73 protein-coding genes and 1 other RNA gene are annotated in these 87,009 nt (G+C 34.1%); 47 read left to right on the top strand and 27 right to left on the bottom strand.

Features of this window, described 5'->3' with window-relative positions:
• Positions 1-2,261 (bottom strand): MBG domain-containing protein (locus tag L1S34_RS13945; RefSeq protein ID WP_236364594.1); only part of this gene is annotated, 2,261 nt, incomplete at its 3' end.
• Positions 2,262-2,828: 567 nt separating this feature from the next.
• On the opposite strand from L1S34_RS13945, the gene L1S34_RS13940 reads away from it, so the two are divergent.
• The 3 genes from L1S34_RS13940 (at position 2,829) to L1S34_RS13930 (ending at position 6,364) form a co-directional block, all read left to right on the top strand.
• Positions 2,829-3,314, top strand: a complete 486-nt coding sequence (locus L1S34_RS13940; RefSeq protein ID WP_236364593.1) for a SixA phosphatase family protein — start codon at positions 2,829-2,831, stop codon at positions 3,312-3,314.
• Entirely contained in the window at positions 3,311-5,404 is a 2,094-nt protein-coding gene (gene ppk1, locus L1S34_RS13935) for a polyphosphate kinase 1 (protein ID WP_236364590.1), read from the top strand. Before L1S34_RS13940 ends, ppk1 begins: the two co-directional genes overlap by 4 nt.
• A 69-nt stretch (positions 5,405-5,473) precedes the next feature.
• On the top strand, positions 5,474-6,364 hold the full coding sequence (locus L1S34_RS13930; RefSeq protein ID WP_166137883.1) for a Ppx/GppA phosphatase family protein: 891 nt from the start codon (positions 5,474-5,476) through the stop codon (positions 6,362-6,364).
• A gap of 1 nt (position 6,365) precedes the next feature.
• Here L1S34_RS13930 and L1S34_RS13925 read toward each other — a convergent pair whose 3' ends face one another.
• Positions 6,366-6,893, bottom strand: a complete 528-nt coding sequence (locus L1S34_RS13925; protein WP_225872942.1) for a DNA polymerase III subunit gamma/tau — start codon at positions 6,891-6,893, stop codon at positions 6,366-6,368.
• Between the two features lie 128 nt (positions 6,894-7,021).
• Positions 7,022-8,107 (bottom strand): DNA polymerase III subunit gamma/tau, encoded by a 1,086-nt coding sequence (gene dnaX, locus L1S34_RS13920; RefSeq protein WP_236364588.1) that lies wholly within the window; start codon positions 8,105-8,107, stop codon positions 7,022-7,024.
• A 396-nt stretch (positions 8,108-8,503) separates the two neighbouring features.
• Here dnaX and rnpB point away from each other — a divergent pair.
• An RNA gene (gene rnpB / locus L1S34_RS13915) (RNase P RNA component class A) lies at positions 8,504-8,829 on the top strand.
• Positions 8,830-8,839: 10 nt separating this feature from the next.
• Here rnpB and L1S34_RS13910 read toward each other — a convergent pair.
• From L1S34_RS13910 to L1S34_RS13900, 3 genes are all read right to left on the bottom strand, one after another.
• Positions 8,840-10,624, bottom strand: coding sequence for a chloride channel protein (locus L1S34_RS13910; protein WP_166137878.1), 1,785 nt, complete (start codon positions 10,622-10,624; stop codon positions 8,840-8,842).
• A 95-nt stretch (positions 10,625-10,719) separates the two neighbouring features.
• Complete coding sequence (gene ggt / locus L1S34_RS13905) at positions 10,720-12,420, bottom strand: gamma-glutamyltransferase (protein WP_236364586.1); 1,701 nt, start codon at positions 12,418-12,420, stop codon at positions 10,720-10,722.
• A gap of 33 nt (positions 12,421-12,453) precedes the next feature.
• Positions 12,454-13,044, bottom strand: a complete 591-nt coding sequence (locus L1S34_RS13900; protein ID WP_236364584.1) for an acyl carrier protein phosphodiesterase — start codon at positions 13,042-13,044, stop codon at positions 12,454-12,456.
• Positions 13,045-13,161: 117 nt separating this feature from the next.
• Between L1S34_RS13900 and glmM the strand changes: the two genes are divergently transcribed.
• Both glmM and L1S34_RS13890 read left to right on the top strand, forming a co-directional pair.
• On the top strand, positions 13,162-14,550 hold the full coding sequence (gene glmM / locus L1S34_RS13895; protein ID WP_236364583.1) for a phosphoglucosamine mutase: 1,389 nt from the start codon (positions 13,162-13,164) through the stop codon (positions 14,548-14,550).
• A gap of 151 nt (positions 14,551-14,701) precedes the next feature.
• The gene (locus L1S34_RS13890; RefSeq protein ID WP_236364581.1) at positions 14,702-15,475 is read left to right on the top strand and encodes a membrane metalloprotease; all 774 of its coding nucleotides are present in this window, start codon (positions 14,702-14,704) and stop codon (positions 15,473-15,475) included.
• Positions 15,476-15,491: 16 nt separating this feature from the next.
• Here the strand turns inward: L1S34_RS13890 and L1S34_RS13885 are convergent, their stop codons facing one another.
• Together L1S34_RS13885 and L1S34_RS13880 are read right to left on the bottom strand one after the other, a co-directional pair.
• Positions 15,492-16,394 carry a hypothetical protein gene (locus tag L1S34_RS13885; RefSeq protein WP_236364579.1) on the bottom strand — a complete coding sequence of 301 codons (903 nt, stop codon included), beginning with the start codon at positions 16,392-16,394 and terminating at the stop codon, positions 15,492-15,494.
• Positions 16,395-16,405: 11 nt separating this feature from the next.
• Entirely contained in the window at positions 16,406-16,819 is a 414-nt protein-coding gene (locus tag L1S34_RS13880) for a DM13 domain-containing protein (RefSeq protein WP_236364577.1), read from the bottom strand.
• A 242-nt stretch (positions 16,820-17,061) separates the two neighbouring features.
• Here L1S34_RS13880 and L1S34_RS13875 point away from each other — a divergent pair, with 242 nt between their 5' ends.
• The gene (locus L1S34_RS13875; RefSeq protein WP_236364575.1) at positions 17,062-18,546 is read left to right on the top strand and encodes an aminotransferase class V-fold PLP-dependent enzyme; all 1,485 of its coding nucleotides are present in this window, start codon (positions 17,062-17,064) and stop codon (positions 18,544-18,546) included.
• Between the two features lie 63 nt (positions 18,547-18,609).
• On the opposite strand, the gene L1S34_RS13870 is transcribed toward L1S34_RS13875, so the two are convergent.
• A complete protein-coding gene (locus L1S34_RS13870) occupies positions 18,610-19,479 on the bottom strand; it encodes a lysophospholipid acyltransferase family protein (protein ID WP_236364573.1) in 870 nt (289 codons plus the stop codon).
• A gap of 110 nt (positions 19,480-19,589) precedes the next feature.
• Here L1S34_RS13870 and L1S34_RS13865 point away from each other — a divergent pair, with 110 nt between their 5' ends.
• Positions 19,590-20,228, top strand: coding sequence for a rhomboid family intramembrane serine protease (locus L1S34_RS13865; protein WP_236364571.1), 639 nt, complete (start codon positions 19,590-19,592; stop codon positions 20,226-20,228).
• Between the two features lie 49 nt (positions 20,229-20,277).
• Positions 20,278-20,967, top strand: coding sequence for an SIMPL domain-containing protein (locus L1S34_RS13860; protein WP_236364569.1), 690 nt, complete (start codon positions 20,278-20,280; stop codon positions 20,965-20,967).
• A 407-nt stretch (positions 20,968-21,374) separates the two neighbouring features.
• Here L1S34_RS13860 and L1S34_RS13855 read toward each other — a convergent pair whose 3' ends face one another.
• Both L1S34_RS13855 and dinB read right to left on the bottom strand, forming a co-directional pair.
• On the bottom strand, positions 21,375-24,419 hold the full coding sequence (locus tag L1S34_RS13855; RefSeq protein WP_236364567.1) for a DNA polymerase III subunit alpha: 3,045 nt from the start codon (positions 24,417-24,419) through the stop codon (positions 21,375-21,377).
• Positions 24,420-24,715: 296 nt separating this feature from the next.
• Entirely contained in the window at positions 24,716-25,897 is a 1,182-nt protein-coding gene (dinB, locus tag L1S34_RS13850; RefSeq protein ID WP_236364565.1) for a DNA polymerase IV, read from the bottom strand.
• An 84-nt stretch (positions 25,898-25,981) separates the two neighbouring features.
• Here dinB and L1S34_RS13845 point away from each other — a divergent pair, with 84 nt between their 5' ends.
• From L1S34_RS13845 to L1S34_RS13800, 10 genes are all read left to right on the top strand, one after another.
• Positions 25,982-26,761 carry an XRE family transcriptional regulator gene (locus L1S34_RS13845; protein WP_236364563.1) on the top strand — a complete coding sequence of 260 codons (780 nt, stop codon included), beginning with the start codon at positions 25,982-25,984 and terminating at the stop codon, positions 26,759-26,761.
• 60 nt (positions 26,762-26,821) lie between these two features.
• On the top strand, positions 26,822-28,216 hold the full coding sequence (locus tag L1S34_RS13840) for an exonuclease domain-containing protein (protein WP_236364562.1): 1,395 nt from the start codon (positions 26,822-26,824) through the stop codon (positions 28,214-28,216).
• A 111-nt stretch (positions 28,217-28,327) separates the two neighbouring features.
• Positions 28,328-28,975, top strand: a complete 648-nt coding sequence (locus L1S34_RS13835; RefSeq protein WP_236364559.1) for an SOS response-associated peptidase — start codon at positions 28,328-28,330, stop codon at positions 28,973-28,975.
• A 785-nt stretch (positions 28,976-29,760) separates the two neighbouring features.
• Positions 29,761-30,168: a DUF5673 domain-containing protein gene (locus L1S34_RS13830; protein ID WP_236364558.1), complete on the top strand. Its 408-nt coding sequence runs from the start codon at positions 29,761-29,763 to the stop codon at positions 30,166-30,168.
• Between the two features lie 149 nt (positions 30,169-30,317).
• Entirely contained in the window at positions 30,318-31,052 is a 735-nt protein-coding gene (locus L1S34_RS13825) for a hypothetical protein (RefSeq protein ID WP_236364556.1), read from the top strand.
• Positions 31,053-31,301: 249 nt separating this feature from the next.
• The gene (locus L1S34_RS13820; RefSeq protein ID WP_236364554.1) at positions 31,302-31,880 is read left to right on the top strand and encodes a hypothetical protein; all 579 of its coding nucleotides are present in this window, start codon (positions 31,302-31,304) and stop codon (positions 31,878-31,880) included.
• Between the two features lie 203 nt (positions 31,881-32,083).
• Complete coding sequence (locus L1S34_RS13815) at positions 32,084-32,587, top strand: tetratricopeptide repeat protein (RefSeq protein ID WP_236364552.1); 504 nt, start codon at positions 32,084-32,086, stop codon at positions 32,585-32,587.
• Between the two features lie 227 nt (positions 32,588-32,814).
• Positions 32,815-33,375, top strand: coding sequence for a hypothetical protein (locus tag L1S34_RS13810; protein ID WP_236364550.1), 561 nt, complete (start codon positions 32,815-32,817; stop codon positions 33,373-33,375).
• Positions 33,376-33,526: 151 nt separating this feature from the next.
• Positions 33,527-34,501: a hypothetical protein gene (locus tag L1S34_RS13805; RefSeq protein WP_236364548.1), complete on the top strand. Its 975-nt coding sequence runs from the start codon at positions 33,527-33,529 to the stop codon at positions 34,499-34,501.
• Positions 34,502-34,831: 330 nt separating this feature from the next.
• Complete coding sequence (locus tag L1S34_RS13800) at positions 34,832-35,329, top strand: hypothetical protein (RefSeq protein ID WP_236364546.1); 498 nt, start codon at positions 34,832-34,834, stop codon at positions 35,327-35,329.
• Between the two features lie 79 nt (positions 35,330-35,408).
• Here the strand turns inward: L1S34_RS13800 and L1S34_RS13795 are convergent, their stop codons facing one another.
• Positions 35,409-36,176 carry an SDR family NAD(P)-dependent oxidoreductase gene (locus tag L1S34_RS13795; protein ID WP_236364544.1) on the bottom strand — a complete coding sequence of 256 codons (768 nt, stop codon included), beginning with the start codon at positions 36,174-36,176 and terminating at the stop codon, positions 35,409-35,411.
• A gap of 90 nt (positions 36,177-36,266) precedes the next feature.
• A complete protein-coding gene (locus L1S34_RS13790; RefSeq protein ID WP_236364542.1) occupies positions 36,267-37,199 on the bottom strand; it encodes a helix-turn-helix domain-containing protein in 933 nt (310 codons plus the stop codon).
• Between the two features lie 956 nt (positions 37,200-38,155).
• Here L1S34_RS13790 and L1S34_RS13785 point away from each other — a divergent pair.
• The 20 genes from L1S34_RS13785 to L1S34_RS13690 all read left to right on the top strand — a co-directional run bounded on the left by L1S34_RS13785 (position 38,156) and on the right by L1S34_RS13690 (position 63,694).
• The gene (locus L1S34_RS13785; protein WP_236364540.1) at positions 38,156-38,365 is read left to right on the top strand and encodes a helix-turn-helix transcriptional regulator; all 210 of its coding nucleotides are present in this window, start codon (positions 38,156-38,158) and stop codon (positions 38,363-38,365) included.
• Between the two features lie 2 nt (positions 38,366-38,367).
• Complete coding sequence (locus L1S34_RS13780; protein WP_236364538.1) at positions 38,368-38,682, top strand: HipA N-terminal domain-containing protein; 315 nt, start codon at positions 38,368-38,370, stop codon at positions 38,680-38,682.
• Positions 38,675-39,598 carry a HipA domain-containing protein gene (locus tag L1S34_RS13775; protein ID WP_236364537.1) on the top strand — a complete coding sequence of 308 codons (924 nt, stop codon included), beginning with the start codon at positions 38,675-38,677 and terminating at the stop codon, positions 39,596-39,598. Before L1S34_RS13780 ends, L1S34_RS13775 begins: the two co-directional genes overlap by 8 nt.
• A 339-nt stretch (positions 39,599-39,937) precedes the next feature.
• Complete coding sequence (locus tag L1S34_RS13770; protein ID WP_236364535.1) at positions 39,938-40,477, top strand: SH3 domain-containing protein; 540 nt, start codon at positions 39,938-39,940, stop codon at positions 40,475-40,477.
• Positions 40,478-40,538: 61 nt separating this feature from the next.
• Positions 40,539-42,182: a CFI-box-CTERM domain-containing protein gene (locus L1S34_RS13765; RefSeq protein WP_236364533.1), complete on the top strand. Its 1,644-nt coding sequence runs from the start codon at positions 40,539-40,541 to the stop codon at positions 42,180-42,182.
• Entirely contained in the window at positions 42,182-43,087 is a 906-nt protein-coding gene (locus L1S34_RS13760; protein ID WP_236364531.1) for a hypothetical protein, read from the top strand. The genes L1S34_RS13765 and L1S34_RS13760 overlap by 1 nt, the downstream gene beginning before the upstream one ends.
• Before the next feature lie 13 nt (positions 43,088-43,100).
• On the top strand, positions 43,101-45,623 hold the full coding sequence (locus tag L1S34_RS13755; protein ID WP_236364529.1) for an Hsp70 family protein: 2,523 nt from the start codon (positions 43,101-43,103) through the stop codon (positions 45,621-45,623).
• A 3-nt stretch (positions 45,624-45,626) separates the two neighbouring features.
• The gene (locus L1S34_RS13750; RefSeq protein WP_236364528.1) at positions 45,627-47,411 is read left to right on the top strand and encodes an AAA family ATPase; all 1,785 of its coding nucleotides are present in this window, start codon (positions 45,627-45,629) and stop codon (positions 47,409-47,411) included.
• A 2-nt stretch (positions 47,412-47,413) separates the two neighbouring features.
• Positions 47,414-47,947 carry a hypothetical protein gene (locus tag L1S34_RS13745; protein WP_236364525.1) on the top strand — a complete coding sequence of 178 codons (534 nt, stop codon included), beginning with the start codon at positions 47,414-47,416 and terminating at the stop codon, positions 47,945-47,947.
• Positions 47,948-48,006: 59 nt separating this feature from the next.
• On the top strand, positions 48,007-48,243 hold the full coding sequence (locus L1S34_RS13740) for a DUF6804 family protein (protein ID WP_236364596.1): 237 nt from the start codon (positions 48,007-48,009) through the stop codon (positions 48,241-48,243).
• A gap of 121 nt (positions 48,244-48,364) precedes the next feature.
• Positions 48,365-49,945, top strand: a complete 1,581-nt coding sequence (locus L1S34_RS13735) for a type I restriction-modification system subunit M (protein ID WP_236364523.1) — start codon at positions 48,365-48,367, stop codon at positions 49,943-49,945.
• Positions 49,942-51,195, top strand: a complete 1,254-nt coding sequence (locus tag L1S34_RS13730; RefSeq protein WP_236364521.1) for a restriction endonuclease subunit S — start codon at positions 49,942-49,944, stop codon at positions 51,193-51,195. Before L1S34_RS13735 ends, L1S34_RS13730 begins: the two co-directional genes overlap by 4 nt.
• Before the next feature lie 8 nt (positions 51,196-51,203).
• Positions 51,204-52,112 (top strand): hypothetical protein, encoded by a 909-nt coding sequence (locus L1S34_RS13725; RefSeq protein ID WP_236364519.1) that lies wholly within the window; start codon positions 51,204-51,206, stop codon positions 52,110-52,112.
• Between the two features lie 93 nt (positions 52,113-52,205).
• Positions 52,206-54,350: an AAA family ATPase gene (locus L1S34_RS13720; RefSeq protein WP_236364518.1), complete on the top strand. Its 2,145-nt coding sequence runs from the start codon at positions 52,206-52,208 to the stop codon at positions 54,348-54,350.
• The gene (locus tag L1S34_RS13715; RefSeq protein ID WP_236364516.1) at positions 54,350-55,783 is read left to right on the top strand and encodes an McrC family protein; all 1,434 of its coding nucleotides are present in this window, start codon (positions 54,350-54,352) and stop codon (positions 55,781-55,783) included. Before L1S34_RS13720 ends, L1S34_RS13715 begins: the two co-directional genes overlap by 1 nt.
• A gap of 2 nt (positions 55,784-55,785) precedes the next feature.
• On the top strand, positions 55,786-58,986 hold the full coding sequence (locus L1S34_RS13710) for a type I restriction endonuclease subunit R (RefSeq protein ID WP_236364514.1): 3,201 nt from the start codon (positions 55,786-55,788) through the stop codon (positions 58,984-58,986).
• Positions 58,987-59,143: 157 nt separating this feature from the next.
• The gene (locus L1S34_RS13705; RefSeq protein ID WP_236364511.1) at positions 59,144-61,105 is read left to right on the top strand and encodes an ATP-dependent nuclease; all 1,962 of its coding nucleotides are present in this window, start codon (positions 59,144-59,146) and stop codon (positions 61,103-61,105) included.
• On the top strand, positions 61,102-63,075 hold the full coding sequence (locus L1S34_RS13700) for a UvrD-helicase domain-containing protein (protein WP_236364510.1): 1,974 nt from the start codon (positions 61,102-61,104) through the stop codon (positions 63,073-63,075). The genes L1S34_RS13705 and L1S34_RS13700 overlap by 4 nt, the downstream gene beginning before the upstream one ends.
• 296 nt (positions 63,076-63,371) lie before the next feature.
• Positions 63,372-63,518, top strand: coding sequence for a hypothetical protein (locus L1S34_RS13695; protein ID WP_236364508.1), 147 nt, complete (start codon positions 63,372-63,374; stop codon positions 63,516-63,518).
• Positions 63,519-63,529: 11 nt separating this feature from the next.
• Complete coding sequence (locus L1S34_RS13690) at positions 63,530-63,694, top strand: hypothetical protein (RefSeq protein WP_236364507.1); 165 nt, start codon at positions 63,530-63,532, stop codon at positions 63,692-63,694.
• A 137-nt stretch (positions 63,695-63,831) separates the two neighbouring features.
• On the opposite strand, the gene L1S34_RS13685 is transcribed toward L1S34_RS13690, so the two are convergent.
• The 8 genes from L1S34_RS13685 to mnmE form a co-directional block, all read right to left on the bottom strand.
• A complete protein-coding gene (locus tag L1S34_RS13685; RefSeq protein WP_236364505.1) occupies positions 63,832-64,602 on the bottom strand; it encodes a hypothetical protein in 771 nt (256 codons plus the stop codon).
• Positions 64,603-64,604: 2 nt separating this feature from the next.
• The gene (locus L1S34_RS13680) at positions 64,605-65,255 is read right to left on the bottom strand and encodes a hypothetical protein (RefSeq protein WP_236364503.1); all 651 of its coding nucleotides are present in this window, start codon (positions 65,253-65,255) and stop codon (positions 64,605-64,607) included.
• Entirely contained in the window at positions 65,252-65,671 is a 420-nt protein-coding gene (locus L1S34_RS13675; protein WP_236364501.1) for a hypothetical protein, read from the bottom strand. The genes L1S34_RS13680 and L1S34_RS13675 overlap by 4 nt, the downstream gene beginning before the upstream one ends.
• A 29-nt stretch (positions 65,672-65,700) precedes the next feature.
• Positions 65,701-66,030 (bottom strand): helix-turn-helix domain-containing protein, encoded by a 330-nt coding sequence (locus L1S34_RS13670; protein WP_236364500.1) that lies wholly within the window; start codon positions 66,028-66,030, stop codon positions 65,701-65,703.
• A gap of 222 nt (positions 66,031-66,252) precedes the next feature.
• Positions 66,253-67,140: a hypothetical protein gene (locus L1S34_RS13665; RefSeq protein ID WP_236364497.1), complete on the bottom strand. Its 888-nt coding sequence runs from the start codon at positions 67,138-67,140 to the stop codon at positions 66,253-66,255.
• Entirely contained in the window at positions 67,127-68,269 is a 1,143-nt protein-coding gene (locus tag L1S34_RS13660) for a tyrosine-type recombinase/integrase (protein WP_236364495.1), read from the bottom strand. Before L1S34_RS13660 ends, L1S34_RS13665 begins: the two co-directional genes overlap by 14 nt.
• Positions 68,270-68,274: 5 nt before the next feature.
• Positions 68,275-68,835, bottom strand: coding sequence for a helix-turn-helix domain-containing protein (locus L1S34_RS13655; protein ID WP_236364493.1), 561 nt, complete (start codon positions 68,833-68,835; stop codon positions 68,275-68,277).
• A gap of 230 nt (positions 68,836-69,065) precedes the next feature.
• The gene (mnmE, locus tag L1S34_RS13650) at positions 69,066-70,469 is read right to left on the bottom strand and encodes a tRNA uridine-5-carboxymethylaminomethyl(34) synthesis GTPase MnmE (RefSeq protein WP_236364492.1); all 1,404 of its coding nucleotides are present in this window, start codon (positions 70,467-70,469) and stop codon (positions 69,066-69,068) included.
• 168 nt (positions 70,470-70,637) lie between these two features.
• Here mnmE and L1S34_RS13645 point away from each other — a divergent pair, with 168 nt between their 5' ends.
• Positions 70,638-71,477: a universal stress protein gene (locus L1S34_RS13645; RefSeq protein ID WP_236364490.1), complete on the top strand. Its 840-nt coding sequence runs from the start codon at positions 70,638-70,640 to the stop codon at positions 71,475-71,477.
• A 198-nt stretch (positions 71,478-71,675) separates the two neighbouring features.
• Positions 71,676-73,448, top strand: coding sequence for a MutS-related protein (locus L1S34_RS13640; RefSeq protein WP_236364489.1), 1,773 nt, complete (start codon positions 71,676-71,678; stop codon positions 73,446-73,448).
• Positions 73,449-73,632: 184 nt separating this feature from the next.
• Here L1S34_RS13640 and dnaN read toward each other — a convergent pair whose 3' ends face one another.
• The 5 genes from dnaN to L1S34_RS13615 form a co-directional block, all read right to left on the bottom strand.
• Complete coding sequence (gene dnaN, locus L1S34_RS13635; RefSeq protein WP_166137668.1) at positions 73,633-74,751, bottom strand: DNA polymerase III subunit beta; 1,119 nt, start codon at positions 74,749-74,751, stop codon at positions 73,633-73,635.
• Between the two features lie 224 nt (positions 74,752-74,975).
• The gene (gene gldG / locus L1S34_RS13630) at positions 74,976-76,661 is read right to left on the bottom strand and encodes a gliding motility-associated ABC transporter substrate-binding protein GldG (protein WP_236364487.1); all 1,686 of its coding nucleotides are present in this window, start codon (positions 76,659-76,661) and stop codon (positions 74,976-74,978) included.
• A complete protein-coding gene (gldF, locus tag L1S34_RS13625; protein WP_236364485.1) occupies positions 76,661-77,386 on the bottom strand; it encodes a gliding motility-associated ABC transporter permease subunit GldF in 726 nt (241 codons plus the stop codon). Before gldF ends, gldG begins: the two co-directional genes overlap by 1 nt.
• Before the next feature lie 66 nt (positions 77,387-77,452).
• Positions 77,453-77,749 carry a putative quinol monooxygenase gene (locus L1S34_RS13620; protein WP_236364483.1) on the bottom strand — a complete coding sequence of 99 codons (297 nt, stop codon included), beginning with the start codon at positions 77,747-77,749 and terminating at the stop codon, positions 77,453-77,455.
• Positions 77,750-77,775: 26 nt separating this feature from the next.
• The gene (locus tag L1S34_RS13615) at positions 77,776-78,615 is read right to left on the bottom strand and encodes an SAM hydrolase/SAM-dependent halogenase family protein (RefSeq protein ID WP_236364481.1); all 840 of its coding nucleotides are present in this window, start codon (positions 78,613-78,615) and stop codon (positions 77,776-77,778) included.
• Between the two features lie 156 nt (positions 78,616-78,771).
• On the opposite strand from L1S34_RS13615, the gene L1S34_RS13610 reads away from it, so the two are divergent.
• From L1S34_RS13610 to L1S34_RS13590, 5 genes are all read left to right on the top strand, one after another.
• On the top strand, positions 78,772-79,245 hold the full coding sequence (locus L1S34_RS13610; RefSeq protein WP_236364479.1) for a hypothetical protein: 474 nt from the start codon (positions 78,772-78,774) through the stop codon (positions 79,243-79,245).
• Between the two features lie 21 nt (positions 79,246-79,266).
• The gene (locus L1S34_RS13605) at positions 79,267-80,217 is read left to right on the top strand and encodes a PhoH family protein (protein WP_210791483.1); all 951 of its coding nucleotides are present in this window, start codon (positions 79,267-79,269) and stop codon (positions 80,215-80,217) included.
• 154 nt (positions 80,218-80,371) lie between these two features.
• Positions 80,372-81,226, top strand: coding sequence for a Cof-type HAD-IIB family hydrolase (locus L1S34_RS13600; RefSeq protein WP_236364477.1), 855 nt, complete (start codon positions 80,372-80,374; stop codon positions 81,224-81,226).
• A 25-nt stretch (positions 81,227-81,251) separates the two neighbouring features.
• Positions 81,252-83,597: a S9 family peptidase gene (locus L1S34_RS13595; RefSeq protein ID WP_236364475.1), complete on the top strand. Its 2,346-nt coding sequence runs from the start codon at positions 81,252-81,254 to the stop codon at positions 83,595-83,597.
• Between the two features lie 96 nt (positions 83,598-83,693).
• Entirely contained in the window at positions 83,694-84,650 is a 957-nt protein-coding gene (locus L1S34_RS13590) for a phosphoribosylaminoimidazolesuccinocarboxamide synthase (protein ID WP_166137642.1), read from the top strand.
• Positions 84,651-84,857: 207 nt separating this feature from the next.
• Here L1S34_RS13590 and L1S34_RS13585 read toward each other — a convergent pair whose 3' ends face one another.
• Positions 84,858-85,946, bottom strand: coding sequence for a M42 family metallopeptidase (locus tag L1S34_RS13585; RefSeq protein ID WP_236364473.1), 1,089 nt, complete (start codon positions 85,944-85,946; stop codon positions 84,858-84,860).
• 81 nt (positions 85,947-86,027) lie between these two features.
• On the opposite strand from L1S34_RS13585, the gene L1S34_RS13580 reads away from it, so the two are divergent.
• Positions 86,028-86,699: a DUF4294 domain-containing protein gene (locus L1S34_RS13580; protein ID WP_236364471.1), complete on the top strand. Its 672-nt coding sequence runs from the start codon at positions 86,028-86,030 to the stop codon at positions 86,697-86,699.
• Positions 86,700-87,009 lie beyond the last annotated feature (310 nt).

Genomic DNA, 87,009 nt, shown 5'->3' with positions numbered 1-87,009 from the left:
ACTACAGTTGCAGTCTTAGGGGTAACAGTAAGATTTGCATCTGTTTTAGTAACAGTATAATTAGGATTGCTTCCTAAAGTCACCACGATTGGATAAGTTCCAACATTTGAAGTAGTCGTTGCAGTGGTAGCTAGGGTATAGTTAATAGTATCTCCATTAATAGCACCAGTAACAGTTGCAGTCAAAGCTGGATTAACGTCACCGTATACTTTCGTTTTATTCGCAGCTACTACAGTTGCAGTCTTAGGTGTAACAGTAAGTGTTGCTTCATTTGATGTTATTAAGTTACAATTTCCTGTTCCAGTCAATATTACTCTATATAGGTATGAATTCATATTTACAGTAGGATTAGTTACTGTAAGTGTTGAAGTTGTTGCATTACCATATATAGTATTGTTTGTTATATTATTGAAACCAGATCCAGTATTCACTTGCCATTGGAAAGCAGTGGCATTAGAACTTGAAACGGTAAACGAAGTACTATTTCCGTAGACAATAGATTTTGAAGTCGGTTGTGAAGTAATAATTGTTTTAGGGTGAACAATTACAGTTATCGGAGATTTTGGACCAAAACACGAATTACGTTGTTCGGCAACATAATAGGTAAACTGCCCTGCAGTACTCGTACTTGGAGTTACACTTGTTTGTGCAGTGCCTGTTAACGAATTAAAATAAAATAATGTCCCTCCAGCTGAACTTGCATTAGCGCTTAGCGGCTGGGCTATTGAATCTTGGCAGTATTCGTAATTTGTTGCAATTGGTTGTCCTGGTAAAGGAGTAATTGTTAAAGTAACTGCAGTTCTAGTCAAACTAAAGCAACTTCCGTTTGACGCTTCCGCGTAATAAGTTTTAGTTCCTACACCAACTTGGGTTGGAGCATTAACTACATTTCCAGCAGTTGATGCATCGTACCAAGTTATGGTTCCACCTGTTGCGGTTGCCGTTAAGGTTTGAGTTGTAGTGCCATCACTACATACAGTTTGATTTCCTCCAGAAACTGGAGCACTAGGAGTTACCGGCTGGTTATTAATTGTTACAGAAGTAGTACTTGATATGCAACCACTAGATGATTTCGCTGTTACAGAATAAGTCCCTGCTGCGACATTTGTAAAAATCCCACTTGTGTTTTGATAATTTGTTCCGTCAATACTATATGTCAGTCCATTTCCTATTGGTGAAGAAACAGTTATTGTTCCTGTTGCTACAGAACAAGTAGGCTGAGAGGTTACGGATACACTTGGTTTTTCGGGAGTGTATGTAATTGTTATGGTAGCTTCATTCGATACTAATGGTGTACTATCACTGATTGTATATTTAATAGGAGTTGGGTCTCCTTTAAAAGTTGCTAATGGAGTAAAAGTTACCACACCAGTATTACTTACAGACCAATTACCTTGATTGGTTACAGATAAAGTGGTCTGTCTACCCACAGCAGTTGGGTTCAAATCAACTGAATTCGTATTTAAATTTCTGTTTGCATCTACATCATTAGCTGTGACATCAATGCTTACCGCTCCGCTAGTATTACATAATTTACTATCGTTATTTGCAATTGGAGCTGTTGGGATTGAAAACGTAACTTCCCCAAAACTTATTGAACTTTGTCTATTACTTGTTTGAGTGCTATTTCCTAATCTGAAAGGCAAAGAATTAACATTACCATAATTGATCGCAGCAATATATCTCGTATTACTAATACTTATTGGATCTACAGAATTGGATGGTCCTTGGATTCTAGTAAATTGATTAATTAAATTTGGAAGAATAGTTAGAAAACTATTTAATTCTAAAATTATCAATTCGTTTGATGGTCTTACTACATCAAAAAATTCACTTCCATCCAAATCTAGTGCTTCAAAGGTGAAGGAACTTAAATCGATTTTTAGTTCTTGAGCTGTACCATAAGTACCTGCTTTGTAAAAATCAAAATTAAATTCAACAAAACCATTTGCTCTTCTTGTTGATATTACAGGCTGAAAGCGATCTCTCAAACTTCCGCTACCATTATTAGGGTTATCGATGTCGACTATTGTGGCGTCGCTAATGCGAACAATCGACAAAATTGCATCAACATTTGTACCGTTCACAGTAGTTACATTTGTATATCGGTATTTAGCACCTACTGTTTTGTCAATTCCAGAGTACAATGTAGGGTCAGTAAATCTCGGTGTTTGGCTGTAACTAGCAAGGGAGATGAAAAAAAATGCAATGAATAAAAATCCCTGAATTAATTTTAAATTTCTGTGAGTAATGTTGCTCATATTTTTATTTTATTTTGAGGAAAAACAGCCTTATTTTATTTTTGGTTCTTGTTTGTTTAATGTTTTGTGTCTTGTGTATTCGAAAAAAGCAAAGCTATGGTTTTAAATCGCCTTCATTTTAGTACAATTTAAGTTGATAAATTCTGCCTTTCTTGCACCTATTTTTACTTATCTTTCATTAAATTAGTCCTTTAAGTGAAAATAATTTTAATTATTAACTAATTATTTAAATCTTATTAATTTCGTATCTGCGTATGCAGCCACTAACACTCGGCTAAATTATATGTTAAAACTCTATTAACATTATTTTTTCTTTTAAAAACTCAAATAACCGTTGAATTACATTTTCTACGTACTTCTACTTGTTTTTTTGATTCGAGGTAACTTCTTTCATTTAGAACTACTATTTTCAGTATAGTAAGCAAGCAATTAGTATTCCATATTTTAGTGCTGGGAGCTATTTGTTTCAGTTTGTTTTCTTTTTCCAAAGTTATATTTGTTTGTAATAGTGTTTTATTTCTTGTAACTTTCAATGTTTATTAATGAGGGTTTTTAACATGAGAATTTATGAAAGAACTTATTTTGATTCGACATGCGAAATCTAGTTGGGAAGTTCCAATGCAAGATTTTGATAGGGGCTTAACCTGTCAAGGAATTAAAGACGCCCACCTAATTGCGCTTCATGCAAAGGATTTTTTGCCAAAATCATATTCAATTTGGTGTAGTTCGGCAAAGAGAGCAACTAGTACGGCATTAATTTTTGCTCAAAATGTTGGCTTTCCTCTTGATAGTATCATTTACAAACACGACCTTTATACTTTTGAAGCCAAGCAGCTGGAAAAATTCATAAGGAGTTGTCCAAATACTATTGATAATTTAATCGTTTTCGGACACAATAATGCCTTAACTGATTTTGTAAATAAATTTGGATCTGTACCTGTAGCTACTGTATCAACTGCAGGTTTTGTATCCATACAATTTGATAGCGAAGATTGGAATTTCATTAAAAAAGGTACAACAAAAAAGGTATTATTTCCCAAAGATTTAAAATGAATAAAGCAGTTGCATACAAATATATTGATCGTGAAAAAAGTTGGTTGGCATTTAACGCTCGCGTGTTGCAGGAGGCGGGAGATTCATCGGTTCCTTTGCTTGATCGACTTCGGTTTTTAGGTATATTTTCTAATAATTTAGACGAATTTTTTAGAGTTCGTTTTGCCGCAATCAGGCGTTTAAGTTTAACTGGAATTACTGGTGAAAAGTATCTTGGTGGTATCTCGGCGCAACAATTAGTTAAGGATATTACCGAAATTGTAATTCAACAGCAGTCCGAAAGTTTACGAATTCTGAATATCATCGAAAGTGAATTGGAAACCAAAAACATTTTTATCATCACTGAGGCAGATATTAATGCTGAGCAAGAACTATTTTTGAAAGATTTTTTTATTCAAAAAGTCAGTCCTGAGTTGGTTACAATTATCCTTAACGATTTGGCTGAGTTTCCTGTTTTAAAAGATACTTCGGGTTACTTGGCTGTAAAATTAGTGATGAATCATACTGCCGAGGTGCGTTACGCAGTCATCGAAATTCCAACTGCGATAAATCGTTTTGTGGTATTGCCTACAGTCAATGAAAAACAATATATTATTTTGCTTGATGATGTGATACGTCATAATCTTAGCAACATTTTTAATATTTTCGACTACGAAAGTGTTTCTGCACACATGATTAAAATTACTAGAGATGCGCAATTAGATATCGATAGTGATTTAAGTAAAAGTATGATTGAAAAAATCACGCTTAGTGTCAAAGACCGACGTATTGGTGAGCCGGTTCGTTTTATATACGATCAGTTGATTGAGCCTGACACATTGAATTTCTTTTTGGATAAAATGAAAATCGTTTCTACCGATAGTATCATTCCCGGAGGAAGGTATCATAATAGGAGAGATTATATGAATTTCCCAAATTTAGGCAGACAAGATTTACTCTATCAAACTAATGATCCGTTGCCAATTCCTGGTTTGAGTTTAGAAGGAAGTATGCTTGAAAAAATTAGCGAACGCGACTATTTGCTTCATGCTCCTTACCAGTCATTTTCATACTTGACTAAGTTTTTGCGCGAAGCGGCATTAGACCCAAAAGTGATTTCAATTAAAATTACATTATACCGTTTAGCTAAGAATTCGCAAATCATCAGTTCATTGATTAATGCTGCTAAAAACGGTAAGAAAGTTACTGTTCAAATAGAATTACAAGCCCGCTTTGACGAAGCTTCAAATATTTCGTATGCAGAGCAAATGCAGCTCGAAGGTATTGAACTTATTTTTGGTATCAAAGGACTGAAAGTACACAGTAAAATATGTGTTATTGAACGAGTAGAAAATCTCAAAATCAAACGTTACGGATTTATCTCGACAGGTAACTTTAATGAGTCAACTGCCAAGATTTATACTGATGTAACTCTTTTTACAAGTCACCAACAAATTCTCAAAGACATCATGCGTATTTTTGAGTTTTTCGACATCAATTATCGCGTACATCGCTACAAGCATTTGATCGTTTCTCCGCATTATACCAGAACACGATTTATTAAATTAATTGATCGTGAAATCACACACGCATTAGCGGGAAGAAAAACACATATTAAGTTAAAAATGAATAGTTTATCTGATTTAGAAATGATCGATAAATTGTACGAAGCTAGTAGAGCAGGTGTGAAAATTCAGCTTGAAATTAGAGGTATTTGTTCCTTGATTCCGGGCATTGCAGGCATGAGTGAAAATATCGAAGCTATTAGTATTGTTGATAATTATTTAGAGCATTCTAGAGTGTATATTTTTGGCAATGCAGGGCAAACAGAAGTGTATATTTCTTCGGCTGATTTTATGACTCGAAATTTAGATGGTCGTGTAGAAGTTACATGTCCTATTTACGATCAAAACATTAAAAATGAATTGATTGCTAATTTTGATATCGCTTGGAAAGGAAATGTAAAAGCCCGTTTTCATTCTTATAAATTAGATAACAAATACCGAGCGCGCAATCATAATCCTATTTTTAGAGCACAATTAGAAACGTACAAATATTACCAAAAAAAATTAGATGAACTTGCTCATAACGAAGAATTGGCACAAAATTAGCGAGTCTTTTTTGTGTTCGATTTTTATGAAAAAAACAGTGTAATTGCAAAGAAATAACAGCAGTAAAAAATGATTAAAATTAAAAAGTATGCAGCAATTGATATTGGCTCGAATGCCATGCGATTGCTGATTGCAAACATTGTAGAGCAAGACGGTAAAGAGCCACAATTTAATAAAAGTTCCCTTGTACGTGTGCCCATTCGTTTGGGTCAGGATGCCTTTACAGTGGGTGAAATTTCTCCTGAAAATATTGACCGCATGTGCGATGCTATGAAGGCATTCAACTTGCTTATGAAAGTGCATAAAGTAGAGCGTTATATGGCTTTTGCAACCTCGGCCATGCGCGAAGCTTACAATGCCAAAGAAGTAGTTGCAATCATTAAGAAAAAGGCTGATATTAAGATTGAAATTATTGATGGAAAAAAGGAAGCAGCTATTATTGCCTCGACAGATTTACATCACTTACTCAAAACAGATCAAACCTATTTGTTTGTTGATGTAGGCGGTGGAAGTACCGAATTTACGCTGTTTTCGAATGGTAAAATGATTAATTCGAGATCGTTCAAAGCAGGAACGGTGCGCTTGTTAAATAATATGGTTTGCGATGTGGTTTGGGACGAAATTGAAAAATGGATCAAAACCAACACGCAAGATTACGAAGAGGTAACTTTAATTGGTTCTGGAGGAAACATCAATAAGTTGTTTAAAATGTCTGGAAAGCCACAAGAAAAGCCTCTCTCATACATTTATATCAACTCTCAATATGCGTTTTTGAACTCCTTGTCGTATGAGCAAAGAGTTGCAGAATTAGGCTTAAATCCGGATCGTGCTGATGTAATTATTCCGGCTACTCGAATTTATTTGAATGCCATGAAATGGAGTGGCGCCCGACAGATTTATGTGCCAAAAATTGGACTATCTGACGGAATTGTAAAAGCCATGTACTTTGGTAAAATATAAATTAAGCATCTAAATCCAATCCGAATGTTGTGCGTAAAAGCTCAATGTTTGGATTGATTTCTAAAAAGCGGTTGTAGCGATCTTGATCTGTAAAACTGCGTTTATGTTCTATTGTTTCATTTACTATCACCTCAATAGTAATGTCGTGATTGTGTAAGTGACCACGTAAATAGCCCAACAATCCAATCAATTCTCTTTCAAAATCTAACTTTGAACCCTCATTAGGAAGTTCAATAGTAATAGCTGTTCCGTTTAATTTTGGGTCGTTAATCAATAGTAGCGATTCCATAATTTTAAAACCTTTTTCTCCTAAGCGTTGTGCATATTTGTTCCAATATACAAGCATTTCAGTCTCGGTAAAAGGTTCTGTTGGTAAGTGCAATACTTCTTTTACAATGCCTTTGGTGCTTTCCTCTAGTGCTTTTTTAGCTCTAATGCTGGCGAGTGAAAATGCAGATACTTTTCCTTCTGTTGGTCTAGATGCTGCGGGTGCTACAATAGGATTTGGTTTTGCTTCAACGGGCGCCAATGGTTTAGGTTGTTCAGCTGTAGTTGTCGTAGTTACGTTTACTACTTCGGCTGTTGTAGCAGCAGCGGTTGTGTTAGAACTATTATCAACAATTGAATAATCAGATTTACGGAAATGTATGGGCGGGATTATAAATTGCTCAACTTTTTTTTTTCTCCATCAAAAGTGATAGAGGCCAATTGCATCAAACAAAGTTCGACTAAGAGTCGCTGGTTTTGACTGACTTTGTATTTCAAATCACAATCGTTTGCAATTTCAATTCCTTGTAGTAGAAAATCTTGACTGCATTTTTGTGATTGCGTTGCATACATTTGCTGTGCTGCTTCACCAACTTCTAAAAGAGTTAAAGTAGCAGGATTTTTTGATACCAATAAATCTCTAAAATGTGTAGCCAAGCCCGACACAAAATGATGTGCATCAAAACCTTTGGCTAAAATTTCATTAAAGGCGATTAATAGGTCTGGAATTTTATTTTCCAGAATTAAATCGGTGACATTGATGTAGGTTTCGCAATCTAAAACATTTAAGTTTTCAGTTACTGCTTGTCGTGTTAAGTTTTTACCACAAAACGACACCACACGATCAAATATAGACAGCGCATCACGCATGGCTCCATCAGCCTTTTGGGCAATGATATGCAGTGCGTCATCTTCAAAAACGACACCTTGACTAGTTGCGACTTCGGCTAAGTGCTCTTTAGCGTCTTTTACAGTGATGCGTTTGAAGTCGAAAATTTGACAACGAGAAAGTATCGTTGGAATGATTTTGTGTTTTTCGGTCGTGGCCAAAATAAAAATGGCGTGCTTAGGCGGTTCTTCTAACGTTTTCAAGAAAGCATTAAAAGCTGCCGATGATAGCATGTGCACCTCATCAATAATATATACTTTGTACTGACCTGTTTGTGGTGGAATTCTAACTTGGTCAATTAAATTACGAATGTCATCAACAGAGTTGTTTGAGGCGGCATCAAGTTCAAAAACATTGAAAGCAAAATCTTCATTTGGGTCATCATAACCGGGTTGATTGATTTTGCGAGCTAGGATTCTGGCACAGGTAGTTTTTCCCACTCCACGTGGTCCCGTAAACAATAGTGCGGAAGCCAAGTGATTGCTTTCTATGGCGTTCAATAAAGTATTGGTAATGGCTTTTTGCCCTACAACATCTTTAAATGTTTGCGGGCGGTATTTACGTGCCGATACTACAAATTGCTCCATGAAAATCTTAATTTTGGACAGCAAATATAGACTTTAATTTGCTGCTTTAAAAATTTAAGGATTGAAAGATTTTAGAATTTTAAGCGTGTAACCTAACGATGGATAGACTTAGCCCAGATAGTAGTGAAAATCCTTATGCGCCAATCCCGACACCTCGGGATGGCCCATAAGATTGTAGCGGATAGCTGGAAAAAGCTCCTAAAAAAGAGTATTTTAAAGACATGAAAAATTAGTTTGAACGTCTTTTTTGAATCTACTTGTTCCAAGTTTCGTATGCTTCTTTGTTCAAATTGACAACATGTACAGCTTTAAATGATTTGATATCAGTTGCTTGCTTAGTTAGGGGATAAAGTAGCTTTGTGCTGAATGAAAATCGATTTAATAGTGTAAATTTGCCTCGCAGACCGCCTTATCGTCGTCCCGATTTATCGGGAGGGAGGAAAGTCCGGACACCACAGAGAAGCATAGCGGGTAACACCCGTCGGTTGCGTTTTTACGAACGCGATTAGGACAAGTGCAACAGAAAGTATGTACAGGTAATGCTGTAGTGAAACCAGGTAAACTCTATGCGGTGAAATATCAAGTATATCAGCATTTAAGGGCTTCTCGTTCGTTGCTGAAGGGTAGATAGCTTGAGTTCAAAAGTAATTTTGGATCTAGATAAATGATAAGGGTTTCGAGTAATCGAGATACAGAATCCGGCTTATAGGTCTGCTTTTTTTCTACATTCAATTATTCTATTGTCATCGATTTTAGCTTGCTTCTGTAAGCCTCTAAAGCAACTGATTTAGAGATGAATCCGTAATATTTATCGTTTTTTAACACGGGTAAAAAGGCTTTGTTAGCGCTTTCGAACTTATTCATAACCACTCCCATAGAATCTTCGGGCGAAATTACCGCAGTTGGGGCTGTCATGACTTCGTGTACCAAAGTGTATTTTACGCGGTAATTGTTAAAAATAATTTCACGAATGTCATTGAAATGTACAATTCCAACTAGGTTTTGTTCCGTGTCTACCACTGCAAATATCACTTGGTTGGAGTGTGAAATTAGGTCGACTAAGCGCTCTAAATTTTCGTTAGCAGTTACAGTCAAAAAATCAGTTTGTATGATGGCGCTTGTTTCAAGAGTCGAGAGTACGTTCGTGTCTTTGTTGCTGGTAAAGGCGTGTCCTTTTTTGATTAAATTTTTCACATCCATTGAGTGTTTTTCAAAACGTTTGGAGATGGCAAAACTGATTGATGCTACAATCATAAGCGGAATCATCAAGTTGTAACCACCCGTAATTTCAGCAATAAGGAATATGGCTGTGAGTGGCGCATGAAACAAACCACTTAAAATTCCAGCCATTCCTACCAAGGTGAAATTGCTCACAGGTAGTTTTGTCAACCCGATAAGGTTAATCAGTTTTGAAAAGAAAAAACCAACATACGATCCTAAAAATAGTGAGGGCGCAAAATTACCCCCGTTTCCGCCGCTGCCAAGAGTGATTCCTGAAGCAAATACTTTGATCATCATAGTTGCACCCACAAAAAGTAGTAAAACCCAATTGTTGTCTCTAAAACCTTCAAACAAGGTGTTTTCTAACAATTTACCGGGATCGCTCTCGGATAAAGTTTTAATACTTTCGTAGCCTTCGCCAAAAAGTGTCGGAAAAATAAAAATTAATATGGCTAAAATAGAGGCGCCAAAAAGCGCTTTTTTGTAAGGAGTTAGTTTTAATCGAGAAAAGAAATGTTCGACGCGTTGAAAATTACGAGAATAATAAACTGATACAAAACCAGTAAACATGCCAAGTAAAACGTAGTAAATGATGTTGTGGTAATCAAAATCTTCTTGGCGCTTGAACGAGAGCAGAATTTCTTCATTTAAGGCAATAACCGATACCAAAGCGCCTGTTGCAGCTGCAATCATAATTGGTGTGAAGGCAGCAATGCTTACATCGACCAATAATACTTCGATAGCAAATAAAACACCAGCAATTGGAGCGTTAAACGCAGCTGCAATTCCGGCAGCAACTCCGCAACCAATCAGCAAAGTACGGTCTTTGTAACTGAGTTTGTATTTTTGAGCATAATTCGACCCGAATGCTGCTCCGGTAATTACAATCGGACTTTCTAAACCAGCTGATCCTCCCAAGCCTACGGTTAACGAACTAGTAACAATTTGGGCATACATTTGTTTTTTGGGAATGATGCTCGCTTTTTTAGCAACAGCATATAATATTTGAGAAGTTCCTTTTTGAATGGAACCACCTAAAACTTTTTTGACAACCAAAACGGTGAGTAAAATTCCAATAATGGGTAGAATACTATTTAAAAATCCGAGTTTCAAAATACCACTGACATAGGTAGCAAATGAAAAAACGCCATGAGCAAATGTTTTCAAAACAATTACAGCAAATGCAGCCGAAATACCCACCAAAACTGCCGACATAAAAATGAACTGTTTCGGACTAAGTAATGATTGAGCAATGGCAATAATGGCCTCTAGTTTTGATAGAATTTTTTTGAACATATTGTAATTTATAGGAAGGCTACAAAGCTACTATTATTTTACGCTTCGGCATATTTTTAGCTGTTTTTTGCTCAGGAATTAGCAATCTACTTTAATTAGTATCCAACTGCTTTGTTGTCACCTCTTTTGTCGGCACCTCCTTCTAATTTACCGTTGGGTAAAACTAAAATTGCATCAACTGCTCCTATGATTTCTTTGTCTTTTTCGTTGGTTTTGTAACCCTTTGCTTGTAATTCTTTCAAAGTTTCTTTTGGGAAGGTGTTGGGTTCAAAAGTTATTAAATCCGGCAACCATTGATGGTGAAATCGAGGTGCATTTACTGCTTCTTGCATGCTTAAATTAAATTCGTAAACGTTTAAAATAGTTTGCAAAACTGAGGTTATAATGGTAGACCCACCTGGAGTTCCCACTACCATATAAAGTTTTTTATCTTTTTCGATAATGGTTGGCGTCATTGAACTTAGCATTCTTTTTTCAGGTGCAATACTGTTGGCTTTGCTACCTGTTAAACCATACAAATTGGGTACGCCCGGCTTAGAGCTAAAGTCGTCCATTTGATTGTTGAGGAAAAAGCCCAAATCATCACAATAAATTTTGGAGCCATAGTTGTCGTTTAACGTAGTTGTAGCTGCGACTGCATTCCCAAAGGGATCAACAATAGAGTAGTGGGTAGTTTGATCGCTTTCATAGCCTACGATTTCTCCTTGAGCAACATCGGCTGATTTGGTCGCTTTGTCGAAAGTGAAGCTTTTCATGCGGTTTTTTAAATAAGAATCATCCAATAATTGCGTTGTCGGGATGGATACAAAATCGGGATCGCCCAAATAAAAATTTCGATCGGCATACGCACGGCGTTCCGCTTCGGTAATGAGTTGAATGCTTTTTGTACTGTTATGCCCCATTTGCGCCAGCGGATAAGGCTCAATCATTTTCATGATTTGGTTCAAGCAAATTCCTCCACTACTTGGAGGCGACATCGATGTGATTTTTAAATTTTTGTAATTAAACGTAATAGGAGTACGCCATTTTGCTTGGTATTTTTGCAGGTCGGATGTGCTCATGATTCCGTTTTTTTTAGCGAGAAAAGCAACTAGTTTTTGTCCTGTTTCACCTGTGTAAAACTCGTCTCGTCCGTTTTGTGCAATTCTTTTTAAAGTAGCTGCTAAGGCTTTGTATTTGATGGTATCTTTTGCCTGATATATTTTCGAAAAAAGACTTTCTGGACCATTTACTTTTTGAAAAACAGCTCTAAATGCAGCCAAACTTTTAGCTTGGGTAGGTGTTACAACAACTCCTTTTTCGGCCAATGCGATTACAGGTTCTAAAATATCTTTTAACGGTAAAGAACCAAATTTTTTATGCACTTCAAAAATACCGGCAATAGTCCCAGGAACTCCTACGGCATAGGCAGTAGCGGTGCTTTTACCAGGAATTACATTTCCGTTTGCGTCTTGAAACATGGTGCTGGAAGCCGACAAAGGTGCTTTTTCTCGGTAATCAATTGCGCCCGTTTCACCATTGGCTTTTCGGTACACCATAAATCCGCCACCACCTATATTTCCGGCTTGCGGGTGGGCAACTGCCAATGCTAATTCGGTGGCAACCATAGCATCGAACGCGTTACCTCCTTTTTTCATGATAGCCATACCAATTGCTGAAGCTTCTTCACGAGCAGAAACAACCATGGCGTGAGCAGTTACTAATCCTGTTGGTTTTGTATCTTGCTTTTGCGCATAAAAAACACTGCTGCAAAGGAGTGCTAAAAAAAGGATAGAAATTCGAGTGGTTAGGGTCATTTTTTGGTTTGTTTTAGTTTTAAAGCTAGTTTTTTATGCTTCTAATTTGTTTATTTTTTGGTGTACAAATGCACGTAGATCTTCAAAAAAAAGCTCAAATTCTTTTTCAAATTCGGAATAGTGGAGCGTTAGTTCTTCGGTGGCAAAACGCATTTGCGATTGATTCTTCGTGCGTCGATCCATTTGCGTTAAAATATGTTTGATTCCATCAACGGTTTGATAGCTCAGCAACCAATTTTCCTTTTCCATGATGGGTAAAATGTTCTTGGTTTTATCAGATAGTAAATCGTAGTTTCTGTGTAGCGATTGATAAAATTGATGTACAAAATCGGCTAGCGGTTCAGAAGAATAGACTTGCCAGTTTTTGGCTAAGAAATGATCGTACAAAACATCGACAATTACACCTGCGTAGTGATGGTAGTTTTCGTGTAGTTTTTTCGTACTTTGTCTAAAAACAGGATGCGCATCGGTAAAGGAATCAATTGCTCGATGCAAAAGTATGCCGTTTTGAATGGCTTTGGGATAGGTTTCAAATTTCTTACCTCGAATACCATCAGCCATAAAATTGCCTATTTTTAGTAGTTCGTTGTTGCCAGAAAGATATATGTGTGCTAAAAAATTCATTCGCACAATTTAAGGATTTATCTGCTGATTTTAAAATCAATTTTACGTTTGTAATTCTTCAATTCCTATATTTGTAGTCTTTTTTAATTTGAAATCAGAATTTAATACTCATACTAAATGACTTTAATAAAATCAATATCAGGAATTCGTGGCACAATAGGCGGTAAAGTAGGTGATAATTTAACTCCGGTTGATGCGGTGAAATTTGCATCGGCTTACGGAACATGGTTGAAAAATTATGCTGGAAAAGAAAAATTAACTGTGGTTGTAGGGCGTGATGCACGTATTTCAGGACCGATGATTCACAATTTGGTAGTAAATACGCTTATTGGTTTAGGTATTGATGTGATTGATTTAGGACTTTCGACTACGCCAACAGTTGAAGTTGCTGTTCCTTTAGAAAAAGCAGATGGTGGAATTATTTTAACCGCATCGCACAATCCAAAACAATGGAATGCCTTGAAGTTATTGAACGAAAAAGGGGAGTTTTTAAATGGTATTGAAGGCGAAAAAATATTAACGATTGCTGATGCCGAAGCTTTCGATTTCTCGGATGTGGATCAGCTTGGAGAAGTGATCAGCAATGATGCTTACATGGATATCCATATTGATGAAGTTTTGAATTTACCGCTAGTTGATGTTGAAGCTGTTAAAGCGGCTAATTTTAAGGTTGTTGTTGACGGAGTAAATTCGTCAGGCGGAATCATTATCCCTAAATTATTAGAGTTAATGGGTGTTGAAGTTGTGGAATTGTACTGTGAACCAAACGGACACTTTCCGCACAATCCAGAACCGTTGAAAGAACATTTAACGGATATTTCCGAATTGGTTGTTAAAGAAAAAGCACATTTAGGAATTGTTGTAGATCCAGATGTAGATCGTTTAGCATTTATTTGCGAAGACGGCGAAATGTTTGGCGAGGAGTATACTTTGGTGGCTTGCGCTGATTATGTTTTGAGTAAAACTCCTGGAAATACGGTTTCTAATATGTCTTCGTCTCGCGCTTTGCGTGATGTGACAAAATCACACAACGGAAACTATGAAGCTAGTGCTGTAGGCGAAGTGAATGTAGTCGAGTTGATGAAAAAGAACAATGCAATTATTGGTGGCGAAGGAAACGGTGGAATCATCTATCCAGAGCTTCATTACGGACGTGATAGCTTGGTAGGTGTAGCCTTGTTTTTGACTCATTTGGCGAACAAAAAAATGACAGTTTCGGCATTGCGTGCTTCGTATCCAGAATATTACATGAGCAAAAACAAAATTGAATTGACACCGCAAATTGATGTGGATGCTATTCTTGTTGCGATGATTGAAAAGTACAAAAATGAAGATATTACCACCATTGACGGAGTAAAAATTGACTTTGCTGATAATTGGGTGCACTTACGTAAATCGAATACGGAACCAATTATTCGTATTTACACCGAAGCAGCTTCTCAAGAAAAGGCAGATGTTTTGGCCTTGCGTATTATTGACGAAATAAAAGTTATTGCCGGAATTTAATTCTGAATAATTTCAAAAACAAAACCCTTTCAAAGCAATTTTTGAAAGGGTTTTTTGTTTTAAAACAAGATCCAAAACAATTTCTATTTCGTATTTATTAATAGAGTACTTTGCTTTGTACTATCATCCAAAAAATAAAAATTTTTACAACGTGAAAAAACTTAATATTCTTAGCCTTGCTGCCTTACTATTTTTCTTTTCGTGTGCCAAAGATGATTCTGAATCAAATATATCTAACGGAGTTAATACGACAGCTAATAAACAAATAACCGGAAGTTCAGCCAATGATTTACTATCAGATAGAAAGTTTAAAAGTCTTGTTGTCGAGGTTGTTTATGTAAATGGTTTTGAGCCAAGTGCAGCAGCAATAAATAATTTTGTAGCATTTATTAGTGCACGTACCTTCAAGCCTGCTGGTATAAATGTGATCAAACGTGCCATTGTATCGCCTGGCAATACAACCTATACAACTCAGCAAATAGTGGCGCTTGAAGAGGCAAACAGGACAAAATACAATTCAGGAACGGAACTTGCAGTTTGGGCTTTCTTTGCCGATGGGAAATCATCACAAGATACCGCTGAAGGTGTAGTGTTAGGAACAGCTTATAGAAATACATCTTTTGTGATTTTTGAAAAAACGATTCAAGGACTCAGCGATAGCCCTTTTGAACCTAATCGCACTGTATTAGAAACTACAATTATTACCCATGAATTTGGTCATATTCTGGGTCTGACCAATTTTGGAACGGCTTTGCAGAGCAATCATGAAGACACTGCACATCCAAGGCATTGTATTGAAAAAACGTGTTTAATGTATTGGTCTGCCGAGGTAGGTAGTGGTATTAATAACATGGTTTCGACAACTGCTGCGCCACAATTAGATTCACAATGTATTGCTGATTTGCGAGCCAATGGTGGTAGGTAAAGTTTTTGATTGTTTTTTAAAAAGCAATTTTATAGATAATTCCCGCTGTAAATTGACGTGTTAACCCATCAGGTCTTGCTTCTCTGACTACAAATGGAGCGGCAAGAGATAACTCTAAACTACTAGTTTTTGTAAGCGCATATGCGGTAATTAAATTGCCATTTATGGTTAAACCATCGGAGTTGGCAATCGCCTCTCTTTGACCAAAAATGTTTTCAAATGTGTCCTCTCCTAAATGGTATAAAAACAAAACATTGGGCTTGAATGTGAATTTTTTATTGGTAGTTTGCTGCGTGTAAGTCGCTCGTAACAATACATCGGATTTGCGCTCGAATAAATTAGTACTTGCAAAATCAGTTGAACCACTAAATTCAGCAAAGTATGAATTTTTGTTATTGTTAAAAACTGGAATTTGCAAGGCGGTATTAAAATCCCATTTTTTATAAATTAAACTCATCCCTAATAAGGCATCAAAGGTTCCTAAACTGGATTGATAGTCTAACGGAATCGAGAATTCATTAATCTTTAAATTGGAGCTTGTAAATGGAATTTTAAATCCAATTAGCGTGCTCCATTTGGTCTTTTTCTCTGATTTCCAATTGTAATTTGCTAGTGCATAAGCATCTCCAAAAGCACCACGCTGACCGAAACTACCACTTGCAATCGAGTATGTAATTTTTGAGCTTAAAGTCCAACTTTTATTGAGAGTTCGGCTGTAGGTTACGTAAGGTGAAATATAAGTTACATCAGCTTCGCCAGCACCCAAGATAGTTCCAAACTCAATGTTGTTGTGTGTTATGTTGTTATCACTTTGAAACATAGAGCTGATAGAGCAAATACCAGCGTCACTGCATCCTTGTCCGAAGGAGTTCGTCTTAAAAAAGAATATTATGGTTAAAATCAATATTATTTTTTTCATAAAACTAAATATTAATTAGAGAGAGCTGCTACGGCAAAAAGGTGATTGTATTGTTGACAGTGAATGAGTACGTATTTATAATCATTTGTATTGACTTGTACCGGAATGAAATAGGCAGTAGCCGAGGTAAGATTTCCCAAATTGACAAAGTCTGAAGGAGTATTGCCCCTAGAGAGGTATACCTTTAGATCGGGACCTGAGGAAACACTAAAATTTTCTAGACGAACCTCATTTTGAATACCGTTAAAAACAATTTTTGCTAATCCCGTTACCCTTATTCCTGGTGATGGGGTAAATGTACCTTGCGCAAGCGTTGGTGAACTCGCAGGAGGTGCAACATTAACGGCATCTCGCGTTAATTCGCCTTCAACTTCGCAAGAAAGTAAGAGGATAAATAACGACAATAAATAGAATGGTTTTTTCATAGCTTATGATTTTAAAATAGATCCTCAAATCTAAAACCTTTATTCAGATACTTTTGTCGGCTACTTTACATTTCGAATTATTTTTATAAATCGATCATCTTTAGGAATTAACTTCATTATATTTCAAATTTTAAAATCTGTTTTTTGAATCATTTTTATCCGAACGAAATCGATTTTTTTAACGCAATTGAAAAAGTCTATTTCACAAAATTGAATATCTTTGAGCTCAAATTACAAATCAGATGACAACGACAACAATACCTACTACTTTAGAACTTTATTTTAAGCAATTTCGTGAGCAGATTATTGGGATTGATCAAACATTTGATTCTCCTTACGGGAAAAAACAAATCATTTATACTGATTGGACAGCGAGCGGACGCTTGTACCGACCAATCGAAGAAAAATTAATGAATGAATTTGGTCCTTTTGTGGCCAACACACATACTGAAACTACGGTTTCTGGAACAGCGATGACCAAAGCTTATCATCATGCGCGACACCTAATCAAGCAGCACGTGAACGCTAATGCAGATGATGTTTTAATTACAGATGGAACCGGAATGACGGGCGTGGTCAATAAATTTCAACGTATTTTGGGTTTAAAAGTTCCAGAAAATCTCAAAAATTTCATCACAATTCCTGCCGAAAAAAAGCCAATTGTTTTTATTTCGCACATGGAGCACCATTCTAACCAAACTTCTTGGCTTGAAACCATTGCAGATGTTGAGGTAATTCCGGCTACCGAAGACGGTTTGTTTAGCATAGAAAACTTGATGCTTTTACTTGAAAAATACAAAGAAAGATCGTTTAAAATAGCATCAATAACGTCATGTTCTAATGTTACCGGTATCAAAACGCCGTATCATGAAGTGGCAAAAATAATGCACCAACACAACGGACTTTGTTTTGTAGATTTTGCATGCTCAGGTCCGTATGTAAAAATCGATATGCATCCGGAAGATGCGGAGAGTTATTTGGATGCCATTTTCTTTTCGCCACACAAATTTTTAGGAGGCCCAGGAACATCAGGAATCCTAGTTTTTAATAAAAAATTATATCAGAATGTAGTACCTGATAATCCGGGTGGTGGCACAGTGAGTTGGACAAATCCTTGGGGAGAGCACAAGTATATTGACAATATTGAGGAGCGCGAAGATGGCGGAACTCCGGGTTTTTTACAAGTTATTAAAACCGCTTTGTCTATTCAATTGAAGGATCAAATGGGGATTGAAAATATTTTGAATAGAGAACACGAACTGGTTGATTATATTTTTTCAGAGTTAAAATGGGTGCCTAATATTAAAATTTTGGCTAGCCAACACCAAGAACGTTTGGGAGTGATTTCGTTTTTTATTGAAGACTTACATTTTAATTTAGGTGTAAAGTTACTCAACGATAAATTCGGAATTCAAACTCGTGGCGGATGCAGTTGTGCAGGTACTTACGGGCATTTTTTACTGCATGTAGACCAAGAAACTTCTAATAAATTGATTGATGAAATTTCATTGGGCGATTTAATCAGAAAACCAGGATGGATTCGCATGTCTATTCATCCAACAACAACCAATGCCGAAATTGAATTTGTTTGCAATGGTATTAAAGCACTAGCAGAAAATCATGCTACTTGGGCTTTAGATTACGAGTACAATCCAAACACTAATGAGTTCGTTCACAAACAAGCCCAGCCACTAGAGGATGCTCTTGTAACAACTTGGTTTTCTTAATTAATAACGCAATTGGAAGTTATAAAAAACTAAAGTAAAAACTGAAAACTGAGACTGTTAGAGTTACCTTCTGTGTTTCCAACGTTTGTGAGTCCAGAAATAATATTCAGGAGCTTCAGCAATTTGTTTTTCGACTTCTTTGATGTAGGCTTGTGTGATTTCAAAATCAGGAACCGATTTGGCATTTTCGCTCAAAGGCACAATCGTTAGTTCGTAATACCCTCGTTTTATTTTTTTTACCTTGGCAAAAACGACATTCATATCGTATTTTTTTGCTAGCATTTCGGGTCCTGTATGCACGGGAACTTCGACACCCATAAAACTTTGCCAATGAAAAATTCGGTCTGCTTTAGGCGATTGATCGCTCGCTAAGCCGTAAATGCACTGTATGTTATTTCTCTGATTGTTTGCAATTAACGGAATCGTTTTGTTCGTAGGTACCAATTCGGTGTTGTATTTCGAACGAATATCGCGTACCAATTTATCAAAATGCTTGTTAGCCAATTTTTTATAAACCCCAATACCTTTGATAGATACTTTTTGGTTAAAAGAAAGTAGCCATTCCCAGCTTGCGTAATGTGAGGCAATGAGCATGATACTTTTTCCTTTTTTTTCTAAGTCAGTCATCATCTCAAGGTTCGTAACTACAAAACGTTTGTTCATTTCTGCTGAAGAGATGGTCATTGTTTTTACCATTTCTAAAAACATGTCGCACAAATGATGGTATGATTTTTTTTCAATTTGCAATCGTTCTTTTGCTGTAAGATGAGGTAAAGCTAAAGCCAAGTTAGCACGAACTACTTTTTTTCGGTATCCAATGACATGATATACAAGTAGGTAAACGCAATCAGAAAGAAAATAAAATATAGGAAAAGGCAATATTGAAACAATCCACAAAAAGGGATAAGCAATAATAAAGACAAGTAATTGCATGAATTTTTTTTTGCAAATATAACGGAAAAATGATTGCTGTTATAAAATTACGCCTCAGCACGCAACCCTATTTGATAATGATTATCTTTACCAATAAAAACAAATTAGTTATGAATAGCGCACTTATCGCCATTATTGTTATCAATGTATTATTTAGTTACAAAGGCTTTAACGATCTTTCTTTTTTTAGGAAATATGAGTTTCATATCGGAAGTATTAAAGCAGGCGAACAGATTAGAATGATAAGTTCTGGTTTTTTGCATGTTGATATGTTGCATTTGATTTTTAACATGATGACACTGTGGTTTTTTGCTCCGGTTGTGCTGGGTTATTTGGGTAATTTTTCTTTTGTTTTGATCTATTTAGGGAGTTTGATTTTTGGCAATTTACTCAGTTTGATGTTTCATAAAAACGATTACAGTTATAGAGCAGTAGGTGCTTCGGGTGCAGTTACAGGAGTATTATATTCAGCTATTTTGTTGCAGCCTGATATGATGTTAGGCCTCTTTTTTATTATTCCAATACCGGCTTATTTGTTCGGGATTTTGTACTTACTGTATTCTATTTATGGCATGCGAGCTAAAAATGATAACATTGGTCATACTGCACATTTTGGAGGAGCCATTGGTGGATATGCCATTACGCTTTTAAAAGAGCCTAGTTTGTTAGTCAATAATATCACCATGGTTGTTTTACTAGCCATTCCAATTGTGATTTTATTTATCATGGCCAAGCTCGGAAAATTATAGTGGCATAACTTTTGAAATAGACAACAACAAACAACTAAAATTGCATATCATGAAAAAAGCACTTACCATTTTATCCGTATTCTTTCTGTCATTTGCGCAAGCGCAGGAAACAAAACAAATCCCGCAAATTAGCGCTAACGGCGAAGGAAAAGTAAAAGTTACGCCTGATCAAGCCAGTATTTCGGTAACGGTTGAAACGAAGGGGAACAACGCAAAAGATGTAAAAAAACAAAATGACACGAAGATAGATGCGGTTTTAAAATTCATCAAAAAAATGAATGTGGCTCCAGCTGATTTTAAAACTGAGCGTGTAGCACTCAACCCGCAATACGATTACGAAAAAAAGAAACACAGCTACAATGCCACTCAAACTATCGTGATTTTGCTCCGTGATTTAGGTAAATACGATGAGTTGATGGAAGGTTTGGTAAACGAAGGAATTAACAGAATTGACGCAGTTACTTTTCAGTCTTCAAAATTAGCGCAATACCAATCAGAGGCGCGCAAATTAGCAATGAAAGATGCTAAGTTAAAAGCGGAAGATTATGTATCTGTATTGGGTCAAAAAGTAGGTAAAGCATTCACAATTGTTGATAATTCACAAACCTATTATCCGCAACCGATGTATGCTATGATGAGAAAATCCGAGGCTATGGATGTTAACGAGCCAAGAGAAACATTGGCCTTAGGTGAAATCACAATCACGGCTAATGTGATGGTTAGTTTTATTCTGGATTAAATAGATATTGTATACAAATTGAAAATCGGGATGGGCTACTATCCCGATTTTTTTGTTTGTACTAACTTTTTTTAGGGCCTAATGCGTGGGTGCAATTGGTTTTTGAAGATGATTTTTCGTCTGTTCGTTTCTCTATGGAAAAATGGATCGAGCCCTTCGATAAAAACTCAGGACAAAAGAAAAATTTTATTAAGAACGGTTCTCGATACGCGTCACTTCGAGTAGCGGAGCGTATCGAGAAGTCTTTTTCCGTTTTACTGTACAAAAAATACTCGGGTTGACGTTTTTAATAATTTCACCCCACGGGTTAAGTTTATTAAGTTTCGGACTTAATTTTCTTAACTTTCTCAATGGTTTTTATCTTGATTCGAGACAAATAAGGGAGTAAATCATATTGGTTGATTTTATTAACTGCTTTTAAATCTAGGCAAATTAATTTCATGCGCTCTCGGATAAGGCGCTCTATTGGTACTGCTTACATCTTCTTTGATGCGTTGTTGGGCTAAAAATTGATGGTCTTTAGCATCAGAATATCTTGGGTCAGGTACAAAGGGCATTTTTGCCATTTTGCTAATCGTTAGTGTAGGGAAGTGGTAATCAACTTCGACAGTTCCTAAGAGTAGGTAACAACCGCCTCCCTGAAACGGATACTGCTGTAAATTATCAGGAAAGTGGGTGGTGTCAAAATAAGTACCTTCATGATCTATCCATGTGCCAAAAAACATCGTGCCACGTACCGTAGGAACCTGTTTTCGAGAAATAAGATAGGCGAGCATGCGGACTTCTTTTTTATGATATTGAAGTAAATGTTGGGCCATAACATTGCCTCTGTAAGGACTTTGTAATAAATCGAAAGGTGTGCAAGAAACAGGAAAGCCTAATAATTCAATCTCGTCAAAAGCATCTTCAAAAAAAGAACGTTCTAGTTTAGGCAACTGAAATTCTTTGACAGCCTCTTGTAACAATAACATTTGATGGTCTTGTGGTGCCGAGTTAAATAACAAACTAGCTAGTATGAGTAGTTCGTTTTTGGTTTTGCCGGTGTCTCTAAAAGCGCCTATGAAGATTAATAATTTAAGACTTTCTAACCCAATTGAAACCCGATTACAAAAATCTTCTAATGAAAGATAGTCGCCATTTTTGTCTCGTTCGGTTACAATTTCTTCGGCTAGTTTTGTGGGCAAACCTTGCATGTGCATGAATCCTAAATACACCTCTTTGTCATACAATGTTGTGGTAAATTCACTTTTATTTACGCAGGGATTATGAATCGTAGCGCCAGCCATTCGTGCTTCGTGTACATAAACTTCAGTTCTATAAAAACCACCTTGATTGTTGATTACGGCTACCATAAACTCAATAGGATAATATACTTTTAGATACAAACTCTGATAACTTTCTACGGCATATGAAGCCGAGTGTGCCTTACAAAACGAATAGCCTGCAAACGATTCTATCTGACGGTAAATTTCTTGACTGAGTTTTTCGTCATGACCTTGTTTGGTGCAGCTCACAAAAAAATCATCTTTAATTTTTTGCAAAGCCGCCAAGGAACGCCCTTTGCCGCTCATCGCTCTACGCAAAATATCGCCATCGGCAGCGGGTAATCCACCAAAATGCAATGCAATTTTGATGACATCTTCTTGGTACACCATTATCCCGTAAGTTTCACTCAATTGTTCTTCAAAAACGCTGTGAAAATATTCAAATTGGTTAGGATGATTGTGCCTAAAAATATACTCTTTCATCATACCCGATTTTGCTACTCCAGGCCGAATAATTGATGAGGCAGCGACTAAGGTTTTATAATTGTTGCATTGCAAACGGCGCAATAAACCACGCATAGCTGGACTTTCGATATAAAAACAGCCAATGGTTTTGCCTCGTGCCAAATACGTATTGGCTGTAGCTTCATTTTTAGAAATGCTGGTGTCTCTAATATTAATTCGGATGCCTCTGTTTTTAGCCACTAGTTTTACCGTATCGTCAATATGACCAATGCCACGTTGACTCAAAATATCGAACTTTTCAAAGCCAATTGATTCGGCCACATACATATCAAATAGCACAATAGGAAACCCTTTTGGAGGCATTTCTAGAGGCGTATAATTAGTAATGGGTTCTTCAGAAATTAAGACTCCACATGAGTGCATGCTGCGTTGATTAGGATATTTTTCTAGCAGCATACCGTATTCTTGTACTTCTTTGACAATGCTATTGCTTTGTTGCAAACGCATAGGATTTTTAGCCAAATGATCGAGTTCTTCTTTGGGTAAACCGAAAACTTTTCCCACTTCTCTAAAAATAGAACGGTATTTAAACTCCACATTGGTTCCACAAAACGCAACATTTTCATATCCATACCGATTAAAAATATATTCTAAAATAACATCGCGTTCTTGCCAACTCCAATCGATGTCAAAATCAGGAGGACTTTTTCTGTTTTCGTTCAAAAAACGTTCAAAATATAGGTCGAGCTCAATGGGGCAAATGTCTGTGATTCCTAAACAATAGGCAATAATCGAGTTGGCACCGCTGCCGCGACCAATGTGCAAAAAACCACGGCTATTGCTGTAGCGAATAATGTCCCAAGTAATCAAAAAATAACCGCTAAACTGCAATTCGTCAATTACTTTTAATTCTTTTTGCACTCTAGCTAAGGCAACAGTATCGTTTTTTCCGTAGCGCCAATGCAGGCCTTGATGCGCTAATGTGGTTAGCAGTGCGATATCACTTTCTTGAGAATTGGTGTAGTATTTTTTGTTCTTTGGGGTTTCAAAATCAAATTGAAAATCGCAACTATCGATGAGCGCTTGCGTTGTGGCAATGATTTGCGGGTAATCCTTGTAAGCAGCAAGCAAGCGGTCTTGATTGACCATCATTTCGTAAGGCGTTGCTACATCTGTTTCTTGCAGTTTTGAGAGTAAGGTGTTGGTGTCAATGGCGCGCAAAATTTGATGCAAGCGGTATTCTTTTTTGGTTCTAAAAGTTACGGGTTGCAGGATTACTATTTTGTCCAGATTGCCTTTGTAACCAAATAACTTTCCTACTTCCTCGGGGCGAATGCCGATATATTCGTTCGTTTTTAAAGAGGTTGGCGCATTCGCAAAAGCGTAAATAATCACTACCGATTCCATTTCAGGAGCTATAGTAGGTAATGGAATATTCTTAAAATTATGATGCGTCAAAAACCGATTCATAGCCGCCAATCCGCAAGTGTTTTGGGCTAGGCCGATGTATTTGAATTCGTTATTGGTCCGAAAATCGATTCCTACCAAAGGTTTAATTTTTAATTGATTACAGGCCGTTATGAAATCATAAATTCCGGTCACGGTATTGATATCAGTAAGCGCCATAGCCGTAACGCCAGATTGAACCGCTTTATTGATGAGGTCCTCTAGCGGAATCGTTCCGTAACGCAAGGAATGGTACGAATGGCAGTTTAAGTACATGATTTAGATTTTAATTTTTTTATGAAATACAATATTCCTCATCTTGCAATGTATGTCCTTAGCTACCGCAGGCGAGTGTCAAATGTGTGAAGAATGCGAAAAAAGAAAAGCTGTTTGAGCGTAGCGAGTTTTTTTCTTTTAGCATTCGAAAACTAATTTGACCGCCGAGGGAGCGTAAGACTTGATTTTTTTGTTTCTTTTTTGATCAAGCAAAAAAGAAAAATATCAAACTACTATTTCTCAATAAAAAATATTCAGCAATAGATGATTTTACTTAATTCTAATACATACGCCAACTAAATTCTACGCTTCAAAATAACATCCTTGTTGTTGGGTTTTATAGCTGCACCAGCACAACGCATAACCGCATCAAATCCGTAGCGGCTTTTCATTTTATCCATGGCGGCATAAAGCGAGAGCATTTCTTGCGTATCTTCAAAAAGATCAATTTGGTAGGTGCCTCGAACGAGTCCGCTAAATCGAACCCCAACGAGACGTAAACGCATCCTTCGATGATACAAGCTGTCAAACAGACTGAGTACCTTTTGCGTAAGCGCATGATCGGCTGAGGTGTATTGAATTTTGCATTGTTTGGTTTCGGTATCAAAATTGGCATACCGAATTTTAACTACCACAGTTGAGGTCAGCCATTGTTCAGAGCGCAATTGAAAGGCTAGTTTTTCGACCATGCCACACAAAACAGATTTTAGTTGTGCCATATCGATGGTATCTTGTACAAAAGTGTGTTCAGTAGCTATGGATTTGCGTTCGGTATACGGTTCAACGGGATTGTGGTCAATGCCATTGGCTTTTTTCCAGATTTCGATTCCATTTTTACCAATCATGCGTTGCAAGACTTCGGCAGGCATTTCGGCAAGAGTTTGAATGGTTCGAATGCCAATGCGCGATAAGGTTTGAAACGTGACGTCGCCTACCATAGGGATTTTTTGTATCGATAATGGATTTAAAAAATGCCGAACCTGATCTTCGGGAATGTCTAAGTGGCCTTTGGGTTTGCCCTCGCCAGTACCAATTTTGGAAACTGTTTTATTGATAGAAAGCGCAAAACTGATAGGTAATCCCGTCTCTTTGACTACGCGTTGCGCCAACTCATTGGTCCATTGGTAGCAACCATAAAATCGATCCATGCCGGTAATGTCTAGGTAAAATTCGTCGATACTGGCTTTTTCCATAATAGGCGCTTTTTCCTGAATCACCTCGGTTACGGTATGTGAGAGTTGTGAGTAGCGCTCCATGTCGCCTTTGATTACTTTGGCTTGTGGGCAAAGTTTGAGCGCCATAGCAGTTGGCATTGCAGAGCGCACTCCAAAACGTCGAGCTTCGTAGGAGCAGGAGGCCACCACACCGCGATCGCCGCCACCAATAATAAGCGGAATCCCTTCTAGTTGCGAGTTGTTCAAGCGTTCACAGGAAACAAAAAAAGTATCTAAATCCATATGTACAATTGCACGTGCCATTTCCTTTTATTTTAGATTACAAAATTAGCACAGATGGTAACATTTTTCATTATATTTGTTGTTCCAAATTATAACAAAATAGTTATGTCGTTATTTTCAGACAATATCAGAGCCTTGCGCGTGAAGCACAAAATTTCGCAAGAAAAAGTAGCCGAAAGCCTTATGATTACTAGGGGTAGGTATGTAAAATACGAAGACGGAACTTCAGAAGCGCCGTATGAAATTCTGAAAAAAATAGGGCAGTATTATCAAATTAGTATTGATTTGTTGCTCTCTGTTGATATTCGGAAAATTGAGGTAACTGATTTGTTAAAACTCGAAAATAACCGCCTTATTTTGCCTATTCAAGTCGATCAAATGGGTGAAAACCGTATAGAAGTAGTCACCCAAAAAGTAAAAGCAGGATACTTAAACGGATATGCTGATCCGGAATATATCGAGCAATTGCAACAAATTTCGTTACCGTTTTTGGGTGTGGGCAAATACCGTGGTTTTCCGGTTGAGGGCGACTCGATGCCACCGCACCAAGATGGTGATATTATTGTAGGCAGTTATGTAGAGCAATTGGGCGAAGTACTAGATGGGAAAACCTATATTTTTATCACCCGAAGCGAAGGTATGGTGTACAAACGACTCAACAAAAATAAAAAGAACGCCTTAGTAGTAGCTTCGGACAATTATTTTTATTCGCCTTACGAAATTAAAGCCTCAGATATTCTTGAAATTTGGGAATACCAGTGTAGCATTTCTAAAAATGACCAGCGCACAGAGTTGTTAGAAAGTGATGCCATTAAAAATATGTTTGTAGAATTAAAAAGAGATTTAGCCGAAGTAAAAAACAGTATTGGCTTAACAAATAGTTAGACTAGTAGCAGAGTACAGCTTACCTTTTTAACCCAAAAAAACAAAACAGTACCTACAAAAATGAAACAACAAGAATACGCTATAGTCGATATTGAAACCACAGGCGGCAATGCCAGTCACAGTCGTATTACCGAAATAGCCATTATCATACATGATGGTACGCAAGTAATTGAGCGCTGGGAAACCTTGGTTAATCCGCAAAAATACATACCGGATGCTATTTTTGCTCTAACCGGAATTACCAACGAAATGGTGCAAGATGCGCCTAGTTTTGAAACCATATCCAACACGGTTTTTGAACTACTATCTGATAGGATTTTTGTGGCGCATAACGTAAATTTTGATTACTCATTTGTAAAACATGAGTTAGAGCGCGCCGGTTTGCCTTGGAGTGCTAAAAAATTGTGTACTGTACGAGCGGCCCGCAAGATCAAGCCAGGATTGCCGTCCTACAGTTTGGGGCGTTTGTGTACCTCGTTAGGAATTGATTTAGAGAACAGGCATAGAGCAGGAGGTGACGCCGATGCAACCGCTATTTTATTTACCAAATTATTGGCTTGGGATACGGAGCAGGAAATGGGTAAAATGATCAAAAAGACAGCGCAAGATCAACGCTTACCACCTAACTTACCACGCGAAGATTTTGAACAATTACCTGAAAAACCGGGTGTATATTATTTTTATGACGAACATAAAAAAGTAATTTACATTGGTAAGGCATTGAACCTAAAAAAACGAGTAGCATCGCATTTTACAGGTCATAAAATTACGCCTCAGCGACAGCATTTTTTACGAGATATTTACGCTATTAGCTACGAGCTTTGCGGTACTGAACTCATGGCGTTGTTACTCGAATGTAGCGAAATAAAGCAATTATGGCCCGTACACAATAAGGCATTAAAGCGTTTTGAACCCAAATTTGGATTGTTTGAATACGAAGCCAGAAACGGTTACCGTTATTTGGCCATTGGTAAATTGACTAAAAATCAAACCTGCTTAGAAACTTTTGACACGCTTTACGAAGGCATACAAGTATTGCAGGAACTCAGTAATAAATTTGAAATTGACCAACGTTTTTGCAAATACGGCAGCATGAACGAGGATGTTTTTACAAAAACGGTAGCTGTTACTGAATTACCTGATTTGGATATTCATAACGATCAAATACAGGCAGCTTTGGATTTTTATACCAATAACAGACCTAGTTTTGCTATTATCGATTCTGGACGAACGCCACAAGAACGCAGTTGCATTTGGGTCGAAAAAGGACATTTTTACGGTATGGGTTACCTTGATACTGATGTTGTAATTCATGATGCTACACAGGTTAAGGAGTATGTTACACCTTATAAATCGAATCAATATATCAGGCAGCTTTTATTTGCTTACGCACAAAAATATCCGCGCAAAATAATGCTGGCGCAAAGGAACGACTCGGTAGTTTTTGAAGAGTAAAAAACGATAGTTTTCGATGCATTCTTTTGGTAAAAACGAGCGTATTCTTTTGCTCAAGGATTCAGTATATTTGTTTTGATATTATTTTTTTGTAATTCATAAAGTAAAGTCATGTGTTTTCATACTATTCAAAACAAACTTTCCAAACAAATTGAAAAGCGTTTTAATGCAAAGATCAAGGACAAACATGAGTTTGCTCCACAAGAACATCACAATGGTTTTACTTTTCCTAAAACGCCTATAATTACAAACACAGATCCTACGGTTATTGAACATTATAATTGGGGACTTATTCCGAGTTGGTCCAAGGACGATACAATCAAAGCATCAACCTTAAATGCTCGTATTGAAACTGTAACAGAGAAACCTTCTTTTAAAGAAATTTTACAACAACGCTGCTTGGTTATTGCCAATGGTTTTTATGAATGGCAATGGCTTGACAGTAAAGGAAAAAACAAGGTAAAATATCAAGTCGGGATTGCCAATGAGGAACTCTTTGCTTTCGCAGGTCTTTATTCGCATTGGAAAGACGCTCGTACGGGTGAAATTAAAAATACCTATACCATTTTGACAACAGAAGCCAATCCTTTAATGGCCGAAATTCACAATCATAAAAAGCGCATGCCGATCATTTTAAATCCTGACGATGAATACAAATGGTTGAACCAAGAACCGATTATTTCTTTTGCGTTTCCGTACACTGCAACCTTTGTAGCTACTAAAATCACAACAGTTGAGGAACCTTGGTTGTTGTTTTGATTGTGCTTTAAAAATTGGCAGAATAGCTTAGCCTTTAAAGCTTTCCTTCCATTCTGTTATCTACAAAGGGAAGTTGCTTTTCATTCAAGTCTAATACAGAAACAAAATTATCATTTATATTTTAATTAATTTTTACTGCTTTAACAGTAATTAGTGCCTTTTGTTTCTATGATAATGTTCTTTGTTTGGTTTTAGTGTTTTATTTACTGCTTTAACAGTAAAAAAATAGGGTTTTTGATGATTTAAGCCATAGGTGAATTTTTACCGTTAAAACATTATATAATGGATGATTTTGATTTAAATATTTTAATCAAAGACCATCGAAAAAAAGTAATCTAAAAACAACTGATTTTATAGTTTACTAAAGCAAGGATAGATTACAGCTCAATGAAAAAACGCCAACTGCAGTTGCAGCCCCAAAGAAATCCATCATTTATTATTTGGGAGGCTACATTCAGCTAAAAAGCAAAAGGGATTTAGTCCAGAAATTCACTGATGAAAACAGGGCTAACATCAAAAACGGGAATTCTATTAAAGATGAAAGAGTTTGTTGAGGTTTTTGTGAAGGTAATTGAAGCTTAGTACACGTAAGATTAATTACATAAAAACATTTTTATTTGTAATAATTTAATTATAGATTAGCAAAAGGAAAAAGTATGATGTTTGTAAGGCAAAGAAGTTTAATTGGCTAATTCTTTTGTTGTCAGACATTTTTACTAGTTACCAGTAATTGCCTCATGAAATCGGAAAATTCAAGAACCAAAAACAGTTTAATTTAGAAATTTATGAAAACATTATTTATAACTTTACTCTTAACAATTTCTACTTGTTTTGGACAAAGTTTAACTGAGCAAAATTCACAAAATAAAATAATACATAAGTGGGAATTAAAGCAATTTGAAAATGTCGAAAAAAATGGAGTTATAGTTACAGTTACTTTGACAAAATATGCTGACATTGTATCATTTGAATTTAAAGACAATCAAACTTTAGAAGTGATTTATTCAAACGCTAGAAAAGAAAATTATTTGTGGAAGTTTAAACGTGATTTAATAGAAATAACAGCTGTCGACAAACAGAATTTTAACGCTGAAATAATTGGTCTATTTGAAATTCATTTTCAAAATAAAATTTCTCAACTATTTTTGCAGAGAAAAAATGATCCGCATCATGGGATTATGTTGAAAGTATAAGTAACTACCGGTAAGAGCCGTTTCGCGACAGTTACGAATTTTGTTCAAAATTCAAGTTTGCGTTTCGTAAGAAATATTATGTTAGCAGAAAGTACGCAGTTCCGCAGTTCGCAATTGTCTCGAAGCGCCGGAACGCTACCAGCAATATTATGAAAAAACTAAAAATAACATTCATCTTAACGACATTTATCATATTTTACTCTTGTAACAAAGTATCAACAAATACAGAAATTGCAATAAATAATCCTGATAAAATAAACATCTCAAATAAAGTGTCTTCAGGAACTTTAAGGTCTGAAGAAATGTTACAAAATGAAAAAACTGAAGAAGACACGATAACAGATATTAAATTTCGAGAATTATCAATTTCTATAAATAGACTTTTAATTTTTGACGAAGAAAATAAACTTAATCAAGTTCAAAATGATACTGTAATTATTTATGCTGAACTTGGCGAGACAATAGAAAGTCAAAAAATAACGGTTTTATCAAACCAAATTAAAGATTTCACAATTGAACAACGCTACGAAACTAGTATAACAATAACAAACGAAGGACCTCATTGTGATTTAACCGAATGGAAACATTATTATTCTGATTGGAAAACTTTAAAAGCAAATGAATCCAAAGAGTTCATTTGTGAAAAATATTCTGAAAAAGAATATACAAAATTTCCAGAAGTTAAAATTGAAGAATTAAAAGAGAAAGCTAAAACAGAATGTGGTGATGAAATGTATAAACTGATTTCGAAAAACAAAAAAATAATTGATAACAATAGCGAAGTTGGAATAAGTCGATATTTTTTAAGAATAAAAGGAAAACATAAAGACAACGGACAAATAATTACCAAAACTATTGTTGTCGAAACTCCAATGGGATGTTAAATAAAAATACTGCTGGTAACAAACGCTACAAGCGATTTGTGTATTAATCTTAATGGAAAAATTGGTTTGTATTTGGGATGATTTGCTTCGCCTGTTCGCTATCGCTCGAGTGGCAAATCCGAAATATAATGCTGATTTAATCCCAAATTTATTGCAGCGCAAGAATATTCTGCGTCAGTTTGTAGCAACAGAAAACCCATAAAAATAGAAAAGTTATATTTCAAAGTAACACAAAAACTAATTAGATCTATGAAAGTAAAACTTAAAACTAAAATGATAATAACTTTATCAATTTGTTTATTTACAATTATTACAAACGCGCAAAATGCAAGTGTTGAAAAATCAACTTTTGGGGTACAAACAGGAATTTTGGGAATTTGGGCACATCGAGAAGTAAAACTTACAAATAAAATTGCATTAAGAGTAGAGTTTGGAATGGATGCTGGATTTTGGGGTGGAAGTTTTTATCCTGAAAATGGGTATTTAATGACTCCAGTAATTAGATTAGAACCAAGATGGTATTATAATCTTAACAAAAGAGTATCCAAATCAAGAAATATAAGTGGGAATAGTGGAAATTTTTTAACCTTGCAAACAAGCTATAACCCAAATTGGTTTGTTATTTCAAATTATGACAAAGTAGAAGTAGTTGACCAAATTTCAATAATTCCAACTTGGGGCATAAAAAGAAATATTGGAAACCATTTTACATATGAAACTGGCATTGGAATTGGATACAGATACATTTTTGCTAAAAGTATTGGATATTCAAAAAATGAAGCAGAAACGGCGGCTAACTTGCACTTAAGAATTGGATATAGATTTTAAATGAAAAACCGACCGTATAACAGCAGTTGGGCAATATGCCGAACTTTGTAGTAAATTCACGTTTACGTTTCGCAAGAAATTTTATCTTTAATATAAAGTAATCGGTTCCGAAGTTCGCAACCTCGCCAAGTGCGAGAACGATATGCGATACTTTAAGACAAAACTTCATAATTAAAAACAAAATAAATCAAACAAAATTGAAAATGACATCAAACGTACCAACAGTTAGACAATTCGCTTGGGTCTCTTTAGTTCCTCATTACATATTTATGGGACTTATAATCTTTGTCTATCATTTGTTAGGAGTGAGCGCGCCTTTCCTTTACGGTATGCTGACTTATTTAATTATATCTTTTGGACTTAGAAACTTGATTGCAAAAGACCACCAACAAGGACTGAAACTTGTAAAACGGCAACAATTTGAAACCGCGCTTCCCTTATTTGAAAAAAGTGTTGATTTCTTTAGCGAGAACAATTGGGTAGACAAGTATCGATTTTTAACACTCTTAAGTTCTTCAAAAATGTCTTACAAAGAAATGGGGTTATGTAATATTGCATTTTGTTATAGCCAAACAAGTAATGGACAAAAAGCCATAGAATATTACGAACAGACACTGAAGGAGTTCCCTGAAAATGGTTTAGCAATGGCCGGTTTAAAAATGCTAAACTCGATGGGACAGACCGCAAAAGTGGGAAACGAAAACTAATATATTAACGAAAGAAAAGCAACGCATAAAAGCATCTACAAAGGATTTGGGCCTTTGTACTGATGGGCAAATGGTGTTATAATTGGGGATTTTGGCTATTTCGGATAATAACGTTAATTTAGAAGAAAACCGTGTAGCGCGGAAAGATATATGCAATTATGAAAAGATGCTCATATTTTATAACAACAATCCTTCTATTTTTATCATGTTCTGATAAAAATAAAAAATTGAGCATACCAGAAATTAAATCAGACACTTTTAAATCAGGTGAAAAGAAAGCGGAAATAAGACCTGTAATTGATACTATATTGAATGAAGGAAGTGTAATTATTTATGGAGATACAACAATTCAGAAAGATAAGATTAAAGAAGTTCTAATAAAATTTGAACCATATATAACTTTTGATGATTTTAAAGTTAGCATCGAAAATGTAAAAGCCAAACTTGACTTAAATTCTCACGACTTAGGAAAGCAATTCAGAACTGCAATTAGAGAAAGTTATAATGATAATGAAAATCTCTTTGCAGGGCATTACATTTTTGCTACTTGGGGTTGTGGAAGTCCTTGTCAGATGAACGTTCTAATCGATAGAAGAACTGGAAAAATATATGATGCTCCAGATTCATCAGTGGGATCAGAATTTAAAAAAGACAGTAGAATGTTAATTATTAATCCGCCTGAAGAAGGAAATTATTATTACAATGGTTGTATATATTGTAAACCAGAAATATATATTCTAAATGAAATAACAAAAAAGTTTGAAAAGAAAGAACCTTATAAAATATAACTGCATATAACAGCAATTTTGCAATAGGTCGGATTTTTTAGTAAATTCAAGTTTATTTCGTGCAAAAAAAAATATTTTTGATAGAAAATGATTGGTTCCGAAGTTCGCAACCTCGCTAAGCGCCGGAGCGTTGGTGGTAATTTAAAAAAAAATGAGAAAGAAAATATTCTTACTATTGACAATTATAAATTGTATAAATGTCTATTCCCAAAAGTTAACTGGAACTTGGATTTTAGAAAAAACAATTTATGAAAATGGAAATCCTTTGGAAATAAATCATATTTCATATTCAACTTTTACCAAATATGATTTTTCAACAAACTCAATTCAAATAAATGACCAAAAATTTAATGCTAAATATGCAAATAATTCAATAAAACTAGATTTCAGAGAATTACTTTTCTCGTTCGAAAACAATAATTTATTAATTCAAGAAAAAGGCGATGACAAAATTCAAATTCTATCAAAAAAAGAAGAATTTTTAAATAAATACATTGAATTCAAATCAGATATTGAAATAAGAAATCAAGATACTCTTTATATTTCAAATGAAATTTATAAACCACAATTCAATAACGAATTAACTTTTGAAGACTTTTTAAGGAAAAACATCTCGCAATACACATCTGAATCTACTAAGAATAATATATTTACATCAGAATTTGTGTTGTCTAAAGATGGAAAAATTAAAGACATTAAAATTTTAAACGGTATTTCAAAATCATTTGACAATGAGTTCATTGTTGCATTAAATAAAGCTGAAGCGTATTTTAAAAATGAAACTGGTAAAGAGTTTTTAATCAAACATAATTTTAATTTCTTTCAAATGTTTAAAGGTGGAACCGAAAAAATAGAGAAAGAGTTTTATCCGATTCACAAAAAAGGGAATTTGCACTTTGAAAATAACGAATTTGATAAAGCAATAATCGAATATGAAAAACTTAATCTTATGGATTTAAATTCTATTAGAGAAAGATTAGGTTTTTTATACAGTGAAACATTTATTAACTTAGGGATTTCATATTTAGCTGTGAGCAAAAATGAAGAAGCTTGTAATTCATTTTTAAAAGTTGGCGACGTAAAAAATTTTAAAGTCAGAAATTATATTATTAACTTTTGCAAATAAGAAAACTACATACATCAGGCGTTTAGCAGGATTGCGGATTTTGTAGTAAATTCAAATTTATTTCACGCAAAAAAAATGTTTTTAATAAAAAATAATTGGTTCCGAAGTTTGCAACCTATTTAGGCTCCAATAAGATATTACTAGTTTTATGAGAACACTACACAAAATTTCACTTTTATTGATTCTTTTCAGCTTTTTAAGTTGTGGAAGAAATATCGAACCAGACGAGATTGTGTTGAGTGAAATGGTCGTAGAAAAAAATGGAAAATATTATTACGCAGATTGTGAAGATCACGCAACGTTGTGCGACAATTTAAACCAACATAATCTATGACAATATCATTTAAGGGAGAACAAGTCTCATTTTGGATTAGACTTATAAAAAAATTAGGCCCTATTGTATTAGCTTTGGGAATCCTATTTTTCAGAGTAAAATATGCAAAAACATATTCAGAAGATAATAAAATCTACTTTTATATTTTTGGAATAATTTGCTTTTTTATAGGACTTTATTATCACATCAGAGATATTAGAACTGTTGTCACAGAAGTTAAATTCATAGATGATAAATTTCAAGTTTTAGGATTAGATTTCAATTCAAAATTCACTGATTCACTAAATATTAATGATACTTCTCTTGAAATAAAACAAAAAGAGAATAACGAAAAATTGTATATTGAAATATATTCTAATGATAAATATTATTACATAAATAGTTATTCAGATTGGAATAAGGAAACACTTATCGATATACTAAAAGAATACAGAAAAAGAACAAACAGAACTATATATGGAATTGATTTAATCCCAGAGACAATTAAGACCTAAAAAAAATCAGTCATTTTCTAAAATAAAAAAGCCTCCAAACATTACAAATACATGGAGGCTTATGATTAAAATGGGGGCTTTATATTCTGAATCCACCCGAAACTTCTATGCGTTGTGCGTTGATCCACTTGGAGTCATCAGAGCAAAGGAAGGCTACTACAGTCCCAATATCATCAGGTAAGCCCACACGGCCTAATGCGGTTTCTGAGGAAATATGATGATTGAAATCGGCATTGTCTCGCACTAAACCACCGCCAAAATCTGTTTCAATTGCACCTGGCGCTACCGAGTTAACTCTGATTTTTCTGTTTCCTAATTCTAATGCTTGATACCGTGTCAATGAGTCGATTGCAGCTTTCATTGCCCCGTATGCTGCATATCCTACAAATGAGAAACGTGCCAATCCAGATGAGGTGTTTACAATACTGCTTCCATCCTCTAACAAAGGCAATAACTTTTGAGTCAACATAAAAGGGCCTTTAAAATGAATGTTTGTCATGGCATCTAATGCTTCCTCAGTAGTAGTTTCGAATGGAATGTTGATGCCAATTCCTGCATTGTTGACTAAAGCATTAAGTTTTCGTCCTTCAAAAGAAGTTTCTAAAATTGCTGTAACCTCCTTTTTGAAGTTTTCAAAAGTACTAGCATCTGATAAGTTTAAGGCCAAAGCAAAAGACTTATTACCCAATTTAGTTAAAGCTTCTACAACTTGATCTGCCGCCTCTTTTTTTGATTGGTAAGTGATAATTACATCAAATCCTTTTTTAGCCAATTGTAAAGCAGCATCTTTTCCTAATCCACGACTACCGCCTGTAATCATGACTATTTTATTTACTTGTTGTGACATGTTTTTGTGTTTTTTAATGATTACACAAAGTTGCGGTAAAGTAGTGAACGAGTACTTGTAATTTTCAATCGATAAATTGCAAAAATCAAATTATTTCTCACGAAAGTTATTTGGTGCTTGTTGGTTGTGCTTTTTAAAAAAGTTAGAAAAATGAGCAACTTCATCAAATCCCAAAGCATTAGCTATTTCCGAGATGTTCCAACTGGATTCCTTTAATAATATTTTTGCCTCTTGATTGATACGACTTGAAATAATTTCAGAAGTAGTTTTGCCAATAGCTTCCTTCAAAACCTTGTTCAAATGATTGACATGCACATTCAATTGATTTGCATAGTCTTTGGGCGATTTATTTTGTAAAACTTGTGATGAGTTTGCGATAGGGAATTGACGTTCTAAAAGTTCTATAAACAAAGATGTAATTCGTGAAGCAGCTGTTTTACTATTTGAACTGATTGGTAAAGGATGTAGTTTTTGACCGTTGTGAATTAATTCGATAAGGTAATTCCTGAGGAGATCGTATTTGAATTCGTAATCGGAACTAATTTCGAGGTGCATTTTTTCAAATATAGCTTCAAATTGCTGGAATTGTACTTCAGAAATTTGGAATAGAAAATCGCTTTGGTTAGAGAAAACATGTAAAGTATCGAGATCTAAACCCGTTTTAGTATAGGGTAAAAAATCTTTGGTGAACACACAAAAATGTCCAGATTGATCGGTAGTATTTGGTGTATAGCGATAAGGAATTTTGGGAGATGCAAACAGTACGCCGAATTCATTAATCTGGACAGTCTTGTTAGCATATTCAACTGTGTTACTACCTTTGATCAAACTGACTTTATAGTACGTTCGGATGTTATAAGGCATCTCAGGTTTACTAGTACTTTTTTGGTACAAGTTTTCGATATTGAATACATTAAAGTGTCCTATATCCTTATTGAGATTTTCCTGTACGAATTGATTAACATCCGTATTGGAGTTTTTTAATATTTCCCGATACAGTTCTTTGATAGTGATGTGACTCATGATTTTGTAAAAATCAAATATACGAAGTGTTTTTTGATATATTGGACATCACTTTTTTGATATTGATTATGGATTGCATATTTCACTTATCTAGGCATTGGAAAGCTTTATATCTTGTCAATAAAAGAACTTTAGTTAAGGAAATAGCTTTATTCGATGATTTAGAAGTTATGGAGTTTGTAATCAGGAATTGAAGAGGCAATCGATTTAAATTACTGGTTCTATTTTAAAGTAGTGATAATTGGTGTCATTTGATGATAAGTAGGCAAGTATGCAAGTATGCAAGTATTTTTCTAATATTATCAGCTAAGGCAACTCGTCACTTCTAGTTTAATTTATGAATGAAACGTAACTCTTACTAACCCTGATAGCAACGAAAAGCCCGCAAGGGTAGGAGCCTTTAAAAAACAAAACCCAAAACAGCGACCAACGGAAGCTCGTTTTGGGTTTATGTTACTAAGGCGATTCCCGCGGACTTTTAGTGTATAGCAGGAATGGGCAGCCAAAACACTGGGAGTAAGGTGATGCTGGAAATTACTTCCCGATACAGGAAGTTTAGTTATATAGTAATGGCGGTATCTCGCATTTCGAGGTACAAATTAGGTACAACTTTTTTTTAGCCTGCTATATTGGTCTACAGAAGTTTGCACAGTCAAAAATAAGCCTTTTTTTGATCATTTTTAGCATAAAAAATTAAAATTAGTATTTGTAAGAAAAAAAGTTCTTTTGTGTTTTTATATTATTCTTAATTGGAGGAAATGAATTTGTAGGGAGATTTATTTTTAATTAATTTTTTACTGCCATAGCAGTAATTAATGTGTTTTACTTCTAACGTTATGTTATTGTTTTGGTTTCCTGTTTTATTTACTGCTATAGCAGTAAAAATAAAAGGTTTTTAATATTTTAAGACATGCGTATTGTTAAATTGCTTATTTTTACCGTTAAAACAGTATAAAATGGATGATTTTGATTTAGGTACTTTCATAAAAGACCATCGAAAAAAAGCAGGATTGACACAACTTGAACTAGCCGACTTAGCGGGAGTAGGTAAGACCACTGTTTTTGATATAGAAAAAAATAAAGAAACAGTTCGGCTCAACAATCTTTTGGCAGTACTCTGCGTGCTAAATATTAAAGTGGAATTCAAAAGTCCTTTAAATAAATAATTATGAGAAGAGCAATTGTATTTGCACACGGAAAAAGAGCTGGAATTTTAACGGAGATTGCTGCTAACGACTATCATTTTGAGTATGATGAGAATTATGATGGTGAAGCGGTTTCAATGACTATGCCTACAACTCAGAAAAAATATAGCTATACATGCTTTCCTCCTTTTTTTGAAGGGCTATTACCTGAAGGAGTAATGTTAGAGGGATTACTACGAATTGTGAAAATTGATAAAAAAGATTATTTCTCTCAACTGGTAGCAACAGGAAATGACCTTGTTGGAGCAGTAACGGTTAAATTGATGGAAGATGTATAGATGTCCGATTACATATGAGTTGTGCGGTACTGCTACCTATAGTGAAAAAGGACTTCGAATGATAGCTCCTAAACTGACGTATTTAAATGATTTACCCTATACAGCTGTTGAACTTCGTCAGGAAGCCGCAAATAGAGCTAAAAAGCTATCTATTCAGGGTGTGCAGCCAAAGCTTAGTGGAACTATTTCAATAGTGGATCAAGAATTTAAAATTGTGGACCAATTTGGAACTTACATTATAAAGCCTCAAAATGATTTATTTCCTCAATTGCCAGAAAATGAAGATGTAACTATGCGAATGGCAAAAGTGTTTGGTTTAGAAGTGCCATTTCACGGGATGCTTTATGGTAAGGATGGTAGTTTGTCTTATTTCATTAAACGTTTTGATCGTTATGGGAAGGGAAGAAAGTTCGCAACAGAAGATTTTGCGCAATTGACTGGTAATACAAGAGACACCAAGTATCGTTTTACGATGGAAAAATTGATTCCTGTAATGGACGAGTACTGTTCCTTTCCTGCAATTGAAAAAGCTGATTTTTTCAAAAGAATTCTTTTTTGTTATGTAACTGGAAATGAAGACATGCATTTGAAAAATTTTTCACTTATTACCAAAAATGGAAAAACAACACTGGCACCTATTTATGATTTTCTAAATTCTACCATAGCAGTTAAAAATCCAGAAGAGGAAATTGCACTGACCTTAAAGGGAAAAAAAAGTAATTTAAAAGCAACTGATTTCATAGATTACTACGGCAAGGAAAGATTACAACTCAACGAAAAAACGATAGCAAGTATTCTTGAACAAATGAAAAAAGCAGCTCCTGAATGGAACCAGTTGCTTGAAATTTCTTTTCTTAATGATGATATGAAAGAGAAATATTTGGAGTTGTTGGAAAGTAGGTTGAGGATGTTTTAGTAAGCTGGAAATAATTTTTTGAGGAATTCACTAAAAATTAAGTCGCATTGTTAACTGAGACCTTTTTTTTAGATAATATCTTCGTCAGTTTTTTAATGACCCATTTTTCACTTTAATGAATTTCATTTTAAAGAAATATCACTAAAAGTGGGTATAGGAAATAAAGAAAAATAGGTGCTATTTTACGTTTTTTGAATCAAATAGAGCCCAACCAAATCAATTGCTATGAAATACGGGTTTATTTTTTTCCGTAAATGTGGAAAACCGTAAAGTGCGATCTTTTATTCTTTGTAGGTTTGGTAAAACTTATGCTATACGGTACAACGTTAAAATTGAAATATGAAAAAACAAATAGTATTACTTTTTCTGTTAATATCAAATTGTATTTACAGCCAATCCTACCTCGGCACAATTACCAAGCAAGTAAATTTTAGAGCAGGATCTAGAAGTTCTGATCAGATAATTAGTTCCTTAAAAGCACAGACACAAATCTTTATTATCTCACTTGAAACAGAGAATGACTACTACAATATCATTGATATAAATACTGATAAAGAAGGTTATGTTCATAAATCTTTTGTGAAGGTTGGCAAACTGGTTAATAAAAGTAATGAAAGTGTATTTACACCTGATGGCCAGACTTCGAATTATAATTCCGAATTAAAAATATTCAATAACACAAGAAAGACACTTACATTGAAGTTAAATGCAGAGCTGTTTTATTTCAACCCATACGAAACAAAAAACATTAATCTAACTCCAGGCGAATATGATTTCAGAGCTTCAGCCCCTGGTGTCATTCCCTACATAGGAACTGAAAATCTTAATAGTAATCAAGGATATTCTTGGCAGTTTTACATTGTAACTAGAACAAGATAAAATGTTTAAAATTTACTATTAAAAGCAATATTTCAACAGAGTTTTAAAAATTGATTTAGAAATGGATATAATCAAAAACAACCCATATAGGATAATAGGAATTCTTTCAAACGCAAGCGCTAAAGAAATTCAAAGCAGAAAAAGTAAAGTAACAGCTTATGCTAAAGTTGGAAAACAAGTTACTTCTGATTTCGATTTTCCATTGTTTGACATCATTAAAAGAGAAAACGATTTAATTGAAAAAGCATTCTCAGCTATTCAACAATCTAAGGAAATGCTTGAAAATTCATTGTTCTGGTTTTTAAATACTAATTCCTTTGATGAAACTGCTATTAATTATTTAAGAAATGGAGATAAGGAGAAAGCAATTGAAATTTGGAGTAAAGTTACTACAGAAAAAGAGGTAACTCCTAAAAACTATTCTTGTTTTAATAATATTGGTACATTAAAATTATTAGGAGAATCTATAGAGGAAATTAAAGAAGGCATTGAGAAAAAAATAAAACTGATAGAATCGGATAGTTTTACAAACTTCGTTCACTCTGTTGCTGGAGAAGCCTATATCATAGACAATCAAAAGCAAGTCGAAAATTTTATTAATGAAATAATAAAGCAATTTCAAGGTAAATACTCAAATGTAGACACACTAAAATTATTTAGCAATTGCAACGGAACAACTCAAAAATATTTATCACAAAAGTTTACCGAAGAACCAGTACACAATATTGAAAGTCAAATTGAAAGAACAAAAAAGAAAAGAAATGAAAATAGAATAAATGCTTTTCAATATGGTTTAAAACTATACGAAAACACTAAATCTGATTTAACTCTTTTAAATTCATTACTTGGTGTTAATGATTTAAAATACAAAATGATTGCTGACAACCTAGCGAAAGAAATAATGCAATGTGGTATTGATTACTTTAATGAGAGCCAAAAAAATGACAGTTCAGAAGAATACTTAGAAAACGCTAAGCGTTTAAATTTATTTGCTGATTCAATTGCAGTTGGTAAGCTAACAAAAGATAAAGTAAAAGATAGTCTTGCAACTCTTGAAGATATGAAAGACCAAAAGGTTGATAAAGCCATTGCAATATTGAGCTCAATTAAATCGGCATATGAGAAGGCTATCAGTGAAGTTGATGCGCAAGTTGACAGGATGAGAATGACAATGTCATATAATCAAACTATCAACTATTCTAAAGTGGACAAAATGAAGGCAGAATGTTTAAATTGGGATAAAGTTGTTGAAGTGGTCAGTAATGGAATAAGTACGAAGGACGTTTTAGCTATACAGGGTTGTTCAAATCAAAGTAAAGTCTCGGAATATAAAAATTTAGTAGATTTCTTGTTTGGTAAACTTGGACCATTCCAAATAAACCAAGTAAAACATCTGTGCTATTGGAAAGACGTAAGAGGAGCTCAAGCAAAATCTACAGCAAAGGAAGTTGGTAAGACCATCGAAAATGCAACTAGTGGCTGCTACATAGCAACAATGGCGTACGGTGATTATGATCACCCACAAGTAATTGAGTTGAGAAAATTTAGAGATGGCTTTTTAAGTAAAACAAAATTAGGAAACTATTTCATTAGATTTTACTATAAATACTCACCCCACTTAGTTGAGAAGCTAAAACATAAGCCGAAAACAAACGAATTAATACGCACATTTTTAGACCAATTAATTAAAATAATTAGAAAATAATGAAAAAAACGATACTCATTCCCTTTATTCTTTTTGCAACAATTCTTTTTGCACAAGAAAAAAATCCTGACTTGCAAAAGCAACAGCAAGACATTGTGTCTCTAACTCAAAAATTAAACAATCAACAAGTTGTAATCAGCCAGCAAAAAACTGAACTGGCAAAACTTACTGCAAAAACTGTTAGCCAAAAAACTGAAATTGAAAGCCTAAAATCAAAGACGGCTGAGAATGTCCAAAATATTAAAACTATTGCAAACGATTTAGGTACAAAAATCCAACAAACAGAAACTACTGCTAAAGATAGTATTTCAAAACTTGACAAAGATGTAAATACAAACCGTTTGTATTGGATAATTGGAACATTAGCAACCTTACTTTTGGGTGGGGTTTTATATTGGTTGTTAGGCAAACGAATTGCAACAAGCAAAACAGATGTGGAAACTCAAATTAGAAATACTAAAAAAACTTTAGAAGAGGAGAGTATCAAATTAGATAGCAAATTGGTTGAAGTTTTGGACACTCAATTGAAACTGAAACAAGAAGAAAAACTTATAGTATCAACAAGTTCAAATACTGAAATCGATCATTCTTTAGCTTTAAAAGTGGCTGATGAAATAGTTCGAATTCATAAAAATTTGCAACAAATGGATGCTAGTACCAAAGGATTAAAACAACTGTCTGCATCTGTAAAAAGAATACAAGACAATTTCGCTTCCAACGGTTACGAATTGGTAGAAATGTTAGGTAAAGATTATAACGAAGGAATGAAAGTAATAGCTAACTTCATTCCAAGCGAAGAGATAGAAACAGGAAAACAAATTATTACAAGAATTATTAAACCACAAGTTAATTATAAAAACGAAATGATTCAATCTGCACAAATTGAAGTAAGTGTTGGAGAATAAAAAAATTAAAAACATGGCAAGAACTAAAATAGACTACGGTATTGATTTAGGTACAACAAATTCCGCAATTTCAAGAATAGAAAATGGAGAAGCAACCATAAAAAAGACAGACACATTAAAAGACACTATGCCTTCTTCTGTTTATATTAATAAGAAAAAAGCAATTCAGGTTGGTGATAGTGCTTACAACGCATTAAAAAGAGATAAGCTTAGTGCAATGAAAAATTGGGACGATAGTGACTCTAATTCATATATCGAGTTCAAACGAACAATGGGAACGGATAAAAAATATTCTAGTTCCAATTTGGGAACAGAATTGAGTTCAGAAGAATTATCAGCAGAAGTTTTAAAAACTTTGAAATCATTTGTTAAAGATGAAAATGTCAATGCAGTTGTAATTACAGTTCCTGCTGCATTTGGAAACAATCAAAAAGAAGCAACCCGGGAAGCGGCAAAATTAGCAGGATTTAATCATATAGAATTATTGCAAGAACCTGTTGCTGCTGCTATGGCTTATGGTGTAGATAGTAAAAAGAAAGATGGCTTTTGGTTAGTATTTGATTTTGGTGGTGGAACTTTTGATGCCGCATTGCTAAAAGTGGAAGATGGTATTATGACAGTTAAAGACACAGAAGGAGATAATTATTTAGGTGGTAAAAATTTAGATTTAGCCATTGTTGATGAAATTATTATGCCGTATATCGAGCAAAATTATGCTATAGATTCAATCTTAGAAGACGATAACAAAAAACAAATTTTGCGTAATGCAATGAAGTTTTATGCAGAGGAAACTAAAATAAAATTATCCTTTAATGATACGCATAATATTTTATCAGATTTAGGAGATATACCAGGTGAGGACGATAACGAAGAAGAGTTTGAATTAGATATTACAGTTACGCAAAGCGATATGGAAAGAGCCTTGTCGCCAGTGTTTCAAAAAGCAATTGATATTTCCAAAAAACTTATAGAACGCAACAATTTAAAAGGTTCGTCTTTGGATTCCTTGATTTTAGTAGGTGGTCCCACATTTTCACCTGTTGTTAGAAATATGTTAGAGAAACAAATTTGCAAACCAGACACAAATGTTGACCCAATGACAGTAGTGTCAAAAGGAGCAGCTTTATATGCTTCTACAATTGATGTATCGGAAGAAATAAAAGAGCAAACAAGAGATAAATCGAAAATTCAAATCGAAATTGGACATGAAGCATCAACAGTAGAATTAGAAGAATTTGTAACGCTAAAAATTTTAGCAGATAAAACTGAAGGAACAATTCCTGAAAAAGTTTTTGCTGAAATTACAAGAAGTGACAAAGCTTGGTCAAGCGGAAAAATTGAAATTAACGAAATTGGAGAAGTCATTGAAACGCAATTGATTGAAGGTAAAACTAATGGTTTTAGTGTTACATTGTATGACGATAAAGGAAATATTTTAGAAAGTGAGCCAAAAGAATTTTCTGTTATTCAAGGTTCGAAAATTGGAAATGCAACATTAGCTTACAACATAGGAATTGAAATTAAGAAAAGAGAAACAGGTAAAATAGTTTTTGAAACCTTAAAAAATTTAGAGAAAAACAAAACTATTCCAGCGGTTGGTACAAGAAACGGATTAAAAACACAAAAACAAATTCGCCCAGGAATGGAATCTGATTTTATTAAAATTCCAATTTTTGAAGGCGAACACAAGGCAGAGGGTACTAGGGCAATATATAATAATCATGTTTTTGATATTATAATTAGTGGAGGAGATTTACCTGCATTATTACCTGAAAGTAGTGATGTAGATTTAACCGTTAATATTGATAGATCGGAACAAATTTCTGTAACAGCATATTTTCCGTATTTAGATTTTTCTTTTGATGCAACTGTAGAAAGAACGGTTCAGTCAATCGAAACCAAATGGTTATCCAATGAAATTCGCAAAGCAAAAGGAAGTATCGAAGAACTGAAAGAAGAAGGAGTAAACAATGATAAAGTTCAAAAAATAGAAAATGACATTGCTGATTTAGAGAGAAAATTTGAAAATAACAAAAATGATGTGGATGGTAAACAAGAAGTTTTGACCAATTTGAGAAAAACACTAAAAACCATTGATGAACTAAACGAAACCACGGAATGGCCTAAATTAGAAGAAGAACTAAAAGAAGAGTTTTATCGTTTAGAAAAAGCCAATAAAGATTTAGGGAATGACCATTCCACTCAAGTTGTGAATCAATTGCGAAACCAGTTGGAAGAAGTTTTGAAAACGCAGGATATCAAATTGGGTAATGCATTGGCAGAGGAAATTCATTCAGTATTTTTCCAACTAACATTAGTTTACCAACTTATTAATTTCATAAGGCAACACAATCAAAATTTTGGTTCTTACCATTGGTTAGACACTAACCGTGCAAGAAAATTATTAAATGATGGTTTACAACAAATCGGCGAAAATCCAACTACAGAAGATTTGCATCCTATCGTTATAGATTTAATCAACTTATTGCCAAATGAAGAAAAACCAAGCGGAGATGATTCTGTTTTAGTTGGATAAAAAATGAATAACGCAAAATCTATAATAACAAAAGGTCAAGTAATTGACGACAAGTACACCATAACATTCTTTTTAAAAAAAGGAAGTTATGCTGAATCCTATCGTGTAATAGACAAGGAGAAGAAAACAAAACTTTTAAAGTTATTCTCCTATTCAAAATTGACTAGAACACAATTTGATATAAATGATGATGTCCTTGAAATTGAAATACTCAAAACACTAAAACATCCTAATATTGTTAATCTTAAAGATAGTGGTAATCTATTATTAGATAATCAAAAATATGCTTATGCAATTTTGGACTTTATAAGTGGTGAAACTCTTGCAGATAAAATGAAAAGAGACCAAACCTTTTCCCAAGATAACGCTAAAGACATTATTTTAGGTGTCGCAAATGGTTTAAATTACTTGCACAATCTGGAAAATCCTGTGATACATAATGACATTACAAATTTGAATGTAATGTTAGATATGACTAGTCAAATATCCATTCCTAAAATAATTGATTTTGGGTATGCAAGATATTTAAGTCAATCTCATAAAACCTTTCAAAAAGAAGGTCTTAATCTATTTTATACTGCAAATGAGACTTTTAATAAAGTTTTCTCTATCCAAAGTGATATTTTTTCAATTGGTGCATTATATTATCATCTATTGGTAGGTTTACCACCTTGGTTTATAGAGTTGTCTAGATTCAAATCAGATACTATTAAATTGGAAGATGCTATTTTAAAAGAGCGTGAAAAACCTTTAAAAGTAATAGATTCAGATGCTAAAATTGATGAGAATACTTTCAATATTATTTCAAAAGCTCTGCAACCCAATGCAGATAATAGATTTAAAAGCATAAAAGAATTTATTCAAGCGGTTAATGGTGAACTTGAAGTGGAAAACCCTATTCTTGAAAAATCAGCATTTCAAAACCAAGCTTTAAAATCAGTAAAGAAAGGCGAAGGGTTTAAATCTATTGCGGGAATGCAAGATTTAAAAGATACCATTAAATTGGATGTGATTGATGCTTTAAACGAAAAGGAAAAGTATGCAGAATATGGTTTAACAATTCCTAATGGAATGCTTTTATATGGTCCTCCTGGTTGTGGTAAAACTTTTTTTGCCGAGAAAATGGCAGAAGAAATAGGATTTAATTTTTATCAAATAAAACCTTCTGATATTCAAAGTAAATGGGTTAATGCTTCTCAAGAAAACATTAAGAATCTTTTTGAAGAAGCAAGAAAAAATGCTCCTAGTATAATATTTATAGATGAATTAGATGCATTAGTTCCAAATCGGGATAATTCAAGTGTTAATCATATGAATACAAGTGCTGTAAATGAATTTTTAGCACAAATGAATAACAGCGGAGATGAAGGTGTTTTCATTATTGGCGCAACAAATAGACCTAATTCAATTGATCCTGCAATATTAAGAGCAGGTAGATTAGACAAGCATATATTTCTACCGCCTCCTGATTATGAAGCAAGAGAGTTAATGTTTAAACTATACTTACAGAAAAGACCAACTGATATTGGATTAGATTATGCAGAACTTTCAAAAGCAACAGAAAATTATGTTTCAAGTGATATTAAATTCTTATGTGATGAGGCTTCGAGAATGGCATTAAAAACTAAATCACGCATCACCAAACAGATCCTTTTGGAAACTATTAAAGTAAATAAACCCTCAATTTCTCTTTCTGAGCTAAATAGTTACAATGCAATCAAGGCAAAGATGGAAGGACACCAATTAAATAGTAATAACCGAACAGAAATCGGTTTTAAAAACAAGTAAAAATGGAACAGATAATTTTTGACCGACTTTTATTAAAGACAGCTTTTTCTTGTATGGCTTGTGATGGCGACATTGACAACAGAGAAATTATTTTAATAAAAGCAATGCACCAAAACAAGAAAATATTTGGGGATGTTGATATTAACTTAGAGTTGGATAATTTACTTTTAGAAATTAATCGTGATGGTCATCGGTTTTTAAAAAGTTTTTTCAGCGAATTAAAATCAAGTTCTTTGTCCGAACAAAACGAATTGAAGCTAATTGAAGTTGCAATTGAGACCATTAAAGCGGATGAAAAAATTGAATATAGTGAGGTTAAATTCTTTAAAGTTATTCGAAGTAATTTAAAGATAAAAAATGATGTGATTTTAGGAGTACATCCTGACTTTGAGGAATATTTAGAACAAGATATTATTAGCGAGTCTTATTTAAGTAGGCTTCAAGATGACTTTTTTGACACTCATACCTTACCACAATTGGATATAATCAAACCATTTACTAATGATCTTTTAGATATAATTGACACAACGAACTAGTGAATAGCAAACTCATAAAAATAATACTAGCAATATTACTCTTGCTCTGTCTTTTAGACATGCCATATGGTTTCTATCAATTCGTACGTTTTGCAGCGATGGTTGGTTTTGCCTATCTAGCGTATTCTGCAAATGAACAGAATAGAAAAAATGAAATGTTTGTTTATATGGCTTTAGCAATTTTATTTCAACCTTTTTTCAAGTTAGCTTTAGGTAGAACCATTTGGAATATCATTGATGTTATAATTGCGATTGGTATTTTACTTTCGATAACTCAAGAAAAAGAAGTAAAATAAATAGTGTCACAACTATAAAAAATGGAGTACCGAAGGTATAGGCCTAACACTTCAATAAATATTAGCTACTTTAGCCTTTTGATTATAAAAATCAGACAAAACACACGTTTTATAACACATCATGACCCAAGAACAAATAAAGAATTTAGAAAAAGAATTGTGGGATGCCGCCGATGAACTAAGAGGTAATTCCAAATTAACGGCTGCCGAATACAAAGACCCTTTACTAGGTTTAGTACTTTTACGCTTTGCGCAAAACCGCTACGAAGATGCCAAAATTGCTTTAACTAATTCATTACCTATAAACCCAAGAACAGGCATACAACGCGAAGCAACCAAAGATGATTATGCAGCTGCGGGAGCCATTATGTTACCCGAAAAAGCAAAATACGATTTCCTTGCTGCGCTGCCTGAAAGTGAAGATATTGCCGAAGCTATCAACAATGCGATGAAATTGATAGAGGCAGAATATCCTGACTTAGCGGGTATTCTTCCTAAAAGCTACCAAGAATTCGACGATAAATTACTCCGTGACCTAGTACGTGTTTTTAACAAAGATGCGGTGCGACATGCCAAAGGCGATGTGTTTGGGCGTATATATGAATTTTTCTTGATGAAATTCTCCATGCAAGGAGCCGGTGCACAGGAAGGTGGAGAATTTTTCACACCGCCGTCATTGGTAAGCTTGATTGTCAATTTCATTCAGCCCAATCACGGTATCATACACGATCCCGCTTGCGGATCAGGAGGTATGTTTGTACAAACGGCTCATTTTATACAAGATCATGAAAATAAAAGTGTCAACGAGGCCATTACCGTATATGGTACTGAGCTAAAGAGCAACAACGCCAAACTAGCCAAAATGAACTTAGCCATTCACGGTATTGAAGGTAAAATCATTGAAGGCAATAGTTTTTATACCAACCCACACAACCTTACGGGCAAATGCGACTTTGTAATGGCTAATCCTCCTTTTAATGTGGATAAGGTTGATGCCAAAAACAAATTCCTAGCCGAAGACGAACGTCTTCCTTTTGGAGCTCCGCTGACCGGTGCAGGCTCTATCGGGAACGGAAATTACCTCTGGATGCAATACTTCTACTCGTATTTGAACGCTACAGGGCGTGCTGGTTTTGTCATGGCATCTTCGGCTACAGATGCAGGTAATGCCGAAAAAAGAATACGTAAAGAACTGATTGAAACCGGAGCCGTAGAATGTATTGTATCTGTTGGGAATAACTTTTTCTATACCCGCTCCTTGCCTTGCCATGTTTGGTTTTACAACAAAGGCAAAAAACCAGAGAACAAAAACAAAATCCTCATGATCGATGCGCGAAATACGTATCGTAAAGTAACTACAACAATTAGTGACTTTAGCGAGGATCAACTTGAAGGACTCACCGCCATCATGCAACTTTTTCGTGGCGAGAAACCAGAAGTAAAAGCAAATAATGAATGGTTTAACGAAAAATTCCCAACAGGAAAATATGATGATGTAGAAGGTTTATGCAAAATTGTAGATCTCGAAGAAGTAGCCGCACAAGATTACAGCCTTACGCCCGGACGTTATGTTGGCGTAGTAGTAGAACTAGATATGGATTTTGATTACAAAGGTCGCATGACCGAAATTCATAAAGAGTTGGCAACTTTGAATGAAGAAGCGATTCAATTGATGCAACAAATTCAAAGCGTGCAAGTATGAGAAGCGAATGGATAAAAGTTGAATTAGGGGGATTAATTGAAACTCAAAAGGGATTTGCCTTCAAAAGTAGTTGGTACACTAGTTTTGGTGTTCCAATTGTTAGAGTTAGTGATTTTACAGATAACTCAATTTCAATTAATGAAATTAATTTTATCAGCAATGATTTAGCTCAGGAACACAGCAAGCATCAATTGCAATTCAGAGATATTTTAATACAAACCGTTGGATCTTGGCAAAGTAATCCCGCTTCAATAGTTGGAAAAGTTGTGACTGTTCCTTTACAATTGGATAGTGCCCTATTAAACCAAAATGCAGTCAAAATTATTCCAAAAACAGCAATTAATAAAAGATTTTTATATTACCGATTGAAGGAAGAAAATTTTAAATTTCACAATCTTAATCATGCACAAGGAGCAGCTAACCAAGCTAGTATTACACTTGAATCAATTAAGAAATTTAAATTTGATCTCCCCCCACTACAAACCCAACGTAAAATAGCTTCAATCTTATCAGCCTATGATGATTTGATAGAAAACAACCTCAAACGCATTCAATTATTAGAAGAAAAAGCCCAAATCACTTATGAGGAATGGTTTGTGAAAATGCGTTTTCCTGGCTATGAAACGGCAAAATTTGATGAAGTTGACCTTACTGATCTAGCACTCTATTTTGGTAGAGGAGTAACTCCTAAATATGAAGATGGTAGCGGATTTTGGGGAATAAATCAAAAAGCTAACAAAGGATCTAATTTAGAAAAAATTCATTTTAAAGAATATAAAAAGGGTAATTGGGTTCCTACAGAAAGATTTGCTAAGAATGGAGATGTTTTACTTAACTCTTTAGGAGAAGGAACAATTGGAAGATGCCATTACTATAAATGGAAAAGTGATGTATATCCTGTTGATCAGCATATGACAATATTTAGAGGTAAAACGGCTGAAATTTCATTATTTATTTTTCATTTCTTAGCTTCTGAACAAGGTCAAGGGGTTTTAAACTCTTTAAAAAAAGGAGGTACTAATATGACTATGCTTAATATAGGTGATTTGAGAACAGTAAGAATTAAAATTCCCGATTCTAAAATTCTTATTAGTTTTTTTGATAAAGTTGAGATCCTATATGATCAAAAGTCAATTTTAGAAAATCAAAATGAACTTCTCAAAGAAGCCAGAGATATTTTGTTGCCAAGGCTAATGACCGGGATGATTGATGTAGAAGAGTTACACATAGAAACTTCACAAATTACCTGAAAAAAAACATGGAAACACCAATATATACAAGGCATACCGTAGAAGAACTAATGAATGCCTATTTGAAAGTAAAAGGAGATGCTGAATTTTCAAATTACTTTCTAGAGCAATACAATCAGACATTCAATGATTTTGTAATTGATGTTGAAGATTCTGATGAAGTCCCTTCAATAAGAGCATTAAATTTTTGTTTTGAATATTACATGCCTATCTTTTTGAAACAGCTTGACAAAGGACATTCAGCAAAGTGGGCTCATGAATACGCTTTTTCTTCTGAAGAAGAAGACTCTATTATATACAATGCGTATCAAGATATAAAAGAAATCGACCCCTTATGGGCTCAGAATGAACTAATCATACACTGTAAATCATTAGGAATTACAGATCCCATGCAAGTAAATTATTATATTAATTTAATTGACGTAGGAGTTCTTTCTGAAAAAGCTGTCCACAGGTCTGAAACCTATATTGATATATTTAACAAGGAGCTATCTAAGGGCAAGTCATTTTTGTACTCACAAGTATATGCAAATGAGAAAGCAGCGGGGTTTTATTCTGAAATATATTGTAAGGCCTATGTATGGGCTTTTGAAGAAACTGTACTCAAAAGTAAGTCTGAAAGTTTTAGAAATATATTTAACAATGATTTCGCTGAAGTTATAGCTGATAATTTTAATGATCTTGAGCAAGCAATGAATGACGATGACTTTTACTTCTATGTCAATCCAATTATTGCAAGCGCACAAGTAAAAGATTATATCGAAACTCACATAGTTGAAAATCCAGAAAAATTCAGAACTCTTTATGTCGATATCTTTGAAAAAATAAATACTCTAGACCAATCACCTCTGTTACAAATAGAGAAAGATATCGATGAAGAGGTGTTGAAATTGACATTGGAGAAAATGGAGAATTAAAATCAAAATCTAAATGAGAACATCCAGATTAATGTATGGGTTGCACAGTACGAAGGAGCTAAAAATCGGAATATTTCAAATTATAGATTAAGTATGAATTATTGGCACATACAATTACATCCTAACAATCGAGGAAAATTTACTAAAACACGTATCATAGAAATTCTTACTCAAAAGGAAGTAATTGGTTTGGGTGACGCATGGAATGATAAAAACGGAAATCCTAGCGGCGCACCCGAAATATTTGAAAAAGAAATGCAAATTGGAGATATTGTCATGGTTCGCGATACTATTACTCCTGTAGCATTGGTGAGAGTTGCAGGGAAAGCCTATTTAGAACAAAACACCGATGATAATTTCGATTGGTTCAATCTACGAAGAAAAATAAATATCATTGCAATATATGATGCTTCAATTGAAGATTTAAAAAAGAATCTCATCGATAAATATGATGTAAATTATCTACAAGCACCTGGTACTTTAACAAAATGCCAAGGAAATAATGCTACAAATGATTTTATTAAAGAGTGGTACAAATTCACAATTAGGAAAACACTAATGGAAAAAATAAACTTGAGTTCAGAGAGGCAGTTGGAAATTAAAAACATGTGGATAAATTTTAAAGACAGCTATAATTTGAAAGGTCTTGAATGGGCTAAAAACGAAGCTCTTAAATTGTCTGCAGAATGGCAACAATATAAAACTAAAATTGAAGACAATAGTTTAAGTATCGAGGAATACACCAATCGTAAAGATGCAGTAACGGCAACCATGCCGGGGAGTTATTTGTGTAATTTTTTAGAAAGAGATACCAAAACAGTTTTTGGATCTTCAAAACCAGGCAACTCCAATAATTTTGAAATAAAATTGAATAGTGATGGCAAAACCTATACCATTCGAACAGAATTAAAACAAGGAGACAAAGGGGAAAACAAAAACGATCTTGACAAATCAGTATTGTATTTTAATAATCAAGTAAAGCCAATTTTAAAGAAAATTGTCAAAACACAAGATAGTAGAGAAAAAGTGGATGCGGTAGAAAATAGCAATTATGCCGCCAAACAAGTACTTCGTAAAATAGCTGTATTAGACAAAACAGGGGAGTTTTTGTTTATATATTCAGATAATATTATCGATGTTTTACATGCAGAATTTGTGGGTAGTGATGAAGCTACCAACCTAGGTAAAAACCATGAGATTAGACTTGTTGCCAATAAAATATTAGATTTAAACAAAGATGATGTCGTAGAATCAATTTTACTTTCTTGGTTTTTATGGCGATATGCCAACACCCAAAGCATTGCCGATGAAAACACACCAAACGTAATATTATATGGTCCTCCCGGAACGGGTAAAACCTATGCGGTAAAACAAAGTTTGGATTTTATTTGCCAAGGTGATCGCAGCCGTTACGAGTTTGTGCAGTTTCATCCTTCCTTTACCTATGAAGATTTTATTGAAGGTATCAAACCCAAAGGAGTAACTCCTGACGGAAATATTAAGTTTGAATTGGTCGATGGAATTTTTAAAAGTTTTTGCAAAAAAGCCAAAGCAAATCCAGATAAGAAATTTTATTTTGTAGTTGATGAGATTAATAGAGCCAACCTTTCCTCTGTATTTGGAGAAACGCTATTGTGTTTAGAAAAAGACTACCGCCATGATGTGCAAAATAGCAAAGATGAAAATCTTATTAAAACACAGTATTCAACTTTAATCGAAGAAATGATAAAAGAAAATCCTGCTAAGGAAGAATTAGCTTATCATTATCAGGATGGTAAAGCTTATTTTGGTGTGCCTAATAATGTGTTCTTCATTGGTATGATGAACGATATAGACAAAAGTATTGATGCTTTTGATTTGGCTTTACGCCGAAGATTCAAATGGATTCGCAAGGACTGTGATTATGAGGTAATCGAACAAGAAACGAAGTTTAGAAATGGTGAGGAATTCACCAATATCGATAGTTATGTAAAAGCATGTAGAAGCTTAAACGATTATATCAATACAAAACTAGGTCTAGGAAAATCGTATGAATTTGGGCATTCATTTTTTATGAAAATACCGGCTATGGCAAGTAGAAAAGAAATTACAACAAAAAATTTAGAGAATTTATTTCAACTTCATATGAGTCCAACGCTTAAAGAATACTTAAGAGCAATGTTTGCTGAAAGTGAGTTAGATGATAAATTGGCAAAAGCATTAACAGAATTTACAAAACCTCTAACAGCAAAATCTTAATGCGCATAAACGTACCCACCAATCATAATTTTTATGAAGAAGCTTCTTTAACAGAAATTCAGTTAAAGGAACGATTTGGTGTGCGTCTTGCAAAAGAAGTTGAAAACGTAAAAAGCAATTTGTTTAGTTCGACTTTTGAGTTTACCTCAAAAAGTAAAACATTAGAGCAGGTGCAAATTTTTGGTTTTAAAAACAATCGAAATAAGTTAGATGAGGACGAACAACTAATACTTAAACTCTATTCTAAGGAGTATCCTAAAGAAGAAAAGAAATACATTATTCAAACAGGATTATTTGCCGGCGTTTTGTACCACAAAGGATGTCAATTTAACATCACAACTCCTTACGGCGAAACATTTTTGAATAGAATGTTGAACTTTATAAATGATGTCTATGTTGACAATCAGGAAGCAAAAGCGTCAAAATCAAAAGACACAAACGAGTTTCAAAATATTATTGCCTATCTGTTTATTCAAGCTTTAGAAAAAGCTTCGGTAATGGGTTTACCCAAAATATATCAAACCCAAACACAGCGTAGCCATAAAGTAAGAGGGAAAATTGATGTAAATGCGTACTTAAAACACGATTTCCCATTTCAAGGTAAACTAACAACTTCATTCAGAGAACAAGTATATGTTCAAGAAATTATTGATGTTTTATACCTTGCATGTAAAAAACTAGAACAAAGTTTCGGTAAAGAAATACACAGAAAAATTCATGGTATCTACCAGTTGTTAAAACAAAATTATTCTGGTATTTATGCGCAGCATACTACTATTGAGAAAGCAAAAAATCATAGTGTGCTTCAAAATCCTATGTTTCGTCCTTTTAAAAATGTATTGACGTATGCCGAAATTATTTTGAAAGACCAGAGTTTAGAAACTTTAGATCATAAAGACAACTTAGCAACAACGGGCTATTTATTTGACATCTCTCAATTATTTGAAGTGTACCTTGAAAAGCTTTTAAGCAGGCATTTTTCTGATTGGTATGTTACCGGTCAAGAAGAGCTAAATGTATATACCGACTTGTTTTATGGTCGTAAAATGTTTCCGGATTTAGTGATGAGGCATAAAGAAACGAATGTAATAATCGTTTTTGATGCCAAATTTAAGAAAATGAGAAGTATTAAAAAAGATGTGGATCGAAGTGATTTTTATCAAATACATTCCTATATCCAATATTACCAACCCAATGTTTTATTCGGGGGATTATTATTCCCTTTTTCTCAAAATATAGATACCGTAAAAACACATTCAAAAAGTCTCTTTGCTAATGATAACAACAACCATTCTTTTATCGTTGATGGAATTTTTATTCAAAAAGACATGAGTATGGAGGATATTTCAGTACGTGAAAATGAATTTTTATCGAGAATTGAAGAACTTATTGCTAAGTTTGAAATTAGCTATGATAAGCTATTAATAGAATAATTATGAGCTACGAATATTCAGAAGATGCCCTGATAGAACAAGCTACTCACGATGTATTAGAAGAGTTAGGTTGGAAAGTGGTAACCGCATGGACAAAAGAATCCTTTGGTGAGCATGGTTTATTAGGTCGTGAGAACAAATCAGAAGTGATTTTAAAACGTTATGTTATCCAGGCTTTGGCTAACTTAAATCCTGATTTATCTCTTTCTGTCTATGAACAGGCCTATGAGCTTATAGCTCAAAAAGCTGCCGATAAAAAGCTAGGAAGTATTAATAAAGAAAAGTACGAGCTGCTTAAAAATGGTGTTCCGGTAGTCTATACTAACGATAACGGTGAACTAGTAAAAAAGAAACTCAAAATTTTTGATTATAATAACTACACAAACAATCATTTTTTAGCAGTCCGCCAGCTAGAGATTGTGGGAGAATTGTACAGCCGCCGTCCAGATGTAATTGGTTTTGTAAATGGCATTCCATTAGTTTTTTTCGAATTAAAAGGACATCATACTGATTTACGTAATTCCTATAATGACAATATCAAAGATTATAAAGACACCATCGCACAGGTGTTTCATACTAATGCTTTTATTGTATTGAGTAATGGTGTGGATAGTAAAGTAGGTACAGTTACGAGTCCGTATAAATTCTTTTTGGATTGGAAACGTATTGAAGAAGACGAGGAAGGTGTTGTGAGTTTAGATACTATGCTTCGTGGAACTTGCGCACCACATCGTTTGATGGATCTGTTTGAGAATTTTTTACTATTTGACGAAAATAGTGGAGATGTGGTCAAATTAATGGCCAAAAACCACCAGTACATTGGAGTAAACAAAGTATTAGAAAATGTTAGAAATATTGAAGACCTTCAAGGGAAATTAGGAGTTTATTGGCATACTCAAGGTAGCGGAAAGTCCTATTCCATGGTTTTCCTGTGCGAAAAAGTGCACCGTAAATTTGGAGGTGCTTACACCTTTTTAATTGCAGTTGACAGAACCGAATTAGAAAATCAATTGTATGACACTTTTTCTGGAGCAGGCATCGTAAATGATAAAAATATTGTTGCAGGAAATAAAACAGGAATAACAGGACGCGATCATCTAAGAGAATTATTAGCAGAGAACCATCGTTATGTGTTTACTTTAATTCATAAGTTTTCTATAGATCCTAATAAAGAAACCGAATATCCATTAATTACAGATCGTAAAAATATCATCGTAATTTCTGATGAAGCACACCGTACACAAGGCGGAACTTATGCTAGAAACATGCGTTACTTTGGTTTACCCAATGCCTCTTATCTCGGTTTTACAGGAACTCCAATAATTAAGGATGAAGAGGAATTAACTAAAAATATATTTGGTGAATATGTCTCTGTGTATGACTTTAAACGAGCAATTGAAGATGAAGCAACACTTCCATTACTTTACATTAACAGAGGAGAAAAATTAGAGTTAGATAATCCAGAGTTGGATGATAAAATGGCTGAGGTACTTGAAGATGAAAATCTTGAAGACGATCAAAAGAAAAAACTATCCTATTTATTTCAAAAAAACTATCCGATCCTTACTGCTGAAAAGCGACTGGACGATATTGCAAAAGATTTGGTTTGGCATTTTAACGAAAGGGGTTATCAAGGAAAAGCAATGTATGTGGCGCTAGATAAGCCTACAGCGGTACGAATGCATAAATTGGTAACCAAATATTGGCCTTTATACTTAAAAGAACTTGAAGCTCGAATTGCAGCAGCACAAGACCAGCAAGAAGCGCAAGAATTACAACGCAAATACAACAAGGTTGCCGAAACAGAGATTTGTGTAGTAGTTAGTAGTGAACAAAATGAAGTTGATAAATTCAGGAAAATGAATTTAGATATTGAGCAACACCGACGCAAAATGGTGGAGCGCAATTTAGAAAAAGAGTTTAAAGATGCTGAAAATCCCTTCCGTTTAGCCATCGTTTGTGCTATGTGGATCACCGGTTTTGATGCGCAATGCGTTTCGACAGTCTATTTGGATAAACCCATAAAAGGCCATACACTGATGCAAACCATTGCAAGGGCAAACCGAGTGTATGACGACGAAAAAGAGAATGGACTGATCGTAGATTACGGAAATGTCTATAAGAAATTGGAACAAGCATACTCCGTTTACGGAGAGGGAGGAAAAGGAGGTTCAGGCCAAGAAACAGGTAAAGCTGTTGAAGAAATTGCTGATTTAGAGAAAGAATTAAAAAAGGCAATCAAAGAAGTTAAGGAATACTTGAAAACATTAGATTTCAAACTTTCTATTTTATTTGATGTTAAACCAATGGAAAAAATTGGTTTGCTTAAGAAAGCTGGGGATTGTATATGTTTAAATGAAACAACCCGTACCAGTTTTGAAATGATGGCTCGTTCTGTTTTCAGGAAGTATAAAGCCTTGTTTCCAGAAGAACAAGCAAAACCATACATCAAAGAATTCAATGCTATTGATGCCATTTATAGTTTACTGAATCAAAATGTAAAGTCTGCGGATGTAACAACCATTATGATGCAATTGCAAAGTATCGTAAACGAAAGTGTACATTTAGAGAAAAGCGAAATGAATGAGGCAAAGGAGGAAGTCTATGTTGATTTAAGTAAATTGGACTTTGAAAAGTTAAAAGCAGCTTTTGCAAAAGCACCTCACAAAAACAGCTTAGTCTTTGATTTGCAAAAGGCCATAGATCAAAAACTACAACAAATGCTTAAAGAAAATCCGTTGCGTTTGGATTTTTATGAGCGATACAAAGAGATTGTAGCCGAATATAATAGAGGTAAATCGATGGAAGATACCATTGCCACATTTGACAAACTGAGCAATTATATTACAGATTTGACTTTTGAAGAGCAACGAGCCATGAGAGAAAATCTTAATGACCAGGAAACCTTGGCCATTTTTGATTTACTAAGAGAAGGAAAAGATCTTGAAGGAAAAGAACTCAAACAAGTTAAAAAAGTAGCTCAGGAAACACTCGAAAAACTAAAAGCTGAGAAATTGAAAATTGATCGCTGGAGAGAAAAAAGAGAAGTTACTGCTCAAGTGAAAAGTGAAATTTACAACCAATTGTTATGGCTTCCACAAGAAGCATATACTGATGAAGAAGTAAGCCTTAAAACCGTGACAATTTATCAGCATATATATTCTAATTATTATGGTGGTGGGAATAGTGTTTATCAATCCTAATCTTATATTCTTACAATAATGTGCAAGAGCAATAAACTCGACCAATATTTTAGAACGGATGTTAATCTGTTAATTCTCAAAAATTAAATTATAACACATTTTCACTGTATATAATTTTTAACTATCGTCACAATAATAACTTCCTTATCAAAAAAAAATGCATATAAATTCAATTTCAATTAAGAACTTCAGACTTCTCAAAGCCTCTACTTTAATTTTAAATAAAAAGGAAAGACAAGATTTAACGTTACTAATAGGTAAAAATAATAGCGGTAAAACTTCATTTATAGTACTCTTCGATAAATTCCTTAGAAGTGATGATTTTGATTTTCATGACTTCCCTATGTCATTAAGAAAAAAAATATTAGAAATAAATAATGAGAGTGATATTAATGAATTCGCTATTGAATTGAAAATCGAGATTCAATACAGTAAAGATGATAATTTAGAAAACCTATCTGAATTTATTATTGATTTAAATCCAAAAGAAAATTCAGTAAAATTATTATTTGAATGTTCTATCGATAAGGATAAATTATTGAAAGATCTAGTTTCAATAGAAAGTGATAAAAAAAATAAATTTGTTGAGAAGTATATAACAGAATATCTAGATAAAAAGTTATACATATATAGTTCTGAAGACGATTTATTGGATAAAGATAAACTTGTCAAAAAAGCCATAACAGATATAAGGAAAATTATCAACTATCAGGTTATACATGCCAAGAGAAATTTAGCTAGTTCCGAATCAAGTGTAGGTAACAACCTCCCACTTTCAAGATTAAGTTCTGATTATTTCAATAAAGAAAATAAATTTTCGGAAGAAAGTTTCAGTGATATTAACAACTCCATTTTAGAGATGGACGAAAAACTAAATGAATCTTATAAAAAACATTTTGAGGGATATTTTAGCACTGTTAATGAATTTTTAAGTGGAGCTAGTCTGAATGTTATTTCAAATATTGAATCTAAACAAATTCTTTCGAATTATTCAAAAATAGTTTACGGAACGGATCCTGGTTCTTTTCTGCCAGAATCTCTAAATGGCTTGGGTCACTTGAATATTTTATTCTTATTATTACAAATTGAGGTAAAAAAGAAGTTTTTTGAACAGGAAAACAAGGACATTAATTTGTTATTTATAGAAGAGCCAGAAGCACATACGCACCCTCAAATGCAATATATTTTTGCCAATAAAATTAAAGATATAATAACTAAAATTCCAAATTTACAAACTTTTATTTCTTCTCATTCATCACATATAGTTTCCCAATGTGATTTTAAAGATATTAGATATTTTAAAAGAATAAAGGACGAAATTAAGATCAAAAATTTCTACAATGAACTTGAAGCAAAATATAGTTCAGAACCTGATCATTTTAAATTCTTAAAACAATACTTAACTCTTTATTCTTCTGAATTGTTTTTTGCAGAAAAAATAATATTCTTAGAGGGAGTTTCTGAAAAATTTCTCTTACCCTATTTTATCAAGAATTATGATGAATCTAGAAAAAGTGAAAAAGATTACATGCCAATATCATCTCAAAACATTTCTTTTATCGAAGCAGGCGCAAACGCAAAAGTATTTAGACATTTTATAGAATTTCTTAATATTAAAACCTTAATTATTACTGATTTGGATACAACTGCATATAATCATGATAAAAAAAGGTGGAAAGCTATTTCTGTTAATGAAGGAGTCCGTACAAGTAATATAACTTTAGAATATTATTTAAATAGTTCTTCTGATAAATCATCAGCTCAATATACAGAATGGTTTACAAAATTGAAAACTAAAATGAATCCAACTATAAATCCATCCATTGAAGTTGCGTATCAAGTCAAACAAAATAATTATCACGCGAGAAGCTTTGAAGACGCATTTATAAGTTGCAATTTATCGTTAATTTTTAAATACAAAGACGATGAAAATTTCTTAGGGTTGAAGAATAAAGATAAATTAGTAGATACTAGGACAGATTATTATAATTTAACGAATGAAGTATTAGATAGCAAATCAGAATTTGCTTCATCTCTGCTGTATCTATCTTTGTCTAAAGATGTTAAATGGGAAACACCAAAATATATTTTAGATGCTTTAAAATGGATTTCTGAATGAGTAATGCAATCGAACAAATCAAAACCATAATTGAAAGCAATCAATTAAAAGATGAAACCTTTAAAAATTTTGTTTTACAAGGTGGGGCAGGAAGTGGCAAGACAGAATCATTAAAAGAGTTAATTTCTTTTATTTCGGATAAATATCCAGATGCCAAAATTGCATGTATTACTCATACCAATGTTGCTGTTGATGAAATAAAAAAACGGGTTGGTGACAAATATGATATTTCCACAATACATTCATTTTTAAATTCGTTAATCAAAAATTACAAAAGAAATATTAAACAGATTCTAAATCATATTTTTTGTCTTTCTGAAGAAGAAATAACTAATCATGACGATTATAAAAAAAGATATGAGAAATATTCTAAAAAAACTTTTCTGATAAATAACAAAATATCTGCAAAAGTAATTGGAAAAAGAGATTATGATAAAGGTCCGGAAATATTTAATTTCGATTTATTAAGTAAAATAAAATCGTTGAATGAACAAATCGTTCAAATCATATCCGAAAAAGATCAAAATACAATTGGATATAATGAAACGAAGTTTGACTCATTTGAAGATCTGACATTCTCTCATGATTCTTTATTGACTATTGCGTATAAATTGTGTGAGAAGTATGATTTATTGAGTAAAATAATCAGCGATAAGTATGATTTCATATTTATAGATGAGTACCAAGATACAAATCCACTCATAATAAATTTATTTTTAGGACTACTTCCTAAAAGTAAAAAGACTACTATTGGTTTATTTGGCGATTCAATGCAAGGTATATACGATGATGGTATTGGTGATGTCAATCAACTTATCGAAAGTAGGGCATTGCACAAAGTGGATAAAGATGATAATTATAGATGTTCAGTTGGCGTAATTTCTTTTATAAACCAGTTGAGAAATGATTCAATTGAACAAAAATTGGCATTAAAAATTGGCGAAAATGAAACTAATAGAAACGGAAAAACAAAATTGTTTTATAAGATTATTGGTAAAAAACCAAATGCATTTAGTTCCCAAGAAGATAAACAATTATATGTTGACCAATTAAACAGTTTTATAATTGAGATTAAAAATGAATTGAAATTTTCGGCTTCTAAATTATTAATGCTGACTAATAAATCAATATCCTCAGAATTAGGATTTTCAAATCTATACAATACTTTTAATGATAGATTTACTGATGTAAAGGATGAAATTGAAAAAGAGTTAGCAAAGATTCAAATATTAGAAATTGTTGAACTTACTAATTATTACAATTCTAAAAACTATAATCCATTATTAGTTGCTTTAAAAAAGAATGGATTTGTAATAAAAACAATTGAAGATAAAGAAAAAGTTACTAACTGTTTTGGAGAGCTAACAAAAGGAACAAAAAGTTTGTCTGAAACTTTGCAATATTGCTATGAAAATAAATTAATTAGAAAATCTGAAAGAGCGGCGAACTATGAAAAAAATAAAAATAAATTTTTGGCAGAATTTAATGGGAACCAAAATTTTTTAGATTTAGAGACTTTATATTGTGAAGGTATAAATACTGTAAGTAGACTTCAAAAAGATAAAGATATAGAAATATCTCAGGAAAAATTTGATGATTTCATATATAATTTTAGGAAGAAAAAGTTTTTTGAAGAGCTGTTTTCAGAAAAGATTAAGCTAAAAGATGTGTTTAATTATATTAATTATTTAAATGAAGAATCAGATTATATTACAATGCATAAAACAAAAGGTTCAGGAATTGAAAATGTAATTGTTGTTCTAGATGAATATTTTTGGAATAAATATAATTTTAAAAGTATTTACGATGATTCTGCTGCGCAAGAAAGACGATTAATGAACCAAAAAATATTTTATGTCGCTTGCTCACGAGCAATTAAAGATTTAGTAATAATACGTTTAGTTGAAGATGAAAGTGAAGAAAACATGTTGCTAGAATATTTTAAAAACTGTGAGATAAAAAAGAAGTAAGAAACTGTGTCAGCACACCAGGCTCTCCGAAGTTTCTTGATTCGGAACAATTAGATTTATCTCTAGCAACTTTTGAAATAAGCAAAGCAACTTCAAGTTTCTGAAAATTACCAACCATTGATAAAGAAATTAAAAAAATAAACTGCTCTACATCCCTAAAAAACGATTTTGTTCCTCAACATGAGCTGATATGATTCTGTATTATATCAGTTTTTTTTTATTTCTGAATTTTGAATCATAATTAAAGCGGAAGCCGAAAAGCTAGATATAGTAGGTAAATTTTAAAATTAAAAATCATGAAAAATACAGATCAAAATTCAGGGACAAATAGTGGGAACAGTTCAAAATTAGGAGCTGCGTCAAGGGGAAACTCTAATCCTAATTACCAAAGTAAAACAGGGAACCCTTCTGGACCATCAAGAGGAAACACACCAAAACGTTAAATTTAGAAATTATGGTATATACAATCGTAGTGGGGTTTAATTCGCTTGATATTCAAAATCAAGTCAATAAACTATTAGCAGATAAATGGGAATTATTGGGAGGTATTGCTACAGCTTATAATAAGTATGAAGATAAGTTTCAGTATTCACATGCAATGGTTAAAAACGAAAAATAATTGCACCGTGTTATAGTTGACAATAGCTAAAATTTAATTTACAAAAAAAAAAGGAGTAGTACTTAATTTTACTGCTCCTTTTCTATTTTCCAATTGTTTGTTTTTGAGGTTTTTCCATTTGAGACACGTTCTTTTTTCTAAGTTTTTAAAAATTTCCCTCTAAAACTTTTTCCATTAGCTTGAATAAAATTGAAGTCATCTAAAATGCGGTCATAAATATGTCCACCGTATTTTAATCCAAATTGGTCAAGTCCCTTTTCGAAGTCACTTGGAAATGCCTTGTCGAAATTACAAGTAATTAATGTTTTTGAACGTTTGGAATTTCTTAAGAATAATATTTTTTCAAACAGGTTTACTTTTCCATAATTTGAGGCGACATCTTCCGTTTTGACATCATCATAAAACCGAAACCCTCTTTGATGTTTTAGATAAAAGTCCTCTTTCTCCTCGGCTGTTTGTATTTTTTCATACTCAATTACTACATCATTTGCTGCTATTGATTTAAAATGTGATGCTGGATTATAAAATACAAATTTATTGAACACTTGTTCTAAGGCTAAAAGGATACTTGTTTTTCCAATTCCATAATTTCCCATTATTAAAAGGCCATTTGCAAAAGAAGGAGTAGTACCCTCTGGAATAACTAGGCAAGGTGATCTAAAAAATCTATGGTCCTTGTAAAAGTAGCAAATAATGGTACAAAGTAATTCATTGCTATCTTTTGTAAGTTCAAATTCACGATTAAACTTATTTTTGAATTCAACAAAAAACAAGTTTCGTATTTCTTTCATGGTATAATTTCTTAAGTACATTTTGGGTTTAATTATCAATGATTGATTACTTTCCATTTGAATGAAAGATTCAATTGTAAAGTTTTCGGGCTTTAATTTTTGTGGAATTTCTATCATAGTTATCTGTTTTTTGAAAATGTTTGACTTTTTGAACTCGAATTAATACTTCTCCATGTTTTAAGGCGATCTTCTAAATTCCAGTTGTTATATTCTTCAAATTTTGGGCGCCCAGTTTGACTATTTACAGTGCTGTAATAGTTATAGAAGCCATTTAAATGCTCTTGTGAATAAAATTTAGAAAATTGGAAAACTTGATTTTTAAAATTTTCTAATCTTTCTTTGATATCTTCTTCTTTCTTTACTTTCTTAGTTGTTGTTAATGGATTGTTTGTCGTTTGCGATCCGTTTGTTTTTTGACTGCCAATTTGCTCGTTATTTGTAATACTTGGAGCGTCATAAATGTCTGATTTATTAATTTTTATGATAGTAAATTTGTTTGTGCTTTGAGTATTGATATAATGAGTTTTTTTTAGTTTTTTCAAACAAGTTCTAATTGCAGTTTGCGAAAGGCCTGTTTCTTTACTTAGTTTATCTATTGATGTTATTAATTCACCGGGATTTATAGTATAGCCTTGCCATTGTTTTACTGTATAATTTGCCTTTGAAAGCAAATGGATCATAAGTCGTGAAGTGTTATGGTCTTGATACCATTCCCATTCAAGAATTGCTCTGTTTAGCTTTATGAAGCCTAGTTCTTTAAACTCTTTCATGGTAATTGTCTTTTTAAATAAACAATACTTTGAGTTTGCAAATCATAAAATGCCTTTGCTCCATCAGGGCTAATTGCTAAGTTCAAAATTGGTTGATAGCGTTGTTTTAATGAACCCAATAAATTCTGTATGTCTTTTTTAGTTGCAGGTTTATTTTCTTCTTTGGTAAAAATGCTTGTTAAAGCATTCACGGCAAGAGTTCCTGCTGCGGCATTTCCAACACCATGCCAGCTCATACTTTCGGATTTTTTTTCTGATTCCTTTTTATCTTCAACTGTTGGCAAGTTTGCTATTTTTAACTTACGCATCACAAAAGCTCTTGTCCTGCAACTGTTGCTGCAATACTTTTGTTTAACTCTCCGTTTTGGTAAATAGTCTTTGCCACAATATTGGCAGGTGTATAAATAGTTTTCCATTGTTCGTTATTTTTACGTTAGATTGACGCTTAAAACAATTTGTTTTTAGATAAATACTCGTTTGCTCTACTTTCAAGCGCTGATGTCGTTTCTTTTTTACCGCTTTTAATCCAATCTAAGATTTCAGATTTTAGGAAGTACAAACGTTTCCCTTTTTTGTGAAAAAAAATTTTGTTTTTATGCACGAGACCATAAACCGTCGAGACACTAAGGTCAATAAGTTTCGCAGTTTCTTCAATGTTCATGAAGATATCTTCAGTAGAAGAATTTGAGGGATTAAGGTTCTTTAAAACCTTTTCGGCAACTTGATCAGAAATTAAATTTATTATCTCTGAAAAGGGCATGTTGAAATTACTCATAGTTAATTTGTTTAAATGATTATATAATTTTAAACCAAAAGTATGAGTGATGTTTTGCTATCTTTATGTGTTTAGGTTTTGCTTAGTTTTTATTTCATATTTGTAAACAGTTGTATTTAAGGCACTTGTTTGATATTTTGGTAGCGAAAGGCATAAAAAAACAGCTAATTTTGTTTAGCTGTTTGTGTTTTAGTTTGTTTTATCGTTAATTTCTTTAATCTCTTAAATCTCTTTTTTAATTAGATTTAGTCTTGAATTGATAGCAGGGAGTTTGAAATAATTAATCTTATCGATTGTCGAATTTATAAGCTCTCTTTTTTTCTCTATCGAACTATAAGCTTCAATACCTTTCGAAACTCTGGTGTAATAATAATTTTTACTTGGTTCTTCAATAAACATTCTAAAATCATTTATGTTATTTGTTATTAACATGATTTTGCAAAACTCTGTAACTGGGATTTTAGAAGTTTTTATATGGCAAACATGTAATAAAAGTAATTTTTCTTCAAGAGAAAATTTACTTATTTCAAATTCTACCTCTTGATATTTACTTGTTTGAATTTCACCAGTTGCTTTCACTATTTTTACATATGTATCAGGGTAAAGTGTTTTATGTAGTTTTTTAAATAATGGGGTGTCTTCTAAAGCTAAATTGTTATAGGAAACAATCTCAAATTTTCTAAAATCATCAAGTTCATACATCATACTAAATAGTACACTATGATTATTAAATAATCTACTAATTTCATTAGACGACATTAATTTAGCCAAATCAGTGGTAAAATTGATGAAGGAGTAATTTGTAGGGAGATCTTGCGAACTAATAGACTTAAAATGGTCCAAAGTATCGTTTTTGAGGGCTAGCTTGATAAAATCTTCGGGATAATTACTTCTTGATATTTTAAAAACATGAAATGTATGATTTAAAGTACTGTTTTTTGTTATTTCATTACTGTTGATTTTAACTTGGATTCTTTCTAAAATATTATTGTGAGCGAAGCTGAAAGTTTTGTTTTTTTCTTTATATCTCAAAAGTTCGTCTTTGATTGAATTTTGCTCAAAAATATAGTTCTTGTTGTATTCTTCCTCGTAAATTTTATTGTAATCCATCTAAATCTAAGTTAATTCGGTTAGCAGCTTCAATTTTGTTTTTGTCCAGTATTTTGGTATAAATCTGAGTAGTAGAAAGGTTTTTATGTCCTAGTAATTTTGATACCGTATAAATATCTGTTCCGTTAGCTAATTGTAAGGTAGCATAGCTATGTCTAAAATTGTGGTAGGAAATTTTTTTTTGGATTCCTGATTTCTCAATCCAGTCTTTCATAGGTCTTGTAATCTCATGGTATTTTATATTACCAAAAATTAAACCTTGTTTTGTTCCTTGCTTTTTTAATATATCGTATGCAGTTTTAGAAATTGGATGGTTATGAATTGATTTCGTTTTTTGTTCTCGTAACATGATGTAATGATTTTGATGGCTATCATTAAAAACATCTTTCCAATCCAGATTATTTACATCTACAAACCGAAGTCCTGTCAAAGCTGAAAATAGTGCCATGTGTTTTACTTTTTCCATTTTTATTTCAGTTTTCCATAAAATCCCTAGTTCCTCTTCGGTTAAATATTGCCTATGTGTTTCTTGCTCTTTGATATATTCAGCATTTTCAGATAAGTTTTCAGTAATTAAATTGTCCTTGTAAGCTAATTTTAAAACAGCAATAAAGTTTTTAAAGTAGGATGACGCTGTATTTACGGATAGTTTCTTATCAGCTTTTCCCCTTGATGTTTTTGCCGTCAATAAATAGGCACGGAATTTTTTTACATGATTTGAAGAGAGTTGATGAGTCATTACCTTTTCACCAAATAGTAATGTAAAGTGGTTAAGAGATGCTTTCCATGTTTGATAATTAGATTTACTTCCTGTATTGTAATGTTCATCAACAACCGATTTAAAAAAGGTAATGAAATTAATGTTGAGGTTAATATTTTCCTTAAAACCAAATTCTTTATTTCTTAACTGCACTAAACGTTTTGCAGCTACCAATTCAGCCAAATCGTTGGATTCTGAATTGTGCTTTTTCTCTTCTTGTGATTTTGGGTTTTCGTAAATAAATAATTTTAAAAATTCTCGTCTTGTTTCCTTGCCAGTTTTAGTGTCGATAATAGGAGGATAATAGTCTAAGTAGAGACTCAATTTACCGCCAACAAGCTTCTTATTTCGTAATGTGACTTTGCTCATCTCTTTTATGTTAATACTTTTTCAATATGCTCTTTTTTTACTAATGTGTACTTTCCTTGCTTCCTTTTAGGAATCTTAAATTTACTTATTATGTTATATAATGCACCATTTGAAATTTTAAATTTATCTTGTATTTGCTGTATAGTATACGAGTTTTCTAAATTGTAATCGGTCATTAAATCGATTTTGTTTTTTTCTAGTATTTTTAGATTTGCATCAAAATAGAAATCGATGTCTTTTCTTCTAATAGTTGTTTTTCTTTCAGAGAAGTTGAAGGAATTGATGTCATTGCGTTCGATAAGTCTATAAATCGTTTTTGGTGACATATTCAATAGGAGAGAGGCCTGTCTTACTGTTAAAAAATCTCTGTCTTTAACTGGTTCTTTAATCTTGTTAACTTTCAAAAAAGTCTCTTTGTTACTCGCATTAATTTTTATGCTCTTTTGCCTTGATCGATATACTTTTTTAGTACAAGCCATCGAGCAATATTTTGTAACTGTAGTTCTTGCAATAAATTCTTTTTTGCATTGTTCACAGACTCTTATTATTTCAATATTTGAACTCATATAAAATGCTTTATGAATACTTAGGGATAATTAAGAGTAAATAAGGGTAAATAAGGGACATCATTTGACTCTATTTTTCAAATATATGCAAAAAATCAGATCGAGGTACAATTTAGGTACAAAATGATGCAAAAAATGCCAAAATCGAACAAAATACAAAAGTTGTAAAAATGAAAAAACCCTTTAAAATAAAGGGTTTAGTGTGTTTTGTTTTGTGTTTTTTTGTGGGGCTATTTGCCGATACAAAAATTAGCAAATATATTCCCCAGCAATTCATCATTTGTCACCTGGCCTGTAATCATCCCGAAATGGTATAATGCTTCCCGGATATCAAGCGCCATCAAGTCGCTAGAAAGGTTGGTTTCAAGGCCGTATTTTACTTTGCTAATTTCATCAAGAGCTTTTAATAAGGAATCATAATGACGGGTGTTGGTCACAATGGTTTCGTTATTGCGCAGCGCACCAGTGTTGACAAAGGAAAGCAATTGGTTTTTGAGTTCGTCCACCCCTTCTTTATTTTTGGCGCTTAAAAGTAGTATTTCTGGAATTTCTTTCTTGATATGCTCAATCTCATTATCAGAATATAAATCTTTTTTATTTCCAATAATAATTAAGGGCTTTAAGGGAAATTGGTTCTTAATTTTCTCAAATTCAATCTGAACCTCTTTGATATTTTCAGCATCAAGAGTTCCTCCTTTGGGGGTTAGGGGGCTCAAATACAAAACGACTTGCGCTTGTTCTATTTTCTCAAAAGTTTTTTGAATACCTATACTTTCAACGTAGTCTTTAGTTTCACGAATACCAGCTGTGTCAATAAATCTAAAACCAATGCCTCCAATGGTTAACTCGTCTTCGATGGTATCTCGAGTTGTGCCTGCAATGTCCGATACAATGGCGCGTTCTTCGTTGAGTAAAGCATTCAGGAGCGTCGATTTTCCTACGTTTGGTTCGCCCACAATAGCAACGGGAATTCCGTTTTTAATTACGTTACCCACCGCAAAGGAATCAATTAAACGTTTTAGGACAAACTCAATTCTATTCAACAATTCATGAAACTGGGTTCTGTCTGCAAACTCTACATCTTCTTCGGCAAAGTCTAATTCGAGTTCAATAAGCGAAGCAAAGTTTAAAAGTTCCTCTCTCAATTTGGCAATTTCATTAGAGAATCCACCACGCATTTGCTGCATCGCAATTTGATGGCTGGCTTCATTGTCTGACGAAATCAAATCGGCTACCGCTTCGGCTTGTGATAAATCGAGTTTTCCGTTCAAGAAAGCACGCAGGGTAAACTCACCTGCATCGGCCATTCGGCATCCTTTTCTAAGCAATAACTGAATAATTTGCTGCTGAATATAAGTTGAACCGTGACAAGAAATCTCTATGGTATTTTCGCCGGTATAGGAATTTGGTCCTTTAAAAACAGAAACCAATACTTCATCGAGCGTTTTGGAACCATCCACAATGTGACCTAAATGTAGGGTGTGGGTTTTTTGAGAGACTAAGTTTTTATTTTTTATCGATTTAAAAACACTATCAGCAATTGGAATAGCATCTTGACCAGAAATTCGTATTATAGCAATTGCTCCGGCGCCAGATGGTGTGGCAAGGGCAACGATGGAATCTTGAGCGATCATGTTGATTTATTTTTATACAAAAGTAACCAAAATTGGTGGGAGCGCAAGACAACTACTTTACTGAAAAATAATTTTAAAATAGTGATGCTATAATGATAAATGTCATACTTCTAGCGCAGGTAAGAGCCTACCTTTGTTACAACAACTAATCTCTTAACTTTAAATGTTATGAAAAAAATTCTTTTCCCTACCGATTTTTCTCCTGTTGCCACAAATGCTTTTGTACATGCGTTAGAATTTGCAAATAAAGTAAAAGCTGAAATCGTATTGTTGCACACCTTTGATGCGCCTAGTTTTGACAGTTCGATTTTTCCGCCCAATTATACCATTTTATACAACTCAGTCGAGTTGACTAATTTTGAACAGTTTAAGGATGAGGTTCCTAAATTGCGAGCTATTGCAGAAAAACTCAATTTGCAGCACATTATATTATCGCATAGATTGACTGAAGGTGATTTGACTTCTTGTATTTTTGATATTACTCAAGAGGAAGATATTGATTTTGTGGTCATGGGCACTAATGGAGTGCTAGGTTGGGACGATTTTTTTGCGGGCACCAATACGGCAAACATTATTACAAACGGAACTGTTCCCGTATTGTGCGTTCCTGGGGATGCTGAATACAGACCAATTCAACAAATTTGTTTTACTACTCGATTTAGAAAAAAAGACAAAAAAGCTTTAAAACAAGTTTTAGCTATAGCGCGCAAAACAGGAGCCAAAGTAAAATGTTTGTATGTAAAAACAGCTAGTTCAGATGTTACCAAAGATACGATTAAAGCGTGGGAAGATGAGTTTAGTGCCGACCCAGTAGAATTTCACGTTATGATTAGCGATGACGTTCAAGGTTCCATTTACGATTTTATTCAGCAAAAAGACATTGATATACTCACTTTGTTACATTACAAAAGAAGCTTTTTGGCAAGTATTTTTAATTTGAGTTTAACCCGAAAAATGGCAAATTACACCGATTTACCAATTTTAGCCATTCCTGCCGAGGTAGAGTAGAAAAGAGCTGTTTTGTGGCATAGTTGTAATTTTTTAACAGTTACTTGTAATGTTTTTCGAATTTGTAATTGTTTGATAACAAATGGAGGCTTTTAAGTTATGGTTATTTCGCGACTTGTAGTATGGCGGCGTCACTGTTTTTTTGAGAAAGGAGCGCTCCATGCAATTTCACTATATTTGCTTTTCAATTTTATTACTATGCAAATTTATAATTCAAAACACGCTCTTTTTACTGCCGAAGCACTCGTTTTTTCAAGAAAGCACAACACAATCAGTATAGGTAGATTATTGGTTGTTGTGCTTTTTTTTATGGGTATTTACTATTATAATCAAACAACAGACTCAATTTATGCCGTAGCAGCTGCAATTTCTTTCGTGCTATTTGTAATTTTAATGCGATTGCATACTACACTTGGCGTAAAAAGGAAATTGAATCAAGCGCTGATCGATATCAACAAGGATGAAATTGATTATTTAAACGGCAGCAGTATCCCTTTTAAAGATGGTGTCGCTCATAATGACTTTCAGCATCCGTATGCGTATGATTTGGATATTTTTGGAGCGCATTCGTTATTTCAAAATATTAATAGAACTGCTACACATATTGGAGAGAAAACCTTGGCGAATCGTTTGTTGGCTGCGGCAACTCCTCTAGAAATAGAGCAGAATCAAGAAGCCATTCAGGAATTAGCCTCAAAAATCGAATGGCGTCAAGAGTTTTTAGCCATAGCAAAAGTAGGAGACGATAGTGCAGCTAGTTACGAAAGTTTACTTCGTTGGAAATCATTCAATAGTGCACCGCTGCCACGTTGGATTGTAGTAATTATGTATGCTGCTCCCACCTTATTTGTGGGTTTGTTGTTAGTGTATGCTTTTACATCTAATGCTTATTATGCCACTCTTGCAGGCTACGTTTTTGTATTCAACTTAATTATTTTAGGTCGTGTTGTCAAACGAATTATGGCTGATGTTGCAACTTCAACCAAAATTGATGCGATTATTTTTCAATACAGTTTGCTAATGCAAAAGATAGAACAAGAGTCGTTTACATCCCAAAAATTAAAGCAATTACAACAACAGTTATCGAGTAACCAAAGTACAGCAAGCGCGCATTTAAAATACTTATCGGAATTGTTTTCTAGGATGGATAGCATCGGTAATTTTGTAACAGCTACTGTTTTTAATGGTACTTTTCTATTTAATTTACACGTATTTAGGCAGCTTTTGAATTGGAAAAATACGCATGGAACTGAACTTCCTAAATGGTTGCAAGTGATTGGCGAAATAGAGATGTTGAATAGTTTGGCTAATTTGAGCTATAACAATCCAGATTTTGTATTTCCGATGATTAACGATAAGTATCAAATTGATTTTAAAGATTTGAGTCATCCTTTACTAAATTCTCGAAGCAGAGTAACCAATGAGGTGTCTTTTCACCCACAGTCATTTTTAATTTTAACGGGCTCGAACATGTCGGGCAAAAGTACATTTTTACGTAGTTTGGGAGTTAATATGGTTTTGGCCGGAATTGGCGCTCCTGTTTGCGCTACTGCTGCCAATGTACATCCGTTACCAGTTTTGGTTTCGATGCGTTTATCAGATTCATTGGCAGATAGCGAATCGTACTTTTTTGCCGAAATTAAGCGCTTGAAGCAAATTATGGACGAGCTTGAATGTAAACCCGCATTTGTTTTATTAGACGAAATATTACGCGGAACCAACTCAGATGATAAACGAAATGGAACGATTGAAGTAGTAAAAAAAGCCATCGGTAAAAACGCCATCGGAGCCATTGCTACACATGATATCGAAGTGTGTTTGACTACTAATGATTATCCTAACGTTTTAACTAATAAATGTTTTGAGGTAGAGATTATTAATGATGAACTCCACTTTGATTACAAACTTCGTGATGGAATTTGTAAAAACAAAAGCGCTACTTTTTTAATGAAAAAAATGGGAGTGATTTAAAATAAATACAGAGTAAAAATCATTTAAGATACTAAAATACGTATCAATTTTTGAGGTAAAAAAATCTGGTGATAATGCTGATTTCAGCAAAAATTGATCAATAAAAAAACCGCTTTTCAAATCTGAATAGCGGTTTTTTTCAATATAAAAGTGGTTTGGTTAATAGCGTATTTTAATTGTAATCTTAGCTGTTTAGCATTACTGGCATTACGAGCATGGTAACGGTTTCACCTTCCTCTAATCCATCAACTGGAGTTAAAATTCCGGCTCTGTTTGGTAAAGACATTTCAAGCATAATCATATCCGATTGTAAGTTGGTCAACATCTCAGTTAAAAAACGAGAATTGTATCCTATTTGCATGTCATCACCTTGATAGTCACAAGTCAATCTTTCTTCAGCTTTGTTTGAATAGTCAATATCTTCTGCCGAAACGTTCAATTCAGCTCCAGCAATTTTCAAACGAATTTGGTGTGTAGTTTTGTTTGAAAAGATAGCCACACGACGTACTGAACTCAAAAACTGAGAACGGTCAATCATCAATTTATTTGGGTTTTCTTTCGGTATTACAGCTTCGTAATTTGGATATTTACCATCGATTAAACGACACATCAAAATGTAATTATCAAAAGAAAAAGTAGCATTCGAATCGTTATATTCAATTTTTACTTCAGCATCAGAACTTCCTAAAATATTTTTTAAAATAGTCAAAGGCTTTTTTGGCATGATAAAATCAGCTACCTGCGATGCGGTCACATCAGTACGAGCATATTTTACTAACTTGTGTGCATCAGTTGCAACAAAAGTTAATCCTTGTGGCGAAAACTGAAAAAACACTCCCGACATAACCGGACGCAAATCATCATTTCCAGCTGCAAAAATTGTTTTGCTAATTGCAGTAGCCAAAACATCAGCAGGAACTAAAGTAACAGATGGATCTTCTAATTGAACTGATTTAGGAAATTCTTCACCAGGTGCATACGCCAAAGCATACTTTCCGGAGTTAGAACTAATTTCGATAGTGCTATTTTCTTCAACAGTAAAAGTCAAGGGTTGCTCTGGAAATGTTTTTAAAATCTCTAGAAGCAATTTTGCTGGTACCGCAACGCTTCCTTTACTTTCGGAATCAATTGTCAATGATGCAGACATAGTAGTCTCTAAATCAGATGCAGAGACTGTCAAAACATTTTGGTCTAAATCAAATAAGAAATTATCTAAAATAGGTAAGGTATTGTTGCTGTTAATTACATTACCTAAAACTTGTAATTGTTTCAATAAGTACGAACTCGATACTATAAATTTCATCTGTTTTATTTTATTTTTAAAGCCTTTTCATCTATCAAAAAAGCAATAGGGTGTACAAATATATCGTAAACTATTCTAGTATGGAAACTTTTTTATTAACATATTTCTTTAAAAAAAAGCTTTTCAAACTCTTGTTCTTGCTGTGGCTATCACCGCCAAGCTATTGTTGGTTTTATTACTTAAAAAGTTGTTTGAATCAACTTAATAAGTCTTAGTATTTGATGCTAATTACTGTACGTTTTTTTACGAATGTAGGTAAATAACAGTCCAAAAACGAGCAATACCACAAGCGGCAATCCAATGGTGATTAACTGCGTTTGGGTATACGAAGCATATACTTTTTCTTTATCCAACAATGGCAACGTCAAGTCTTTGCTGCGAATGTTAATAAGTCCAGTATCGTCAAGTAAATAGTTTACACAATTGATCATGAAATCCTTGTTGTCATATACATTTCCAGAGCGTTGGTCAAAACCTAGTTCTACTGGTTGAAAATTTTTATCTAACTGATTTTTTACTAAATCGCCATCCGAGATCACTATCATTTTAGTTGGTTTTCCACTGCCTTTAAAGTTATTTTGATTAAATGGCAGTACTCTATTTTCATAAACCGAGTGAAAGTCTCCTTCTAAAAGTACCGCAATCGGTAGGTTTCCTTTATTCAAATATTCTTGTGGAACGCTGTTTTCGGCTACAATATTCAAGTTGACTTCGGCTGGTGTTCCTATTTTTTTCGAATAAGGTGATGATTGCAGTAAAACTGTTTTTTTGATGCCGTTTTTCAAAGTGTCGATCGGATTGGCAAAGTCAAATTTGATTCCGCCTAAATTTTTCACAATCGGATGCGTGCTCGTAGGATACACTTGCGGTGCGAATTTCCAATTGAATTCTTGGTATTGTGTAGCCGATCCTTGCTCGCCCGAAGCCAGTTTAATTGGACTTCCTTGCTCGTCTTTTATTAAATCAGGATTAATTCGGAAACCGTATTTAAAAAACATATCGTTTAATCCTAAATCACGAGGGTAGGCCAATGTAGCGCCAGCATCATTATACAAACTATCCATTTCTGCAACCACTTGATCTACCAACCACAAGGTTTTTCCGCCGTTCATGATAAATTGATCGAGAACTTGTTTTTCAGAGTCGGTAAAGGTTTCAGTTGGTTTAGCAATTACAGCCAAATCGTATTTTGTAAGTGCTTCTAAACTTGCAACGGGACTTTTGGCAACCGAGTCTAAAGTAAATGGTCCGATGTAATAGCTTTCGCGTACTTGCAATAAGAATTTTGCCATCAAAATGTCCTGCAACTCGCCATTTCCTTTAATTACAGCGATTTTCTTTTGCTTGGCTTTGATAATTTTATTCAAACCATCTGCAATTGAATATTCAAGGTGTTGTACAGAACCAATTACTTTTTGGGTAGTCGATGCGCCCATCATGTTTTTAAGCAAAGGAATATTAACCTCTTTGTTGTTGTAAACGGCAATTGCCCACGGAAAAACCATCGCTTGTGACTGTTTTCCTTTATCGTCAACGGTAATGTTGATTGGTGTGAGGCCTTTACGGTACAGCTCTTTTATTTTGTCCATACTGCTTTCCTCATTCTCCAAAGGATCAACAAATTCAAATACAATATTGCTGTTGTAGGCTTGAAATTCTTCTAAAAGTTGTTTGGTTTCTACCTGTAGTCTTTTGAATTCCGCAGGTAAATCGCCTTGCATATAGACTTTAATTGACAGCGGATTATCAACTTGTTTTATGATTCCCAAAGAGGTTCCGGATAAGGTGTAGCGTTGGTCTGCCGTTAAATCAAAACGCTGAAAAAACGAACGACTAAGTACATTGACAACAAGTACAATTGCTAAAACGAGTAGTACCGATTTGATGTTATTTTTTCTAAAAGATGTCATTACGATTTGAAAGATTTTAAATTAAAAACAGTAAACGAAAGGAATAGTACCGCAATGCTGCAAAAGTAGATGATGTCTCTGCTATCGAGTACACCGCGGCTCATACTTTTAAAATGATCTTGCATTCCTAACGAAGCTATAAACGAAGATCCGACAGGTAATATGGAGGAGAATCCTTCGAAACCAAAATAGAAAAAGAAGCATAAAAAAACTGCTACAATAAAAGCTACGATTTGATTATCAGATAAGGTAGAGGTGAAAATCCCAATGGCTGAATAGGCCGCAATTAGAAAAAACAACCCAAAATACGAACCTATTGTGCTGCCCATATCAATGTTTCCTTCGGGTAAACCCAATGATGAAATGCTAAAAACATAGATAAATGTGGGAACGATTGCCAAAATAATTAAAGCAATGGCGCCAATAAATTTTCCATTTACAATGCTCCAAACTGAAAGCGGTTTGGTTAGCAATAGTTCTAATGTCCCTTGTTTTCGCTCATCAGAAAAACTGCGCATGGTTACGGCCGGAATTAAGAAAATCAAAATCCAGGGTGCTAGCGTGAAAAAGGGTGTTAGATCAGCAAAACCGGTATTTAAGATATTATATTCTCCTTCAAAAACCCATAGAAATAGGCCGTTGATTATTAAAAAAATAGCGATTACTAAATAACCTATCGGTGAGCCGAAAAAGGATTTAATTTCACGTAAAATGATTGCTTTCATTTGATGTATTTAAAAATTGAAAAAAGTACAAATGTACCCTTGCTGTTCAACACTTAATAATTGATTTTATTGTAAAGAAGCTAGTTTATCAGCGCTCCAAGCCTCTGGTTTGTCATTAAAAAAAGCTTTTGTGTATGCCCAAACTTCCTTAAAAAGAGCTGAGTTTCGATAGTTTTCTAAATCAGCTTCGCTTTCCCAATAACTGTAGGTAAAAAAAATACTCGGGTTGCTTTTATCTTGATACAATTCTAAAAAACGATTGCCCGGTGAATTGCGTATTTTGTGTTTTACTTCTTCAAAGTTGCTTAAAAAAGCAGGAATATGCTCTTGATGAAAACTTAATTTTACGATGCGTACGAACATGAATTATATTTTACAGTTTTGGATTTTTATTTGTTTTCTGATTTAAATTGAATCGTAATAACGTCTCTGTAATTTAGTCCCAAAAGACTACTTGCTGAGCCCACTTTTGATGGATTACTTCTAAAAATGGCAATTTCTAAAAAACCAGCTTCGTTAAAAAGTGCTAATTTCTCTCCTTCGTATGATTTTATCGGGTACTTGTCAGAGTATGCCACTGCCGAATAATTGGTCAGGATGGTTTTTATGTTTTTAGTTTTTAAAACAATCTCGTAAGGTCTGCCTTTAGCAATTTCGATAAAATATTTTTTCGAGATATTGGTCACCACGTTGCCAAAATGATCAATATAAATTACGTGTCCTTTAATAGTGTTGCCAGAATCGGTTGTGGTCGCTTCAAAATTAGTCAAAGGTTTTATTTGATCTATTTCGCGACCAATTACACTCAAAGTTCCGCCTTTTGCTAAATGGCAAGCCACTTTTACAAACACATCCAAATCGGTGGCATCAGTAGGAAAACGATCATGTATATTGATTTGAACAATTTTTTGCGGAACAATTTTTTGCGATAATATGCTTAAAATACCATTATCGGCTGCAATAAAAAAGTGATCGTTCCATTGCATTACAATATGCTGATTCTCTTTATTACGCTCAATATCTACGCCAATAAGATGTACCGTTCCTTTCGGAAAACTACTGTACGAAGCCTCAATTATGTAACTGGCTTCTAATGTGTTGAATGGGTCAATATTGTGCGAAATATCAATAATTTTAGCCTCTCCAAATTCAGATAAAATTTTCCCTTTCAATGCACCCACAAAGTGATCTTTCAAGCCGTAATCGGATGTAAGGGTAATTATTGACATAATTTTTTTCTAACTATTACTGTTTTGTAATCTTAAATTTGCTTAAATTTGAGAGACGCAAAGCTAAAGTATTTTAAGCGTTATTTTAAATAGAATTTTCAATTTGAATCAGGTGTCGGTATGAAGCAAAAAGTTTTTTTTCTAGTCTTTTTATGTATGTGCTTAAAATCGTGGAGCCAAACCTTAGTTTACAGAGGAAGTGGGACTGTTACCAACCAAAAAAATACAGTGTTAACCCCAAATTTGGTGCGTATTGCACTGGCCGAAAATCCAGATTTGTTGAAGGAGTATAACATAGGGCGACGAAAGAAAACAGTGGGTAATACTATGTTGTTAGCTGGTCCAGTGCTTGTGGGTGTTGGCGCAATGGCATATGTTATATCTAATTTTGATTCAGGTATGAATCCTGGCTATGATGAACCTAGAAACACAGTGCCCAAAATCATGATGGGTACAGGTTTGGCAGCAATGCTTATTGCGATTCCAGTTAAAATTGGTTTTTCTAAAAAGATCAAAAATTCCATATCACAATACAATAATCGGCTAGGAACAACTTCTGAAACAAATAATAACAATTTGGAAATTGTTGGAAATACAAATGGCATAGGCTTGCGATTAACTTTAAATTAAAACAACTAAATAAACTATCATTTGAACGAACGAATTATCGAGCTCATAGACATCGCTCCAAAAGAGTTTTGGGGCGCTCAAGACACTCATCTTGAAACTATTAAAAAATATTATCCCAAGTTAAAAATTGTAGCTCGCGGCACAACTATCAAAGCTTTTGGTGAAAAAGAAGTTTTAGACGAATTTGAAAAACGTTTCGAGCGATTAATGCTCCACTTTACTCGGTACAATAATATAGATACAAATGTTATTGAGCGAGTTATAATGGGTGATGTACAAGAGGACCGAAAGTTTCAAGCGCAGGACAAGATTTTGGTTCACGGTGTAGGTGGTAAAATAATAAAAGCCATGACGCCCAATCAGCAATTACTTGTTGATACGCTCGAGAAAAACGATATGGTCTTTGCTGTAGGACCTGCTGGAACCGGAAAAACTTATACCGGAGTGGCTATGGCGGTAAAAGCTCTAAAAGAAAAACAGGTAAAAAGAATCATTTTGACTAGACCTGCTGTTGAAGCTGGCGAAAATCTCGGTTTTCTACCGGGTGATATGAAAGAAAAATTAGATCCTTACATGCAACCTTTGTATGATGCTTTGCGAGATATGTTACCCAATGAAAAATTAGAAGATTATATTCTGAAGGGAATTATTCAAATTGCGCCTTTGGCCTTCATGCGTGGTCGTACACTTGACAACGCCTTTGTTATTCTTGACGAGGCGCAAAACACTACGCATTCGCAAATGAAAATGTTTCTGACTCGAATGGGTAAAAGTGCCAAGTTCATGATTACAGGTGATCCGGGTCAAGTCGATTTACCTCGCCGAACAATTTCAGGATTGAAAGAAGCACTTTTGGTTCTTAAAGACATTGACGGAATCGGAATTATTTACTTAGATGATAAAGATATTGTACGCCACCGTTTGGTTAAAAAAGTAATCGATGCCTATAAAATGATCGAGAACAACGATTAATTTTTTGGCAGATATTATTGTTGTAAAAAAGCGTTTTTGATTCAAAGTGGAATCAAAAACGCTTTTTAAATTTTAATAGTTTTCAATATTCCAATTTAAATTCGTCAATAAAAGCCGTTGCAATCTTTTTATTTCTATGAAAAATGCAATAAATTTGAAAAGAATAAAAACTTCTTTTTTACTAATGGGTTTACAACACAATATAAAAGTCGTGGTCACAGATCTCGATGGTACGTTATTAAATGAGCACCACCAAATTGCACCCTACACCAAGAGTGTTTTTCAAGAGCTATATCGCCAAAATTTTTTAATTATCATAGCAACAGGACGCCATCATTTAGATGCACTGCCCATCGTGTCCAAACTTGAATTGCCTTTTTATTTGGTTACCTCAAACGGAGCACGAATTCATGCACCTAATCAAGAACTAATTTTTTCAATTAATATGCCAAGTGAGTCCGTTCAATCGCTTCTCTCAGCAGCAGTTGATCCTGAAATTACTACGGTGCTCTTTCGAGAAAAAGTATGGTTGACAAATAAGCACAACGATCAACTAAATGCTTTTCAGCCAGAGGTTCATTACCATCCTGAACTAGTTGATTTTGCAACTCTTGAGGATTTTACGGCTATTAAAGTATTTTTTACCCATCACAAACACAGCAAGCTTTTAGAATTGCGGCAACAAATTTTAGAACAGCACGAAGGGCGTTTCAGTCATGCCTTTAGTTTGCCGTATTGCTTAGAGTTTATGGAGAAATCGGTAGATAAAAAGACAGCAATTGACAAAATCCTAGAATTAGAGAACTTGAAATTCGAAAATGTAATTGCGTTTGGCGACGGATACAATGATGAACAAATGTTATACGCTGCTGCTCAAGGAAAAATTATGAGCAATGCACCTGAAAGCCTTCAAGCCAAATTGGCTCATTTAGAAGTAATAGGAGATAATGTTCAAGAAAGTGTAGCAAAACATTTAAAAGAGCATATATTACTTCCAGTTACTAATTAAAAAACTAAACTAAAAAAAACGAACTATGATAAACAAAAATATACTACTTCTTTTTGGATTGCTTTACTTTTCGTCCATGCAAGGGCAAAAGCTTAAAATGGTAGAAATTATGAAAGGTAATGGCTTTATTGGTGTTTCGCCAGAAAGCGAACGTTGGTCTGTTGATGGGCAACAAGTATTCTTTGAATGGAATCCCAATAACGAATTGGGAACTTCTACTTATTTCTGGAAAAAAGGAATGACTAAACCCGAATTAGCAACAGCAGCCCAAGCTGGTTTTTCCCGACTTGATTTAAAAAAAGCGACCAACTCTGATTTACATTATTATTTAGACAAAGGGCGCTTGTTTTCGTACGATGCAAAATCGAAAACAACTAAGAAGCTAGTTCAAATGAGCACACCAATTGCAAACTTACAATTGGGTTCTGAGTCGGCCGTTTTGTTTTTCAGACAAGGAGATAATATTTTTCAATACAATCAAAAAGAAGGCTCTGTGGTGCAATTGACCAATTTCCGCAAAGGAAGAGGCGAGGAGCAAGCAACAGAAAAAGAATCGTTCTTGAAAAAACAACAAACGGAGTTGTTTCAGTTTGTTAAAGATCAAGAGGCGTTGAAAAAATGGAACGCAGCCAAAGCAACAAAATCGGATTTTGCAAAACCTTATTTTTACGAAAAAAATACTTTAGGAAGTTTAAAAGCGCACCCAAAAGGAACTTACGCTACTTTTCGATTAGTGGAAGATGCGGAGCGCAAGTCGGAAAAGATGGAGGTTTTTATTACCGATGATGGATATAACGATATCGAAAACACAAAAGAAAAAGTATCCACGGCTAATTTTGTGAATACCAAATTCGGAATTTACAACGTGGCCAAGGATTCCGTTTACTTTGTTAATTTTTCAAAATTAAGTCACATTCAAGATGTGCCTAAATATTTGGCTGATTATCCTGCTACAAAACCTTCTGATAAAAAGGATAAATTAATCGTGGTACAAGAACCCGTTTACAATGACGAAGGAACTTTTGCGGTATGTGACATTCGCAGCCAAGACAACAAAGACCGTTGGATTGTAAGTTTGAATTTAGAAAACGGAACTTTTGAAGAAATAGAACACCAACATGACGAAGCTTGGATAGGAGGACCTGGAATTCCTTCGAACGCATTTGGCAGAGGAACATTGGGTTTTTTAGCAGATAATGAAACTATTTATTTTCAATCAGAAGCGACAGGTTATTCGCATTTGTACACTTATAATCTAAAAAGTAAAAATAAAACACAACTCACAAAAGGCAACTGGGAAGTTCGTTCTGCATTGTTAGCCAAAGACGAAAAGACTTTTTATTTGACTACTACAACAACACATCCTGGAAACAGAAGTTTTTACAAATTAGATTCGAATAAACCAGTTTTACAGCCAATTTTGGTAAAAGATGGAGCGCACGAAGTATCACTTTCTCCTGACGAAAGTACTTTGTTGGTTCGTTATTCCTTCAAAAATAAACCTTGGGAACTTTTTGTCGGACCAAATACTGCCAATCCAAAGTTGCAACAAATTACAAATTCTACAACATCAGCTTTCAACGGATACGCATGGCGCGAACCGGAAGTGATCACGATTACAGCACAAGATGGAACTCCTGTAAATGCTCGTTTGTACAAACCGGAGGTTGCAAATGCAAACAAAGCAGCGGTTATATTCGTTCACGGCGCAGGATATTTGCAGAACGCACACAATTTTTGGAGTACGTACCACAGAGAATATATGTTTCATAACCTTTTGGTCGATTTAGGATACACAGTTCTTGATGTAGATTACAGAGGTAGCGATGGCTACGGACGCGATTTCAGGACTGCAATTTACCGTTTTATGGGAGGTAAAGATTTAACAGATCAAATTGATGGTAAAAAATACTTGGTAAACAATTTAGGTGTTGATCCAGCTCGAGTAGGAATCTACGGAGGTTCATACGGAGGATTTATTACATTAATGGGAATGCTTACTACTCCTGGCGAATTTGCATCGGGTGCAGCATTGCGCTCAGTTACAGATTGGGCACACTACAACCACGGTTACACGGGTAATATTTTAAATTTCCCTGAAACGGATCCAGAAGCGTACAAAAAAAGTTCGCCAATTTATTTTGCAGATAATTTAAAAGGCGATTTGCTCATGCTTCACGGTATGGTAGATGATAATGTGGAGTACAAAGATATTGTACGTTTGTCACAACGTTTCATTGAATTAGGAAAGAAAAAATGGAGTTTGGCCAGTTTTCCAGTTGAAGCACACGGATTCAAGGAAACCTATTCATGGGTTGATGAATACAGCCGAATTCTAGATTTGTTCAACACTACTTTACTCAAAAAATAAATCAAAGCAAGTAGTAAAGCTTCCGAGTTTTTCTTTGCGAAACTCTTTGAAATAGTTTTAAATTTGCATCCATAAAAACAACACACAACAAACACAATGAGCAACACAATTACAACTACTGATTTTAATTTTCCCAACCAAAAATCGGTGTATCGCGGAAAAGTAAGAGAGGTGTACAACATCAATGACGATCTTTTGGTTATGGTAGCTACAGATAGGCTTTCGGCTTTTGATGTGGTTTTACCAAAAGGAATTCCGTATAAAGGTCAAATTCTAAATCAAATTGCTACCAAATTTATGGAGCTTACTCAGGATATTGTTCCTAATTGGTTAATTGCAACTCCTGATCCTAATGTAGCAGTAGGTCATTTATGTGAGCCTTTTAAAGTAGAAATGGTAATTCGTGGTTATTTGTCTGGTCATGCAGCACGAGAATATGCTCTTGGCAAAAGAGAACTTTGCGGCGTAGCTATGCCAGAGGGTCTGAAAGAAAACGATCGTTTTCCGGAACCAATTATTACACCAACTACAAAAGCGGATAATGGAGAACATGATGCCGACATTTCTCGCGAAGCAATTTTGTCAAAAGGAATTGTAACTGAAGCCGATTATGTGGTTTTAGAAAAATATACGCGTGCTTTGTACCAAAGAGGAACTGAAATTGCAGCGAGTCGCGGATTGATTTTGGTAGACACCAAATACGAATTCGGGAAAACAAAAGATGGAATTATTGTTTTAATTGACGAAATTCATACGCCTGATTCTTCTCGTTATTTCTATGCTGATGGATACCAAGAGCGCCAAGACAACGGACAAGAGCAAAAACAATTATCAAAAGAATTTGTTCGTCGTTGGTTGATCGAAAATGGTTTTCAAGGTCAGGAAGGACAACAAATTCCGGAAATGACAGACGAATATATTGAAACAGTATCTGAACGTTACATTGAATTGTATGAGAATATTTTGGGTGAAAAATTCGTCAAAGCAGATATTACACAAATTGATGCACGTATAGCAAAAAATGTAAACGAATATTTATCAGCAAAGAGCTAAATCCTATTTTGTACTAAATATCAAAACGCCATTCAAAACTAAAATTTTGAATGGCGTTTTTTAGTAACGTATCTTTTGAGTTGTACAGAAAAAAAACTAAGTTCTGTATTGAATTCCGGTTTGCTAGCCCCGATAAAAGCGGCATCCTTTTGCTGGCTTCTTTAGCCAGGAAAAGATACAGCGGATAGCGGGATGAGCTCCTAAAAATTATTTGAAGTAAGAAAAAGTATCTTCGTTCTCTAGTTTTAGTAATGTTTCGTAAATCAATTTGATTACATTTTCAACGTCGTCACGGTGCACCATCTCTACAGTGGTATGCATATATCGCAATGGTAATGAAATCAACGCCGATGCAACGCCGCCATTACTGTATGCAAAAGCATCGGTATCAGTACCTGTTACTCGTGACGAAGCCAATCGTTGAAAAGGAATTTCTTTCTCAACTGCAGTGTCTAAAATCAGTTCTCTCAAATTGTTTTGAACTGCGGGAGCATAGGTCACAACGGGACCTTTTCCTATTTTGGTGTCTCCTTCAATTTTTTTGTCAATCATAGGAGTAGTTGAGTCGTGACATACATCAGTTACGATGGCTACATTTGGTCTGATAGTTTTGGTAATCATTTCGGCACCGCGCAAGCCTACTTCTTCTTGCACCGAGTTGGTAATGTACAAACCAAACGGAAGCTTGATGTTGTTTTCATGCAACAAGCGCGCTACTTCGGCAATCATAAAACCACCCATACGGTTGTCAATAGCTCTACACACAAATTTGTTGCCGTTCAAAACTGTAAAAGTATCAGGATAGGTGATCACGCAGCCTACATGTACTCCTAAAGCTTCTACTTCAGCTTTGGTTTCGCAACCACAATCAATGAAAATATTGGTTAGTTTAGGAACTTCTTCCTTATCTCTCATACGTGTATGAATCGCTGGCCAACCAAAAACTCCTTTTACGATACCGTTTTTAGTATGAATGTTAACGCGTTTCGATGGGGCAATTTGATGGTCTGATCCACCATTTCGAATCACATAGATTAATCCATCCTCAGTTATGTAATTTACATACCATGAAATTTCATCTGCATGTCCTTCAATAACTACTTTATAAGGTGCGTCCGGATTGATGATTCCCACGGCCGTTCCGTAGGTGTCAGTAATAAAGGTATCCACATAAGGTTTTAAATAATCCATCCAAATGCGTTGCCCGCTGCTTTCGTATCCTGTAGGCGAAGCATTGTTTAAGTATTGTTCTAAAAAGGTCAAAGACGACTCCTTTAATATAGATGTAGTGCTCATAAAATTATTTTTTTGCTAAATTATAAATTTGGCACTACACTTGCAGATATAATGCATAATTTTGATTTGAAATTTTTACCCATGAAACAAGTTTTTTTCCTCTTATTCTTTTTAATTGGTCTAGTGCCTGCTTTTAGTCAAGTGACACCAAAAGATACTACTCAAATCGGCTATGAGTTAGATGATGATTTTAATCCCAATGATACCATTCAACTTCCAGAAATCATTGTCTCGAAAGAGAAACTAGATCCCGAGGCAAAAAAACAGTTTTTACTCCTGCAAAATAGAGTGCTAAAAACTTATCCGTATGCTAAGTTGGCTTCGGAACGTTTGACTAACCTTAATATAGGAATGGCAAATTTAAAGACCAGTAAGGAAAAGAAAAAGTATTTCAAGATAGTAGAGACCTATTTAACCAATGAGTTCGAGGCCAAGCTCAAAAAACTATCTCGCAAACAAGGGCAGATTTTAGTCAAATTGATCCACCGCCAAACAGGGAATACAACCTATGAACTGGTCAAAAACCTTAAAAGTGGTTGGAAAGCCTTTTGGTCTAACACCGCTGCGAGTTTATTCGATATCAATCTCAAGACCAAATACCAACCGTACACGGTTAATGAGGATTTTTTAATAGAGACAATATTGATGCGCGCTTTCGAATCGGGCCGATTACAAAATCAAAAACCTGCACAGCCTGTAGATTTTGATAATCTTAATGAATCCTGGATAAACAAAGCTGCTAAGGCACAGTAGGGCGTTCCGCCCTTCTTGCTTTTGCCTTTTGGTTTGGCAAGATCAAGAAAGGCGTCGGGCTATTCGCTACAAGTCCTCGCCACTCCCTCAAGAAGGTCGTGCCTGTGGGCTTTGCGCTGCTATCCCTAACGCGAGCTTCACGTATGATAGACGAATTTTTCAATAGCTACATATATATAGACGAAAACAAAACTATAGTGAAGACTATATAAAGAAGACCAACTACAAAATCACTGCCTAATTCCCCCATCAAACCCGCAAAATGACTCCAACGATCGTAGCCATCAAAAAAACTTCGTATCTAACCTTA

It is taken from the genome of Flavobacterium sp. K77, assembly GCF_021608205.1.
Taxonomy (GTDB): Bacteria; Bacteroidota; Bacteroidia; order Flavobacteriales; family Flavobacteriaceae; genus Flavobacterium; species Flavobacterium turcicum.
Note: the sequence above shows the minus strand (reverse complement) of the source record. Positions and strands in the feature narration are given on the sequence as shown.

Bases quoted from the DNA above. Each gene is read 5' to 3' on its own strand.
- L1S34_RS13940 (WP_236364593.1), top strand. From the start codon at position 2,829: ATGAAAGAACTTATTTTGATTCGACATGCGAAATCTAGTTGGGAAGTT.
- ppk1 (WP_236364590.1), top strand. From the start codon at position 3,311: ATGAATAAAGCAGTTGCATACAAATATATTGATCGTGAAAAAAGTTGG.
- L1S34_RS13930 (WP_166137883.1), top strand. From the start codon at position 5,474: ATGATTAAAATTAAAAAGTATGCAGCAATTGATATTGGCTCGAATGCC.
- dnaX (WP_236364588.1), bottom strand. From the start codon at position 8,107: ATGGAGCAATTTGTAGTATCGGCACGTAAATACCGCCCGCAAACATTT.
- L1S34_RS13910 (WP_166137878.1), bottom strand. From the start codon at position 10,624: ATGTTCAAAAAAATTCTATCAAAACTAGAGGCCATTATTGCCATTGCT.
- ggt (WP_236364586.1), bottom strand. From the start codon at position 12,420: ATGACCCTAACCACTCGAATTTCTATCCTTTTTTTAGCACTCCTTTGC.
- L1S34_RS13900 (WP_236364584.1), bottom strand. From the start codon at position 13,044: ATGAATTTTTTAGCACACATATATCTTTCTGGCAACAACGAACTACTA.
- glmM (WP_236364583.1), top strand. From the start codon at position 13,162: ATGACTTTAATAAAATCAATATCAGGAATTCGTGGCACAATAGGCGGT.
- L1S34_RS13885 (WP_236364579.1), bottom strand. From the start codon at position 16,394: ATGAAAAAAATAATATTGATTTTAACCATAATATTCTTTTTTAAGACG.
- L1S34_RS13880 (WP_236364577.1), bottom strand. From the start codon at position 16,819: ATGAAAAAACCATTCTATTTATTGTCGTTATTTATCCTCTTACTTTCT.
- L1S34_RS13875 (WP_236364575.1), top strand. From the start codon at position 17,062: ATGACAACGACAACAATACCTACTACTTTAGAACTTTATTTTAAGCAA.
- L1S34_RS13870 (WP_236364573.1), bottom strand. From the start codon at position 19,479: ATGCAATTACTTGTCTTTATTATTGCTTATCCCTTTTTGTGGATTGTT.
- L1S34_RS13865 (WP_236364571.1), top strand. From the start codon at position 19,590: ATGAATAGCGCACTTATCGCCATTATTGTTATCAATGTATTATTTAGT.
- L1S34_RS13860 (WP_236364569.1), top strand. From the start codon at position 20,278: ATGAAAAAAGCACTTACCATTTTATCCGTATTCTTTCTGTCATTTGCG.
- L1S34_RS13855 (WP_236364567.1), bottom strand. From the start codon at position 24,419: ATGTACTTAAACTGCCATTCGTACCATTCCTTGCGTTACGGAACGATT.
- dinB (WP_236364565.1), bottom strand. From the start codon at position 25,897: ATGGCACGTGCAATTGTACATATGGATTTAGATACTTTTTTTGTTTCC.
- L1S34_RS13845 (WP_236364563.1), top strand. From the start codon at position 25,982: ATGTCGTTATTTTCAGACAATATCAGAGCCTTGCGCGTGAAGCACAAA.
- L1S34_RS13840 (WP_236364562.1), top strand. From the start codon at position 26,822: ATGAAACAACAAGAATACGCTATAGTCGATATTGAAACCACAGGCGGC.
- L1S34_RS13835 (WP_236364559.1), top strand. From the start codon at position 28,328: ATGTGTTTTCATACTATTCAAAACAAACTTTCCAAACAAATTGAAAAG.
- L1S34_RS13830 (WP_236364558.1), top strand. From the start codon at position 29,761: ATGAAAACATTATTTATAACTTTACTCTTAACAATTTCTACTTGTTTT.
- L1S34_RS13825 (WP_236364556.1), top strand. From the start codon at position 30,318: ATGAAAAAACTAAAAATAACATTCATCTTAACGACATTTATCATATTT.
- L1S34_RS13820 (WP_236364554.1), top strand. From the start codon at position 31,302: ATGAAAGTAAAACTTAAAACTAAAATGATAATAACTTTATCAATTTGT.
- L1S34_RS13815 (WP_236364552.1), top strand. From the start codon at position 32,084: ATGACATCAAACGTACCAACAGTTAGACAATTCGCTTGGGTCTCTTTA.
- L1S34_RS13805 (WP_236364548.1), top strand. From the start codon at position 33,527: ATGAGAAAGAAAATATTCTTACTATTGACAATTATAAATTGTATAAAT.
- L1S34_RS13800 (WP_236364546.1), top strand. From the start codon at position 34,832: ATGACAATATCATTTAAGGGAGAACAAGTCTCATTTTGGATTAGACTT.
- L1S34_RS13795 (WP_236364544.1), bottom strand. From the start codon at position 36,176: ATGTCACAACAAGTAAATAAAATAGTCATGATTACAGGCGGTAGTCGT.
- L1S34_RS13790 (WP_236364542.1), bottom strand. From the start codon at position 37,199: ATGAGTCACATCACTATCAAAGAACTGTATCGGGAAATATTAAAAAAC.
- L1S34_RS13785 (WP_236364540.1), top strand. From the start codon at position 38,156: ATGGATGATTTTGATTTAGGTACTTTCATAAAAGACCATCGAAAAAAA.
- L1S34_RS13780 (WP_236364538.1), top strand. From the start codon at position 38,368: ATGAGAAGAGCAATTGTATTTGCACACGGAAAAAGAGCTGGAATTTTA.
- L1S34_RS13775 (WP_236364537.1), top strand. From the start codon at position 38,675: ATGTATAGATGTCCGATTACATATGAGTTGTGCGGTACTGCTACCTAT.
- L1S34_RS13770 (WP_236364535.1), top strand. From the start codon at position 39,938: ATGAAAAAACAAATAGTATTACTTTTTCTGTTAATATCAAATTGTATT.
- L1S34_RS13765 (WP_236364533.1), top strand. From the start codon at position 40,539: ATGGATATAATCAAAAACAACCCATATAGGATAATAGGAATTCTTTCA.
- L1S34_RS13760 (WP_236364531.1), top strand. From the start codon at position 42,182: ATGAAAAAAACGATACTCATTCCCTTTATTCTTTTTGCAACAATTCTT.
- L1S34_RS13755 (WP_236364529.1), top strand. From the start codon at position 43,101: ATGGCAAGAACTAAAATAGACTACGGTATTGATTTAGGTACAACAAAT.
- L1S34_RS13750 (WP_236364528.1), top strand. From the start codon at position 45,627: ATGAATAACGCAAAATCTATAATAACAAAAGGTCAAGTAATTGACGAC.
- L1S34_RS13745 (WP_236364525.1), top strand. From the start codon at position 47,414: ATGGAACAGATAATTTTTGACCGACTTTTATTAAAGACAGCTTTTTCT.
- L1S34_RS13740 (WP_236364596.1), top strand. From the start codon at position 48,007: ATGCCATATGGTTTCTATCAATTCGTACGTTTTGCAGCGATGGTTGGT.
- L1S34_RS13735 (WP_236364523.1), top strand. From the start codon at position 48,365: ATGACCCAAGAACAAATAAAGAATTTAGAAAAAGAATTGTGGGATGCC.
- L1S34_RS13730 (WP_236364521.1), top strand. From the start codon at position 49,942: ATGAGAAGCGAATGGATAAAAGTTGAATTAGGGGGATTAATTGAAACT.
- L1S34_RS13725 (WP_236364519.1), top strand. From the start codon at position 51,204: ATGGAAACACCAATATATACAAGGCATACCGTAGAAGAACTAATGAAT.
- L1S34_RS13720 (WP_236364518.1), top strand. From the start codon at position 52,206: ATGAATTATTGGCACATACAATTACATCCTAACAATCGAGGAAAATTT.
- L1S34_RS13715 (WP_236364516.1), top strand. From the start codon at position 54,350: ATGCGCATAAACGTACCCACCAATCATAATTTTTATGAAGAAGCTTCT.
- L1S34_RS13710 (WP_236364514.1), top strand. From the start codon at position 55,786: ATGAGCTACGAATATTCAGAAGATGCCCTGATAGAACAAGCTACTCAC.
- L1S34_RS13705 (WP_236364511.1), top strand. From the start codon at position 59,144: ATGCATATAAATTCAATTTCAATTAAGAACTTCAGACTTCTCAAAGCC.
- L1S34_RS13700 (WP_236364510.1), top strand. From the start codon at position 61,102: ATGAGTAATGCAATCGAACAAATCAAAACCATAATTGAAAGCAATCAA.
- L1S34_RS13695 (WP_236364508.1), top strand. From the start codon at position 63,372: ATGAAAAATACAGATCAAAATTCAGGGACAAATAGTGGGAACAGTTCA.
- L1S34_RS13690 (WP_236364507.1), top strand. From the start codon at position 63,530: ATGGTATATACAATCGTAGTGGGGTTTAATTCGCTTGATATTCAAAAT.
- L1S34_RS13685 (WP_236364505.1), bottom strand. From the start codon at position 64,602: ATGATAGAAATTCCACAAAAATTAAAGCCCGAAAACTTTACAATTGAA.
- L1S34_RS13680 (WP_236364503.1), bottom strand. From the start codon at position 65,255: ATGAAAGAGTTTAAAGAACTAGGCTTCATAAAGCTAAACAGAGCAATT.
- L1S34_RS13675 (WP_236364501.1), bottom strand. From the start codon at position 65,671: ATGGAAAACTATTTATACACCTGCCAATATTGTGGCAAAGACTATTTA.
- L1S34_RS13670 (WP_236364500.1), bottom strand. From the start codon at position 66,030: ATGAGTAATTTCAACATGCCCTTTTCAGAGATAATAAATTTAATTTCT.
- L1S34_RS13665 (WP_236364497.1), bottom strand. From the start codon at position 67,140: ATGGATTACAATAAAATTTACGAGGAAGAATACAACAAGAACTATATT.
- L1S34_RS13660 (WP_236364495.1), bottom strand. From the start codon at position 68,269: ATGAGCAAAGTCACATTACGAAATAAGAAGCTTGTTGGCGGTAAATTG.
- L1S34_RS13655 (WP_236364493.1), bottom strand. From the start codon at position 68,835: ATGAGTTCAAATATTGAAATAATAAGAGTCTGTGAACAATGCAAAAAA.
- mnmE (WP_236364492.1), bottom strand. From the start codon at position 70,469: ATGATCGCTCAAGATTCCATCGTTGCCCTTGCCACACCATCTGGCGCC.
- L1S34_RS13645 (WP_236364490.1), top strand. From the start codon at position 70,638: ATGAAAAAAATTCTTTTCCCTACCGATTTTTCTCCTGTTGCCACAAAT.
- L1S34_RS13640 (WP_236364489.1), top strand. From the start codon at position 71,676: ATGCAAATTTATAATTCAAAACACGCTCTTTTTACTGCCGAAGCACTC.
- dnaN (WP_166137668.1), bottom strand. From the start codon at position 74,751: ATGAAATTTATAGTATCGAGTTCGTACTTATTGAAACAATTACAAGTT.
- gldG (WP_236364487.1), bottom strand. From the start codon at position 76,661: ATGACATCTTTTAGAAAAAATAACATCAAATCGGTACTACTCGTTTTA.
- gldF (WP_236364485.1), bottom strand. From the start codon at position 77,386: ATGAAAGCAATCATTTTACGTGAAATTAAATCCTTTTTCGGCTCACCG.
- L1S34_RS13620 (WP_236364483.1), bottom strand. From the start codon at position 77,749: ATGTTCGTACGCATCGTAAAATTAAGTTTTCATCAAGAGCATATTCCT.
- L1S34_RS13615 (WP_236364481.1), bottom strand. From the start codon at position 78,615: ATGTCAATAATTACCCTTACATCCGATTACGGCTTGAAAGATCACTTT.
- L1S34_RS13610 (WP_236364479.1), top strand. From the start codon at position 78,772: ATGTGCTTAAAATCGTGGAGCCAAACCTTAGTTTACAGAGGAAGTGGG.
- L1S34_RS13595 (WP_236364475.1), top strand. From the start codon at position 81,252: ATGATAAACAAAAATATACTACTTCTTTTTGGATTGCTTTACTTTTCG.
- L1S34_RS13590 (WP_166137642.1), top strand. From the start codon at position 83,694: ATGAGCAACACAATTACAACTACTGATTTTAATTTTCCCAACCAAAAA.
- L1S34_RS13585 (WP_236364473.1), bottom strand. From the start codon at position 85,946: ATGAGCACTACATCTATATTAAAGGAGTCGTCTTTGACCTTTTTAGAA.
- L1S34_RS13580 (WP_236364471.1), top strand. From the start codon at position 86,028: ATGAAACAAGTTTTTTTCCTCTTATTCTTTTTAATTGGTCTAGTGCCT.